The 113301-nt window shown below is 72.8% G+C and carries 102 protein-coding genes and 1 pseudogene (2 of these 103 only partly in view); 51 read left to right on the top strand and 52 right to left on the bottom strand.

Features of this window, described 5'->3' with window-relative positions:
- A protein-coding gene (locus AMK18_RS13800; protein ID WP_073863003.1) for a S53 family peptidase crosses the window boundary here: on the top strand, positions 1 to 414 show its end. The gene continues 1497 nt to the left of window position 1, outside the view; 414 of the gene's 1911 nt are visible here — the last part of the coding sequence; its start codon lies beyond the left edge, outside the window; it ends in the stop codon at positions 412 to 414.
- A 79-nt stretch (positions 415 to 493) separates the two neighbouring features.
- On the opposite strand, the gene ku is transcribed toward AMK18_RS13800, so the two are convergent.
- On the bottom strand, positions 494 to 1525 hold the full coding sequence (ku, locus tag AMK18_RS13795) for a non-homologous end joining protein Ku (RefSeq protein WP_073863002.1): 1032 nt from the start codon (positions 1523 to 1525) through the stop codon (positions 494 to 496).
- 62 nt (positions 1526 to 1587) lie between these two features.
- Between ku and ligD the strand changes: the two genes are divergently transcribed.
- From ligD to AMK18_RS13750, 9 genes are all read left to right on the top strand, one after another.
- Positions 1588 to 2478 carry a non-homologous end-joining DNA ligase gene (gene ligD / locus AMK18_RS13790; protein WP_018102660.1) on the top strand — a complete coding sequence of 297 codons (891 nt, stop codon included), beginning with the start codon at positions 1588 to 1590 and terminating at the stop codon, positions 2476 to 2478.
- A gap of 149 nt (positions 2479 to 2627) precedes the next feature.
- Entirely contained in the window at positions 2628 to 4742 is a 2115-nt protein-coding gene (locus AMK18_RS13785) for a PBS lyase (RefSeq protein ID WP_073863001.1), read from the top strand.
- A complete protein-coding gene (locus AMK18_RS13780) occupies positions 4739 to 5074 on the top strand; it encodes a zinc-ribbon domain-containing protein (protein WP_073863000.1) in 336 nt (111 codons plus the stop codon). Before AMK18_RS13785 ends, AMK18_RS13780 begins: the two co-directional genes overlap by 4 nt.
- Before the next feature lie 107 nt (positions 5075 to 5181).
- On the top strand, positions 5182 to 5910 hold the full coding sequence (locus tag AMK18_RS13775; RefSeq protein ID WP_018102663.1) for a hypothetical protein: 729 nt from the start codon (positions 5182 to 5184) through the stop codon (positions 5908 to 5910).
- On the top strand, positions 5907 to 7214 hold the full coding sequence (locus AMK18_RS13770; protein ID WP_073862999.1) for a sensor histidine kinase: 1308 nt from the start codon (positions 5907 to 5909) through the stop codon (positions 7212 to 7214). Before AMK18_RS13775 ends, AMK18_RS13770 begins: the two co-directional genes overlap by 4 nt.
- Positions 7215 to 7276: 62 nt before the next feature.
- Positions 7277 to 8683 carry an FtsW/RodA/SpoVE family cell cycle protein gene (locus AMK18_RS13765; RefSeq protein WP_018102665.1) on the top strand — a complete coding sequence of 469 codons (1407 nt, stop codon included), beginning with the start codon at positions 7277 to 7279 and terminating at the stop codon, positions 8681 to 8683.
- On the top strand, positions 8680 to 10137 hold the full coding sequence (locus tag AMK18_RS13760; RefSeq protein WP_073862998.1) for a penicillin-binding transpeptidase domain-containing protein: 1458 nt from the start codon (positions 8680 to 8682) through the stop codon (positions 10135 to 10137). Before AMK18_RS13765 ends, AMK18_RS13760 begins: the two co-directional genes overlap by 4 nt.
- Before the next feature lie 4 nt (positions 10138 to 10141).
- Complete coding sequence (locus tag AMK18_RS13755; protein ID WP_073862997.1) at positions 10142 to 11236, top strand: amidase family protein; 1095 nt, start codon at positions 10142 to 10144, stop codon at positions 11234 to 11236.
- A gap of 76 nt (positions 11237 to 11312) precedes the next feature.
- The gene (locus AMK18_RS13750; RefSeq protein ID WP_073862996.1) at positions 11313 to 11618 is read left to right on the top strand and encodes an SCO0607 family lipoprotein; all 306 of its coding nucleotides are present in this window, start codon (positions 11313 to 11315) and stop codon (positions 11616 to 11618) included.
- Between the two features lie 7 nt (positions 11619 to 11625).
- Here the strand turns inward: AMK18_RS13750 and AMK18_RS13745 are convergent, their stop codons facing one another.
- The gene (locus tag AMK18_RS13745; RefSeq protein WP_026171464.1) at positions 11626 to 12459 is read right to left on the bottom strand and encodes a hypothetical protein; all 834 of its coding nucleotides are present in this window, start codon (positions 12457 to 12459) and stop codon (positions 11626 to 11628) included.
- A gap of 87 nt (positions 12460 to 12546) precedes the next feature.
- On the opposite strand from AMK18_RS13745, the gene AMK18_RS13740 reads away from it, so the two are divergent.
- The gene (locus tag AMK18_RS13740) at positions 12547 to 13050 is read left to right on the top strand and encodes a GNAT family N-acetyltransferase (RefSeq protein ID WP_073862995.1); all 504 of its coding nucleotides are present in this window, start codon (positions 12547 to 12549) and stop codon (positions 13048 to 13050) included.
- 1 nt (position 13051) lies between these two features.
- Here the strand turns inward: AMK18_RS13740 and AMK18_RS13735 are convergent, their stop codons facing one another.
- Together AMK18_RS13735 and AMK18_RS13730 are read right to left on the bottom strand one after the other, a co-directional pair.
- Positions 13052 to 14095, bottom strand: coding sequence for a protein kinase (locus AMK18_RS13735; RefSeq protein ID WP_073862994.1), 1044 nt, complete (start codon positions 14093 to 14095; stop codon positions 13052 to 13054).
- Entirely contained in the window at positions 14079 to 15197 is a 1119-nt protein-coding gene (locus AMK18_RS13730; protein WP_073862993.1) for a ferritin-like domain-containing protein, read from the bottom strand. Before AMK18_RS13730 ends, AMK18_RS13735 begins: the two co-directional genes overlap by 17 nt.
- A 177-nt stretch (positions 15198 to 15374) precedes the next feature.
- On the opposite strand from AMK18_RS13730, the gene AMK18_RS13725 reads away from it, so the two are divergent.
- The 5 genes from AMK18_RS13725 to AMK18_RS13700 all read left to right on the top strand — a co-directional run bounded on the left by AMK18_RS13725 (position 15375) and on the right by AMK18_RS13700 (position 21815).
- Positions 15375 to 16310, top strand: a complete 936-nt coding sequence (locus AMK18_RS13725; RefSeq protein ID WP_073862992.1) for an AurF N-oxygenase family protein — start codon at positions 15375 to 15377, stop codon at positions 16308 to 16310.
- Between the two features lie 187 nt (positions 16311 to 16497).
- On the top strand, positions 16498 to 17250 hold the full coding sequence (locus AMK18_RS13720; protein ID WP_073862991.1) for a TetR/AcrR family transcriptional regulator: 753 nt from the start codon (positions 16498 to 16500) through the stop codon (positions 17248 to 17250).
- Positions 17251 to 17267: 17 nt separating this feature from the next.
- Complete coding sequence (locus tag AMK18_RS13715; RefSeq protein WP_073862990.1) at positions 17268 to 17552, top strand: hypothetical protein; 285 nt, start codon at positions 17268 to 17270, stop codon at positions 17550 to 17552.
- Positions 17553 to 17783: 231 nt separating this feature from the next.
- The gene (locus AMK18_RS13705) at positions 17784 to 20489 is read left to right on the top strand and encodes an outer membrane protein assembly factor BamB family protein (RefSeq protein WP_073862989.1); all 2706 of its coding nucleotides are present in this window, start codon (positions 17784 to 17786) and stop codon (positions 20487 to 20489) included.
- Between the two features lie 171 nt (positions 20490 to 20660).
- Positions 20661 to 21815 carry a C40 family peptidase gene (locus tag AMK18_RS13700; RefSeq protein ID WP_073862988.1) on the top strand — a complete coding sequence of 385 codons (1155 nt, stop codon included), beginning with the start codon at positions 20661 to 20663 and terminating at the stop codon, positions 21813 to 21815.
- Between the two features lie 22 nt (positions 21816 to 21837).
- On the opposite strand, the gene AMK18_RS13695 is transcribed toward AMK18_RS13700, so the two are convergent.
- From AMK18_RS13695 to AMK18_RS13675, 5 genes are read right to left on the bottom strand one after another with little or no spacing between them, the layout of a single operon-like run.
- Complete coding sequence (locus tag AMK18_RS13695) at positions 21838 to 23079, bottom strand: styrene monooxygenase/indole monooxygenase family protein (RefSeq protein WP_073862987.1); 1242 nt, start codon at positions 23077 to 23079, stop codon at positions 21838 to 21840.
- A gap of 33 nt (positions 23080 to 23112) precedes the next feature.
- On the bottom strand, positions 23113 to 23760 hold the full coding sequence (locus tag AMK18_RS13690; protein WP_073862986.1) for a GTP-binding protein: 648 nt from the start codon (positions 23758 to 23760) through the stop codon (positions 23113 to 23115).
- Complete coding sequence (locus AMK18_RS13685) at positions 23741 to 24157, bottom strand: DUF742 domain-containing protein (protein WP_018102680.1); 417 nt, start codon at positions 24155 to 24157, stop codon at positions 23741 to 23743. Before AMK18_RS13685 ends, AMK18_RS13690 begins: the two co-directional genes overlap by 20 nt.
- Positions 24154 to 24636, bottom strand: a complete 483-nt coding sequence (locus AMK18_RS13680; RefSeq protein WP_018102681.1) for a roadblock/LC7 domain-containing protein — start codon at positions 24634 to 24636, stop codon at positions 24154 to 24156. The genes AMK18_RS13685 and AMK18_RS13680 overlap by 4 nt, the downstream gene beginning before the upstream one ends.
- Positions 24633 to 27494, bottom strand: coding sequence for a sensor histidine kinase (locus tag AMK18_RS13675; protein WP_073862985.1), 2862 nt, complete (start codon positions 27492 to 27494; stop codon positions 24633 to 24635). Before AMK18_RS13675 ends, AMK18_RS13680 begins: the two co-directional genes overlap by 4 nt.
- Before the next feature lie 364 nt (positions 27495 to 27858).
- On the opposite strand from AMK18_RS13675, the gene AMK18_RS13670 reads away from it, so the two are divergent.
- Positions 27859 to 28641: a protein phosphatase 2C domain-containing protein gene (locus tag AMK18_RS13670; RefSeq protein WP_018102683.1), complete on the top strand. Its 783-nt coding sequence runs from the start codon at positions 27859 to 27861 to the stop codon at positions 28639 to 28641.
- Between the two features lie 26 nt (positions 28642 to 28667).
- Here AMK18_RS13670 and AMK18_RS13665 read toward each other — a convergent pair whose 3' ends face one another.
- Positions 28668 to 29150: a MarR family winged helix-turn-helix transcriptional regulator gene (locus AMK18_RS13665; protein ID WP_073862984.1), complete on the bottom strand. Its 483-nt coding sequence runs from the start codon at positions 29148 to 29150 to the stop codon at positions 28668 to 28670.
- 240 nt (positions 29151 to 29390) lie between these two features.
- Here AMK18_RS13665 and AMK18_RS13660 point away from each other — a divergent pair, with 240 nt between their 5' ends.
- Together AMK18_RS13660 and AMK18_RS13655 are read left to right on the top strand one after the other, a co-directional pair.
- On the top strand, positions 29391 to 30233 hold the full coding sequence (locus tag AMK18_RS13660) for a lysozyme (protein ID WP_018102685.1): 843 nt from the start codon (positions 29391 to 29393) through the stop codon (positions 30231 to 30233).
- 249 nt (positions 30234 to 30482) lie between these two features.
- Positions 30483 to 31163: a polysaccharide deacetylase family protein gene (locus AMK18_RS13655; protein WP_241836574.1), complete on the top strand. Its 681-nt coding sequence runs from the start codon at positions 30483 to 30485 to the stop codon at positions 31161 to 31163.
- A gap of 58 nt (positions 31164 to 31221) precedes the next feature.
- Here the strand turns inward: AMK18_RS13655 and lon are convergent, their stop codons facing one another.
- Positions 31222 to 33642 (bottom strand): endopeptidase La, encoded by a 2421-nt coding sequence (gene lon, locus AMK18_RS13650; RefSeq protein WP_073862982.1) that lies wholly within the window; start codon positions 33640 to 33642, stop codon positions 31222 to 31224.
- A 169-nt stretch (positions 33643 to 33811) separates the two neighbouring features.
- Here lon and AMK18_RS13645 point away from each other — a divergent pair, with 169 nt between their 5' ends.
- The 11 genes from AMK18_RS13645 to AMK18_RS13595 all read left to right on the top strand — a co-directional run bounded on the left by AMK18_RS13645 (position 33812) and on the right by AMK18_RS13595 (position 46008).
- The gene (locus AMK18_RS13645) at positions 33812 to 34213 is read left to right on the top strand and encodes a DUF4259 domain-containing protein (protein ID WP_073862981.1); all 402 of its coding nucleotides are present in this window, start codon (positions 33812 to 33814) and stop codon (positions 34211 to 34213) included.
- A gap of 52 nt (positions 34214 to 34265) precedes the next feature.
- Positions 34266 to 34844, top strand: a complete 579-nt coding sequence (locus AMK18_RS13640) for an isochorismatase family protein (RefSeq protein WP_073862980.1) — start codon at positions 34266 to 34268, stop codon at positions 34842 to 34844.
- Positions 34845 to 34877: 33 nt separating this feature from the next.
- Entirely contained in the window at positions 34878 to 35480 is a 603-nt protein-coding gene (locus tag AMK18_RS13635) for an RNA polymerase sigma factor (protein ID WP_020207369.1), read from the top strand.
- Positions 35477 to 36412, top strand: a complete 936-nt coding sequence (locus tag AMK18_RS13630; protein WP_073862979.1) for a hypothetical protein — start codon at positions 35477 to 35479, stop codon at positions 36410 to 36412. The genes AMK18_RS13635 and AMK18_RS13630 overlap by 4 nt, the downstream gene beginning before the upstream one ends.
- A complete protein-coding gene (locus tag AMK18_RS13625; protein WP_079199279.1) occupies positions 36409 to 37200 on the top strand; it encodes an ABC transporter ATP-binding protein in 792 nt (263 codons plus the stop codon). The genes AMK18_RS13630 and AMK18_RS13625 overlap by 4 nt, the downstream gene beginning before the upstream one ends.
- Positions 37197 to 38495: a hypothetical protein gene (locus tag AMK18_RS13620; RefSeq protein WP_073862978.1), complete on the top strand. Its 1299-nt coding sequence runs from the start codon at positions 37197 to 37199 to the stop codon at positions 38493 to 38495. The genes AMK18_RS13625 and AMK18_RS13620 overlap by 4 nt, the downstream gene beginning before the upstream one ends.
- Positions 38492 to 39094 (top strand): hypothetical protein, encoded by a 603-nt coding sequence (locus AMK18_RS13615; RefSeq protein ID WP_073862977.1) that lies wholly within the window; start codon positions 38492 to 38494, stop codon positions 39092 to 39094. The genes AMK18_RS13620 and AMK18_RS13615 overlap by 4 nt, the downstream gene beginning before the upstream one ends.
- A gap of 96 nt (positions 39095 to 39190) precedes the next feature.
- Positions 39191 to 39883, top strand: a complete 693-nt coding sequence (locus tag AMK18_RS13610; RefSeq protein ID WP_073862976.1) for a hypothetical protein — start codon at positions 39191 to 39193, stop codon at positions 39881 to 39883.
- A 235-nt stretch (positions 39884 to 40118) separates the two neighbouring features.
- Complete coding sequence (locus AMK18_RS13605; RefSeq protein ID WP_018102696.1) at positions 40119 to 40856, top strand: response regulator transcription factor; 738 nt, start codon at positions 40119 to 40121, stop codon at positions 40854 to 40856.
- Positions 40853 to 41929, top strand: coding sequence for a HAMP domain-containing sensor histidine kinase (locus AMK18_RS13600; protein WP_018102697.1), 1077 nt, complete (start codon positions 40853 to 40855; stop codon positions 41927 to 41929). The genes AMK18_RS13605 and AMK18_RS13600 overlap by 4 nt, the downstream gene beginning before the upstream one ends.
- A gap of 257 nt (positions 41930 to 42186) precedes the next feature.
- Positions 42187 to 46008, top strand: a complete 3822-nt coding sequence (locus AMK18_RS13595) for a multifunctional oxoglutarate decarboxylase/oxoglutarate dehydrogenase thiamine pyrophosphate-binding subunit/dihydrolipoyllysine-residue succinyltransferase subunit (RefSeq protein WP_073862975.1) — start codon at positions 42187 to 42189, stop codon at positions 46006 to 46008.
- A gap of 70 nt (positions 46009 to 46078) precedes the next feature.
- Here AMK18_RS13595 and fxsT (AMK18_RS13590) read toward each other — a convergent pair whose 3' ends face one another.
- From fxsT (AMK18_RS13590) to AMK18_RS13530, 13 genes are all read right to left on the bottom strand, one after another.
- Positions 46079 to 49354, bottom strand: a complete 3276-nt coding sequence (gene fxsT, locus AMK18_RS13590; RefSeq protein WP_073862974.1) for an FxSxx-COOH system tetratricopeptide repeat protein — start codon at positions 49352 to 49354, stop codon at positions 46079 to 46081.
- A complete protein-coding gene (locus AMK18_RS13585; RefSeq protein WP_073862973.1) occupies positions 49351 to 50622 on the bottom strand; it encodes a CHAT domain-containing protein in 1272 nt (423 codons plus the stop codon). Before AMK18_RS13585 ends, fxsT (AMK18_RS13590) begins: the two co-directional genes overlap by 4 nt.
- Positions 50615 to 52537 carry a hypothetical protein gene (locus AMK18_RS13580; protein WP_073862972.1) on the bottom strand — a complete coding sequence of 641 codons (1923 nt, stop codon included), beginning with the start codon at positions 52535 to 52537 and terminating at the stop codon, positions 50615 to 50617. Before AMK18_RS13580 ends, AMK18_RS13585 begins: the two co-directional genes overlap by 8 nt.
- Positions 52538 to 52550: 13 nt before the next feature.
- A complete protein-coding gene (locus AMK18_RS13575; protein WP_073862971.1) occupies positions 52551 to 53498 on the bottom strand; it encodes an AAA family ATPase in 948 nt (315 codons plus the stop codon).
- Positions 53495 to 53902 carry a CU044_2847 family protein gene (locus AMK18_RS13570; protein WP_241836559.1) on the bottom strand — a complete coding sequence of 136 codons (408 nt, stop codon included), beginning with the start codon at positions 53900 to 53902 and terminating at the stop codon, positions 53495 to 53497. The genes AMK18_RS13575 and AMK18_RS13570 overlap by 4 nt, the downstream gene beginning before the upstream one ends.
- A 72-nt stretch (positions 53903 to 53974) precedes the next feature.
- Positions 53975 to 56959 (bottom strand): FxSxx-COOH system tetratricopeptide repeat protein, encoded by a 2985-nt coding sequence (gene fxsT / locus AMK18_RS13565; protein ID WP_073862969.1) that lies wholly within the window; start codon positions 56957 to 56959, stop codon positions 53975 to 53977.
- An 80-nt stretch (positions 56960 to 57039) separates the two neighbouring features.
- Positions 57040 to 58431, bottom strand: a complete 1392-nt coding sequence (locus AMK18_RS13560) for an aKG-HExxH-type peptide beta-hydroxylase (RefSeq protein ID WP_073862968.1) — start codon at positions 58429 to 58431, stop codon at positions 57040 to 57042.
- Complete coding sequence (locus tag AMK18_RS13555; RefSeq protein WP_073862967.1) at positions 58428 to 59567, bottom strand: FxsB family cyclophane-forming radical SAM/SPASM peptide maturase; 1140 nt, start codon at positions 59565 to 59567, stop codon at positions 58428 to 58430. The genes AMK18_RS13560 and AMK18_RS13555 overlap by 4 nt, the downstream gene beginning before the upstream one ends.
- A gap of 235 nt (positions 59568 to 59802) precedes the next feature.
- A complete protein-coding gene (fxsA, locus tag AMK18_RS13550) occupies positions 59803 to 59991 on the bottom strand; it encodes an FxSxx-COOH cyclophane-containing RiPP peptide (protein ID WP_073863247.1) in 189 nt (62 codons plus the stop codon).
- Positions 59992 to 60143: 152 nt separating this feature from the next.
- Entirely contained in the window at positions 60144 to 63563 is a 3420-nt protein-coding gene (locus tag AMK18_RS13545; protein WP_073862966.1) for an SAV_2336 N-terminal domain-related protein, read from the bottom strand.
- Positions 63564 to 63570: 7 nt separating this feature from the next.
- Positions 63571 to 64596 (bottom strand): AAA family ATPase, encoded by a 1026-nt coding sequence (locus AMK18_RS13540; protein WP_018102709.1) that lies wholly within the window; start codon positions 64594 to 64596, stop codon positions 63571 to 63573.
- A 130-nt stretch (positions 64597 to 64726) separates the two neighbouring features.
- Positions 64727 to 66730 (bottom strand): VMAP-C domain-containing protein, encoded by a 2004-nt coding sequence (locus AMK18_RS13535; RefSeq protein ID WP_107422338.1) that lies wholly within the window; start codon positions 66728 to 66730, stop codon positions 64727 to 64729.
- Between the two features lie 56 nt (positions 66731 to 66786).
- On the bottom strand, positions 66787 to 67323 hold the full coding sequence (locus AMK18_RS13530; RefSeq protein WP_073862964.1) for a CU044_2847 family protein: 537 nt from the start codon (positions 67321 to 67323) through the stop codon (positions 66787 to 66789).
- A gap of 186 nt (positions 67324 to 67509) precedes the next feature.
- Here AMK18_RS13530 and AMK18_RS13525 point away from each other — a divergent pair, with 186 nt between their 5' ends.
- Entirely contained in the window at positions 67510 to 67695 is a 186-nt protein-coding gene (locus tag AMK18_RS13525; protein WP_018102711.1) for a DUF6104 family protein, read from the top strand.
- 3 nt (positions 67696 to 67698) lie between these two features.
- On the opposite strand, the gene AMK18_RS13520 is transcribed toward AMK18_RS13525, so the two are convergent.
- Positions 67699 to 68505 (bottom strand): hypothetical protein, encoded by an 807-nt coding sequence (locus AMK18_RS13520; protein ID WP_073863246.1) that lies wholly within the window; start codon positions 68503 to 68505, stop codon positions 67699 to 67701.
- A gap of 159 nt (positions 68506 to 68664) precedes the next feature.
- Between AMK18_RS13520 and AMK18_RS13515 the strand changes: the two genes are divergently transcribed.
- Positions 68665 to 69522: a DUF4097 family beta strand repeat-containing protein gene (locus AMK18_RS13515; RefSeq protein WP_073862963.1), complete on the top strand. Its 858-nt coding sequence runs from the start codon at positions 68665 to 68667 to the stop codon at positions 69520 to 69522.
- A gap of 1 nt (position 69523) precedes the next feature.
- Complete coding sequence (locus AMK18_RS13510; protein ID WP_073862962.1) at positions 69524 to 70483, top strand: PadR family transcriptional regulator; 960 nt, start codon at positions 69524 to 69526, stop codon at positions 70481 to 70483.
- A 52-nt stretch (positions 70484 to 70535) separates the two neighbouring features.
- On the opposite strand, the gene AMK18_RS13505 is transcribed toward AMK18_RS13510, so the two are convergent.
- From AMK18_RS13505 to AMK18_RS13490, 4 genes are all read right to left on the bottom strand, one after another.
- On the bottom strand, positions 70536 to 71111 hold the full coding sequence (locus AMK18_RS13505; RefSeq protein WP_073862961.1) for a Clp protease N-terminal domain-containing protein: 576 nt from the start codon (positions 71109 to 71111) through the stop codon (positions 70536 to 70538).
- Positions 71111 to 71320 carry a helix-turn-helix domain-containing protein gene (locus AMK18_RS13500; RefSeq protein WP_018102716.1) on the bottom strand — a complete coding sequence of 70 codons (210 nt, stop codon included), beginning with the start codon at positions 71318 to 71320 and terminating at the stop codon, positions 71111 to 71113. Before AMK18_RS13500 ends, AMK18_RS13505 begins: the two co-directional genes overlap by 1 nt.
- Before the next feature lie 31 nt (positions 71321 to 71351).
- On the bottom strand, positions 71352 to 72323 hold the full coding sequence (locus AMK18_RS13495) for a zinc-binding dehydrogenase (protein WP_018102717.1): 972 nt from the start codon (positions 72321 to 72323) through the stop codon (positions 71352 to 71354).
- A gap of 195 nt (positions 72324 to 72518) precedes the next feature.
- Entirely contained in the window at positions 72519 to 73730 is a 1212-nt protein-coding gene (locus AMK18_RS13490; protein WP_018102718.1) for an NAD(P)-dependent malic enzyme, read from the bottom strand.
- A gap of 525 nt (positions 73731 to 74255) precedes the next feature.
- Between AMK18_RS13490 and AMK18_RS13485 the strand changes: the two genes are divergently transcribed.
- Genes AMK18_RS13485 through AMK18_RS13475 form a run of 3 tightly spaced genes read left to right on the top strand, consistent with a single transcriptional unit; the run spans position 74256 to position 76967 of the window.
- The gene (locus AMK18_RS13485) at positions 74256 to 75224 is read left to right on the top strand and encodes an ABC transporter substrate-binding protein (RefSeq protein WP_018102719.1); all 969 of its coding nucleotides are present in this window, start codon (positions 74256 to 74258) and stop codon (positions 75222 to 75224) included.
- Between the two features lie 28 nt (positions 75225 to 75252).
- On the top strand, positions 75253 to 76209 hold the full coding sequence (locus AMK18_RS13480; protein ID WP_073862960.1) for an amino acid ABC transporter permease: 957 nt from the start codon (positions 75253 to 75255) through the stop codon (positions 76207 to 76209).
- Positions 76206 to 76967, top strand: coding sequence for an amino acid ABC transporter ATP-binding protein (locus AMK18_RS13475; RefSeq protein WP_073862959.1), 762 nt, complete (start codon positions 76206 to 76208; stop codon positions 76965 to 76967). Before AMK18_RS13480 ends, AMK18_RS13475 begins: the two co-directional genes overlap by 4 nt.
- An 81-nt stretch (positions 76968 to 77048) precedes the next feature.
- Here the strand turns inward: AMK18_RS13475 and AMK18_RS13470 are convergent, their stop codons facing one another.
- The gene (locus tag AMK18_RS13470; RefSeq protein WP_073862958.1) at positions 77049 to 77825 is read right to left on the bottom strand and encodes a hypothetical protein; all 777 of its coding nucleotides are present in this window, start codon (positions 77823 to 77825) and stop codon (positions 77049 to 77051) included.
- Positions 77822 to 78310, bottom strand: coding sequence for a SigE family RNA polymerase sigma factor (locus AMK18_RS13465; protein ID WP_073862957.1), 489 nt, complete (start codon positions 78308 to 78310; stop codon positions 77822 to 77824). Before AMK18_RS13465 ends, AMK18_RS13470 begins: the two co-directional genes overlap by 4 nt.
- A gap of 209 nt (positions 78311 to 78519) precedes the next feature.
- On the opposite strand from AMK18_RS13465, the gene AMK18_RS13460 reads away from it, so the two are divergent.
- Complete coding sequence (locus AMK18_RS13460; protein ID WP_018102728.1) at positions 78520 to 79149, top strand: CGNR zinc finger domain-containing protein; 630 nt, start codon at positions 78520 to 78522, stop codon at positions 79147 to 79149.
- On the opposite strand, the gene sodX is transcribed toward AMK18_RS13460, so the two are convergent.
- The gene (sodX, locus tag AMK18_RS13455) at positions 79053 to 79508 is read right to left on the bottom strand and encodes a nickel-type superoxide dismutase maturation protease (protein ID WP_020207366.1); all 456 of its coding nucleotides are present in this window, start codon (positions 79506 to 79508) and stop codon (positions 79053 to 79055) included. The two genes, AMK18_RS13460 and sodX, sit on opposite strands and share 97 nt — an antisense overlap.
- A gap of 150 nt (positions 79509 to 79658) precedes the next feature.
- Between sodX and sodN the strand changes: the two genes are divergently transcribed.
- The gene (gene sodN / locus AMK18_RS13450; protein ID WP_018102729.1) at positions 79659 to 80054 is read left to right on the top strand and encodes a superoxide dismutase, Ni; all 396 of its coding nucleotides are present in this window, start codon (positions 79659 to 79661) and stop codon (positions 80052 to 80054) included.
- Positions 80055 to 80064: 10 nt separating this feature from the next.
- Here the strand turns inward: sodN and AMK18_RS35600 are convergent.
- The 3 genes and pseudogenes from AMK18_RS35600 to AMK18_RS13435 form a co-directional block, all read right to left on the bottom strand.
- Positions 80065 to 80241 (bottom strand): annotated as a pseudogene (locus AMK18_RS35600) (tyrosine-type recombinase/integrase); the annotation flags it as partial.
- A 164-nt stretch (positions 80242 to 80405) separates the two neighbouring features.
- Positions 80406 to 81641, bottom strand: a complete 1236-nt coding sequence (locus tag AMK18_RS13440; RefSeq protein WP_073862956.1) for a glycoside hydrolase family 64 protein — start codon at positions 81639 to 81641, stop codon at positions 80406 to 80408.
- A 329-nt stretch (positions 81642 to 81970) separates the two neighbouring features.
- Entirely contained in the window at positions 81971 to 84835 is a 2865-nt protein-coding gene (locus tag AMK18_RS13435) for a M4 family metallopeptidase (protein ID WP_073862955.1), read from the bottom strand.
- 147 nt (positions 84836 to 84982) lie between these two features.
- Between AMK18_RS13435 and AMK18_RS13430 the strand changes: the two genes are divergently transcribed.
- A complete protein-coding gene (locus AMK18_RS13430) occupies positions 84983 to 85993 on the top strand; it encodes a helix-turn-helix transcriptional regulator (protein WP_073862954.1) in 1011 nt (336 codons plus the stop codon).
- Positions 85994 to 86003: 10 nt separating this feature from the next.
- On the opposite strand, the gene AMK18_RS13425 is transcribed toward AMK18_RS13430, so the two are convergent.
- Positions 86004 to 87455, bottom strand: a complete 1452-nt coding sequence (locus AMK18_RS13425; RefSeq protein WP_073862953.1) for an MFS transporter — start codon at positions 87453 to 87455, stop codon at positions 86004 to 86006.
- Positions 87456 to 87570: 115 nt separating this feature from the next.
- Between AMK18_RS13425 and AMK18_RS13420 the strand changes: the two genes are divergently transcribed.
- Positions 87571 to 88182: a TetR/AcrR family transcriptional regulator gene (locus AMK18_RS13420; protein ID WP_073862952.1), complete on the top strand. Its 612-nt coding sequence runs from the start codon at positions 87571 to 87573 to the stop codon at positions 88180 to 88182.
- Between the two features lie 76 nt (positions 88183 to 88258).
- Here AMK18_RS13420 and AMK18_RS13415 read toward each other — a convergent pair whose 3' ends face one another.
- The 5 genes from AMK18_RS13415 to AMK18_RS13395 all read right to left on the bottom strand — a co-directional run bounded on the left by AMK18_RS13415 (position 88259) and on the right by AMK18_RS13395 (position 92291).
- The gene (locus AMK18_RS13415) at positions 88259 to 88882 is read right to left on the bottom strand and encodes a nucleotidyltransferase domain-containing protein (RefSeq protein WP_073862951.1); all 624 of its coding nucleotides are present in this window, start codon (positions 88880 to 88882) and stop codon (positions 88259 to 88261) included.
- Positions 88883 to 88887: 5 nt separating this feature from the next.
- On the bottom strand, positions 88888 to 89811 hold the full coding sequence (locus AMK18_RS13410) for an SDR family oxidoreductase (protein ID WP_073862950.1): 924 nt from the start codon (positions 89809 to 89811) through the stop codon (positions 88888 to 88890).
- Positions 89808 to 90164, bottom strand: a complete 357-nt coding sequence (locus AMK18_RS13405; RefSeq protein ID WP_073862949.1) for a DUF952 domain-containing protein — start codon at positions 90162 to 90164, stop codon at positions 89808 to 89810. The genes AMK18_RS13410 and AMK18_RS13405 overlap by 4 nt, the downstream gene beginning before the upstream one ends.
- An 81-nt stretch (positions 90165 to 90245) precedes the next feature.
- The gene (locus AMK18_RS13400) at positions 90246 to 91235 is read right to left on the bottom strand and encodes an NAD-dependent epimerase/dehydratase family protein (protein WP_073862948.1); all 990 of its coding nucleotides are present in this window, start codon (positions 91233 to 91235) and stop codon (positions 90246 to 90248) included.
- A 111-nt stretch (positions 91236 to 91346) separates the two neighbouring features.
- The gene (locus AMK18_RS13395) at positions 91347 to 92291 is read right to left on the bottom strand and encodes a LysR family transcriptional regulator (RefSeq protein ID WP_037786430.1); all 945 of its coding nucleotides are present in this window, start codon (positions 92289 to 92291) and stop codon (positions 91347 to 91349) included.
- A gap of 257 nt (positions 92292 to 92548) precedes the next feature.
- Here AMK18_RS13395 and snpA point away from each other — a divergent pair, with 257 nt between their 5' ends.
- On the top strand, positions 92549 to 93208 hold the full coding sequence (snpA, locus tag AMK18_RS13390; protein ID WP_198956992.1) for a snapalysin: 660 nt from the start codon (positions 92549 to 92551) through the stop codon (positions 93206 to 93208).
- A 65-nt stretch (positions 93209 to 93273) separates the two neighbouring features.
- Here the strand turns inward: snpA and AMK18_RS13385 are convergent, their stop codons facing one another.
- The 5 genes from AMK18_RS13385 to AMK18_RS13365 form a co-directional block, all read right to left on the bottom strand.
- Positions 93274 to 93633 (bottom strand): GntR family transcriptional regulator, encoded by a 360-nt coding sequence (locus tag AMK18_RS13385; RefSeq protein ID WP_018105594.1) that lies wholly within the window; start codon positions 93631 to 93633, stop codon positions 93274 to 93276.
- Positions 93634 to 93635: 2 nt separating this feature from the next.
- Positions 93636 to 94619 carry a DUF1648 domain-containing protein gene (locus AMK18_RS13380; protein ID WP_073862947.1) on the bottom strand — a complete coding sequence of 328 codons (984 nt, stop codon included), beginning with the start codon at positions 94617 to 94619 and terminating at the stop codon, positions 93636 to 93638.
- A gap of 111 nt (positions 94620 to 94730) precedes the next feature.
- Positions 94731 to 95405, bottom strand: coding sequence for a DUF6304 family protein (locus AMK18_RS13375; protein ID WP_073862946.1), 675 nt, complete (start codon positions 95403 to 95405; stop codon positions 94731 to 94733).
- A gap of 95 nt (positions 95406 to 95500) precedes the next feature.
- Positions 95501 to 96544 carry a family 2 encapsulin nanocompartment cargo protein polyprenyl transferase gene (locus AMK18_RS13370; protein WP_018105591.1) on the bottom strand — a complete coding sequence of 348 codons (1044 nt, stop codon included), beginning with the start codon at positions 96542 to 96544 and terminating at the stop codon, positions 95501 to 95503.
- Between the two features lie 125 nt (positions 96545 to 96669).
- A complete protein-coding gene (locus tag AMK18_RS13365; RefSeq protein ID WP_018105590.1) occupies positions 96670 to 98076 on the bottom strand; it encodes a family 2B encapsulin nanocompartment shell protein in 1407 nt (468 codons plus the stop codon).
- A 179-nt stretch (positions 98077 to 98255) separates the two neighbouring features.
- Between AMK18_RS13365 and AMK18_RS13360 the strand changes: the two genes are divergently transcribed.
- The 4 genes from AMK18_RS13360 (at position 98256) to AMK18_RS13345 (ending at position 101653) form a co-directional block, all read left to right on the top strand.
- Complete coding sequence (locus AMK18_RS13360) at positions 98256 to 98705, top strand: RrF2 family transcriptional regulator (RefSeq protein ID WP_073862945.1); 450 nt, start codon at positions 98256 to 98258, stop codon at positions 98703 to 98705.
- Between the two features lie 88 nt (positions 98706 to 98793).
- Positions 98794 to 99987, top strand: coding sequence for a globin domain-containing protein (locus tag AMK18_RS13355; RefSeq protein WP_073862944.1), 1194 nt, complete (start codon positions 98794 to 98796; stop codon positions 99985 to 99987).
- A gap of 121 nt (positions 99988 to 100108) precedes the next feature.
- A complete protein-coding gene (locus AMK18_RS13350) occupies positions 100109 to 100702 on the top strand; it encodes an N-acetylmuramoyl-L-alanine amidase (RefSeq protein ID WP_073862943.1) in 594 nt (197 codons plus the stop codon).
- Between the two features lie 33 nt (positions 100703 to 100735).
- A complete protein-coding gene (locus AMK18_RS13345) occupies positions 100736 to 101653 on the top strand; it encodes a 1-aminocyclopropane-1-carboxylate deaminase/D-cysteine desulfhydrase (protein ID WP_073862942.1) in 918 nt (305 codons plus the stop codon).
- Here AMK18_RS13345 and AMK18_RS13340 read toward each other — a convergent pair.
- Positions 101635 to 103230 (bottom strand): Na+/H+ antiporter, encoded by a 1596-nt coding sequence (locus AMK18_RS13340; RefSeq protein ID WP_073862941.1) that lies wholly within the window; start codon positions 103228 to 103230, stop codon positions 101635 to 101637. The genes AMK18_RS13345 and AMK18_RS13340 overlap by 19 nt on opposite strands.
- A 35-nt stretch (positions 103231 to 103265) precedes the next feature.
- Here AMK18_RS13340 and AMK18_RS13335 point away from each other — a divergent pair, with 35 nt between their 5' ends.
- The 3 genes from AMK18_RS13335 (at position 103266) to AMK18_RS13325 (ending at position 105147) form a co-directional block, all read left to right on the top strand.
- Positions 103266 to 103526 carry a UBP-type zinc finger domain-containing protein gene (locus AMK18_RS13335; RefSeq protein ID WP_073862940.1) on the top strand — a complete coding sequence of 87 codons (261 nt, stop codon included), beginning with the start codon at positions 103266 to 103268 and terminating at the stop codon, positions 103524 to 103526.
- A 230-nt stretch (positions 103527 to 103756) separates the two neighbouring features.
- Complete coding sequence (locus AMK18_RS13330) at positions 103757 to 104170, top strand: anti-sigma regulatory factor (protein WP_018105584.1); 414 nt, start codon at positions 103757 to 103759, stop codon at positions 104168 to 104170.
- Positions 104167 to 105147, top strand: coding sequence for an RNA polymerase sigma factor SigF (locus tag AMK18_RS13325; RefSeq protein WP_376451606.1), 981 nt, complete (start codon positions 104167 to 104169; stop codon positions 105145 to 105147). The genes AMK18_RS13330 and AMK18_RS13325 overlap by 4 nt, the downstream gene beginning before the upstream one ends.
- Positions 105148 to 105214: 67 nt before the next feature.
- Here AMK18_RS13325 and AMK18_RS13320 read toward each other — a convergent pair whose 3' ends face one another.
- A complete protein-coding gene (locus AMK18_RS13320) occupies positions 105215 to 105607 on the bottom strand; it encodes a hypothetical protein (RefSeq protein ID WP_073862939.1) in 393 nt (130 codons plus the stop codon).
- 207 nt (positions 105608 to 105814) lie between these two features.
- On the opposite strand from AMK18_RS13320, the gene AMK18_RS13315 reads away from it, so the two are divergent.
- Together AMK18_RS13315 and AMK18_RS13310 are read left to right on the top strand one after the other, a co-directional pair.
- Positions 105815 to 106783, top strand: a complete 969-nt coding sequence (locus tag AMK18_RS13315; RefSeq protein WP_026171858.1) for a diacylglycerol/lipid kinase family protein — start codon at positions 105815 to 105817, stop codon at positions 106781 to 106783.
- Positions 106784 to 107102: 319 nt separating this feature from the next.
- Positions 107103 to 107360 (top strand): WhiB family transcriptional regulator, encoded by a 258-nt coding sequence (locus AMK18_RS13310; protein WP_003953983.1) that lies wholly within the window; start codon positions 107103 to 107105, stop codon positions 107358 to 107360.
- A gap of 179 nt (positions 107361 to 107539) precedes the next feature.
- On the opposite strand, the gene AMK18_RS13305 is transcribed toward AMK18_RS13310, so the two are convergent.
- Positions 107540 to 109006 (bottom strand): sensor histidine kinase, encoded by a 1467-nt coding sequence (locus AMK18_RS13305; RefSeq protein ID WP_073862938.1) that lies wholly within the window; start codon positions 109004 to 109006, stop codon positions 107540 to 107542.
- 357 nt (positions 109007 to 109363) lie between these two features.
- A complete protein-coding gene (locus AMK18_RS13300; protein WP_018105579.1) occupies positions 109364 to 110434 on the bottom strand; it encodes an SIS domain-containing protein in 1071 nt (356 codons plus the stop codon).
- 196 nt (positions 110435 to 110630) lie between these two features.
- Here AMK18_RS13300 and nagB point away from each other — a divergent pair, with 196 nt between their 5' ends.
- Positions 110631 to 111416 carry a glucosamine-6-phosphate deaminase gene (nagB, locus tag AMK18_RS13295; RefSeq protein WP_018105578.1) on the top strand — a complete coding sequence of 262 codons (786 nt, stop codon included), beginning with the start codon at positions 110631 to 110633 and terminating at the stop codon, positions 111414 to 111416.
- Positions 111417 to 111476: 60 nt separating this feature from the next.
- Here nagB and AMK18_RS13290 read toward each other — a convergent pair whose 3' ends face one another.
- Positions 111477 to 113012, bottom strand: a complete 1536-nt coding sequence (locus AMK18_RS13290) for a glycoside hydrolase family 3 protein (RefSeq protein WP_018105577.1) — start codon at positions 113010 to 113012, stop codon at positions 111477 to 111479.
- Positions 113013 to 113021: 9 nt separating this feature from the next.
- Positions 113022 to 113301, bottom strand: the 3' portion of a protein-coding gene (locus AMK18_RS13285) for a carbohydrate ABC transporter permease (protein WP_018105576.1). It continues 584 nt past the right edge of the window; 280 of the gene's 864 nt are visible here — the last part of the coding sequence; its start codon lies beyond the right edge, outside the window — the gene reads right to left on this strand; the stop codon is at positions 113022 to 113024.

Below are 113301 nucleotides of genomic sequence, written 5' to 3'. Positions count from 1 at the left end.
CCGAACACCGGCTTCCTGGTCGGGCAGACCCAGACCCTGCCCGACGGTTCGCTGGGCTACGACGAGTACCGCATCGGCGGCACCTCGCTGGCGGCCCCGGTCATCGCGGGCATCCAGGCGCTGGCGCAGCAGGCCCAGCACGGGCGGCCGATCGGGTTCGCCAACCCGGCGATCTACGCCCGGTACCACTCGAAGGCGTACCACGACGTGACCGACCACCCGCTCGGCGCACACCGTGACCTGGCGGTCGTCCGGGTGGACTACGTCAACGGCGTCGACGCGGCGGACGGTCTGCGGACCACCGTGCGCAGCCTGGGCAAGGACGCCTCGCTGGCGGCCGTGCGCGGCTACGACGACGTGACCGGCGTCGGCACCCCGGCCGCCGGTTATGTGAGCTCCTACCGCCGGCGCTGACCGACCGGCGCTGGGACGAGGCGTGGGGCCGGCCACCGATCGCGGTGGACCGGCCCCATGTCCATGCGTCCGGGCAGGCTCAGGCCGAGGCGCGTTTGCGGGACGCGGTGCTCTTCGAGCCCGTCTTCTTCGCCGTCGTCTTCTTGGCGGCCGTCTTCTTCGCGGTGCTCTTGGTGGCCGTCTTCTTGGCCGCCTGCTTGCCCGTACCGCTCGACGTGGACTTCTTGCCGCCGCTGGACTTCGGGGAGGAGGCGGACTTCTTGGCGGCGCCGCCCGACGGCTTGCGGTCGGCGAGGTGCGTCACGTCCGCCACCGAGTCCTCCCCCTCCTCGCCCCGGGCCTCCTTCGCGGCCTTGACGCTGCTCTCCAGGGCCGCGAGCAGGTCGATGACCTTGCCGCCCCCCTTCGCGCCCTTCTCGGGCTGCTCCGGCGCCTCGCCCGACGCCTTCGCGGCGATCAGCTCCTCGACCGCCTCGCGGTAGTCGTCGTGCAGCGAGTCCATGTCGACCTCGCCGAGGGTGTCCATCAGGGCGTCCGCGAGGTCCAGCTCCGCGTCCCGGACGGTCACGTCGGACTCCGGGGCGACGCCCTCGGGGGCCCGGATCTCGTCCGGCCAGAGCAGCCCGTGCATGGCGATCACGTCGTCCACGACCCGGAGCATGCCCAGGCGCTCGCGCCCGCGCAGCGCGTACTTGGCGAGGGCCACCTTCCGGCTCCGCTTCAGGGCCTCGCGCAGCAGGGTGTACGGCTTCGCCGCCGGGACCCCGTTGGCCGAGAGGTAGTAGGCCGCGTCCATCTGGAGCGGGTCGATCGCGTCGGCCGGGACGAAGGCCACGATCTCGATGGTCTTCGCGGTGGGCAGCGGCAGCCGGCTCAGATCCTCGTCGGTGATCGGGATCATGGTGCCGTCGGCGTCCTCGTACGCCTTGCCGATCTCGGCGGACGGCACCTCCTCCCCGTCCAGCTCGCACACCTTGCGGTAGCGGATGCGCCCGCCGTCCTCGACGTGGACCTGCCGGAACGAGATCGAGTGGTTCTCGGTGGCGTTGACCAGCTTGATCGGGATGCTGACCAGCCCGAAGGAGATGGCGCCGTTCCAGATGGATCTCACCGGTTCACCCCTTGTATCCGGAGATACGGAGAAAGCTGCGTTCTGCGTGTGATTCTTATCGTATGACGCCGATCACCGACGTGGAGGGGCGACGGCTGTCCCTGAGCAATCTGGACAAGGTGCTGTATCCGGCCACCGGCACCACGAAGGGCGAGGTGCTGCACTACTACGCGGCCACGGCGGCCGGGGTGCTGCTCGCGCATCTGCGGGACCGGCCGGTGTCCTTCCTGCGCTATCCGGACGGGCCGGAGGGCCAGCTGTTCTTCACCAAGAACCCGCCGCCCGGTACTCCGTCCTGGGTACGCCGGGCCCCCGTGCCGCACCGCGAGAGCGAGCCGTCCGAGCAGGTGGTCGTGGAGGATCTGGCCTCGCTGATGTGGGCGGCCAACCTGGTGGTGGAGTTCCACACCCCGCAGTGGCGGGCCGGGACCCCGGCGGTGGCCGACCGGCTGGTGTTCGACCTGGACCCGGGGCCGCCCGCTACGGTGGTCGAGTGCTGCCGGGTCGCGCTGTGGCTGCGGGAGCGGCTGGCCGAGGACGGCCTGACGGCGTACGGGAAGACCTCGGGCGCCAAGGGCCTGCACCTGCTGGTCCCGGTCGTCCCCACGGACTCGGCGGCGGTGTCGGCGTACGCGAAGGGCCTCGCCGTCCGCGCGGAGCAGGAGCTCGCGGACCTGGTGGTGCACCGGATGCGGAAGGCGCTGCGCCCGGGCAAGGTCTTCGTCGACTTCAGCCAGAACGCCGCCGCGAAGACCACCGCCACGCCCTACACCCTGCGCGCCCGCGCCGAGCCCGCCGTCTCGGCGCCGGTCACCTGGGCGGAGATCGAGGGCTGCCGCTCCCCCGGCGATCTGGTGTTCCTGGCGGACGACATGGCGGCACGGCTCGACCGGCACGGCGATCTGCTCGCCCCGCTCTGCGATCCGGACCAGGGACGACGGCTTCCGGACTGATCGGACGGACCCGCCCCGTCCATACCGTAAGTACGCGACTCTTGTCATGTCACAGGGCAAATGCGCGCCGGAGATGGTCGGATCGTCCGAGCGGTGGTGCACACTCTGCGCAGACACTGCGTGTGTGACGTCGGCGGGGAGGCGATGGCGTGTTCGCGGGGATCGAAGAGGTCGACTGGGCCTCGATGAGACATGCCTACGGACCGGCGGACGACGTGCCGGGGCTGTTACGGGGGCTGGCCTCCGCCGATCCGGCGGAGCGGGAACGGGCGCTGGACGGGATGTACGGGGCGGTGCACCACCAGGGCGAGGTCTATCCGTGCACGCTCGCCTGCATCCCGTTCCTCTTCGAGCTGGTCGCCGACCCCTGGGTGCCGGACCGGGGCGACGTGGTCGAGCTGCTGACCAGCATCGGCGGCATCGACCTCGGCTCGGACGACGAGGAGGAGATCGACGAGGACGAGGCGGAGGGCGCCGCGAACTACGCGATGGCCGCGGCGGCCGTCTCCGCCGGTGCCGAGGTCTTCTTCGGGCTGCTGGCCGACGAGGACCCGGGCGTACGGCTGAGCGCCCCGCTCGCGCTGGCCGCCCTGCACGACGACCCGGCCAGGGTGCTGGCCCTGCTGCGGGCGCGGCTGGCGGCGGAGCGGGACGAGGAGGTGCGGCTCGCCCTGGTCGAGGCGGCGGGGCGACTCGCCCTGCGCCACCGGCCGCTGGCGGGCCCGGTCGCCGACTGGTTCGCCCGGCTCGTGGGCGACCCCGGCCCGCCGGGGCTGCGGCTCGCGGCCCTGGCCCAGCTGGCGCGCTGCGCCCCGCACGCGCTGCCGGGCGATGTGGTGCCCGTGGTGACGGGCCTGCTGGGGCAGCTGCGCACCTCGGCCTCGGGCCCCGGCGGACCCCGGGCGCGCCCCGTCGAGCCGCCGGGCCAGGGCGCCGAGGCGGCCCCGCTGACCCTGCGGGGCCAGCTGCGGGCGCTGTCCGCCGAGGAGACGGCGGGACGGGCCGCGCCGTGGACCGCCGATCTGCTGCGCACGCTGCACGCCGGGCTCGACGACCGGGTCGCCGAGCGGGTGGCGCTCCTGGCCGACCAGCTGCGCAGCCCCGACCCCTGGCAGCGCGTCGACGCCGTCCGCATGAGCGACCGGCTCATAGGCGGCCGCCGGGGTTCGTACGCGGAGCTGGTGCGGCTGGTGGGCGAGCAGCTGGCCGCGCCCGAGCCGAGGCTCGCCGAGTCCGCCGCGCGGCTGCTGGCGGGGCTGTCCGGGCTGGCCGCCCCGGCGGCGGACGCGCTGGCGGAGCGGGTCGCGGCGGACCCCGCGGCCTGGGTGCGGACCCGGCCGGACGGGCGGACCCAGCTGGGGTGCGCGGCGACGGCCCTGGCCCGGCTGGGCGACCCGCGCGTCCTGCCCGCGCTGACGGCGGCCCTCGGCCATCCCCTGGTGCCGTCCGAGCTGGGGACCGCGGTCGCCCGCCTGGGCGAGGCGGCCCTGCCGCTGGCCGGTGCGCTGCGGCAGCGGCTGGGCGAGGCGGTGCTCGACGAGCGGGCGTACGACCGGGTGGGCCCGGTGCTGGTCGCGCTCACCGCGCTCCGGGCGGGGGCGGCGGCCCCGGAGGTGCTGCGGGTGCTGCGCGGGGCCCCGGATTCCGGGGGCGAGCGGCTGCGTACGGCGGCGCTGCGGGCCCTCGCCGCCTTCGGGCCCGCCGCGGGCTGCGCCGTACCCGAACTGCGCGCCCTGGTGCGGCGGACCGGCACGGTGGAGGCGGCGGAGGCGGCCGGGGCGCTGTGGGCGGTGGAGGGGGACGCCGACGCGGTGCTGCCCGCGCTGATCGCGGGGCTGGCGGCCTGGGACGTGGAGGCGCGGCGGGCGGCGGTGGGCACGGTGGGACGCCTCGGCTGGCGGGCGGCGGCGGGCGCGCCCCGGCTGCGGGAGCTGCTGTACGACGGGAACGTGTGGCTGCGGGTGGACGCGGCGATCGCGCTGTGGGAGGTTTCCGGTCGTGCCGAGGAGTCCGTCCCGGTGCTGCTGACCGCCTGGGAGCAGAACCACCGGGTCCGGGTCCGGGTCGCGGAATGCCTGGCGCGGACGGGACCCGTTGGTGCAGGGTCGGACGCGGCGCGTGTGCTGCTCGCCGAACTCACCTCCGTACGCCGTCACAACGCGCCGGAAGGCGACTGCGGCAGCCACGACACGTACACCGACGAAAAGCTGCTGGCGCTCTGCCGCCGGGCGCTCCCGGGGAACACGGGGAAGGAACCGACATGATCATTTTCGGCACGCGAGGCTATCTGTACCAGCTGGCGATCCTCACGCTGGTCTGCGGCTGGTGCGGGAACCCGGCGGCGCACACGCTGCGCAAGCGGGTCACGAAGTTCACGCTGTTCTTCGTGCCGCTGTTCCCGATCTCGACCTCGTACGCCACGCAGTGCACGTTCTGCGGCGGTGAGCAGCGGATACCCAAGGACCAGGCCGAGCAGCTGCTGGCCCAGCAGATGGCCTCGCAGGGCGGCAACCCGTACGGCCAGGCGCCGCAGCAGGGTTACGCGCCGGGCGCCTCGGGGCCTTTGGGGCAGGGGCAGAACCCGTACCAGCAGTAGGCGGCGCCACCCTGACCGGGTATCAGCACCAAATACACATATGAGACTTCCTTCCGAATAGGGTCGGCGGGGTCGGCCCGTCCGCCCGCCCGGGAACGGAGGAAGTCATGCGTCTGCGGCTGCCCGCCCTGGCGACCCTGGGCATCGTGCTGCTGACCGGCTGCGGCAGCGGCGGGGAGCTGCGGAGCGCCGGGCGGACGCCGCCCGCGAACGGCCCGGTGCGGCTGTGGCCGTCCCTCCCGCCCGCGTCCGCCGCCCCCTACGACTACGGCGAGGGCGAGACCGCGCGCATCCCCGGCATCCGGGTCACCGGCGGCGACGTGCGACGGCTCGACCCGGTGGCGGTGGTGCGGGCGGGCCTGAAGGTGCCGCCCGAGCGGGCCGGGGAGGGCGGCGAGCTGCCCGCCGGGACGGTGAAGCTGGTCGAGAACTGCCGGTCCGCGCCCCGGACCTGCCCGGTGCTGCCGCCGTACTTCCGGGACCTCACGGGCGACGGCCGGGACGAGATGGTCCTCGCGGTCCGGATGCCCGGCCGCCAGCTGTCCGTCCGGGTCTACATGCCGGAGTCCGGCGGGCTGACCCGGATCATGTCCACGTCGGACGCGGTCATCAGCGTCCAGCTGGCCGGGCGCGACCTCATCATGCGGGCGCCGTCGGCGATCACGGGGTACGAGTACCGCACCGCCTGGTCCTGGGACGGGCGGCAGCGCGCGATGCTGCCGACGCAGGACGAGATCCTGCGCACCCGGGACCGCGGGCGGCGGACGCCGGTGCCGCGCCCCTCCGCCCCGCGCACGCCCAGGCCCACGGCCTCCCTGTCGGCGGAGCGCCGGTGAGCCGCCGGGCGGAGGCGCCGAGGCGGCGCCCGCGGCCGCGGCTTCCGGCCTGGACGGCGACGCTGACCTGGAAGGCCGCGGTCTTCATCACCGTGATGTGCTGCGTGCTCGCCGCGCTCCTCGGCGTCCTGGTGCACACCGCGGTCACCCGTCAGACCGTGGGCCACGCCCGCGAGAAGTCCCTCGCCCGGCTGGCGGAGGTGTCGCGCGCCTACGAGGCGGGCGAGGCGCTGCCGCCGCGTTCCGGGGTCGATCCGCCGGGCCTGCCGGGGCCGTTGCGGGTGCTGGCGGCGGGCGGGCGGCGCGGGACCATGACCGGCCGGCTCGTCGGGCGGCCGGTGATGTGGGCGGCGGCCCCGGCGGACGGCGGGCACGCGCTGGCGGCCTGGACCGACTACAGCCAGAGCGCCCGCACCATCAACGGCCTGGACGGGGCGATCATCGGCTCCTCGGTGCTGGCGATCGGCGCCACGCTGCTGGTCGGCGCCTTCGCGGTCACCCGGGTCACCCGGCGGCTGCACCAGACCGCGCGGGTGGCCCGGCGGATCGGCGCGGGCGACCTGGACGCCCGGGTCGGCGACCCGCGCACGGCGGACCCGTCGCGTCGGCAGGACGAGGTCGCCGTCGTCGCCGGGGCGCTGGACACCATGGCCTCGGCGCTCCAGCGCAAGCTCCAGGCGGAACAGCGGTTCACCGCGGACGTGGCGCACGAGCTGCGGACCCCGCTGACGGGCCTGTCGGCCGCCGCCGAACTGCTGCCGCCGGGCCGCCCGTCGGAGCTGGTGCAGGACCGGGCCCGGGCCCTGCGCGCCCTGACCGAGGACCTGCTGGAGATCTCGCGCCTGGACGCCCGCACCGAGCACGTGGACCTGGCCGTCCACGAACTGCCCCCGCTCGCCGCCCGCGTGGCGCAGGGCACGGACACCCGGGTCGAGGTCGTCGGGGAGCCGGTGCGCGTCGAGACGGACCGGCGGCGCCTGGAACGCGTCCTGGGCAACCTGATCAGCAACGCCCACCGGCACGGCCGGCCGCCCGTGGTGCTCACCGTCGACGGGCCCGCGGTGACCGTGCGGGACCACGGAGACGGCTTCCCGGAGTACCTGACATCGGGCGGCCCGCAGCGCTTCCGCACCGAGGGCGGCGGCAAGGGGCACGGCCTCGGGCTGACCATCGCGGCCGGCCAGGCCGAGGTGATGGGCGCGGCGCTCACCTTCGGGAACGCGCCGGACGGCGGCGCGGTGGCCCGGCTGACGCTGCCCCGGTACGAGGGGCCGGACAGCGAGGAGCGGCGCGAGGAGCCATGAGCCGCCCCGCACGCGTCGCGACATAACCGACATAACACCCGCGTCTTGCTACGTTGCGGGGCATGACCGCATCGACGGCGGACGCACCCCCGCCCGAGCTGCGCCTGCCCCGGCGGCGCGGCGTGGAACTCTCGCTCCTCATCGGGGCCGTCCTCATCTCCGTCTGCGGCTACGCCGCGGTCGGGCTCGCCCACGACGACGCGGTCCCGCCCGATGTCGCGGGGTACGGCGGCGGGCTCGGGCTGCTGGCGCTGCTCGCGCATCTCGCGGTACGGCTCCGCGCCCCGTACGCCGATCCGCTGCTGCTGCCGATCGCCGTCCTGCTCAACGGGATCGGCCTGGTGCTGATCTACCGGCTGGACCTGGAGACCCCGGGCGACCGGGCGGCGACGACCCAGCTGATCTGGTCCACGATCGGCGTCGCGTTCTTCATCGCGGTCGTGGTGTTCCTGCGCGACCACCGGCTCCTCCAGCGGTACGCGTACGTGTCGGTGGCCGCCGCGCTGGTCCTGATGATCGTGCCGATCTTCTTCCCGGCGGTGAACGGGGCGAAGATCTGGATCCGGGTCGGCGGCTTCTCCTTCCAGCCCGGCGAGTTCGCCAAGATCCTGCTCGCGGTGTTCTTCGCCGCCTACCTCGCGGCGAACAGCAACGCCCTCGCGTACACCGGCCGCACGGTCTGGAAGTTCCAGCTGCCCACCGGACGGGTGCTCGGCCCGATCGTGGCGATCTGGCTGCTCAGCGTCGGCGTGCTGGTCCTGGAACGCGACCTGGGCACCTCGCTGCTGTTCTTCGGGCTCTTCGTGATCCTGCTGTACGTGGCGACCGGGCGCCGGGGCTGGATCGCGGTGGGGCTGCTCCTCGCGGCGGTCGGCGCGTTCGTCGTCGGCTCGTTCGAACCGCATGTGCACAGCAGGGTGCAGGACTGGCTCGATCCGTTCGCCTCGATCGACGCCGGACGCGGTCCCGGCCAGCTGGCCCAGTCGCTGTTCGCCTTCGCGGCCGGGGGGATGCTCGGTACGGGGCTGGGGCTCGGGCACTCCGTGCTCATCGGCTTCGCCGCCAAGTCGGACTTCATCCTGGCGACGGCGGGCGAGGAGCTGGGGTACGCCGGGCTGACCGCGCTCTTCCTGCTGTACGCGTTGCTGGTGGCCCGGGGGTTCCGGGCGGGGCTCTCGCTGCGCGACGCGTTCGGGCGGCTGCTCTCGATCGGGCTCGCCTCGATCCTGGCGCTCCAGGTCTTCGTGATCGCGGGCGGGGTGATGGGGCTGATCCCGCTGACCGGGATGGCGATGCCGTTCCTGGCGCAGGGCGGTTCGTCCGTGGTCACCAACTGGATCATCGTGGCGCTGCTGATCCGGGTCAGCGATCTCGCCCGCAGACCGGCGCCGGACGAGGTGGAGACGGGTGTGGTGGCGTCGGTCCCGGCGGGCCCGTCGCAGTCCCCGGCCGGGGAGGACGAGCGGTGATCCGCTACATCCGGCACGCCGCCGCGTTCTGTCTGCTGCTGCTCGTCGCGCTGCTGGCCAACGCCGCCCGGGTCCAGGTCTTCGAGGCCGACTCGCTGGACGACAACCCGGCCAACCGCCGCAACACCATCGCCCGTTACGACCAGCCGCGCGGCAACATCCTGGCCGACGGGCGGCCCGTGACCGGCTCGAAGGACACCGGCGAGCAGCTGGCGTACGAACGGACCTACCGCTACGGACCGCTGTACGCCCCGGTGACCGGCTACGCCTCGCAGACGTACGGCACCACCCTCATCGAGAACGCCGAGGACGGGATCCTCGCCGGCACCGACCCGCTGCTCGCCCCGCTCCCCCTGTGGGGCGAGGTGAGCCGGACCCAGCAGCCGGGCGGGGACGTCGTGACCACGGTCCGGGACGCGATGCAGCGTGCCGCGTACGAGGGGCTGGGCAACCGGCGGGGCGCGGTCGCCGCCGTCGAACCGTCGACCGGGCGCATCCTGGCCCTGGTCTCCACGCCCTCGTACGACCCCGGGCGGCTGTCCGGGACCGGCGCGTCCGTCACGGGCGCCTGGCGGGACCTGAACGACGCGGAGAGCCGCCCCATGCTCAACCGGGCGATCCGGCAGACCTATCCGCCGGGCTCCACCTTCAAGATCGTGACGGCGGCGGCCGCACTGGACGCGGAGGTCGTCACCGATCCGGACGAGGAGACCGACACGCCGTCCCCGTACGTCCTGCCGGGCACCTCGACCGTGCTGCCCAACGAGTCGCGCGGCTGCGAGAAGGCGTCCCTCGCGGACGCGATCCGGGTCTCCTGCAACACCGTCATGGCGCATCTCGGGGTGCAGGTCGGGCTCGACGGGATGGTGGACGCGGCCGAGCGGTTCGGCTTCAACGACACCGGGCTGAGGATCCCGTCCGGGGTCGCGAAGAGCAACTTCGACACGGAAATGAGCGACGACCAGCTGGCGCAGTCCTCGATCGGCCAGTTCGACACCACGGCGACCCCGCTCCAGATGGCGATGGTCGCGGCGGCCGTCGCCAACGGCGGGGAGCTGATGTACCCGCACCTGGTGGAGCGGACGACCAAGCACGACGGGGCCACGGTCCGCACCACGGGGTCGAAGTCGTACCACCGGGCGATGAACCCGATGACGGCGACGCAGCTGCGGCAGATGATGGTCGACGTCGTCCAGGACGGTACGGGCGGGAACGCGGCGATCGACGGGGCGACCGTCGGCGGCAAGACCGGCACCGCCCAGCACGGCGTCGACAACTCGGACCTGCCGTACGCCTGGTTCATCTCCTGGGCGCAGGCGGACGGCGCGGCCCGCCCGGCGGTCGCGGTCGCCGTCGTCGTGGAGGACGCCGAGGCCGACCGCGCCGACATCAGCGGCGGCGGCAGCGCGGCCCCGATCGCCCGTGCCGTGATGGAGGCGGCCCTGGAAGACTGAGCCCATGGCCGATTCCGGGGAACTGCGCGCGGTGCTGGCCTCGATCGACCGCGAGGACCCCGGGCTGTGCGCGTTCCTCGACGTCCGGCCCGAGGACGCGCTCGCCCGGCTGCCCGCCGCGTCCCGGCTCCCGCTGGCCGGGCTCCCCTTCGCGGTGAAGGGCCCCACCGGTCTCCGCTCCTACGCGGCGCGGCGGCTGATCGCGGCGGGCGGGGTCCCGGTCGGCTCGACCTCCGTGCCCGGTCCGGGGACGCACTGGCAGACGTGGGGCCTCGGCAGGCACGGCCGTACGGTCAACCCCTGGCGCCCGGACCGGACTCCGGGCGGTTCATCGGCGGGCTCGGCGGCGGCGGTCGCGGCGGGCCTGGTGCCGCTGGCGACGGGCAGCGACGGGGCGGGGTCGGTGCGCATTCCGGCGGCCTGGTGCGGGGTGTTCGGCCTGAAGACGACGAACGGGCTGCTGCCCTCGCCGGACCGGTCGGGGCTCGCGTCGGCCGGGGTGCTGGCGGCGTCGGCGGCCGAGGCGGAGACGTATCTGCGCTGCGTGCTGGACGGGTACGCGGATGTTCCGCCGGAGCTGCCGCTGTCCGCCGCCTACAGCCCGGACCTGGGCTTCGCGGAGACCGAGCCGGAGGTGGCGGCGGTGGTGCGGGGCGCGGTGCGGCGCCTTGAGGCGGCCGGGGTCGTGCGGCTCGGCGGAGGCCTCGATCTGCTGGACCCGGCGGCCGCCTGGCTGGCGGTGCGCGGCGGGGACGCGGGCCCGCCGGAGGCGGAGGTGCGCGCGGAGAACGATCGCCGCCTGGACGCCTTCTTCGCCCGGACGCCCCTGCTCCTGACCCCGGTCACGCCCAACCGCCCGCACGGCCACGAGGGTCCGGGCGACACCTTCTCGACCGCGCTGACCTGGGCGTTCAACCTGAGCGGCCATCCGGCGGCGAGCGTGCCCGCCGGATTCACCGGGGACGGCTGTCCGGTGGGGCTCCAACTCGTCGCCGCCCGGGGACGGGACGCAGAACTGCTGGGCGCGGCGGGGGCGGTGGAGCGGGCGCTGTGGGGTCCGGGCGCACCGTTCGCACACGTACGCGGACTTCGTGGATGAGTACGTGTACTCAGGGCGGCCGGCGGCCGGGACGGCAGCCTGGATCCCGACAGCCACCCCCTGAAGGAGTGCCACTATGCGTACAGCCGGCCGCCCCCGTTCCCTGCGGACCACCGCCGCCCTCACCGTCGGCAGCGCGGTGTTCGCGCTGCTCACGTCCGCCTGCTCGACGGCGGACGCGGTCTGCTCCGGCGGCGAGTACCCGGTGCTGTACGTCGGCAGCACGGGCGGCGCGTGCGTGAAGGACGGCGAGGAGCCGCCCAAGGGGTACGCCCGCTACCCCGAGGGCAAGGTCCCGAAGCATGTGGACGACAAGTGGTGGACGTACTGGAACGAGCACAGCCTCGACAAGGACGGGAACATCATCGAGGTCTCGCAGTAGCGTCCGGTCAGCCTGCCGCCCCTGAACCGATCGGCTCGCGCATCTCCTTGCGCACCTGGGCCGCCTGACGGGCCGCCTCGGCGAGGTCCACCTCGTCGGGGTCCTGGAGCGCGGTCTCCTCGGTGACGACGGCGACGAAGGAGGCGGTGTTGTCGTCGCCCCAGGCACACATGGGCAGGGTGCTGGTGACGCCCCCGTCGTCGGAGCGGACGACCTCGCAGGCGACGGTGATCCCGTAGCCCGCGGGCGTGAACTCCCGCGGGGGCACGGCCACGGTCATCCCCTCGGCCTCGGCGGCACCCTTGAGGATCGTGTCGCGGGAGAACTCGGGCTTCTTGATGCGGCCCCACATCCCGGACACGATCAGCGTCCCGCCGTCCTCCGACGCGTACTGCGTGACCACGGCCTTGGGGTCGCGGATGGTCGGGTCGTACGTCTCCTCGATGTCCTTGCCGTCCGTCGCCGAGGTGTCCGCCTGGAGGGTGTAGTCGCCCTCCAGCAGCGTCTTCGGCACGGTCAGCTTGTACTCGGCCGCCGGGAACCCACTGGACACCGGCAGCTTGTCGTCGGCCTTGTCGCCCAGCTGTACGACGCCGAAGACGACGCCGCCGGCGACCAGGAGCGCCCCGGCGACGGCCGCCACGATCACCCCGGGCCGGGTCCGCCGGGCGGGCGGCGGGAATCCGGGTCCGCCGGGCGGAGCTCCCCACGGCTGGGGCGCGGCGGCCTGCGGGGCTCCCCACGGCTGCTGCTGGGCGTACGGATTCGGCTGGGGCTGCGGCGGGCCGTAGGGGCCCTGGGGTGCGCCGTAAGGGTCCTGCGGGGGCGGGGGCATGCTCATGCCGCACAAGCTACGGCATGCGCGCGCGACGCCTTCCGGGGCCTGCCCGGCCGGGGGCCGGAGGCGTCGTCGTGCGATTCTCGGGCCATGAACGACCACCGCCCCGTCTCCGTGGAATGCCCGCCGCCCGGCTCGCTGAGCGCCGTGCCCGGCCTGGCCGCGCTGCTCACCGACTACCACCTGTGCACCGAGGCGGAGAAGGGCGCGCCCGTCCCCGACGCGTCCGGGCTGCCGGATCGCTACCGGCGGGAGACGGAGGACCCGGACCGCGCGTTCGCGGATGCCACCGTGCTCGTCGCCCGGGACGGCGGTGCGGCGGTGGGCTGTGTCGTGGTCACCGGCCCGGTCGACGGGGCTGCGGAGATCAAGCGGCTCTGGACGGCCCCCGCCGCGCGCGGCCGGGGCGTCGCCTCCGCGCTGCTCGGCGCGGCGCTGGAGCAGGCCGGGCACGCAGGCGCCCGCACCGTGCGGCTCTCGGTCTGGCACTGGCGCACCGGGGCCGTCGCACTCTACGAACGCCTCGGTTTCACCGTCGTACCGTCATGGGACGAGCGCGCGGACCTCGTCCGCATGGAGCGGCCGCCCGCGTAGGTCACCGTCCCGCCGCCGCGTCGATCGCTGCGGCGGGGTACGGGGTGCGCCTGCTCTCCTTCAGAAGGCCGTGGTGGAAGGCGTCCAGGGCGAGGGCGGCCGGGGCGTGGCGGTCCAGGAGGGCGGCGGCTTCGGGGGGTACGGCGGCGGGGCGGGTGCCGTCGAGCCAGGCCCGGAGGAAGGCGGCGTCGTACACCTCGTCGGACAGGTGGTGGCGCAGCAGGTCGCCCGCGACGTAGTGGCGGTCGTACGTGCGGTGGGCGGCCAGGAACGCGGACTCCTCGGCGGAGAGTTCGAAGGCGGTGCTCAGCGCGAGGCCGAAGTCGGCGAAGCGGATCGACCGGCCGTCGGTGAGGACGTTGCGGAAGTGGGCGTCGAAGTGGACGAACCCCCGCGCGCTCATGAAGTCCGCGCCGCGCGTCAGGTCCGCGTCGATCCGGGCGTACGGTGGCGCCTCGCCGCCCCGCGCGGCGGCGGCGCGGCGGTCGGCCAGCCAGGCCCCCAGGGTGTGCGGCACGTGTTCCAGGAAGAGGACCAGGCTCGCGGTGGACCGGCCGATGGCCTCCAGCCTGGCGCGTACGGCGGGGTGGCCCTCCCAGTGGGCCACGGCGCCCTCGATGCCGCCGAGCGCGTCCATGTAGCCCTGCGGCGGGGTGTCGGGCAGGACCCGCCAGTGGTACATCAGCGGGAAGTCCGGGTGGGCGCCGTCGAGCACCCAGCGCGTGGTGAGGATGTGCGCGGCCAGTTCCCGCCAGGCGCCGAATCCGGCCGAGCCGATCCCGTACTGGTAGAACAGCGGCAGCCCGAAGAGGTTGGCGGTGGACCGCACGTGTTCCGGGCGGAGTTCGAGGTCGGTGAGCGGCACCCGCTTCACGAAGACGCGGGTGCCGTCGACGTCCAGCTCCGCCGCCCGGCCGCCCAGACCGGAGCTCAGCGGGGTGGCCGCGGCGACCTCCCGGCCGAGGCGGCGGTCGCTCAGCAGGGCGAGCCGGGTGGCCACCGCCGCGTAACCGGCCGCGCGGCCGCCGTCATCCTTCCGCCCCATCCACCCCGCCCTGTGCGATCGCCTCGGCCACTTCCGCCACCCGCGCCCGTTCCTCCTCCTCGAAGCGCTCCTTGTCGAGCTGTTCGGCGATCTCCTCGTCCTGGGCCATGAGCAGGTCGAGGCTGGAGTCGCCGAGTTCGAGGACGCCCATGTCGACGTAGGCCTTCTGGAGCCGTTCGCCCCACAGGCCGATGTCCTTGACGCACGGGACGATGCGGCTGAACAGCAGCTTACGGAAGAGCTGGAGGAATTCGGAGTGCTCCGAGAGCTCCTTCGCCTCCTGCTTGCCGACGCCGAAGTTCTCCAGGACCTCGACCCCGCTGAGCCGGTCGCGCATCAGGTAGCAGCCCTCGATGACGAACTCCTCGCGCTCGCGCCGTTCCGCATCGCTGAGCTGCTTGTAGTAGTCCCGCAGCGCCATCCGCCCGAAGGCCACGTGACGGGCCTCGTCCTGCATCACGTACGCCAGGATCTGCTTGGGCAGCGGCCGGGTCGTGGTGTCGCGGATCATGCCGAACGCGGCCAGGGCCAGGCCCTCGATGAGGACCTGCATGCCGAGGTAGGGCATGTCCCAGCGGGAGTCGCGCAGGGTGTCGCCGAGCAGGCCCTGCAGGCTGTTGTTGACCGGGTAGAGCATCCCGATCTTCTCGTGCAGGAACCGGCCGTATATCTCCGCGTGCCGGGCCTCGTCCATCGCCTGGGTCGCGGAGTAGAACTTGGCGTCCAGGTCGGGGACGGCCTCCACGATGCGGGCGGCGCAGATCATCGCGCCCTGCTCGCCGTGCAGGAACTGGCTGAACTGCCAGGAGGTGTAGTGCTGCCGCAGCTCGCCCCGGTCCTTCTCGGTCATCCGCGCCCAGTGCGGGGTGCCGTACAGGGTCAGGGCCTCGTCGGGGGTGCCGAGCGGGTCGGCGGGGTCGACCTCAAGGCTCCAGTCGATGCGCTTGTTGCCGTCCCACTGCTTGTCCTTGCCCTTCTGGTACAGGGCGAGGAGGCGTTCGCGGCCGTCGTCGTAGTCCCAGCTGAAGCGGGCGGCGCCGGTGGCGGGCACGGTCCAGAGCGGTTCCTCGGGGGCGGTGGTGTAGAGGTCGTGGGTCGACACGGACGGCTCCTTCGCCTCGCGACTGCCGGGAAGTCGGCGGGCTCCCCGCTCAGTTGGCAGGTTCACACGTTGGTAGACGCGCGGTCAACAAGTCGCGCACAAGGGATTGACGGCCTTGCTGACAAGCAGTCTCATAGGGGGTGACCGTCGGTAACCCATGGGTGAGGTGCCTCCGCGATGACGACCGTGTCCGAAAGCGACCTGCAGACGCTCCGCGACGCACTCGGCCCGCTGCGCGGGCGCGAGCAGATAGCCGAACGGCTCCTGGAGGCGTCCGCCAAGCACTCCTTCGACCCCGACAAGGAACTCGACTGGGACGCTCCGCCGGAGGACGGCAAGTGGTTCTGGCCGCCCGAGCTGGTCTCGCTCTACGACACCCCGCTGTGGCAGCGGATGTCGCACGACCAGCGGCAGGAACTGGCCCGGCACGAGGCCGCGTCCCTCGCCTCGCTCGGCATCTGGTTCGAGATCATCCTCATGCAGCTGCTCGTCCGGCACGTCTACGACAAGCCCCCGACCAGCAACCACGTCCGCTACGCGCTCACCGAGATCGCCGACGAGTGCCGGCACTCGATGATGTTCGGCCGCATGATCACCTGGGGCGGCGGGCCCACGTACACCGTGCCGCGCCGCTACCACAACATGGCGCGCGTCCTCAAAAGCGTGTCCACGACGCCCGGTTCGTTCGCCGGGACGCTCCTCGGCGAGGAGATCCTCGACTGGATGCAGCGGCTGACCTTCCCCGACGAGCGCGTCCAGCCCCTGGTGCGCGGAGTGACCCGCATCCACGTCATCGAGGAGGCGCGGCACGTCCGTTACGCCCGCGAGGAGCTGCGCCGCCAGATGGTGACCGCGCCCCGCTGGGAACGCGAACTGGCCCGTGTCAGCTCGGGACAGGCGGCCCGGGTCTTCTCCGTCTGCTTCATCAACCCGCAGGTGTACGAGAACGTCGGGCTGAACCGCCACGAGGCGGTCGCCCAGGTCAAGGCCAGCGGACACCGGGCGGAGGTCATGCAGACGGGCGCCAGGCGGCTGACCGACTTCTTCGAGGACATCGGTGTCCTGAACGGGGTGGGACGCCGCCTCTGGAAGAGCTCGGGCCTGCTGGCGTGACCGTGGGTGCGCTTAGGGGGTCCGGCGATTGAGGGGCGGGAGAAGGAGCGGGGCTGGGTGCGTGCAGCTGCAAGGCGGAGGATTGAGCCATGGCGGAGCCATGGTGATTGACGACAACGCCGCAGATGCGCGTACCCAGCCCCGCGACGCCGCCCCTCAATCGCCGGACCCCCTTAGGCTGGGTGTCATGACCCCAGCCGCCGCCGCGCCGCCCGGCCGCGCGTACCGAAGACTCAGCGTCGAGGAACGCCGCACCCAGCTGCTCGGCGCGGCCCTCACGCTCTTCGCGCACCGGTCCCCCGACGAGGTCTCGCTGGACGAGGTCGCGGCGGTGGCCGGGGTGTCGCGCCCGCTGGTGTACCGCTACTTCCCGGGCGGGCGGCAGCAGTTGTACGAGGCGGCGCTCCGCTCGGCCGCCGAGCAGCTGAAGCTGTGCTTCGCCGAGCCGCCCGAGGGCCCGCCGACCGAGCGGGTGACCCGCGTCCTCGACCGCTATCTGGCCTTCGTGGACGAGCACGACGCCGGTTTCAGCGCCCTGCTCCGGGGCGGCAGCGTCGCCGAGACCTCCCGGACGACCACCATCGTGGACGAGGTGCGGCGCGCGGCGGCCGAGCAGATCCTGTGCCACCTGGGCCACGACGAGCACAGCGAACCCGCGCCCCGGATGAGCATGATGGTGCGTACCTGGATCGCCGCGGTCGAGGCCGCCTCGCTGATCTGGCTGGACGAGGGCAAGCGGCCGGACGCCGCCGAGCTGCGGGACTGGCTGGTCGACCAGTTCATCGGCCTGCTGGCCGTCACCTCGTCCTCGGACCCGCAGACCGCGGCCGCCGTGGCCGCGCTGCTCCCGCTGGAGACCGCGGAGGGCCCGGCCGGGCGGCTGGCGGACCGGCTGGCCCCGCTGACCGCCGTGGCCGCGCATCTGCTGCCGCCGGACTGATCGGTCAGACTGACCGGGTGAGAAGTGAGAACACCGCCTTCGTCGGCGGCCCGCTGGACGGCCGGGTCCTGCCCGTCCTGACCGGCGCGACCGGCCACCCGCCCAAGTGGTACGAGGTCCCGGTCCCGGACGCGGCCGGCGGACCGCCCACGGTGTACGCGTACCGCCGGACCCCGGCCGGCCACACGAAGCGGCTCGGCATCCAGCGGGGGTGGGTCTACGAGTACGCCCCCGAGGGGCGCGAGCGGCCCCGGTGGCCTTGGTCGAAGCCGGGCGGCAAGCGCCAGGAACCGCCCCATTAGGGCCTGCCGTCCCGCTGCCGTCGTCGCCCGGAGGGCGGCCGGGCGGCGTCTGGTGCGTGCGATCGCAAGGCGCCGGGAAGTCCTCGTAGCGGAGCTACTAGGGCTTTTCGGCAACGCCGCGAGCGTGCGTGCCAGGCGTCGCCCGGCAGGCGGCAGCGGGACGGCAGGCCCTAAGATCGAACGTCTGGTCCCTGGGGACGGGACGGGGACGGTCACAAGGGGGGATGCGCCATGGAGGCGCCGCGTCAGGACGAGCCACGCCGTTTCGGTCCGTACACCGTGCTGGCCCGCTTGCGTGAGACGGCCGCCGCGGTGCAGTACCTCGCGCACGGTACGGACCCCGCCGGGCTCGTCGTGGTCACCGCCGCCCGGCCCGGGCTCGCCGCCTCGCCCGCCTTTCGCCACCGCTTCGACGCGGAGGCGCGCCTCGCGGGCCGGGTCGCCGGGGGCTGGGTGGACGGGCCGCTGGAGGCCCGCGCGGACGGGGCCGACGCGCCCTGGACCGCCGCGCCGTACGTCCCCGCGCTGACTCTGGCCGAGGCCATAGAGGCCGCCGGTCCGCTGCCCGGGCGTGCCGTGCGGATACTGGGCGCGGGCCTCGCCGAGACCCTGTCCCGGGTCCACGCCACCGGCGCCGTGCTGCACGGCCTGGCGCCCGGGACCGTGCTGCTCGCCGAGGACGGCCCCCGGCTCACCGCCTTCGGCCCGCTGGGCGCGGCGGCCGAGGCGTCGGCGGGCCCGGGCGGGCGGCTCTCCGTACGGCTCGGCTATCTGACCCCGGAACAGCTCGCGGGCGAGGAGGCGGGCCCGGCCTCCGACCTCTTCGTGCTCGGCCTGCTGCTCGCCTACGCGGCGACCGGGACGACCCCGCTGGCGGACGGCCCTCCGGCCGAGGCCGCCGACCGCATCGCGCAGGCCGCCCCGGAGCTCGGCGGGGTCCCCGACGAGCTGCGCGACCTGATCGCCCGCTGCCTGGCGAAGGACCCGGCCGACCGCCCCTCGGCGGGCACGGTGGCCGCCGACCTCGCCCTGGAGGGCGCGTCCGCCCTGGCCGCGTCGGGCTGGCTCCCGGAGGAGCTGGCGGCGGTGGTGGCCGAACAGGGCGCCGAGGCCCGGCGGCTGGCGGCCGCGCCCGAGAATTCCGTGTCCATCAAGAACGCGTCTGTGGAGAACCCCGTGTCCGATCAGTATCCGGTGTCCGACGAGAACCCCTCGGGCGCCCGGGGCGCGAGCGCCCCGAAGTCGTACGGGGACGTCTGGGACGCCGTCGCGCCCGCGCCCCGGCCGGCGCCCGAGCCCGATATACAGGACGCCGTGCCGCCGCAGCACGAGCCGACTCCGGTGCCCGCGTGGCAGCAGCCGACGGTCGCCGGGGGCAGCACGGTTCCGGACGCGTCCGGCGTGCCGGACACCCGCACCACGCAGCTCGGGGCGATCGGGCAGCCCGCCCAGCAGGGGCAGCCCGCTCCGTGGCCGGACCAGTCCGCGTACGGGTACCCGCAGCAGCAGCCGCAGCCCCCGTACCAGCACCAGGCTCCCCAGCCCGTCCCCGTACCGCTGCCGCCCGCGCCCATCCCGAACGTCGCACCGCCCGCCGAGCCCCGGCGCTCCGGGCCCAGCCGGCGCGGGCTGCTGTTCGGCGCGGTGGGCGGCGTGGCCGGGCTGCTGGTCGGCGGCGGGACGCTGTACGCGTTGACCTCCGGCGACGATGACGACAAGCCGGGCCCGGACCCCAAGCCGGCGCCGACGTCGGGCGGGCCCAGCGTGGCGGGGTCCGCCCCGCAGCCCCAGTGGGTCTACAACCACCCGGACTCCGATCCGCTCCCCCGGACCGCCGCGGTCTGGAAGAACCGGCTGCTGGTCCTCACCGACGACAGCCAGGCCAGCGCCGTCGATCTGCGGACCGGCCGCAGGCTGTGGCAGAACGCGGACGGCGCGAAGGGCCAGGCGGCGCTGGCCGCGGGCGACGAGTTCTGCTTCGTCGCGACGCCGACGGAGTTCCTGTGGCTGTCGGCGAAGGACGGCAAGGCCGCCCACCGGGTCCCGTTCTCCGACGGCTTCCAGGGCGTACCCGGCATGACGATCCGCACGCTGATCGGGTCGGAGGGCGCGACCATCTGGTTCACCGGCTCGCACCGGACCACCGTGAAGGCGCCGAAGCCGAAGAAGGGCCAGAAGCCCGGCAAGGACCAGCAGGTCGTCAAGTCCTACCTGTTCGGCTACGACATCGTGCAGCGCAAGGAGCTGTGGCGGACCCCGGTGCCCAACGCGGTGGGCCCGATCGCGCCGGTGCTCCGCCTGATCGCGATCCGGCCGGACGCCGTCGTCGTACGGCAGGAACGTCTGACGCTCACCCCGGCCGACCTGAAGGCCGCGAAGAACAAGGGCGTCTTCCGCAGCTACGACCGCAAGACCGGCAAGGTCCAGTGGACCCGGCAGTTCGGCAACGTCAACCTCGGCGGGGCCGCGGTCGGCGACAAGGACGGCATGCTGTACGCGGCCGAGGGCAGCGGCCTGCGCGCCTTCGAGACCCCCGGCGGCAAGGCCCGGTGGACGCTGAAGGCCACCACGAACGGCTCCGTCTTCGGCCCGTCGCTCGCGGCGGGCGACGTGCTGTACACCACGAACCGCAACCACATGGTCGGGGCGGTCGACCGCAAGAGCGGGAAGCCGGCGTGGCAGCGTTCCACGGAGGCGGCGGGGACCGGCTCCGCCGTGCTCTCCGTCAGCTCCACCGGCGACACCCTGCTCGCGGCCGACACCGGCCAGGTCACCGTCTTCTCCACCTCGGACGGCAAGCGGCTCTGGAAGTTCCAGGACATCGGCGACCAGGGCCCGGAGGGCGAGACCGTCAACGCCGGCTACCAGGTGCTGACGTACGACAAGACGGCGCTCGTCCGGCGCGGCCGCAACGCGTACGCCTTCCCGGTCGCCTGACGGCACCGCCCGGCCCGCCGCCCGCCGCCTTCCGGGCGAATCCGGAAGGCGGCCGGGTGTCGCCACGGCCGTGGCTTCTTGCATCGCCCCGTCGCACGGGTGAGCGTATGGACGCATTGCGCTCACTCATGGGGTAGTCGGACGATTCACCCCGGTTCCGGAGGTGATGTCGTGTCGTCGGGCACCCTGGTGCGTTCCCTCGGTACGGCGGCGCTGGCCGCCGTCGTCGTGGTCTCGCCGGCCACCGCCGTAGCGGCCCCCTCGCCCCCGCCACCCGCACCCGGCGCTCCGGCCGCCGGGGTCGCCGGGCTGCTGACCGAGTTGCAGCGCCTCTACCAGCAGGCCGAACAGGCCACCGAGACCTACAACGGCACGACGGCCGAGCTGAAGAAGCGGGCCGCGCAGGCGAAGAAGCTCGACGCGGCCCTCGTCACCGCACGCCGCTCGCTGACCAAGGGCCGGGACGCCGCCGGGCAGCTGGCCCGCGAGCAGTACCAGGGCCGGTCCGAGCTCTCCGCGTATCTGCGGCTGCTCCTGATGCGCGACCCCGAGGCCGCCCTGACCCAGGGCCAGGTCATCCAGCGCCTCGCCGCCGGGCGGATGGCGGCCGTGCAGCGGCTCGGCGCGGCCGAGAAGCGGGCGGACGCACTGGCGAAGGAATCCCGCAAGGTGCTCGCCGAGCAGCGGACCCTGGCCGCGCGGAAGAAGAAGGACCGCGACACCGTACGCACCCGGCTGAAACAGGTGGAGGCGAAGCTCGCCTCGCTCACCGCGGACCAGCTCGCCGACGTCTCGGGGCTGGAGCGGAAGAACACGGACCAGGCCCAGAGCGCCCTGGTGGCCTCCGGCGCGCTCTCCTCGTCCCGGCCGCCGACCGCCCAGGGTGGCCAGGCCGTCGGGTACGCGGTCCGGCAGATCGGCAAGCCGTACGTGTGGGGCGCGGAGGGTCCGGGTTCGTTCGACTGCTCCGGGCTCACCTCGCAGGCGTGGGCGAGCGCCGGCCGCGTCATCCCGCGTACCTCGCAGGAGCAGTGGCGGCAGCTGACCAGGGTCCCGATGAACGCGCTGCGCCCCGGCGACCTGGTGGTCTACTTCCCGGAGGCGACCCATGTGGCGCTGTACATCGGCAACGGCCTGGTGGTGCAGGCGCCCCGCCCCGGCACCAGCGTGAAGGTCTCGCCCGTGGCGTCCAACCCGGTGCTCGGCGCGGTCCGGCCCGACCCGGACGGCACGCCGCTCACCTCGTACCAGGGCCCGGAGCTGCCCAAGGGGGCGACGGACGGTTCGGACGAGGGGTACGGGGCCTCTGCGGCCCCGGCCACCTGAGCGGCCGGGGCCGAACAGCACGTCAGGCGGCCGGGCCCGCCACCGAGGCGAGGTAGGCGTCGGCCTTCTCCGGTTCGAAGAAGAAGTTCTCGAAGTCGGCCGGGTCGTTGAAGCCGTTGGCGAAGCGGTCCGCGACCGGCTGGAGCTGTCCGGCGGCGCCGATCAGGTTCAGCACGTGCTCCGGCGGGACGCCGAGCATGGCGTTGGTCCACTTGGTGACGTGCTGGGCGGTGTTCCAGTACCGGTCGAACGTGGACTGCATCCACGCCTCGTCGAACGCCCGGTCGCCGTGCTCCACGATCGCGTCGAGGTAGGCGGCGGCGCACTTGGACGCCGAGTTGGAACCCTGGCCGGTGATCGGGTCGTTGGCGACGACGACGTCCGCGACGCCGAGCACCAGGCCGCCGCCGGGCAGCCGGCCGACCGGCTTGCGGACGGTCGGGGCGTAGCGGCCGGCGAGGGTGCCGTTGGCGTCGGTCAGCTCGACCTTGGTGGCGCGGGCGTACTCCCAGGGCGTGAAGGTCTCCATCAGCTCCAGGGTCTTCGCCAGGTGCTCGGAGGGGTCCTTGATGCCCTGGAACGCGTCGAGCGGACCGCCCGGGACGCCCTCCCAGAACAGGATGTCGGCGCGGCCGGACGTGGTCAGGGTCGGCATCACGAAGAGCTCGCCGACGCCCGGGACCAGGTTGCAGCGGACCGCGTCGAACTCCGGGTGCTCCGGGCGCGGGCCCATGCCGTGGACGTAGGCGACGGCCAGCGCGCGCTGCGGGGCGTCGAACGGCGAACGGGAGGCGTCCCGGCCGAACATCGAGACCAGCTCGCCCTTGCCCGCCGCGACCATCACCAGGTCGTAGGTGCGGGAGAAGTAGTCCAGGTCGGAGACGGCCGCGCCGTGGATGACGAGCTGTCCGCCGCGCTGGGCGAAGGTGTCCATCCAGCCGGCCATCTTGACGCGCTGGTCCACGGACTGGGCGTAGCCGTCGAGCTTGCCGACCCAGTCGACGGCCCGCGAGGAGTCGGGGGCGGCGACCGAGACGCCGAGGCCCTCGATGCGGGGAGCCTGGGACTCCCAGAAGTTGAGCTGGAGGTCCCGCTCGTGCTGGAGCGCGGTGTGGAACATGCACTGCGTGGACATGACCCGCCCGGAGCGGATCTCGTCGGCGGTGCGGTTGGACATCAGGGTGACTTCGTACCCCTTGGACTGAAGTCCCAGGGCGAGCTGGAGCCCGGACTGACCGGCTCCGACTATCAGTATCTTCCGCATCGCGGTTCTCCGTTGTGTGTGATCAGAAAGGCTCTAGGCCGGGGTGGCGTCGAGGGCGTGGCCGACGAGGGCCAGCAGGGACTCGACCACCGTGATCCTGTTGCGCGCGTCCATGATCACTATGGGCACGTGCGGCGGTACGGTCAGGGCCTCCCGGACGTCCTCGGCCTCGAAGCCCGGCGTCCCCTCGAAGTGGTTGACGGCCACGATGTACGGCAGTCCGCAGCTCTCGAAGTAGTCGAGGGCGGGGAAGCAGTCGGCGAGGCGGCGGGTGTCGGCCATGACGACGGCACCGATCGCGCCGCGCACCAGGTCGTCCCACATGAACCAGAACCGCTGCTGGCCCGGGGTGCCGAACACGTACAGCACGAGGTCGTCGTCCAGCGTGAGCCGGCCGAAGTCCATGGCGACGGTCGTGGTGGCCTTGTCCGGGGTGGCGCTGAGGTCGTCGGTGTCCTCGCTGGCCCGGGTCATCAGGGCCTCGGTCTGCAACGGGGTGATCTCGGAGACCGCGGTCACGAACGTGGTCTTGCCCACGCCGAAGCCGCCCGCGACCACGATCTTCGTGGCGATCGGGGCCCGGGTGCGGTCCAGCTGCCAGGGCTGGAGCTGCTCCTCGGGCTGCTCCTCCGGGCCGGGCTGCCGCGGTGCGAACAGCGACTCAGAGACGGCGGAGTCCATCGAGCACCCTTTCGAGCAGTGCGCGGTCGGGCTGGCCGGTGCCGTGCCCGGTCCCGTACACGCGGATCTTTCCCTGGTCGGCCAAGTCGCTGAGCAGCACCCGGACCACGCCGAGCGGCATCTTCAGCAGCGCCGAGATCTCGGCGACGGTACGCATCCGGCGGCAGAGCTCGACGATGGCCCGGAGCTCCGGCATCAGACGGGTCGCCAGATTGCCGTTGGTGAGTTCGCGGCGCTCCTCGGGGGCCTCCAGCGCGGCGACGAACGTCTCCACCAGCAGGACGTGCCCGAAGCGGGTGCGGCCGCCGGTCAGCGAGTACGGGCGGACCCGCGCGGGCCGTTTGCCGGCCCCCCGGACGGGCAGTTTGCGGGCGGGTCCGGCTGCGGCGTGGCTCACTGGGCGCTCTCCATCGATTTGCGCAGCTCACTGCGGAGTTCGGGGGTGAGTACGTGTCCGGCGCGGCCGACGAACAGCGCCATGTGGTACGCGATGACGCCCATGTCGCAGTCGGGGGCGGCGTGCACCCCGAGCAGCGACCCGTCGCTGATCGACATGACGAAGACGCTGCCCTCCTCCATGGCGACCATGGTCTGCTTCACGCCGCCGCCGTCCATCAGCTTCGCGGCGCCGACGGTGAGGCTGCCGATGCCGGAGACGATGGTCGCCAGGTCGGCGCTGGAACCGCGCGGTCCGCTCTGCGGGGCCGCGGGCTCGGCGGCGTTGTGGTGGCCGGGGTCGGAGGACAGCAGCATCAGCCCGTCGGACGAGACGACGGTGACCGAGTGGACCCCTGGCACCTCCTCCACGAGATTGCTCAGCAACCAGTGCAGGTTCCGGGCCTCGGTGCTCAGCCCGAATGTGCTGGGCGCAGTCAACTGCGTGCCTCCTCGACTGTGTCCCCCGTCTCTCCGGTCCGGCCGTCGCTACGGCCTGCCGGCTCGGCGTGCTCGGTACGTGTGGGGCTCGCGCCCTCGGCGAGTTCGGCCTCGACGTCGCGGCGGCCGTCCCTGGCGCCCTGCTGGAAGCCGCCGAGCCTGCGCCGCAGGGCCTCCTTGTCGACGCTGCCCCGCCGCTCGGCCACGGGCGCCCCGGCGGGCCGCACGACCTTGGGCGTCCGCTTGGGCAGCCCCTTGTCGGTAACGGTCTCCCCTTCGGGCTTACGGGGGGCGGGGACGGTCTCGGCGGGCTGCGCGGGTTCCGCGTGTTCCGCTGCCGCGGGTGTCACGGGGGCCGGGGCCTCGTCGGCGGCGCGCTCGTGGCGGTCGGGGCCGATGGCGTACGGGTCGGCGGCGGTCGTGTCCGCCGTCTGCGGCGGGCGGGGCAGGCGGACCTGGAGGGTGCGCTCGGGGTCGGCCTCGGGCTCCGGCTCGGGGGCGGGCTCCGGCTCGGGGACCTCAGGGGTCACGTCGGCTTCAGGGGCCTCCTGGGCCTCCGGCGCCTCGACGGCCTCAGGGGTCACCGGCGCCTCCGGCGCCACGGGCGGCTTCGCGGCCCCCGCGAGGGCCCGTTCCGCCGCCGCGATCATCGGGTCGTCCGAGGTGGAGGCGGTGCGCCCCGGCAGGGTGTTGGAGTTGGCCTCGGCCACTGAGCCCGGCAGGTTCAGCGTGGGCGCGTCGCCCGGGGCGGTGACGGGCGGGGGCGTCGCCGCCGGGAGGGCCTTGGGCAGCAGGGCCTCCGGGAGGACGACGACCGCGGTCACCCCGCTCCCCTTCTGCTCGCGCAGCTCCACGCGTACGCCGTGCCGGGCGGCGAGCAGCGAGGTGACCTGGAGACCGAGCCCGGCCCCGTCCGCGTTCTGCTCGCCGGCCTCGAAGAGTGCCGGGTCCGCCAGGCGGGTGTTGAGCTCGCCCATCCGTACGGAGGACATGCCGATGCCCTCGTCCTGCACGGAGAGCATCACCTCGCCGCTCTCCAGGAGCCAGCCGGAGAGCTGGACGTGGGAGTCGGGCGGGGAGAACGAGGTGGCGTTCTCCAGGAGCTCCGCGACCAGGTGGCTGAGGTCGTCGGCGGCGAACCCGGCGACCTGGGCGTTCGGCGGCAGGGACTGGATGGTGACCCGCTCGTACCGCTCGATCTCGCTGACGGCCGCGCGCAGGACGTCGACCAGCGGGATCGGCCCCGGGTGGCCGTGTCCGTGGTCCGCGCCCGCGAGGACCAGCATGTTCTCGCTGTGGCGGCGCATGACCGTGGCCATGTGGTCGAGCTTGAAGAGCGTGCCGAGCCGTTCCGGGTCCTGCTCGCGCTCCTCCAGGGACTCGATGACGCCGAGCTGCCGTTCGACCAGGCCGAGGGTGCGCAGCGAGAGGTTGACGAAGGTGTGGTGGACGGTGTTCTTCAGCTTCTCCAGCTGGGCCGTCAGGTCCGCCGCCTGCACCTGCAGTTCGGCGCGCTGCACGGTGAGCGCCTCGCGTCCGGCGAGCAGTTCGGCGCGCTCGGTCTCCAGGCTCTCGAAGCGCGCGTTGAACTGCTGGAGCAGCTCCCGCAGGCGGCCGTGCAGGGTGTTGATGGAGCGGACGGTCTGGGCGAACTCGTCGTTGCGGCCGGTGTAGCGGACCGGTTCGGCGGTGGCGGGTTCGGCGGCGAGGCGGGCGGCGCCGATCCGGAGCACGGCGAGCGGCTGGGTGAGGGTGCGGGCGACGGCGGTGGAGACGGCGACCGCGACGAGGAAGCAGGCCCCGAGGAGCGCGATGCGCAGTTCGAGGGCGGTGACGTCGTCGTCGCGGAGCTCTTCGAGGCCCCGGACCTGGGCGGTGCCGAGCGCGGACTCCACGGAGCGCATCCGGTCCACGCGGGCGGCGAGGGCCGCGGCGACCTTCTTGTCGCTGACCTTCAGGTCGGAGTCGGACAGCTCGGGGCGGTCGGTCAGCTCGGCGAGGTACTTCTCGGCGCTGTTGACCTCGGGCCCGGTGACGGTGGAGGACAGCTTGTCGCGGGCGGTGGCGCCGGCGGACTGGTCGAAGTCGGCGAGCGCGGAGAGTTCACCGACCCGGGCCTGCTGGGCGGCGGCGCTCAGCGCGTTCCGGGTGCGGTCCTCCTTGGTCTCGCCCTCGTCCTCGCTCTGCACGGGCAGTCCGGTGAACGGGTCGATGCGCGGCGGCGCCGGCTCCGGGCGGGGCACCGCGAGCGCGGCGAGCAGCAGCCCCCGGGCGGCGGACGCCTCCTCGGTGGCCCGGCCGAGCGCCTGCGGGGTGCGGGTGGCGTCGGCGGCGCGCGGCGGGGTGGAGCGGGCGAGCTCGTCGGCGAGGCCGTGGAGTTTGGCGATGACCTCGGAGTACGCCCGGTGGGCCTCCAGGGCCGTGCCCTTGCCGCTGATCGCGTCGCGGCGCAGGGACGGGATGGTGGACAGGTCGCGCAGGAGGTCGGCCGGGGCCGCCTCGCGGATCTCGTCCACCTGCTGGTCGACGCGGGCGCCCCGGTTGCCCGGCTCGCCCTCCCGGCCGCCCGCGATGTAGACGGTGACCTCGTCGCGCTCGTCGGCGAGGGAGTGGGCCAGGGAGATCGCCTGCTGGTTCAGCTCGGCGAGGGTGACCAGGTGCTGCGAGTCGGTGAGGTCGGACGAGGCGGCGAGCACGGCCGGTGTCCCCGCCGCTATGGCGGTGATCCCGACGACGGCGACGCCCGCGACCAGCCGGCTGCGGACGCGCACACGGCGACCGCCCTCGGCCTGGGTCGTCGGCGCCGCCTCGGAACCGCTGTTGCTGCCGCCCTTGCTCCGAGGCCGCTTCTTCTGCACCGGTGCTCGCAATCTCGACTCGTCCGCCCTTGAAGCAGAGGTGACGCACGGTCACATGAACGAGCGTCCCGCCCCCTGGTACGGCTCCCGACCATTCCAGTGCTTTTCAGGAGGGGGCGCGCATCAACCGCTCCGCCACACGAACGAGTGAACAACACTCCCGAGTTGGCGAACAAGTCTCCCCAGCGGGCCCCGGCGCCATGCGTGGACACCGGCTGGAACTTCCGCCCGGGCTTTGGCAGGATGCCCGCCCGCACCTCGGTGCGGAGGGATTCCTTCCGCCTCGGCCACCCTTCTGACCTGCTGGTACACACCAATCTCGGTGCGGTGCAGGCACGGTGAAGGCATCGTGCAGACTGGCCGTATGCGTATCGAACTCGCGACCGCCCCCGGCACTCCGGACCGCCCGAACGAGGACTGGACGGCCTCGGTCCTCCCCGCCTCCGGTCGGGGCGGCGGGCTGGTGCTGCTGGACGGCGTGACCCCGCCGATGGGCGACACCGGTTGTGTGCACCCGGTTCCGTGGTTCACGGCCCGGTTGGGCGGGGCCCTGGTCGAACTGTCCGGTTCGCGGCGGGATCTGACCTTGCGGGAGATCCTCGCGGAGTCCATCCGGCGCACCGCGGACGCCCACCGCTCGACCTGTGACCTTTCTCACGTGCGTACGCCACAGGCAACCGTCGTCGTGGTGCGTTGGGACGAGGCCGAGGTGGAGCACCTGGTGCTGTCCGATTCGGTGCTGCTCCTCGCCTCGCCCGACGGCGGCGTCCGCGCGGTCCTGGACGACCGGCTCGACCGGCTGCCCCGGGAGTTCCTGGTCTCGGACGCGGTGGCGGACGCCCGGGCGCGCAACAAGGAGGGTGGCTTCTTCACGGCCGCCGCCGACCCGGCCGTGGCGGAGCGCGCGGTCACCGGGCGGACGCCGCGCGCCGGGGTGCGGGCCCTGGCCGCGATGACGGACGGGGCGAGTCGCTGGACGGAGATGTTCGGCGCGGGCGACTGGGCGGAGTGCCTCGGGATCCTGGAGAAGGAGGGCCCGCAGGCGCTGATCGACCGGGTCCGCGCCCTGGAGGACGCGGACACGGAGCGTAAGCACCTCCGGGGCAAGACCCACGACGACGCGACGGCTGCGTACGTACGGCTGTAGGCGGCTGCGGGCCCCTCCCCGAGCCCTCAGTCCTCGGCGCTCGCGTTCAGCTGGTGCAGCAGGCGGGCCAGTTCCGCGACCTCGGCGCGGTCCCAGTCGGCCAGCTTGCGAACGTAGCGGTCGCGGCGGGCGTCGCGGACGCTCCGGAAGCGGGCGAGCCCTTCCTCGGTGAGGTGCACGAGAAACGCGCGCCCGTCGGCGGGATCGGGCTCACGCGCGACGAGGCCGAGCGCTTCCAGGGCGCGGAGCTGGCGGCTCATGGTGGCCTTGCCGACGCCGAAGTAGGCGGCGAGATCGGTGGCCCGCTGCTGGCCCGCGGATTCCAGGCGTACGAAGAGGCCGTAGGCGGCCGCCTCCAGTTCGGGGTGCACCTCGCGCGCCATCTCGCCGGAATTGGCCCGCGCCCGGCGCAGAAAGACGGCCAACTCCAGCTCCAGGGCCAGGAATTCGTGGTCCACACCACTTCCCCCGGCAGCGCCGGGTTCACGTCCGCTTTCGCTCCCGTGCACGTCAACTCCCCTCAAGAGCTTTCCCGAAGATGAAAGTTTCTTCCGCCGACGGCCATCACCGCAGCTCCGCCAGTATTTCGCAGGAGTAGACCAACGGCGCCGCCCAGGCCCTCTTCCGCCGCACGGGTCTACGTGCGTAGCGTCATGCATGGCATGTCCACACCATGGCATGCCGCCGGGGTCGCCGTGCGGCGCCTCCCGGGTCGGCAGATCCCCCCACCGAGGTCTCGGAGGCACGCAATGCCCGTGCACAGATCCGGCTCCACGAAGTCCCGCCGCTCGCGCTTCGCCGCGGCCGGCACGCTGCTCGCAGCCCTCTCCCTCCTCATCGCACTCCCCGGCGCCTCGAACGCCGCAGGCGGTGACCCCACCGCGCCCGCGCGCGGCACCGCCACCATGGGCATGGGCGTCGTCGCCCACGACGGCAAGGGCGGCCTGCCCGTCGAGGGCCGCGCCGCCCAGACCGAGGGCGTGGACGTGGCCAGCTACCAGGGCAACGTCGCCTGGTCGACGCTCTGGAACAGCGGCGTGAAGTGGGCCTACACCAAGGCCAGCGAGGGGACGTACTACACGAACCCCTACTTCGCGCAGCAGTACAACGGCTCGTACAACGTCGGGATGATCCGCGGCGCCTACCACTTCGCCACCCCGGACACCACGAGCGGCGCCGTCCAGGCCAACTACTTCGTGGACCACGGGGGCGGCTGGTCCAAGGACGGCAAGACCCTGCCGGGCGTGCTCGACATCGAGTGGAACCCGTACGGCGCGCAGTGCTACGGCAAGACCGCGGCCCAGATGGTGTCGTGGATCCGTGACTTCGTGAACACGTACAAGGCGCGCACCGGGCGCGACGCGGTCATCTACACCGCGACCAGCTGGTGGAAGGACTGCACCGGCAACAACGGCGGCTTCGCGACCACCAACCCGCTGTGGGTGGCCCGCTACAACACCACGGTCGGCGAGCTCCCGGCCGGCTGGGGCTTCTACACGATCTGGCAGTACACGTCCTCCGGTCCGACGGTGGGCGACCACAACCACTTCAACGGCGCCCTCGACCGCGTACAGGCACTCGCCAACGGATAGCGGCGACAGCCTCCCCGTACGGCGCGAAGCCCGGTGACGTACCCCGTCGCCGGGCTTCGTCGCGTCCCGGCCACCCCACTATGAACCCGGTGTATACATCGCAGGTATAGTCGCCGTCCCAGGTCGCACACCAGTGCGTTCGTTCACCAGAGGGAGTGGCACGCCGTGCCCAGTAAGAGGAAGTCCATCGGTACGGGGTTGGCCGTCGCTCTTGTGACAGCGCTCACGCTCACCCTGAGCGGCTGCACGATGGAGACCACCGCGCCCGGCTCGGCCCGCGACGACGCCGCTTCGGACGCCAAGGCGCCGATGGGCCCGGTGGACTGCCGCAAGGCCAAGTGCATCGCCCTGACCTTCGACGCGGGACCGGCCGAGGACACGCCCCATCTGCTGGACATCCTCAAGGAGAAGAAGGTCCACGCGACGTTCTTCCTGCTCGGCAAGAACCACGTCAAGAAGCACCCGGAGACCGTGCGGCGGCTCGCGGCCGAGGGCCACGAGATCGCCAACCACACCTGGTCGCACAAGATCCTGACCGACCGGAAGCCGGCCGAGATACGCGCCGAGCTGGAGAAGACGCAGAACGCCATCGCGGACATCACCGGCAAGAAGCCCCGGCTGATGCGCCCGCCGCAGGGCCGCACCGACGACACGATCTCCGGCATCTGCAAGGACCTCGGGCTCTCCCAGATCCTGTGGAGCGCCACCGCCAAGGACTACTCGACCAACGATTCCGCGCTGATCAGGAAGCGCATAGTCGACCAGGCGAGCAAGGACGGCATCATCCTGCTGCACGACATCTACAAGGGCACCGTGCCCGCGGTCCCCGGGATCATCGACACCCTGAAGAAGCAGGGCTACACCTTCGTGACGGTCCCCCAGCTGATGGCCCCCGCCGAGCCGGTCCCGGGCACGATCTACCGCCCGTAGGCACGGCCGTACGCGGAACGGCCCGCGCGCCCGGGCCGTTCCGCGTCCATGGCTCCCGTTACGCCGCCTTGGCCGCCGGAATCCTGTGCTCCGCCGTGGCCGGGGCCAGGGCGATCTCCAGGACCTGGCGGACGTCGGTGACCGGGTGGACCTCCAGGGTCTCAAGCACCTCGGCCGGGACGTCGTCCAGGTCGGCCTCGTTCCGCTTGGGGATCACCACGGTGGTGACGCCCGCCCGGTGCGCGGCCAGGAGCTTCTGCTTCAGGCCGCCGATCGGCAGCACCCGCCCGGTCAGCGAGACCTCACCGGTCATCGCCACATCCGTGCGGACCAGCCGGCCGGAGAGCAGCGAGGCCAGCGCGGTCGTCATCGTGATGCCCGCGCTCGGGCCGTCCTTGGGGACCGCGCCCGCCGGGAAGTGGATGTGCACGCCCCGGTCCTTGAGGTCCGCGACCGGCAGCTCCAGCTCCGCGCCGTGCGACCGGAGGAAGCTCAGCGCGATCTGCGCGGACTCCTTCATGACGTCGCCCAGCTGGCCGGTGAGGGTCAGCCCGGACGCCCCGGTCTCCGGGTCGGCGAGCGACGCCTCCACGAAGAGGACGTCCCCGCCCGCCCCGGTCACCGCGAGCCCGGTGGCCACACCCGGCACCGACGTACGGCGCTCGGCCGGGTCCTGGGCGGACTCGGGCACATGGTGCGGGCGGCCGATGAGACCGCGCAGGTCGTCCGCGCCCACCGTGAACGGCAGCTCGCGGTCGCCCAGTTCGCTCTGGGCCGCGACCTTGCGCAGCAGCCGGGCGACGGCCCGCTCCAGATTCCGTACGCCGGCCTCGCGGGTGTACTCGCCGGCCAGCTTGCGCAGCGCCGGTTCGTCCAGGGCGACCTCGTCCTTCTCCAGACCGGCCCGTTCCAGCTGGCGCGGGAGCAGGTGGTCGCGGGCGATGACGACCTTCTCGTCCTCGGTGTAGCCGTCGAGCCTGACCAGCTCCATGCGGTCGAGCAGCGCCTCCGGGATGGCCTCCAGGACGTTGGCGGTGGCCAGGAAGACGACGTCGCTGAGGTCGAGCTCGACCTCCAGGTAGTGGTCGCGGAAGGTGTGGTTCTGCGCGGGGTCGAGCACTTCGAGGAGGGCGGCGGCCGGGTCGCCCCGGAAGTCGGAGCCGACCTTGTCGATCTCGTCCAGGAGGACGACCGGGTTCATCGAGCCCGCCTCCTTGATGGCGCGCACGATGCGTCCGGGCAGCGCCCCGACGTACGTACGCCGGTGGCCGCGGATCTCCGCCTCGTCCCGGACACCACCGAGCGCGACGCGGACGAACGTGCGGCCCATGGCGTGCGCGACGGACTCCCCGAGCGAGGTCTTGCCGACGCCGGGCGGCCCGACGAGGGCCAGCACCGCGCCGCCGCGCCGCCCGCCGACGACGCCGAGGCCGCGGTCCGCCCGCCGCTTGCGCACCGCGAGGTACTCGGTGATGCGCTCCTTCACGTCCTGGAGCCCGGCGTGCTCGGCGTCCAGGATCTCCTGGGCGCCCTTGATGTCGTACGCGTCCTCGGTGCGCTCGGTCCAGGGCAGTTCGAGGACGGTGTCGAGCCAGGTCCTGATCCAGGAGCCCTCGGGGCTCTGGTCGGAGGCGCGCTCCAGCTTGTCGACCTCCTTGAGCGCCGCCTCGCGGACGTGCGCGGGCAGGTCGGCGGCCTCGACGCGGGCCCGGTAGTCGTCGGACTCGTCCTCCGGATCACCGTTGAGCTCGGAGAGCTCCTTGCGTACGGCGTCGAGCTGGCGCCGCAGCAGGAACTCGCGCTGCTGCTTGTCGACGCCCTCCTGGACGTCCTTGGCGATGGACTCGGCGACATCCTGCTCGGCGAGGTGTTCGCCCAGCCACTGGATCGCCAGCTTCAGCCGGGCGACCGGGTCGGTGGTCTCCAGGAGGCGGACCTTCTGGGCGGTGGTGAGGAAGGGCGAGTACCCCGAGTTGTCGGCGAGCGCGGAGACGCCGTCGATCTGCTGGACCCGGTCCACGACCTGCCAGGCCCCGCGCTTCTTCAGCCAGCTGGTGGCGAGCGCCTTGTACTCCTTGACCAGTTCGGCGACGGACCCGGGGACGGGGTCGGGGACGGATTCGTCCACCCGGACCCCTTCGACCCAGAGGGCGGCGCCGGGGCCGCTGGTGCCCGCTCCGATGCGGACCCGGTCGCGGCCCCGGATGAGGGCGCCCGGGTCACCGTCGGAGAGCCGCCCCACCTGTTCGACGGTGCCGCGGACACCGATCCCGGTGTACGTCCCGTCGATGCGCGGGACGAGCAGTACCTCGGGCTTGCCCCCGTCCTCCCGGGCGGCGGCCTGCGCCGCCTCGACGGCGGCGCGCACCTCGGTGTCCGACAGGTCCAGCGGCACCACCATTCCCGGCAGCACGACCTCGTCGTCGAGCGGCAGCACGGGCAGGGTGAGCGGTGTGACGGCAGTGGACTCAGTAGCCATGATCTCCCCTTCGGCAGTCAAGTTGAGCTATACCGGCTCAATGCTTGTGAGCCCCGCAATGTTCCCCCAGGGTTGTTCGCTCTGAGCGATCAGTCGTCGACCGGCGCGGCGGGCGTTGTCAGTGGTGCCTGTCACGATGCGTGGAGATCGATCCACCAGGGAGACACATATGGGTACGTGGGACGTGGGCCCGTTCGACAACGACACCGCCGCCGACTGGTGCGGAGGGCTGGACGACGCCGCGCCGGAGGCGCGCGAGGGGATGGTCCGGGCCGCGCTGGCCGAGACGGCCGGCACCACCGACTACCTGGACTCGGACGTGGCCAACGAGGCGATAGCGGCCGCCGCCCTGGTCGCGGCGCAGTGCCCCGGGGGTGCCCCCGCCGACTCCGCGTACGGCCCGGACGAGCCCCTTCCGGACCTGACCGGCCTGCGCGAACTCGCGCTCAGGGCGCTGGACCGGGTCCTGACGGAACCGTCCGAGGCGCTGGAGCTCTGGGAGGAAGCGGAGGACGGGCCTTGGCACACGGGGATCAACCAGCTGCGCGGGACGCTTATGCCCCGGCCCTGAGCGGCCTCGATATTCCGTGGAACGGCGGCACCGCGCCGGACAGGATGGCCGCATGACCGAGACCCCGCTCCCCGTGCAGGCCTTGATCGTCGTGGATGTGCAGAAGGACGGAGTGACCGGCGCGGGGGCCGTCCCCGGGGCCGATGTGCTGCTGGACCGTACGGCGGTGCTGCTGGCGCGGGCCCGGCGGGCGGGCGCGGTCGTCGTCCACCTCCAGAACGACGGCGACCCCGGGTCGGGCGACGAGCCGTTCACGCCGGGCTGGGCGCTGCATCTGCCGGTCGTGGACGGCCCCGCGGAGTCCGTGATCCGCAAGACCTGGGACGACGGCTTCAAGGACACGGACCTGGGCGCCGTCCTGACGGACGCGGGCGTGGAGTCGCTGGCCGTCTGCGGCGTCATGTCGGAGATGTGCGTCCAGGCGACGGCCCGCACCGCCCTTGAGCTGGGCTACCGGGTCGTCCTCCCGTACGACGCCCACGCCACCCACGACGTCCCGGCCGCGCCCGGGATCAGCGCAACGGTGCCCGCCGCCGTCGTCTCCCGGGTCGCCGCCTGGGCGATCAGCGCGGACGCGGACGTCACCACGGCCGCCTCGGCCGTACGGTTCACGGCGCCGCCCGGGGCGTGAACCGGGCGGCGGGCGACCGCCGATAGAGGGGGTGTGAGCGACTTGCGCCCCTCGGGGGACGACCGGACCGACGAGGCACTCCTGCGTGCCGTCGCGCAGGGGGACACGGCCGCCCTGGCCGCGTTCTACGACCGGCACGCCGGCTGGCTCCTCGCCCGGCTGAGCCGCCGCTGCCCGGACGCGGAGACCGTGCGGGAGGTCGTCCAGGACACCTTCGTGACGGTCTGGCGCTCCGCCGCCGCGCACCGGGGCGCGGAGGCGGGCGGCTGGCTCTGGGTGATCGCCGCCCGCCGCCTGGTCGACGCGCAGCGCACCCGGGCCCGGACGGAACGCGCGACGGCGGCCGGGCAGGCGGGCGACACCCGCTGGACCGCCCCCGCGCCCTCCGCCGAGGACCGCGTCCTGGCCGGCCTGGAGTACGGGGACGTGGGCGCCGCGCTCGACCGGATCTCGCCGGAGCTCCGGGAGGTCCTGCGCGCCACGGTGGTCGACGGTCTCACCACCAGGGAGGCCGCCCGGCTGCTCGGCATACCCGAGGGCACGGTCAAGACCCGGGCCATGCGGGCCCGCCGCGAACTGCGCGCCGCCCTCGACCGGCTGGTCGCCGAGAGCGGCCCCCTGGGAGGCACGACATGACGACCTGGCACGTGACGGACGAGCTGGTCCTGCGGTACGCGGAGGGCACGGCCCGCGAACCGGACGCCTGGTCCGTCGAGAAGCACGTCGAGTCCTGCACGGGGTGCGCGGAACGCGTGTCGGCCGCCGTACGCGACCGGGGCTCCGGAGCGGCGACGCTGGACGCGATCCGGGCGGCGGTGCTGGCGGAGGCGGTTCCGGTGCCCGGCGGCGCGGGGGCGGGACGTCCGGTGACCCGCCTCGGCGCCTGGCGCGGCCGCGCGCCCGGGACCGGGCCCGCGTGGCACCGCCTGCCCGGACGCCACCGCTTCGGCCGGGTGCTGTGGGCGGCGGGGCCCGCCTTGCGGGGACCGTGGACCGGGGCCCTGGCGCTCGTGGTGTGCGCGGCCGTCGCGCTTGCGTACGGCGGCGGACTCGGTGGTTCCGTGCGGGCCTTGCTGCTGCTCGTCGCGCCCGTGCTGCCGCTCGCCGGGGTCGGGGTCTCGTACGGGCGTTCCGCCGACCCCCTGCACGAGATCATCGCCACCTCCCCCGGCGGCGGGCTGCGGCTGCTGCTGACCAGGACGGCCGCGGTGCTCGGGGTGACCGTCCCGGTGCTCGCCCTGGCCTGGGCGGTGCTGCCCGCCTCGGCCGGCGGCCCGGGGCCCCTGGCCTGGCTGCTGCCCGGGCTCGCCCTGACCCTCGCGGCCCTGGGGATCGGCTCGTACGTCGGCTGCCGCACCGCGGCCCTCGTCGTCGCGGCGGGCTGGGCTGCCGCCGTCACCGTACCGGCGCTCGACACCTCCCCGTCCGCACTGCTCGACGGAACGCCGACGGCGCTCCGCTACTTCGCGGGGCTCCCCGCACAGGGCGCCTGGGCGGTGGCGGCCGTGCTCGGCGCGGCGCTGCTCGTCCTGCGCCGCCGATCCTTCGACCACCTGGAGACGTCATGAGCGCGAACAGCACCGTGGAGGTGACCGGGCTGACGGTCCGGCACCGCCGCAGGACCGCCCTGGACGCCGTCGATCTCGCCTTCGGGCCCGGAGTGCACGGACTCCTGGGCCCCAACGGGGCGGGCAAGACCTCGCTGATCCGGGTCCTGTCCACGGCCGCAGCGCCGGACGCCGGGCGGATCGAGCTGCTGGGCGCCGACGTGGGCGCGGCGTCCGACCACCGTGCCCGGGCGGAGGTCCGGCGCAGGCTGGGCTATCTGCCGCAGGAGTTCGGCCACTACGCCGGGTTCACCGTTCGCGAGTTCGTCGCCTACGTGGCGTGGCTCAAGGAGATGGACGGGGCGCAGGCGGCCGCCGCCGTGGAGCGCGCGGTGGACCGCGTGGGCCTCGCCGACCGGATCGACTCCCGGATGAAGACGCTGTCCGGCGGCATGGTCCGGCGCGTCGGCATCGCCCAGGCGATCGTCAACGAGCCGGAGCTGCTGCTCCTGGACGAGCCGACCGCCGGGCTCGACCCGGAACAGCGGGTCGAGTTCCGGGCCCTGATGCGGGACCTGGGGAAGGACGCGACGGTCATCCTCTCCACGCACCTGGTGGAGGACGTGGTGGCGGCCTGCGAGGACGTGACGCTGATCGAGGCGGGCCGCGTCGCGTACCGGGGGACGACGGACGAGCTGGCGGCCCTCGGCAATAACGGCGACGCCCCGGACGTGCTGCACGGCAGCCCGATCGAGCGCGGTTACACGGCGGCCCTGCGCTCCCACCGGGCGACGGCGGGCGCCCGATGACCCTCACCGGAACTCCCGCGCGGCGCAAGGCCCCGGGCCCCGCACTGCGGGCCGAGGCGCGGCGCGGCATCGGCCCGTGGACCGGGCTGTCCACGGCGCTCACGCTCGGCGTGACCATGGCCGGGAAGGCCTACCAGTGGCAGGGCGACTGGATCGAGACCCAGAGGCTCCTGCACACCGGCGCCACCCTGCTCACCGGCCCGCTGGTGGCCGCGGCTGCCTGCTGGCAGGGTGCCCGCGACCACCGGCGCGCCACCGATGAGCTGTGGCGCTCGACGCCGCGTGCGCGGTGGCAGCGGATGGCGGTCGCCGTACTACCGCTCGCGCTGTGGGCGGTCGCCGGGTACGTGGTCGCGCTGGCCGGTTCGTCGGCGGCCACCTGGCCGTACGCGGGCGGCGGGGGCCCGCTCCTCTCGCTCGTCGTCGTGGACGCCGCCTTCCTGGCGGCCGTGGCGCTGCTCGGGTTCACCGTCGGCGTGCTGTGCCGGTGGCGGCTGGCCGCGCCCGTGCTCGCCGCGTTGATGTACCTGGTGCTCGGGGTGCCCAACTACTTGGAATCCTCGACGCAGTACCTGGACCCGGCCGTGCAGTACGCGCTGTGGGACCAGCTGCCCGTGTGGTGGTTCGCCCCCGCCATGGTGGCCTGGACCTGCGGACTGGCGGCCGCCGCGCTCACCGCGGTCGCGGCCCGGCGCCGGCTCGCCGCCCTCGTGCCGCTCGCCGTGGCGGCCGCCGTCGCCCCGCTGATCGTGTCCACGGGCGACGGCATGTTCCGGGACGACCCGGCGGCCCACCACCTCGCCTGCACGGAGGGCAGCCCGCAGATCTGCCTGAGTGGGCGTCAGGAGCACCTGCTGCCCCAGGTCACCGAGGCGCTGTCGGGGCTGACCGGGCGGCTGGAGGGGGTGCCCGGCGCACCGAAGCGTTACGTCGACCGAGAGCCCGTGCAGCACCCCGACGAGTCGTGGGTGCCCACCCCGAATGTCGGCTGGTACCTCCTGCGCGGGCGACTCCAGCACAGGGAGCACTTCGCCTGGCAGGTGGCCATGCGACTACTCGACCGGGACTGCTCCGGTCGCGCGGCGGGATCCAAGAGCTTGGACCGCGTGATAGAGACCGACTCCGCGGTCGCCGGGTGGCTGATCGGTCCCCACGCGGCGCAGGAGACCTATGTTTCGGACTCCCCGGAGCTCCGCCGCCTCGAAGCCATGCCCGACGCCGAGCGCCGCGCCTGGCTGGGCCGCTACATGGCCGCCCGCAACAGCTGCGACCCCTCGGAGGTGCCGGTCCTGTGAGCCTCCCCGTCCTCTATCTCCGCTCCCGCGCCCTCCCCCGTACCGCCGCGGCCCTCGCCTGCACGGCCCTGCTCGCGGCCTGGGCGGCGCACTGGATCCAGGCGCAGCCGACCTTCGACCACAGCGCCCGCGTCCCCGTCCTGGTCCTGGCCCCGCTGCTCGTCGCGTCGGCCATCGGGACGAGCCTGTACGCCCCGGCGGACGAGCTCGACCGGACGGCGGTCCGGCGCTGGTGGCCCCGACGGCTGGCGCACCTGCTCGCGCTCACCGTCCCGGCCGCCGCCGCCCTCGCGCTGGCCGTCCCCGGGCACCCGGAGGCGTTCGGCGCGCCCGGCATGGTGCGCAACGTGCTCGGCGCGACCGGGATCACGGCCGCCGCGGCCGCCCTGATCGGCGCCCGGCTCAGCTGGCTGCCGCTCACCGTGTACACCGGCGCGGTCTATCTGGCCGCGCCGCGCACCCCGGGCGGAGCCGCCTCCGTGTGGGCCTGGCCGATGCAGCCGGGGCCCCAGGTGGGGGCGTGGGCCGTGGCCGCGGCGGCGTTCGCGGCGGGGGCGGCGCTCCACGCCGTACGCGGGGCGCGCCGCGAAGGCGGCTGACCGGGGCAGTCCCCCCGTACGAACTCGCTGGCATCCGCCCGCCCCCGCGCGACAGGATGGCCGGGACAGCCGCCCCGGCCACCGGAGATCAGTGCCATGCCCCACACGTTCGGCCCCGACGCCGACGCCCCCGTCACCCTGGACCGCCGCGAGGGACCGTACGGGGAGGTCGTCCTGCGCCGGCGCGGGGAGGACTTCGAGATCATCGCCAACGGGTGCTTCCTGATGGACACCTCCGACGGGCGCTCCGAGCGGCTGCTGGTCGACGCCGCGCTCGCCGCGCTCCCCGTCGGCCGCACCGGGCCCGCCGTGCTCATCGGAGGGCTCGGCGTCGGGTTCTCGCTGGCGCGGGCCGCCGCCGAGCCGCGGTGGGGCCGGATCGCGGTCGCCGAGCGGGAGGAGGCGATCGTGGACTGGCACCGGCGGGGGCCGCTGGACCGGATCTCGGGGCCCGCGCTCGCCGACCCCCGTACGGAGATCCTGACGACCGACCTCGTCGCGTATCTGCGGACGACTACGGACCGTTACGACGCCCTGTGTCTGGACATCGACAACGGGCCGGACTGGACGGTCACCGAGGACAACAACGACCTCTACTCCCCCGCCGGTCTCGCCGACTGCCGGGCGCGCCTCAACCCGGGCGGGGTGCTCGCGGTCTGGTCCGCACAACCGTCCGAGGCATTCGACCAAGCCCTACGGAATGCCGGGTTCCAGGGGGTTCGGGCGGAAGAAGTGGGCGTTGCCCGAGGTGTGCCGGACGTGGTCCATCTCGCAATCCGGGACGCGTGAGATCCCCCCTACGGGTATCGAAAGCCCCCGAACACCCGGGGGCCAAGGCCCACAAGCACGACACTCCGCCCCGCGCGGGGACCTCGCGGGGCGGTTCGGCCTTGCACCCTGCGTAGCCGGAAACCCTCCGCTGCCTCTACGCTGCTGACCGGTAGCGGGATCACCCACGAAAATCACGAGCGAAAACCGTACGTCCGGGGGAATGGCCTCCGTGAGAACGGGCAGGGGCGGGGCGATGGAACAGACACACACCACCCACAGCGGCGTCGCGGCCACCCCGGGCGCGCAGCGCCGGGTGCTGGTGGTCGAGGACGACGCCACGATCGTCGATGCCATTTCCGCCCGGCTGCGGGCGGAGGGCTTTCTCGTGCAGACCGCGCAGGACGGCCCGGCCGCCGTGGACGCGGCCGAGGCGTGGCAGCCGGACCTGATGGTGCTCGACATCATGCTGCCCGGCTTCGACGGCCTGGAGGTCTGCCGCCGGGTCCAGGCCCAGCGGCCGGTGCCGGTGCTGATGCTGACCGCGCGCGACGACGAGACGGACATGCTCGTCGGGCTCGGGGTCGGCGCCGACGACTACATGACCAAGCCGTTCTCGATGCGTGAGCTGGCCGCCCGGGTGCACGTGCTGCTGCGCCGGGTGGAGCGGGCCGCACTGGCCGCGGTGACGCCGCGCAGCGGCATACTCCGCCTCGGCGAGCTGGAGATCGACCACGCACAGCGCCGGGTGCGGGTCCGCGCCGACGACGTGCACCTCACCCCGACCGAGTTCGACCTGCTGGTCTGCCTGGCCAACACCCCGCGCGCGGTGCTCTCCCGGGAGCAGCTGCTCGCCGAGGTGTGGGACTGGGCGGACGCCTCCGGCACCCGGACGGTCGACAGCCACATCAAGGCGCTGCGCCGGAAGATCGGCGCGGAGCGCATCCGTACCGTGCACGGCGTCGGTTACGCGCTGGAGACCCCCGCGCCATGACCTCGCCCGGACCGGGGCTGCGGCCGTTCTCGATCAAGGCCAAGCTGGGCACCCTGGTGGTGGTCTCGGTGTTCATCACCACCGGGCTGATCATGGTGGCCTTCCGTACGCGGACCGAGCTCCGGTTCATCACCGTGTTCTCGGTCATCGCGACCCTGCTGATCACCCAGTTCGTGGCGCACGGCCTGACCGCGCCACTGGACGAGATGCGCGCGGTGGCCCGGTCGATCTCGCACGGCGACTACACGCGGCGGGTCAACGGCGCGGGCCGGCGCGACGAGCTCGGCGACCTGGCGCAGACCATCAATCTGATGGCCGACGACCTGGCGGCCGTGGACCGGCACCGCAAGGAGCTGGTGGCGAATGTCTCGCACGAGCTGCGCACGCCCATCGCGGCGCTGAGAGCCGTCCTGGAGAACGTCGTGGACGGGGTGTCATCGGCCGATCCGGAGACGATGCGGACCGCGCTGAAACAGACGGAGCGCCTGGGCCGCCTGGTGGAGACGCTGCTCGACCTGTCCCGGCTGGACAACGGCGTCGTCACGCTGAAGGCCAACCGCTTCGAGGTGTGGCCCTATCTGTCCGGGGTGCTGAAGGAGGCGAACCTCGCCGCCGCGCACCGCCGGCTCTCCTCCGGGTCCGGCAACCACTCCCGTACGGACGTCCATCTGCACCTGGACGTGTCGCCGCCGGAGCTCACCGCGCACGCGGACGCGGAGCGGCTGCACCAGGTGGTGGCCAATCTCATCGACAACGCCGTCAAGCACAGCCCGCCGCACGGCCGGGTCACGGTGCTGGCCCGGCGCGGCCCGCAGCCGGAGTCCCTGCACCTGGAGGTGGTGGACGAGGGCCCCGGCATCCCGGAGTCCGAGCGCCACCGGGTCTTCGAGCGGTTCAACCGGGGCGACGTGGCCTCGCCGCACGGCCCGGGCAGCGACGGCGGTACGGGGCTCGGCCTGGCCATCGCCCGCTGGGCGGTGGATCTCCACGGCGGCCGGATCGGAGTGGCCGAATCTGCTCGCGGCTGCCGGATACGCGTCACTCTTCCGGGGATTCCCCAACCGCGAGGTTGACATAGGGTTCGAACCGGAAGGCCGCGTTCTACGTGTTCCGGGAACGGGATACGGTCGAGGCGGCCGCTGCGGCGGCCTCGCGTACCCGGAGCGAAGCGGAACCATGCTTGTTTCCCGCCATTTCCAGCGCCGAAACCCGGCTTTCGATGTGACTTGCACGACGAAGACCTCCCCGGCCTGCAAGGAACGGCCGCGGAGGCGTAGCCTTGATTCCCGCTGTCCATCACCTTGCGAAGCGGAAGAGGGCGGTCACCGCCGTGTCGTCTCAGTCCCCCAGTAACTCGAGCATCTCGACCGACCAGGCCGGCCCGGGCACCAACCCGGCCGCGGCATTCGGCGCCAATGAGTGGCTCGTCGACGAGATCTACCAGCAGTACCTCCAGGACCCGAATTCGGTCGATCGTGCCTGGTGGGACTTCTTCGCCGACTACAAGCCGGGCAAGACCGGCACGGCGGACAAGCCCGGTGCCGCAGCCGCGGGGGCTGCAGCGCCCGCGGCCCCGGCCGCCCCCACCACCGCACCGGCGGCCCCGGCCGCTCCGGCGCAGCCCGCCGCCCAGGCCCCGGCGGCGCCCGCCGCACCGGCCCAGGCAGCCCCGGCCGCGCCCGCAGCGCCCGCCGCGCCCAAGGCTCCGGCGAAGGCCGCCCCGGCTCCGGCCGCCAAGGCCCCCGCCGCGAAGGCCAAGGCCGCCGCGGACACCGAGGCGCCGGGCGGACCGGAGTACGTGACGCTGCGCGGCCCGTCCGCCGCGGTCGCGAAGAACATGAACGCCTCGCTGGAGCTGCCCACGGCCACGTCCGTGCGCGCCGTCCCGGTGAAGCTGCTCTTCGACAACCGCATCGTCATCAACAACCACCTCAAGCGCGCCCGCGGCGGGAAGATCTCCTTCACGCACCTCATCGGGTACGCGATGGTGCAGGCGCTCAAGGCCATGCCGGCCATGAACTACTCCTTCGCGGAGAAGGACGGCAAGCCGACCCTGGTCAAGCCGGAGCACGTCAACCTCGGCCTCGCCATCGACCTGGTGAAGCCGAACGGCGACCGCCAGCTGGTCGTCGCGGCCATCAAGAAGGCCGAGACGCTCAACTTCTTCGAGTTCTGGCAGGCGTACGAGGACATCGTCCGGCGCGCCCGCAACGGCAAGCTCGGCATGGACGACTTCACCGGCGTCACCGCCTCGCTGACCAACCCCGGCGGCATCGGCACCGTCCACTCGGTGCCCCGCCTGATGCCCGGACAGGGCCTCATCATGGGCGTCGGCGCGATGGACTACCCGGCGGAGTTCCAGGGCACCTCGCAGGACACCCTGAACAAGCTGGGCATCTCCAAGGTCATGACCCTGACCTCGACCTACGACCACCGGGTCATCCAGGGTGCCGCGTCGGGCGAGTTCCTGCGCATCCTCTCCCAGCTGCTGCTCGGCGAGAACGAGTTCTACGACGAGATCTTCAAGGCGCTGCGCATCCCCTACGAGCCGGTCCGCTGGCTCAAGGACATCGACGCCTCGCACGACGACGACGTCACCAAGGCCGCGCGGGTCTTCGAGCTGATCCACTCCTACCGGGTCCGGGGCCACGTCATGGCCGACACCGACCCGCTGGAGTACCACCAGCGCAAGCACCCCGACCTGGACATCACCGAGCACGGCCTCACCCTGTGGGACCTGGAGCGGGACTTCGCGGTCGGCGGGTTCGCCGGCAAGTCCATGATGAAGCTCCGCGACATCCTCGGCGTCCTGCGCGAGTCGTACTGCCGCACCACCGGCATCGAGTTCATGCACATCCAGGACCCGAAGCAGCGCAAGTGGCTCCAGGACCGGGTGGAGCGTCCGCGCCCCAAGCCGGAGCGCGAGGAGCAGCTGCGCATCCTGCGCCGCCTCAACGCCGCCGAGGCGTTCGAGACGTTCCTGCAGACCAAGTACGTCGGCCAGAAGCGGTTCTCGCTGGAGGGCGGCGAGTCCGTCATCCCGCTGCTCGACGCGGTCATCGACTCCGCCGCCGAGGCCCGCCTCGACGAGGTCGTCATCGGCATGGCCCACCGCGGCCGCCTGAACGTCCTGGCGAACATCGTGGGCAAGTCGTACGCCCAGATCTTCCGCGAGTTCGAGGGCAACCTCGACCCGCGCTCGATGCACGGCTCCGGCGACGTGAAGTACCACCTGGGCGCCGAGGGCACCTTCACCGGCCTGGACGGCGAGCAGATCAAGGTCTCGCTGGCCGCCAACCCCTCGCACCTGGAGGCGGTCGACCCGGTCCTGGAGGGCATCGCCCGCGCCAAGCAGGACATCATCAACAAGGGCGGCACGGACTTCACCGTCCTGCCCGTCGCCCTGCACGGCGACGCGGCCTTCGCGGGCCAGGGCGTCGTCGCCGAGACGCTCAACATGTCGCAGCTGCGCGGCTACCGCACCGGCGGCACCGTGCACGTGGTGATCAACAACCAGGTCGGCTTCACCGCCGCCCCGGAGTCCTCGCGCTCCTCGATGTACGCCACGGACGTGGCGCGCATGATCGAGGCGCCGATCATCCACGTCAACGGCGACGACCCCGAGGCCGTCGTCCGGGTCGCCCGGCTGGCCTTCGAGTTCCGCCAGGCGTTCAACAAGGACGTCGTGATCGACCTCATCTGCTACCGCCGCCGCGGTCACAACGAGGGCGACAACCCGGAGTTCACCAACCCGCAGATGTACACCCTGATCGACAAGAAGCGCTCGGTGCGCAAGCTCTACACCGAGTCCCTGATCGGTCGCGGCGACATCACCCTGGAAGAGGCGGAGCAGGCGCTCCAGGACTTCCAGGGCCAGCTGGAGAAGGTGTTCGCCGAGGTCCGCGAGGCCACTTCGCAGCCCGCGCAGCCGCACGTCTCCGACCCGCAGGCCCACTTCCCGGTCGCCGTGAACACCGCGGTCTCCGCCGAGGTCGTCAAGCGGATCGCCGAGTCGCAGGTCAACATCCCCGAGTCGATCACCGTGCACCCGCGCCTGATGCCGCAGATGCAGCGCCGTGCCGCCTCGGTGGAGAACGGCACGATCGACTGGGGCATGGGCGAGACCCTGGCCATCGGTTCGCTGCTGATGGAGGGCACCCCGGTCCGGCTCGCCGGCCAGGACAGCCGCCGCGGCACCTTCGGCCAGCGCCACGCGGTCCTGGTCGACCAGGTCACGGGCGAGGACTACACCCCGCTCCTCTACCTGACGGACGACCAGGCCCGTTACAACGTCTACGACTCGCTCCTCAGCGAGTACGCGGCGATGGGCTTCGAGTACGGCTACTCGCTGGCCCGCCCGGAGTCGCTGGTCATCTGGGAGGCCCAGTTCGGTGACTTCGTCAACGGCGCGCAGACCGTCGTGGACGAGTTCATCTCCTCGGCCGAGCAGAAGTGGGGCCAGACCTCCGGCGTCACGCTGCTCCTGCCGCACGGTTACGAGGGCCAGGGCCCGGACCACTCGTCCGCCCGCCCGGAGCGCTTCCTCCAGATGTGCGCGCAGGACAACATGACGGTCGCGATGCCGACGCTGCCGTCGAACTACTTCCACCTCCTGCGGTGGCAGGTGCACAACCCGCACCACAAGCCGCTGATCGTCTTCACCCCGAAGTCGATGCTCCGCCTCAAGGCGGCGGCGTCGAAGGTGGAGGAGTTCACCACCGGCGGCTTCCGCCCGGTCATCGGCGACGACTCGGTCGAGCCGAGCGCCGTCCGCAAGGTCGTCTTCTGCGCCGGCAAGGTCTACTACGACCTGGAGGCCGAGCGCGAGAAGCGGGGCGACACGGAGACCGCGATCATCCGGCTGGAGCGCCTGTACCCGCTGCCGGGTGCGGAGATCCAGGCCGAGATCGCCAAGTACCCGAACGCCGCGAAGTACCTGTGGGCCCAGGAGGAGCCGGCCAACCAGGGTGCCTGGCCGTTCATCGCCCTGAACCTGATCGACCACCTGGACCTGGCCGTCGGCGCGGACGTCCCGCACGGCGAGCGCCTGCGCCGCATCTCGCGCCCGCACGGCTCGTCCCCGGCGGTCGGCTCGGCCAAGCGCCACCAGGCGGAGCAGACCCAGCTGGTCAACGAGGTCTTCGAGGCCTGACCGGCAGCCCGTACGCCCGAGGGGCCCGTCCCGCGCACCCGCGCGAGGCGGGCCCCTCGGGCGTGGGGGCTCAGGTGACGAGCGGTTCGAAGGGCCAGAACCGGGGCGGCGGGTCCGCCGGACCGGCGGTGGCCACCTGACGGCAGGCCATGGCCAGCGGGTGGCGGGGGCCCAGCACCTCATCGGCCCGGGCGCTGTTCGTACGCCCCGGCAGCCGCCGGTCCGCGGGCCGCACCAGCGCCGCGTTCAGCGCCCAGCCGATCGCCCAGGGGTGGTCGTCGCCGACGGCCCGCGCCATCCGGACGACGGCCCGCTCGATGCCCTCGGCCCCCCGGTCCCGGTCGCCGGCCGTCCAGCGCATGAGCCCCAGGTTCCCGCGCGTCCCGATGGTGTACGGGTGCGCGTCGCCCAGCATGCTGCGGTAGCCGGCCACCACCTGCTCGTGGAGTTCCAGGGCCTCGTCGGGGTCGCCCGCCTCCCGTCGCACGGAGGCGGTGCCGGCGCTGATCATGAGGGTGAGCGGGGCGTACTCGCCCAGGGTGCGCAGGGCGTCCCGCCTGATGCGGTCCAGGTCCTCCAGCACGGCCGGGGCGCCCCTGGTCTCGTACCGGCACAGCGCCAGGTGGTAGCGGCCGCGCAGGGTCTGCGGGGCGTTGCCCCCGAGCACCCGCAGATGGTGGTCGACCGTTTCCCGCAGCGCCTGTTCCGCCTCCCGGTACCGGCCGAGGAGCCGCAGGTCCATGGCGAGGTTGATCTCCGAGTACAGCGACGGCGGCGCGTCCGGTGACAGCACCGCCCGCCGGAGTTCGAGGCAGCGCTCGTCCAAGGCGAGCGCGTCCCCGTACCGGCCGAGGAGCCGCAGGGAAACGGCGAGGTTGTTCTCCGCGTTCAGGGTGCGCGGGTCCTCGGGGCCGAGGAGCCGGCGGTCGCGTTCCAGGATCGACGCGGACAGCTCCGCCGCCTCCTGGTAGCGGCCGAGCCCGCGCAGGTCGGCGGCGAGTCCACCGGCGGCCCGCAGGTGGTCCAGGTCCAGTTCGCCGCGCTCGGCCGCCAGGAAGTCCGCGGTGGCGCGCTCGACCCGCTCGCTGTTCCGGTAGTCGCCGAGGGCCCGCAGCAGATTGGCGTAATGGTGGCGCAGGGCCCAGGTCCGGGGGTCGGCGGCGCCGAGCGCGGCCTCCCAGGACCCCATCGCCGCCTCGGCGAACCGGATGCCGCTGCCGTACTCGCCGGAGAGGTACATGTAGCGCAGGCAGTTGAGGACCAGCTGGTGGACCCGCGGGTCCGTGCTGTCCATGACCTCCGCCCATTCGAGGTGGGTGGTGAGCGCGGCGTACGCGGGCCAGTGGCGCGGGTCCGAGGGGTCGCCCGGGTCGGCGGCGGCCAGCGCCCGGGCGGCCCCTTCGGCGAGCGCCCAGCGCTCCTGCTCGGGCAGGTCCTTGCGGATGATCTGCTGGACCATGCGGTGCAGATGGACCGACTCGTCGGCCCCCCGGGACTCCACGCGGATCACGGACAACTGGCGCAGGTGGCGGATCGCGTTGTTCCACAGCGCCGGATCGCGCATCAGACGGGCGATCCCCTCGGGCAGCACCTCCGGCGGGACGGACCCGAGCAGCCGTACGGGGACGGCTCCGGGCGCGAAGAAGCAGCAGAGGTGCAGCAGTCCGACGGCTTCCGGGGCGTTCTCGCGCAGCCGGTTCAGCAGGATCGACCAGGCGGTCTGGAAGGCGAGCGGGAAGTCGGCCGACACCCTGACGACGTCCTGCTCGGCGCCTTCCTCCAGCAGGCCGATGTACTCCTCGACCGACATGGCGGATTCCCCCAGCCAGCCAGCCGTCTGGTCGAGCAGGAGCGGGAGCCCGTCCAGGGCCTCGGCCAGCCGGGCGGCTTCCTCCCGGGTGAGGCGGGGGGCCCGGCGGCGGACGAAGGCGACCGACTCCTGAATCGTGTACGGGGGGACGTCGAGGGCGGTGCAGCCGTGCCCGGTCCACTCGGGGTTGCGGGAGGTGATCAGGACATGGCCCGGTCCGGTGGGCACGAGGTCCTGGATCTGCTCGGGCTCGTCCGCGCCGTCCAGGACGAGCAGCCACCGCGCGTACGGCTCGCCGCGGCGCAGCGCGTCCCGGACGGCGCGCAGGCGCTCGCCGTACTCGGCACCGGTGGAGAGCCCCAGCTCCGGTGCCAGGTTGGCGAGTTGCCGGCGGAAGGTGGCGCGCCGCTCGGCGGGCACCCACCAGACCACGTCGTAGTCGGCCCCGAAGCGGTACACGTACTCCGCCGCGAGCTGTGTCTTGCCGATGCCGGACATGCCGTGCAGGACGACGCGGCCGTGTCCGGTCCCGGCGCGGAGGAGGTCGTACACGGCCATCAGCGGTTCGTCGCGGCCGGTGAAGCGGGTGTTGCGGCGGGGGACGCCGCCCCATACCGCGGGTGGGTCCAGCGGGAAGCGGGGGCCCGTGCGTGCCGTGGACCCGCGGGGGCCCGTGGGCAGCCCCAGCCGCCGGAGCAGTCGTGACTCCGCCGTGTCCGCGCCGACGCGGGTGAGGTCCGCCGCGCCCAGGACCGCAGCGGCCCCGGGCGGCGCGGAGTCCGTGAGGGACACCGCGGCGAAGCGGTCCGGAGCATGTGCGACGACGTCGCGGAGAGCCCGGTTCCAGTCGTCGTGGCTGCGCGAGCCCCGCTGGAAGAAGGAGTCGCTGAGCAGCAGGAGGACGCGGCCCGAGGCGCGGGCGGCGAGATCCCCGAGGGCGTCCTCCAGCGGCTCGTCCGGTGCCGGGTCCCATTCCCGGTGGCTCACCGGCACCCCGCGCCGCTCCAGCCGGTCCGCGATCCACGCCGCCCACGCCCGGTCGTACCCGGCGGAGCCGATGGTGATGCTCGCGTCGGGCTGCGGGGGCCCGGGCGGCGCGGCCGACGCGGTCCGGCGCGTCCCGACCGCGCCCCGCACCACCGCACCCGGCCCGGCCGACTCCGTGATGGCGCAGGGCAGTTCCGCCTTGCGGACCGACGCGCCCCACTGGTTGAAGATGGTCAGCCGCAGCACCCCGGGGCCGGCCGACGGCCCCGCCGTGACGAGGAACGTCGCGGGACCGTACGTACCGCCGAAGCGGTGCAGGACGAGGCCGGGGTCCTCGATCGCCTCGCAGACGAAGTGCGGCGCGCCCTCCAGGGCGACGCTGAACGTCAGCTCCTCCTCCTCGTACGGCCAGGCGTCGCCGTCCGTGTCCCCGTGGGCGTCGAGCGGACCGCGCAGGTCGACGCTGACGCACTGGACGAGGCCCGGCTCCACCTCGGGGAGCCAGCCCACGACGGGTTCGATCAGCAGCGGGCGTTCGTCGGGGGTCATGGCCGCCCGCCCGTCTCGGCCGCCACGGGGGCGCCGTGCGTGCGCGCGGTGAGGCGCAGGGTGCTGAGCGGATGCCCGTAGTACTGGAACATCAGGCTGTACAGCAGGCGCAGCACGTTCCGCTGCCGCTCCGCGTCGAAGGTGCCGTCGTCCTTGACCATCATCGGGACCCCGCCGCCCGCGAGGAAGGTGTCGTAGACCTCCGCGCGGAAGGCCCGGAGCGCACCGGCGACGGGCCGGCCGGAGTCCTCGGTCACGGTGTCGACGATGCGGCGGATCATCACCCGGGCCTCGGGGTCGCCGACCGCGCCCGCCGAGACGATGCAGCCGCCCGCGCCGTTGCGCAGGAAGATCTGGGTGAACCCGCGCAGATACTGCCTGCCGTCGCCGCCGTAGTCCAGGAAGCGCCCGGAATGGCAGGCGTTGAGGCAGACGAGGGCCTCGTCGCGGCCGAGGAGGCGCATGTCGAGGTCGTGGTAGTCGGCCCAGGTGCCGCCGCCCAGGGTGAGCTTGCTGAGTTCCTCGTCGAAGGTGCCGTGGCAGCCCATGTACACCAGGCCGGTGCGCTGCCCGGCGAGATCGTCCAGGGTGTTCAGGAAGCTCTCGATGCCAAAGTGCGGCCGGTGTTCGTACGGGTCGAAGAACTCCTGGTCGCGGGTCATGTCGGCGTGGAAGAAGCTCAGGACCCGGCCGTCGGGGGCGACCGCCCGGTCCGGGAAGTCGTCCAGCCAGCGCGCCACGTCCACGAGCGCGCCGAGCGGCCCGCCGCGCAGCCCGGCGCCCGGCTCCGGGGGCAGGTCCAGGGCCTCCCAGGGCAGTTCGAAGCCGGTCTGGTCCAGGACGACGATCTGGAGGGCGTCGCCGTGGACCCGTCGGCACCGGTTGATCCAGTCCGTCAGCCGGCGCTGGTACGTCGACCAGCGCCGGATGGACCGGAAGAGCTCGGAGGGCGGGGTGCCGCCCCGGCGCGCGTGGCCGAATCCGATGTCCCCGGGCCGGAGCTGGCCGGGTCCCGTGGTGTACGGGAGGGGGTCGACGCCCGCGCACCAGGCCTCGATCCCGAACGCGTCGGGGGCGCCGGGCCCGGTGTGGTGGCGCGCGACCCGGATGCGGGCGTACGCCGTGGCCGGCGGGCGGGCGGCGTCCACGGGCGCGGCGCCCAGGCCGCGCGGCTCGGGAGCCTCGAGGGCCGGGGGACGTGGTCCGGGCAGCGCCTGTGCGGCGGAGGCGACCATGCTCCGGATCAGCCGGAGCCGGCCGTCACCCATGGCGCGCCTCCCGGTCCGGCGCGTCGGAGGCGTCCCCAGCCCCTCCGACGACCCCGCCGCCCAGCGCCTCGGCCAGGGCGGCCGGGAGGCGGGTGTAGGGAGGCCGGCCGGGGTCCACGACGACGCTGCGGAGGCGGCTGCGGCCCAGGGCGCGGATGTGCTCCGCCACGGCCACGGCGTCGTCCACGCCCGTACGGCGCACCGGGCCGCGCACCGGGCGGCCGCTGCGGCTCACGGCGAGCGGGACGTTGCCCCGGCCGTCGGTGGCGACGACCAGGAGCGCTTCGACAAGACCGGCGCTGTGGTGCCGGAACGCCCGCCGCAGCGCCTGCCCGGCCAGGTCGAGACCGTGGGCGAGCGGGGTGGCCCGTCCGGGGCGCCTGGCCAGCGCGGCAGCGATGCGGGGATCCCGGGTGGAGCGGGCGGTGAAGGCGCGGGCCCGGAGCTCGTCCGGCTCGCCCCCGCCGCCGACCTCGACCACATGGACGGAGGCCCGGGTGACGTACGCCCAGCGCAGGAACGGTTCGAGGGCCGGGTACCAGTCCCAGCCGCCCCGGCACGTGTGGTCGAGGACGACGGTCAGCATCCGTACGGGCTCCGGGGCCCGGACATAGCCGCGCAGGTCCGCCGGAACGATCACCAGCGGGCCTTCCGTACCGCTGCGGACGGCCCGGTACTTCGCGGCCTCCATCGCGGTGCGGACCGGGGCGGGATCCCACAGGTCGCGGGCGCGCCGCACCCCGATGACCGGCCCCCGGGACGCCCGTGCCCCCGCGTCGCGCCGGGCCGGCACCCGCAGCGTGGCCTCGCGGTGCCCCGGACCCGCCGTGTCCTCCGGATACGGGAGGTTCGCGGCCGGTGACGGTTCCCCGGGGGCCGCCGCCGGGCCGAGCGGCTGCGCGGATTCCGGCCCGTGCACGGGGACACCCTCTCCGGCGTCCTGCTCCGCGCCGCGCGAGGGCTCCGGGCGCGGCAACGGGCGGCCTGTCCCCGGCGGCTCGGGCAGCTCCCGGTCCGGGGCATGCTCCGGCCGCGCTTCCGGGCGGTGCGGGGTGCGGAGCCGGATGAGCCGCGCGGCGCGGTCGACGTGGGCGGGGGTGACGGGGAGGCCGTCCTCCGGGGCGCCGTGCGGGGTCCGCGCCGCGTCCGCCGGGCCGTCCAGTCGGCACAGGGCGCGGGCGATGCGGGCCAGGGCGAGGGCGCGCCGGTTGCCGCCGCCCTCCTGCTCGTCCAGGAGGTCCAGCACGGCGGAGGCGGCCTCGTCGGTGAGTGCGACGCGGGGCCGGGGGGTGTCCGGGGCGAGGGCCGTCGCCCAGGCGGCGGGCAGCGGGCCGAGGGGGTCAGGTCCGGGGTGCGGGCGCAGATCCGGGGCGGCGAGGCGCAGGGCGAAGCGGTCCAGGAGGTGCGGGGAGAGGAGTGCGGCGTCCTCGGACCGGCAGCACGCCAGCCACCGCGCGCGGGGCTGCCAGTGGTGCCGGATGCCGGAGTGCTCCAGGGCGGCGGTGTCCGCGCCGAGCAGCTGTACGGCGGCGCGCTGGCCGGGGAGGCTGAGCCGGGCGAGGTCGGGGACGACGACCAGCCGGGGCCCGCCGTCCGGCTCGGCGAGGGGCCCGGGGCCGAAGGTGAACCCGATGCCTTCCGGGCCCCGGCGCACGCGGGGGCGTATCCACAGGTCCTCGTCCACCGTGGCGGAGTCCAGCACGGTCCGGGGCGCGGGGTGGCCGGTCGGGTCGCCGGTCGAGCGGCCGAGGAGTTGGGCGAACGTCCGGGAGACGGCGGGCAGGTGCTCGGGCGGGAGGTCGAAGAGCAGGACTCCGGCGAGCGAGGGTTCCAGCGCGGCGGAGACGAGCACGGTGAGCAGGCGCCGGAGGTCCCCGTCCGGCTCGTCCGGGTCCTGGTCGCCTGTCGCTCGCACCGGTGTCCCCCTGTCAGCCGAAGAGCTCGTCCAGCTTGGATTCCTCGTCCGGCCCCCAGACCGGCTCGGGTCCGTGCACCGAGTCGGGCCGGCGGTGGCGCAGGGCGAGCGGCACCACCCGGCGGACATGGGCACGCTCCACGGACCGGGCGCCCTCGCGCGCGGCGAGCGCGCGGGCGGCCTTGGCGACGAGGAGGTCGCCCCGCTGGCCGACGGCTCCGGTGCGGGCGGCGGCCTCGGCGCAGAGCCTGCTGATCCCCGGATCCAGCCGGACCGCTGGCAGCCGTTCCCGGGCGGTGACCAGGGCGTCCCGCAGCCGCTTGTTGTCGTCCTCGGCGGCCCGTAACCAGGCGGAGTCCGCGACGAGGCGTTCCTCCTCGAAGGCGAGCACGGTGGTGATCATCCGGTGCCGCTCTTCGATGTCCAGCTCGGCAGCGGTCACCATCAGCCCGAACCGGTCCAGCAGTTGGGCCCGCAGGCTGCCCTCCTCGGGGTTCATCGTGCCGACGAGCCCGAACGAGACATGGGCCTCGGTGTCGATGCCCTCCCGCTGCACGGACAGGACCCCGGTGGAGACGACGTCGAGGATGATGTTGACGATGTGGTCGTCCAGGAGGTTGACCTCGTCCACGTAGAGCAGGCCCTTCTCGTGCGCCTCCTCCAGGAGGCCGGGCTGCCGCCGCGCCTGGCCGTGCATCAGGGCGTCCAGCTCCCAGCCGCCGAGCACCCGGTCGTCGGTCGCGTTGATCGGGAGCGTGACGGGCAGGCACCCGCCGGTCATCAGCGCGAAGGCCCGCACCACGGTGGACTTGGCCGTGCCCCGCTGCCCGGCGATGAGGACGCCGCCGATGGCCGGTGCGATGAAGTTGAGCTCCAGGGCCAGTTTCAGCTCGTCCTGCCCGACGATGCGGCTGTACGGGAGGATCGGCGCCGGTAACGCCTCGGCCGCCGCGTCGCTCACGAGGGCGCCACCGCCGTGGACACCCGCTCCTCACGTCCCGGCTGCCAGCGGAAGGTGACCTGGATCTGCGCCTCCGCCCCGGCCTTGACCACGGCGGCCATCCCCGCCTCGAAGGTGATGCCGACCTGGAGCTCGACCTCGTCGGGCCGCAGGCCGTCCCCGAGATCGCCCAGCCTGCGCATCGCCTGCGACGCGCAGCGCCGGGCGAGGTCGAGGCCGTCCCCGTACAGATCCTGCGCCGCGCCGAGCGCCCGGCGCCCGGCGTTGTCCCGGGTCTCCTCGCTGCCGTAGAGGGAGTCCGCGTCGGTGACCGGCGGCACGGTGGCCGCGAACGCGTCGGCGTCCACGACCACCGGGATGGGGGCGTCCTCGCCCGGTGCGGGTGAGCCCACTACTACGGCCATCGATGCCCCCAACGTTTGATCAACTGACTTACAGCACAACGCAACTGACTGGCCATTAATATCGCCATGGCATCAGACGATCAGCGGCTCGAAGTCCCAGTACGGACGGTTGCGGGAGCGGGCCGAGACGGTGTGCACATGCTGGGCGCCGAGGGTCGACACGAGGTCGTCCAAGGCCTCGCTCTCGATCTTCTCGGCCTTCTGCCGGTCGCGGATACCACGCAGGTCGGCGGCGTGGGCAATGCGAGCCGACAACGTCAGCGGGTGGGTACGGCCGAGCACTTCTACGGCCCTGGTGATGACGGAGTCCGTCAGCGCGGCAGCACCCTCGGGGTCGCCCACGATATTCCGCAGGGCCGAGGCGTTGATGCCGCAGCCCAGCGTCCACGGGTGGTTCTCGCCGACGGCCTGGGTCATGGCGACGAGCGCGTCTTCGAGGAGCATGTGGGCATGCTCCCGCTCTCCCACGTTGCGCAGGATCAGGGCGTGGTTGGATCGGGTGCCCGCTGCGTAAGGATGGTCTTCGCCGAGCATACCCGTGTAGCCACCAACCACCTTCTCGCTTATGGCTCGTGCCTGGTCGATGTTTCCATGTTCACGGGCGAAACAACTCTGACCGGCCGAGAACATCATCGTCAGCGGGTCGCTCTCGCCGAGGACCCGTTCACATCGCTCCAGAACACGGGTGAACAGACCGGAGGCCTTGGCGCGTTCGCCGTTGCGGTAGTGGCACAGCGCGAGGTTGTACTCGGCGCGCAGGGTCTGAGGATTGTCCTGCCCCAGGACGCGTCGGTGCACCTGGACGCTCTGGTTCTGGAGGGAAAAAGCCTCGTGATAGCGACCGAGAAGGCGCAGGTCCGTGGCGTAGGCGGTCTCGGAGTACAGCGTCCAGGCGTGCCGTTGCCGCAGGAGCTGACGGCGGGAGTCCAGCGTGCGCAGGTCGAGTTCCAAGGACTCCGCGTACCGGCCCAGCAGCCGCAAGGTGACGGCCAGGTTGCTCTGTGCGTTGAGCGTCCGCGAGTCCTGGTCACCCAGCAGTCCCTGGTACGAGGTGAGGACCCAGTTGGAGACTTCCAGCGCCTCGTCGTACCGGCCGAGGCCCCGCAGGTCGGCGGCCAGGCCGGAAGCTGCCCGCAGATGCTCCAGATCCTCGGGGCCGCGCTCTGCGCGCAGCCGCTCCACCACGGCGCGCTCGATGGCCTCCGTCCCGGCGTAGTCACCGACGGCCCTGAGCAGGTTGCCGTAGTGGTAGCTGACGTCCCAGATCCTCGGATGGTTCTCGCCGAACAGCTCACGCCAGGCGGCCATCGCGCGTTCGCCCAGCTTGATGCCCGCCCGGTACTCCCCCGACAGGTACATGTAGCGCAGGCAGTTGAGGACCAGCGTCTGCACAGCGGGATCGGTGCTCTTCAGGACGTCGGCCCACTTGAGGTGCGGAGTGAGCTCGGCGTACGCGGGCCACAGGCGAGTGTCGGTGGGACGTCCGGGATCGGCCGCCGCGAGGGCGCGCCGGACGACGTCGATGAACTCCTGCCGGTTCTCCTCCGTCATGTCGTGCCCGATGATCTGGTGAACCATCCGGTGCATGTAGACGGTCTCCCCGGAGGACGTCGCGTCACCGCCCGATTCATGGGATTCCAGGCGGACCACGGAGTACTGACGGAGCTGGTTGATCGCCTTGTTCCACAGCAGGGGGTCGCTCATCAGGCCGGAGACCTGTTCCGGCAGGTCACCTGGCGGCATCTCCTTCAGCAGCCGTACGGGGATGGAGCCGGGCGCGAAGAAGCTGCACAGGCGCAGCAGGTCGACGGACTCGGGGACGGTGTCCCGGAGCTTGTTCAGCAGTATCGACCAGGCGGTCTGGAAGGCGAGCGGGAAGTCCGCGGAGACCTTCACGACGTCTTGGTCAATGCCGCCTTCGAGGAGTTCGATGTACTCCTCCACGGACAGGTCCGAGTCGTTGAGCCAGCCCGCGGTCTGGTCCAGCAGCAGCGGCAGGTCTTCGAGGGCATCGGCCAGCTGGTCGGCCTCGGCCGGGGTGAGGCGCGGGGCGCGGCGCCGGATGAAGGCCACGGACTCGTCGCGCCGGTAGACGGGCACCTCGACCAGGTTGCTGTTGTGCTCGCTCCACTCCGGGTTGCGGGAGGTGATGAGCACGTGTCCGGGTCCGGTGGGCACCAGGTCCCAGATCTGGTCGGGTTCGTCGGCGCCGTCCAGGATGAGCAGCCAGTGGGAGTGGGGGTCGCCCCGGCGCAGCGAGTCGCGGACGGCGCGAAGCCGTTCACCGTACTCGGGGCCGGTGGACAGGCCCAGTTCCGGGGCGAGTTCGGCGAGCTTCTGCCGGTAGATCGCACGGCGGTCGGCGGGCACCCACCAGACAACGTCGTACTCGGAGCCGAAGCGGTAGACATACTCTGCGGCGAGCTGAGTCTTGCCGACGCCGGACATGCCGTGAAGGGTTACGACCCCGGCGCCCGGTCCGGATTCCTGGAGCGCCCGGTAGGCGTCGGTGAGCAGTTGCTCGCGGCCGGTGAAGCGGATGTTGCGGCGCGGTACCCCACCCCATACCTGCGGGCTGTCGGACGGGAAGCGCGGACCCGAGGGGGCCTCGGGCAGGGGGTCCGTGGGCAGCCCCAGCCGGACCAGAAGCCGCCGCTCCGCCTCCTCGGCGCCGACGTTGGTGAGGTCGGCCGCGCCAAAGGCAGAAGTGGCTCCGGGCAACGCCGACGTGGTGACGCACACGGCCGCGAACCGGTCCGGGTCGGGGGCGACTTCGGAGCGCAGGGCCCGGTTCCACTCCTCGTGGCTCCGGGGGCCGAGCTGGAAGTACCAGTCGCTGAGGATCACCAGGACACGGCCGCGTGCCAGCGTCAGGTCCCGCAGCGACTCCTCCAGCGGGATCGAGACCGGCGGGTCCCACCGTTGCTGGACAACGGTCACGCCACGCCGCTCCAGACGGTCCGCGATCCACGCCGCCCAGGCACGGTTGAAACCGGCGAAACTGATCGTGACGGCGTCCGCCCCGTTTACTCCAACTGGCTTACGCGTTGCGGGCATTCAACCGTCTCCCTGCCTCGATACGAGCCTTCTCAACATACCCCGGAGCATGGTCGCTCCGACCGGAATCGGGGCGATGCTCACTGCCTTCGCGAGCCGTTCCTCTGCTGCCATATCACCTTGGCGGTACTCACGTACGCCTGAGCGCGCGCGAGGTGCCCGGGGGGAGGCGGAGAATCGTCCAGACGGTCGTAGACCGAGATCATTTCGTTGACGAGAGTCCGGCCTTCGGGGGTCAGCGCCGCAGAGCCGGCCAGCACAGGCAGCACTGCACCGACCTGCTCACGACAGCGGGCGTGCTCGGCCCAAGCCAGGTCACGGTGGGCGGACCGGGGCGCGTGCAGTGCAAACCGCTGCCAGAAGTCCGCGAGCGCCACGTGTGAGTAGGCACCCTGGAGCAGTCCGTCGAAGGGCCGGGGATCGGTTCGCCACGGGGCGAAGTACCGTTCGGCAGCGCCCTCCTGATGGAGCTGCACCATCGCGGAAAGCGCGGACAGTTTGGTGTGCTGCAGTTCGTGTACCAGCGTCGAGGCGAAGTAGGCCGCGGTCGCCGGTTTGCTGCTGAGGACCGCGCCGAACGCCTCACGCCGGGTACCACTGCAGTGCGCCGCGCTGCGCCCCGTGGGCCCGGAACCGGGCGGCGGCCCGAGCGGGACCATGCAGCGCAGCAGGACGGCTGCCTCGGTGAGCCGGTGCTCCCCGCCCACACGCAGCAGCCGTTCCACCCCGGACCAGGACTCGATCCAGGTCTTGCGCTCCCAGTCCTCGATCTGGTTGGCACCGCTCAACCCGTACTGCTCCACCCCGCTGCCGAGCGTCCGGTACGGGTCCAAGTCGTCCAGGGCTACCGGGCTCCCCCCAGGCAGTGCTGCAGGCAGCATGAGGAGGGGCAGCCAGCGTGGGTCCGCCGAGCTCGTGGTCCCGTCCGGATGTATCCGGACGCTCAGCAACGGGCCGCCGGCAGGCGCGACCGTCAGCTCCCCTGCGTTGCAAGTCAGTTCGACAGGGCCGGGATCCACGCGTACGGCTCCCAGGGTGGGCAGCGAGAGGAGTCCGCCCCAGGGCCCCAGACACACGCTGAATCTCACCCCCGCCCGCGCAGCCCCCGCGGCCGCCAACGCCGTCAGATGCGCCAGACCGGCGCGAACCTCCGGCCCGGCCGGCGCCTCCGACGTCAGCCCGCCCAGCAGCCGCTGCGCCCAGGGCCCGGCCATGGGGTGGAACAGAACCGTCCGCACCGCCCCCCGGTCCGCGTGTTCGGCGGCTTCGAGGAGGGCCCAGTCCGCGCGGAGCCGGTCCAGCAGCGGGGGTGGGCACACGGTGGCCGGGGCGGCCTCCGCCGCGTCGAGCACCGCGCGCAGGAGGACGAGGCGGCGGGTGTCCTGGTCGCGGACGAGCAGGCCCAGCGAGGCGGCGTCGCCCTCGGTGCGGCCGAGCTCGCGCAGGACGTGGTCGGGGACGGCAGAACTCATGGGGGGTCTCCAGCGGTTGCATCGGCCAGCCGGTCCGCGATGTGGCGGATCAGCCGTTCGAGGTCGGCGCAGTAGACGGAGGGGTTCCGGAAGCCGTTGTCTGCGCGGTAGCGGTGTGCGTAGTGGCCGCCCCCGCACACGGTCAGCAGCGGGCAGGCGCGGCAGGCGGCGGCGAGCGCGCCGGCCCCCGCCTGGCGGGCGGCCACGCCCGGGTGGCGCAGCGCCTCGTCGAAGGTGTGGTGGAAAACGTCGAGGCCGGTGGCGGCCGCGCCGTCGTACGCGGACTTGAGCGAGTCGACCTGCTCGATGGAGCCGTCCGTCTCGACCACGACCGCGTTGACCGGGTCCAGGCCGAGGGATTCGGTCGCGGCGGGCAGCCCGAGGAGCAGCGCGAAGCACTCCTCGAACAGCCGGATCCGGGTCTCCCGCCGGGGCGCCCCCCACCAGCGGTCGAAGACCGTGCACAGCCAGTCGCCGTACGGGGTGGGGCGCCCCGGACCCGGAGCGGCGGAGAGGCCCGGCGGCGGGCTGGACCAGTTGCCGTGCGGCAGCAGGAGGTCCAGGGCCGGAGGGCGCAGGGCGAGCAGTGACTCGTACATCTCCACCGGGTCGGTGTCCGGGTCCACGACGGTGAGGATGCCCGCGTACGCCTCGGGGTGGTGGTCGGCCAGGAGCCGGGCGCCCCGGGAGGCGGCGGGCCAGGAGGGGCGGCCCGCGTGGTCGGTGCGCAGGGTGTTGTGGGCGGCGAGCCCGCCGTCGAGGCTGATGCCGACGCGGATGCCGTGCCGGGCGAGCGTGGTGACGGCGGGGCCGGTGAGCAGGGTGGCGTTGGTCTGCACGGTGGTGTGGACGGCGCAGTCCGCCGGCACCCGTTCGCGCACCGCGTCGGCGAGGGCGGCCAGCCGGCCCGGCCCGGCGAGCAGGGGTTCGCCGCCGTGCAGGACGAGGGCGACGCTCCCGAGCCCGTGGGCGGCCGCGTGCTCGGCGATCCGGGCGGTGGTGCGGTCGAGGACGGCGGGCGACGCGGCGGACGGCCGGTCGCGCCAGGTGCGGTCGGGTCCCTCGTACAGGTAGCAGTATCGGCAGGCCAGGTTGCAGCGGCCGTGCACCTTCACGATGAACTGCCCGAAGGGCACCGTGTGCCCGCGGCCGCGCGCCCGGGCATCACCCCGCGGCGCCGGTTCCGCGGGCCGCTCCCCCCGCGGCGTCGTCCGTCCAGCCATTCGAGCACCCCCGTGCTGTACGCCGGCCGGGATGGCCCCGCTGTCGGCCCGGGGTGAGTGTCCCCGTCGTACGGCGGACGCAGGCCCGGCCCGGGCCATGATGTCCTGAACGGGCACACCCCCCGGCCGAAACCGTGCGGTAGGACACTCAGAACGCGTTGGTGAACCCCCAGAGCATTTCCTTCGGCTGCTCCGCCCGCCCGCGCAGATCGGCCACCACCTCGGACAGCACCGGGTGGTCCATCGTCCGCAGGGTCGCCAGGTCCAGGCCCAGCAGGTCCGGCAGTTCATCCGTGCCGGCCGCGCCCGTTCCCTCGTACCGTGTCGACTCGCTCATCACGCCTCCCCGTACCGCAGCACCGGGCCGGCCGGTGACCCGCTCGCCGTTGAGCGCGTTCCGCCGGTCCCGCATCCCTGACCTGCCTTGTCGTGCCCTGCCCTACGTGTACGCCGGGGCCCGGGCCACGCTCGCCGTCGAGCGCGCCGCTCTCACCGCTCCAGCTCCGCCAGCCGCTCGGCGGTCGCCTCACCCGCCGCGCCGCCGGTGTCCGGCAGTTTGCGCCACTCCTGGCGGGCCGCCCGGTACGCGTCGCGCGCGGCCCGGGGGCGTCCCGCCCTCTCGTACGTCATACCCCGCCAGTGGTTGGCTGTAGCAGCCAACTCGACGGCTTCCTGGAGATGTTGTGGACTCTCCTGCTCCGTTTGCGCCTCGGCGGCCGCGTCGGCGGCCGACCGGAACGCCTCCGCGGCCTCGTCCCGGCGGGCCGGGCGGTCGAGGACCCCGGCCGCCTGGAGGAGGGCCCGGCCCAGCTCCAGCCAGCAGCGGGCGGCGGTGAGCGGGGCGGTGGCCTCCTCGGCCGCCAGCTTGAAGAGGTACTCGGCCTCCCGCAGGTCGACCCGGTCCGCCGTGGCGCGGTGGCGCAGCATCAGGGCGCGGCCCAGCATCAGCAGGCGCTCGGACTGCTGGGCCCCGCCGGCCGGCATCTCGGAGCGGCAGTCGCGCAGGACCCGGACCGCCGCGCCGATGTGCGCGCGGCCGTCCGGGAGTTCGGCGCGGCGCAGCAGCGTGGCGCCCCACTCGGCGAGCAGGTCGGTGTAGGCGCGCGAGTCGCGGGGGATGCCCCGGGCCGCGCGGGCGAACCACTCGGCGGCGGCGACGAGTTCGGCGGGGTCGCCGGTGTGTTCGTAGCGGGCGGCCCGGACCCGGCCGGCCCGGGTCTGGAGCTGGGCGCGCTGCCGCTGGTCGCGTACGGTCTCCAGCGACTGGGCGGTGAGGGTGGCGGCCTCCTCCGGCTCGGCGCCCGAGGCGAGCAGCGCGTCGACCAGGTCCAGGACGATGCGGACCTCGGTGCCCATGGTCTGCCCGGTGCTCTGGGCGAACGCGGTGCGCAGGGACCGGGCCGACTGGCGGGCGTACTCGCGGGACTGTTCGCCGTCCTGGGTGGCGCGGGCCAGCTTCAGGAGGGTGCGGCCGTGCTGGAGGGGCAGGACGGCGGGGCGGTTCTCCTGGTCGGGCCAGGCGTCGGCGAACGCTTCGAGCATGCCGCAGGCGCTCTGGAGGAGGGCGGTGTCGCCGTCGAGCCGCCACTGCGCCTCCAGGGCCCGGACCCGTTCCAGGGTGAGGCGGAGGGCTTCGCCGGGCTCCAGGCCGGGGCTGGCGCAGGCCGCGGTGTACTCGCGGTCGGCGCGCCGCAGCAGCTCCAGCGCGCCGCGCCGGTCGCCGCGCCTGCGCCGGTCGTCGGCGGCCGCGTGCAGCACCTTGGCGAGCACCGCGCGTTCCCGTACGGCGCCGGGGCGGGCGGCGGCCCGTTCCGCGGCGCGTTCGGCCTCTTCGAGCAGGTCGGCGCCGCCCTGGACCTCCCACAGGCGCAGCACGCAGCGCGCGTACTCCGCCTGGAGTTCGGTGTCGTCGGAGGGGGCCTGGCCGTGCTCGGCGGCGCCCCTGAGCAGCTGTACGGCGTCGATCAGGCGCTGCACCATCTTGTCGGTCTCGAAGTGGCGCACGAGTTCCCGCGCGCGGCGCACGGCGAGGCCGGCGGCCTGGGGGTTTCCGGGGGTCTTGGGCTCCCGGGTGACGAATGGTGGCGGTACGGGCATGAATCGCTCCAGTACGCGGGCTGCGACTTCGGCAAAGGCGTGGGGGACGCGTGGGCCCCCGGGTGTCTCGTTCCCCCCGTTCCCGTCGTTCTCCTCACTCTCGTCGGCTTCGTCCGTGTCCCCGGCGGCGTCCCGGGCGGGGACGGGCCAGGGGGTTCCGTGCCCGGCGTCGCGGGTGGTGCCGTCGCCGAGCTGGGCGTAGGCCAGGGCCGGGAAGTTGGGCCCGCCCTTGCCGAACCGCTGCTCTATGTACTGCGAGCAGTGCTTGAGTACGAGGAGGGCCTCGTCGCGGCCGAGGGGCCCGAGCAGTGCTTCCTGGACGTCGGGCTCGAAGACGTACCACTGTCCGCGTCCGGTGCCGCCCTCCTGCCGCTTGAGGAGTCCGCTGAGCAGGACCTCGGCGAGTTCGGAGGGGCCGGAGTGGGGCAGCATCGTGCGCTGGACGAGTTGCATGACGGGCAGGTAGAGGGGGGCCGCCGCGAGGTAGACGGCGAGCTGTCCGGCCGCCGGGGAGGCCGTCGAGCGGAACCGGCTGACCAGGTGCAGCGAGGACGGGGTGTCGCCCGGGCGGCGGGCGGGGGCCGCGGGCTGGTCGGCGCGGACCCAGCCGACCGCGCCCGGCACCGAGGCCGCGCCGGTGCCGGAGAGCAGCCGGGCCCAGGCGGCGAGCGCGTCCGCGACCGGCGGCAGCACGGGGACGGCGAGGGCGCCGGGGTGGGCGGGCCCCGTTCCGGCGTCGCCGCTGACCTTGAGGAGGGTGGCCCCGGCCGGGCCCTCGCCCCGGGTGAGCGAGCCGAAGGTGACCGGCAGCCGGGTCCGGTTCCACATGCGCTGCGGCAGCGGCTGGAGCACGGCGACCGGGGCGAGCCGGGCGAGCTGGTGCAGCAGCCGGTGGGCGTGTCCGGTGCGCCAGAGGGGGCCCGCGCAGTCGCTGACCACGACGGTCACCCGGCGGCCGGTGGGGTCGCTGAGCCGGTCCGCCGAGTGGAGCGGGGCGGCGGTGGGGTCGGGGCTGCGGCTGACCGTGCAGCCGCCGTCGGGACCGGGGTGGAGGTAGCGGATCTGGACGTCCCGGAACGCGCCGATCCGGGCGAAGATCTGCTGGAGCTCCTCGAACAGCCGGTCCCAGACCAGCATCGAGGATGAGGCGTCCATCACGCACTGGACGACGGCGTCGCCGCGCCGGACTCCCCGGAAGACCGGCATGACCACACCCCCGGCGCGGGCGCTGCGTTCGGCGGTCGCCGACTCGTCCAGGACCTGGCGCAGCGGTGCGGAGACCGGGCGGTAGCGCTGCAACGGGCGTAGTGCGCGGGTCAGTTCGAGGGGGGCGGGCAGCACGGGCGCGGCCGGTACGCCGAGGGGCAGCACGGCGGCGCGGGCGTCCGCGCCGGACCGCACGCCCGTCGGGTCCGGTGCCGTGTCCGGGTCGCCGGGCCGGGTACGGCCGGGGACGGGGTGCAGGGAGATCCGCTCGCCGTCCCCCGGTGCGGGCGTCTCCTCGCTCCGGGCGTCCGGGTCCGTGTCCGGGGTGCGGGCGTCCGGGGTGGTGGTGCGGCGGGGGTCGGGGCGCTCTTCGGCGGGGCGGTGGCCGGGGCGGCGCGCGGGGTCCCGGCCGGTGCCCTCCTCGTCGGGCGCGGACGCGCCGCGGGTCCACCGGGCCAGCCAGAGGGCGTCGCAGAGCTGCTCGACGTCCGGGTCGAGCCCGGCGCCGCGCAGCCGCGCGACCAGCTCGGGCAGTAACCCGTCGTCGTGGAGCTCCGGGGCGCCAGGCCCGCCGCCGCCACCGTTCTCGTCCGCCGCACCGGACATCAGAACCTCACCTCGGCCGGTCGAGTCGCTGGATGAGCAGGTCGGCGAGCCGGTCGCGGCCCGCCGGTGACGCGGCGTGCGTGAGGTATATGGCGTTCAGCAGCTGGTCCGTGGCGAGGAGTTCGGTGCGGGAGCGTTCCAGGAAGTGGGCGATCAGGTCGTCGCTGGCGCGGGCGGCCTCCTCGCCGAGGTGGGCCTTGACGAAGGAGGCGAGGCGCTTGTGGTCGGGGCGGCCGAGCTCCAGGTGGATGCAACGGCGCATCAGTGGGGCCGGGAAGTCCCGCTCGCCGTTGCTCGTGAGCACCACGAAGGGGAAGGCCCGGCACTGCACCCGGCCGCCCTTGATCCGGACCTTGTTGCCGTCGTGGTCGAGGACGTCCGCCTCGCCGTCGGGCAGCCGGTCGGCGATCCGCTCCAGCTCCGGGATGGCGAACTCGCCCTCCTCCAGGACGTTCAGCAGGTCGTTGGGGAGGTCGATGTCGCTCTTGTCCAGCTCGTCGATGAGCAGGACGCGCGGCCGGTCCGAGGGCAGCAGCGCGGTGCCGAGCGGGCCGAGCCGGATGTAACTGCCCACGCTCTGGGCCGCGTCGGCCCCTTCCGCGCCGCCGGCCGCCGCGTGCGAGGCGATCTGGACGTCCTGGAGCCTGGCGATGGCGTCGTAGTGGTACAGGCCGTCCTGGAGGGTGGTGCGGCTGACCACGGGCCAGCGCAGCACCTTGCCGAGTTCGAGCTCCCGCGCCACGGAGTGGGCCAGGGTGCTCTTGCCCGCGCCCGGGTCCCCGGTGACGAGCAGGGGGCGCCGCAGGTACAGCGCCGCGTTGATCATCTCCAGTTCCTCGGCGCCGGGCCGGTGCTCCTCGGCGACGCGCCCGGGGATGCCGAGCCGCCGGTCGGCGGACTCGCCGCCGTCCGCCCCGCCGGGCCCGCGGCCTCCGGTGAAGTCGCGCCAGGGCGGCGGGGGCGGCAGCTGGGGAACCTCGTCGTGCGGTTCGCCGATGCCCCGGTAGATGAGCCACTCGCTCGGTTCACTCATAGCGTGTCCCTCGTTGTCACTCGTCCGCCAGGGGCGGCCTGCGTCGGACGTGCCCTACCGTAGCGATCCGGCTCAACACCCGTAAGGGGACAGCCAGTTCGCTTACACGACTGATGCTTTGCGCGGTGGCTCACGGCGCCTCCAGGAAGTCGGAGCCCGGCAGCGGACGGTGTGGGTCGTCGTAGTAGAGGGCAGCGCCTGCGGACCAGTACATCTCCGTCCGCCCCGCGCTCACCCCGCGTCTCAGTTCGTGGATCTTCCACGGCAGCCGGTCGTGGGTGCGGGTGTCCGACACCGCCTCGGCCACGCGGCGGTGGAACTCCTTGCAGACCGTGTCGCCCTCCGCGGTGCGCCGCTGGAGCAGCGCCACCCCGAAGCCGCTGTCGAGCAGCCGCACCACCCCGGCCGTGACGTCGGGGTCCGGGTTGCCGTAGCGGCACAGGACGGGCACGGTCTCGTGGGCCAGGGTGCGCAGCCGCGCCGACTCCGGTACACGTACCCGCAATTCGTCCTCGCAGTCGACGACCTCGGCCCGGATCGCGGCCGCCAGACCCGCGTCCCACCGGGCGGGCCGCTCGTCGGTAGCCCCCGGGTACGGGCTGCGCAGCACCACAGGGCGTACGGCTCCGAGCCGCATCCCGGACGGCGGCAGCTCCCAGTCGTCCACCGGCAGGCCGAAGAGCGCGGGCGCGACGACGACCTGGAGCATGGCGGGGCTGTCCGGTTCGTCGCACCGGCGGAACGCCTCGGTCAGCGCGGCGGCGAGCCGGTCCGGGACGGTGCCGAGCGGCACGCCGCGGCTGTCCTCGTCCACGGGCTCCGCCTCCCCGGCCCGGCGGTCCACGGCGACCCGCCAGTCGTACTGGTCGCGGGCCCAGCCCTGGAGGTCGACATGGAGCACGACGCAGTCTCGTTCGCCGTAGAGGACGGGGTCGCCGGCCGGGGCGCGGGCGGCCTGCTGGCGGTTCTGTTCCAGGCGGAGCCGGATCGCGGCCCACTCCACGTCGAGGCGGCGGCGCAGGTCGCGGGGCAGTTCGGTGTCGGCGACGCGCTTGACCCAGCCCCAGAGCGCCTTGGCGTTGCGCACGGAGAGCTGGCCGCAGGGGCGGTCGGCCGCGAGGACGCCCATGCAGTAGCGGACGATCAGCTCGAACCGCGCCTCGCGGTCGCGGGCACGGGCGTCGTACAGCGCGCCGAGCCCGTCGCGCCAGCCGCGCGGGGCCGGGCGGTGGTCGCGGGCGTACACCCCGGGCAGCCGGTCGAGCAGGGTCAGCAGCGACCGGGTGCTGGCCGGGGGCGGCAGTTCGGCGAGCCGGCCCAGGAGTTCGGCGCGGAGCTTGGGTCCGAGGATGCCGCCGGGCGGGTCGGGCAGGTCGCTCTGCGCGTCGGTCCAGGTCCGCTCGGTCCCGGCGGAGCTGGTGTGCCGGTCGGCGTGGTAGCGGTCGTGGGCGTGGAAGACGGACTGGTATATGTCGTCGGTCTCGGTCTCGACGGGCCCGGCCGGCACCTCCAGGGTGCGCAGCCGTTCGACGCCGACGGCGGTGCCGCCCTGGTGGCCGTTGATCTGCGACTTGATGACGCCGACGACCTCGCCCCGGGCGAGGTCCACCAACGGCCCGCCGGACATGCCGAGTTCCACCCAGTCGCCGTCGATCCTGACGACCTGTTCGGCGTCGCCCGATCCCCCGTACGAGCCCTTGACGACGCAGACACCGCTGCGGTTCTGGAGCCCGCCGCCCTGGACGGGCGCCCAGCCCACGCAGCGGACCTCGCGGCTGCGGAGCATCGCCTCGGACCGCTCGGTGACGTACACGCAGGGGTGTTCGACGGGGCGCTGGAGCTGGATGAGCGCCAGGTCGGGGGCGGGCCAGCCGCCCGGGCCCGGGGGCCGGGTGCCCGGCAGTGCGGCGACGACGCGGCCCGGCACCTCGGTCAGTTCCGCGCTGTAGCGGTCCTCCTTGAACCACACGCCCACCATGCCCGCCTCCCCCCGCATCGCCACGTGCGCGCACGTGAGGACCCAGCTGGGTGCGACGAAGAAGCCGCTGCCCAGGAAGTCCCCTTCCGGCCCGTCCTGGGCATACCCGGACGGCGGGCGATGGATGCGTACGGTGGCGTCCTGGACGAGGTCCATGAGAGCGGCCTGAGCGGGGCCGAGGGCCCCCTCTGCGCCCCCCTGTTCCCCGAAGGTCATGCCCCGCCGCCGTCGCTGCCGCCCGCACCGCCAGGGTGTGCCGGTGCGCCGGGGGGTGCCCCGGCGGGCGGGAAGCCCGGGGGTGCGCCGGCGCCCGGCGGTGGTGCGGCGGGCGCGGGGGGCGGGGCCGTCTGCGCCGGTACGGGGGCGGGCGGGGGCGGGTCGATGGGCGGCCCGCCGCCGTTCCAGGTGAGGGTGACCGTGATGGCACTCTTCGCCTCGCCGTCCGCGAGCAGCCCGACGATCTTCCCGGCCTTGGCGGTCAGCTCGATGCCGAACTCGACGCTCACCTCGTCCGGCCGCACCGCCCGCAACGGCACGGCGAGCGAGCGCGCGACCCCGGTCACCACGGAGTGCAGGCTCTCGACCCGGGCCTGCACCTGGTCCGCGAAGTCCCCGAACCCGGTGTCCGTATAGGTCGGCCCACCGCCGGTCCCCGGCCCGGTCAGCTCCTCGGCCCCGGAGATCCTGGCCCAGACCGGTGTGCCGTCCGGCAGCTCAATACGCGTAATACGGGACCCACTGTCACCCATGACACCCCCCGTTCACCAACTACCCGCAGATTAACGGCCGTAACGGTCCGGGGCGAGGCACTTCGACCAGGACGCGAGCGGCTCCGCGAGAAGGGCCCCGCCGAGCGCGGACGCCAGACGGGCCGGGAAGCCGCGCACGCCCGGAGCGGCCACAGGGCCGCCCTGCCCCACCACTAGACTTGCGGCATGTACTTCACCGACCGCGGTATCGAGGAGCTGGAGAAGCGGCGAGGCGAGGAAGAGGTCACTTTCGAGTGGCTCGCCGAGCAGCTTCGTACGTTCGTCGATCTCAATCCCGACTTCGAGGTGCCGGTCGAGCGCCTCGCGACCTGGCTGGCCCGTCTGGACGACGACGAGGACGAGGACGAGTAGGGGTCACTCCCCGTCGGGGCGGCCCTCGCGTACGCGGTCGTACGCGAGTCCCAGCGCCCCGTGCGCCATCAGCAGCACCCCGGCGAACGCCCAGCCGCCGCTGCGCCGGGCCGCTCCCCACAGGGCGAGCGGCAGTCCCGCCGCGAGCTGGGCCCCCGCGAGCGCCCGCGCCCGCGGGCCCCGCACCCACGGGCCGAAGCGGCTGCTCTCCACCGCGCCCAGGTCGACCTTGACCGCGTCGCGCCAGCCGGGCCATTCGATGCGCTCGGCGTTCGCGTCCAGCCCGGCCGGGAGCGTGAGGCCGGTGCGGGTGAGCACGGCGAGCAGCCCGCGCAACCGGGCCCGGGCGTCGGCGTCCGGGTCGGGCCGGGTGAGCGCTTCGAGCGACTGCACGTCCAGTACGGGGTCGAGCCCCAGCCGCTCGGCGAACGTACGCATGGCCTCGTCCTCACCGGCCGGCGTGCCGTCCGCCAGCCAGACGTAGCCCACGGGGCGGCGGAAGCCGGAGGCGAGCGTGTAGCCGGCCCGGTCGCCGTCCCACCACAGCGCGAGCACCGGCCAGGTGGAGCCGACGGCGAGCGCGGTGGCCCAGCCGCCCAGCACCCGGTCGACGGGCTCCGCCCGCTCCCCCTCGCCCGCCCTGGCCCGGCGGCCGCCCTGCCAGGGCTCTCCCTCCGGTACGAGAACGCTCCAGCCCGGTCCGGCCGGCGCGAGCAGCAGCGGTTCGCGGAGCAGCTGCGCGACCGGGCGCACGGCGTCCGGCACGGTCCGGCACAGCAGCAGGGCACCCACGGGTGAGGTCGCGTCCATGCCCACACCGTAGGACACCTTGCCCCGGCTTGTGGGGTTTTGCGCACCCTTCCCATCCGCGCCCGCACCCCTTTTCTTGACTTCCCGAGACCGCGATATATCGTGTTCTCCAAGAGACGCGATATGTTGCGTCGCCAGTGCTATCGGGAGGTCAGATCCATGCCTGTCTCGACGTGGACCGTCGCCGAGCCTCGGAAACTGGCCTTCGAGGAACCCGTGACCGCGCTGAAGGTGCGCGTCGTCAACGGCACGGTCAACGTGGTCGGCACCGACGAGCCGACCGCGCGCCTGGAGGTCTCCGCCATCGAGGGCCCGCCGCTGATCGTGACGCAGGAGGACGGCGTCCTGACCGTGGCGTACGAGGACCTGGCCTGGCAGAACCTGCTGAAGTGGTTCGACCGCAAGGAGTGGCGCCGCACCGCGGTCGTCTCGCTCGCGGTCCCGGCCGGCTCCTCGGTGGAGGTCGGCGTGGTCGGCGCCGGGGCCTTCGTCTCCGGTGTCCGCGGTCGTACGGAGGTGCGCGGCGTCACCGGTGACACCACGCTCGTCAAGCTCTCGGGGCCGGTCGGCGCGGAGACGGTGTCGGGCAGCATCGAGGCCCAGTCCGTCACCGGGGACCTGCGCTTCAAGTCGGTCTCCGGCGAGCTGACCGTGGTCGAGGGCGCGGGCGCCTCCGTGAAGGCGGAGTCCGTCAGCGGCGGCATGGTGCTCGACCTGGACCCGACCGGGAAGCCCACGGACATCCGGCTGACCACGGTCTCCGGCGAGATCGCCATCCGGCTGCCGCACCCCGCCGACGCGCGGGTGGAGGCGAACACGGCGAGCGGTTCCGTCTCCAACGGCTTCGACGACCTGCGGGTCAGCGGCCAGTGGGGCGCGAAGAAGATCACCGGCACGCTGGGCCCCGGCACCGGCACCCTGCGGGCGACGACCGTATCGGGGTCGATCGCGCTCCTGCGCCGCCCGCCGGCCGAGGAGGAACCGTACGACGCCGAGCCCACCGGAAAGGTGCTCTGACATGCCCCCCGTATTCGCCCACGGCCGTCTGCGGCTGTACCTCCTCAAGCTGCTGGACGAGGCACCCCGGCACGGCTACGAGGTGATCCGCCTGCTGGAGGAGCGCTTCCAGGGCCTGTACGCCCCCTCGGCCGGCACGGTCTACCCCCGGCTGGCCAAGCTGGAGGCGGAGGGCCTGGTCACGCACGCCACGGAGGGGGGCCGCAAGGTCTACTCCATCACCGACGCCGGCCGCGCCGAACTCGCCGACCGCACCGGGGAGCTGGCCGATCTGGAGCTGGAGATCCGGGAGTCGGTCTCCGAGCTGGCCGCCGAAATGCGCGACGACGTGCGCGGGGCCGCGGGCAAGCTGCGCAGCGAGATGCGGGCGGCGGCCGACGAGTCGCGCCACACGCCGGGGGCCACTCCGGGCACCAAGGCGCCGTTCGGCGACATCGGCGACCACGAGACGTGGCGTACCGCCAAGGACGAGTTGCGCAAGGCCAAGCAGGAGTGGAAGGAGCAGGCCCGCCGAGCCAAGGACGAGTCCCGGCGCGCCCGCCAGGACGCCCAGCAGGCCCGCCGCCAGGCCAAGGAGGCCCAGGACCGGGCGCGCGAGCAGATGCAGAACGCCGCCCGCCAGGTCCAGGAGCACTTCGCCCGGGGCGACTGGCCGGCCGGGGTCCGCGAGGGCCTGGCCGAGATCACCGGCCAGCTGGGCGGCTTCGCGCGTACGGGGAGCTGGGGGCCGCACGTCAAGCCGGACGCCGCCGGCACCGACCCCGAGTGGGGCCGGGACGCGGGCGGCACGGGTGACCCGGCCCGCGATCTGGACCGGCTGCTCGACCGCTTCCGCGACGAGATCCGCGACGCGGCCAGGGACCACGGGGTGACGGAGGCCCAGCTCGCCGAGGTCCGCAGCCACTTGGCGACGGCGGCGGCGCAGGTGGGTGCAGTGCTGCGGGGGGACGGGGAGAAGTAGGTACGGGGGCCGGGCGACCGGCCCCCGTACGCCTGCCCCCGCCCCCGCCGGGTCAGCTCGCCCTGCGGTCCTGGCCGTCCGCGCCACCGTTCCCGTACAGCGCGCGCTCGACCGAGGCGTACGTCGCCCCGTGCTCCGCGAGCACGTCGGCGACGGGGCCGGGGGTCGCGGTGAGGGCCAGCAGGAGGTGTTCGCCGCCGATGGACCGGTCGCCGCGCCCGAGCGCGACGCGCAGCGACTTCTCCAGGGCCTTCTTCGCCTCCCGGGAGAAGGACGGGCGGCCCGCCCGGCGCCGCCGCCCGCCGTCGCCCCGCAGGACGCCCTCGCCGTGCGCCTCCTCGATGCGCGAGACGACGGCGGTGAGGTCGATGCCGATGTCCGCGAGCGCGTCGGCGTCGGCCCTGCTCATGCCGCCGCGCCGGCCGGCCTCGGCGAGCGCCGCCTCGACGGACTCCCTGCGGTCCACGAGACCCAGCGCGGTGAGCGCGAACGCGGCCCTTCCGCCCTCCTGGTCCAGCAGAGCGAGCAGCAGATGCTCCCCGGTGACCGTGGTAGCCCCGGCCCGCCCGGCGTGTTCCACGGCGCCGGTCACTGTGGCGCGTGCGTCCTTGGTGAATCGCTCGAACATCAATGCCTCCCGTACTTCTTGTGCACGGCCTGCCTGCTGACGCCCAGTTCGGCGGCGATCTCCTGCCACGACCAGCCCTTGGCGCGGGCGCTTCTGACTTGTACGGCTTCCAGCTGCTCCAGCAGCCGCCGCAGCGCGGCGACCGACCGCAGCCCCACGCGGGGGTCACGGTCGCCCGCCCGCTCGGCGAGATCCGTTGCTTCGGTCATGATGTCAACTTACGTTGACATGCGGACCTTGTCAACCGTTGTTGACAGTGAGCACGATCTTCCCGAACTGGTCGCCCGCAGCGAGGCGTTCGAAGCCCTCCCGGGCGCGGTCCAGGGGCAGCACCTCGTCGATCACGGGGCGCACGCCGGTCGTGGCGCAGAAGGCGAGCAGGTCCTCCAGCTCGTCCTTGGAGCCCATGGTCGAGCCGACGACCTTCAGCTCCAGGAAGAAGATCCGGGTCAGCTCGGCGTGCGAGGGGCGGTCGCCGCTGGTGGCGCCGGAGATGACCAGGGTGCCGCCGGGGCGCAGCGACTTGACGGAGTGGGACCAGGTGGCGGCGCCGACCGTCTCGATGACGGCGTCCACCCGGTGCGGCAGCCGGGCGCCCGCCTCGAACGCCTCGACGGCGCCCAGCTCGACGGCCCGCCTGCGCTTGGCCTCGTCGCGGCTGGTGGCGTAGACCCGCAGCCCGGCGGCCCGGCCGAGCACGATCGCGGCGGTCGCGACCCCGCCACCGGCGCCCTGCACGAGCACGGAGTCGCCGGGGCGCACCCCGGCGTTGGTGAACAGCATCCGGTACGCGGTGAGCCAGGCGGTCGGCAGGCAGGCGGCCTGCTCGAAGCTCAGCTCCCTGGGCTTGGGCAGCACGTTGTACGTGGGCACGGTGACCCGCTCCGCGAACGTGCCCTGGTAGCGCTCGGTGAGGATGGACCGGGGCTCGTCGGGCCCGACCCCGTGCCCGGTCTGGCCGATGACGGAGTGCAGGACGACCTCGTTGCCGTCCTGGTCGATCCCGGCGGCGTCGCAGCCGAGGATCATCGGCAGCTTGTCCTCCGCGAGGCCGACGCCGCGCAGGGACCAGAGGTCGTGGTGGTTGAGGGAGGCGGCCCGGACGTCGACGGTGGTCCATCCCGGCCGGTCCTGCGGGGCTGGGCGGTCGCCCAGCTCCAGGCCGTTGAGGGGGTGGGCGGGGTCCAGGGCGGCTGCGTAGGCGGCGAACATGCCGCCGACGATAGGCGTCACCGTACCGACACGTAACCGCCTGCGACTGTGACCCGCGCCGCTGATTCCGGGGCTCCGCCCCGGCCCACGCGCCCAAAGGCCCCCGTTGCCGCAGATCTGGGGCAACGGGGGCCAAAACCAAGCCCCTCCGGCGATTGAGGAGCGGGGGTACGGGGGCAGCGCCCCCGCACAGGCTCAGCGGCGGGCCACGCCCTCCGCACGGGCCGCCGCCGCCACCGCGGCCGTGACCGCCGGGGCAACCCGCTCGTCGAACGGCGACGGGATCACGTAATCCGCCGCCAGCTCATCGCCGACCACGTCGGCCAACGCGTTGGCGGCCGCGATCTTCATGCCCTCCGTGATCCGGGACGCCCGCACCTGCAGCGCCCCCGCGAAGATCCCGGGGAAGGCCAGCACGTTGTTGATCTGGTTCGGGTAGTCCGACCGCCCCGTCGCGACGACGGCCGCGTACTTGTGGGCGATGTCCGGGTGGACCTCCGGGTTCGGGTTGGCCATCGCGAAGACGAAGGCCCCCGGCGCCATCGAGGCCACCGCCGCCTCCGGCACCGTACCGCCGGAAACGCCGATGAAGACGTCGGCGCCGGCCAGCGCCACCTCCAGGGGGCCGGAGATGCCCGCCCGGTTCGTGAGCTCCGCCAGCTCGCGCTTGACGTCGGTCAGGTCCTCGCGGTCCCGGCTCACGATGCCCTTGCGGTCCGCGACGGCCACGTCGCCGAGCCCCGCCTCCAGCAGGAACTTGGCGATGGCGACCCCGGCGGCACCGGCGCCGGAGATCACCGCGCGCAGGTCGCCCAGGCTCCGCCCGGACAGCTTCGCGGCGTTGCGCAGGGCGGCCAGCGTGACGACGGCCGTGCCGTGCTGGTCGTCGTGGAAGACCGGGATGTCCAGCCGCTCCTGGAGCTTGCGCTCGATCTCGAAGCAGCGCGGCGCCGAGATGTCCTCCAGGTTCACCCCGCCGAAGGAGGGGGCGAGCCGGACGACGGTCTCCACGATCTCGTCCGCGTCGGTGGTCGCGAGCGCGATCGGCACCGCGTCCACCCCGCCGAACTGCTTGAAGAGGATGGCCTTGCCCTCCATCACGGGGAGGGACGCCTCGGGACCGATGTCGCCGAGGCCGAGCACCGCCGTGCCGTCCGTGACGACGGCGACGACCTGCGACTTCCAGGTGTAGTCGTGGACGAGCTCCGGCTGCTCCGCGATCGCGCTGCACACCTTCGCCACGCCCGGCGTGTACGCGAGGGACAGGTCGTCCCGGTCCCGGATCGGGACGGTGGCCTGCACGGCCATCTTGCCGCCCCGGTGGAGCGCGAAGGCCGGATCGAACGGCTCGTCGGTGGTGCTGTCGGTACTGCTGTCGCTGCGAGGATTGACGATCTCCGCTGCCATGGTGTTGACCCCTTAAGTCTTCATCGTTTGAGGGTGGCCACTCCTGGTTGAGGAGGGGTGGGCGGACCCGCGTACGTGCCCTGCGCCTGGCGGTTGGCCCGCCCCGGCAGGGGGAGGTACGTACGCGCGGGCGCGCCGCACACGCGCCCTGAGCCCCGGATGAGGGGTGTAAAGGTCTTTCTTACCGGACGGACCTGGTCACGGACGAGTCCATATGCGCTCCGTGACATGACTCATAGTGGGCTGCCATTTCAACAGGTCAGCCTCGTGCCGGACCTGAGTCCGGCACGCGAGACGCGCCGCAGATCCTCCGGCCGCGAGAAGGAAACCCCATAAAAGGTCCGGCCTTGGTGTACCGGCCTCAAGAGGTTCGGGGATCGCCCGTTACCCGATTTTGACATGCCGGGCCCCCTGTTCGGGCTAATCCGCATGGCAACATGCCGTAATCACACAAGGCGGCGACACCCGACGCCGTGTGCCATTACCGCCTGGCGAACCGTCCCCACCTGCCGGAGGAACCCGAACATGACCGCACGCTCCACCCGTCGTACGGCCGCGACCACCCGCATCGCCGCGGTCGGCGCCATCGCGGTCGCCGGCACCATGCTGCTGACCGCCTGTGGCGACCAGACGAAGAACAACGACTCCGGATCGACCAAGGCGAGCACCGGCGCCTCCGCCGGTACGGCCTCCCCCGCCGACCTGCTGCCCGCGGACATCAAGTCCAAGGGCGTCATCCGGGTCGGCTCCGACATCGCCTACCCGCCGGTCGAGTTCAAGGACAAGTCCGGCGAGACCGTCGGCATCGACCCCGACCTCGGCGACGCGCTCGGCAAGGTGCTGGGCGTTGAGTTCAAGTTCGAGAACGGCACGTTCGACACCCTGGTCACCGGCCTCCGCGCCAAGCGCTACGACGTCGCGATGTCGGCGATGACGGACAGCAAGGAGCGCCAGGAGGGCATCGACCCGGAGACGAAGAAGAAGGTCGGCGAGGGCGTCGACTTCGTGGACTACTTCACCGCCGGTGTCTCGATCTACACCAAGAAGGGCGACGACCAGGGCATCAAGACCTGGGCCGACCTCTGCGGCAAGAAGATCGCCGTCCAGCGCAACACCGTCTCGCACGACCTGGCCAAGGACGAGTCCAAGAAGTGCGCCGGCGGCAAGAAGATCGCCATCGAGACGTACGACACGGACCTGGAGGCCCAGACCCGTATCCGCTCGGGCGGCGCCGACGCCGGCTCCTCCGACTTCCCGGTCGCCGCCTACGCGGTGAAGACCTCGGGCGGCGGCAAGGACTTCCAGATCGTCGGCGACCAGGTCGAGGCGGCCCCGTACGGCATCGCCGTGGCCAAGGGCAACGACAAGCTCACCCAGGCCATCAAGGCGGCCATGGACGAGATCATCAAGAGCGGCGAGTACGACAAGATCATCGCCAAGTGGGGCGTCGAGGCCGGTGCGGTCACCGAGGCCAAGGTGAACGGCGGGTCCTGACCGGATCCGGCGCTGAAAGGCATCAGCCGTGACTGACATCAAGAAGACGGGACCGGCCGACGAGCCGCCCGCATCCTCCGCCACGGCGGCGGCACCCGCACCGGAGGCCATCCGGGCCATCCCGGTCCGGCACTACGGGCGGTACGTCGCGGCGCTGGTCGCAATCGCCCTGCTCGCGTCCCTCGTCTACGCCTTCAGCCAGGGCAAGATCAACTGGGGCGCGATCCCGGACTACTTCTTCGACGACCGCATCATCGACGGGGTCGGCCAGACGCTGCTGCTGACCGCCCTGTCGATGCTGATCGGCGTGGTCGGCGGCATCCTGCTCGCCGTCATGCGCCTGTCGAAGAACCCGGTGACCTCGTCCATCGCGTGGTTCTACATCTGGTTCTTCCGGGGCACACCCGTCCTGGTGCAGCTGTTCGTGTGGTTCAACCTGGGTCTGGTCTTCGAGTACATCAACCTCGGGCCGATCTACAAGGACTACTGGTCCAGCTTCATGACGCCGCTGCTCACGGCGCTGCTCGGGCTCGGCCTCAACGAGGCCGCGTACATGGCGGAGATCTGCCGGGCCGGTCTGCTCTCGGTGGACGAGGGCCAGACCGAGGCGTCGCACGCGCTGGGCATGAGCCACGCCAAGACCCTCCGGCGCGTCGTGATCCCGCAGGCCATGCGGGTGATCGTGCCGCCCACGGGCAACGAGGTCATCAACATGCTGAAGACGACCTCGCTGGTGGCGGCCGTGCAGTTCTACGAACTCTTCAAGAACGCCCAGGACATCGGTCAGGCGTCCGGGGCCCCGGTGGAGATGTACTTCCTCGCCGCCGCCTGGTATCTGATCATGACCTCGGTGCTGAGCGTCGGGCAGTACTACCTGGAGCGGTACTACGCGCGTGGATCGAGCCGCAGCCTGCCGCCGACCCCGTTCCAGAAGCTGAGGGCCACCGTGCTCTCGGTGGGCCGCCCGAAGGGAGGCATCGCATGACCGCGATGGTGAAGGCCGAGGGCGTCCACAAGTCCTTCGGCGCCGCGCACATCCTCAAGGGCATCGACCTGGAGGTCGCCCCGCAGGAGGTCTTCTGCCTGATCGGCCCGTCCGGTTCCGGCAAGTCGACGTTCCTGCGGTGCATCAACCACCTGGAGCAGATCAGCGCCGGACGGCTGTACGTCGACGGGGATCTGGTGGGCTACCGCCAGAAGGGCGACAAGCTCTACGAGCTCAAGGACAGCGAAGTCGCCCTGAAGCGCCGGGACATCGGCATGGTCTTCCAGCGCTTCAACCTGTTCCCGCACATGACGGCGCTGGAGAACGTCATGGAGGCACCCGTCCAGGTGCGCCGCGAGTCCAAGGCGGTCGCCCGGGCCCGTGCCGAGCGGCTGCTCGACCGGGTCGGCCTCCGCGACAAGGCCGGGAACTACCCCTCGCAGCTCTCCGGCGGGCAGCAGCAGCGGGTGGCCATCGCCCGGGCGCTGGCCATGGAGCCGAAGCTGATGCTCTTCGACGAGCCCACCTCGGCGCTCGACCCGGAGCTGGTCGGTGACGTGCTCGACGTGATGCGGGGCCTCGCCGAGGACGGCATGACGATGATCGTCGTCACGCACGAGATGGGCTTCGCCCGCGAGGTCGGCGACGCGCTGGTCTTCATGGACGACGGCGTGGTGGTCGAGTCGGGCCACCCGCGCGACGTCCTGTCCAACCCGCACCACGACCGGACGAAGTCGTTCCTGTCGAAGGTGCTCTAGGCCCTGTCGTCAGGCCGAAGAGCGGTACGCGGAAGGGCGGTACGGACCAGGGGTCCGTACCGCCCTTCTTCCGTGCGGGGGTCACTGCTTCGGCAGCAGCTCCGTACGCAGCATCAGTGCGCGCAGCTGCACGCGGGTGAGCGGCGGGGTCTTCAGCAACGGGCCCTGGACAATGTCGGCCTCGAAGCCGGTGCTGTCGCGTACGCCCAGCAGGGTGCCGTCCGCCAGGGTGAGCCGGGCGGCCAGCTCCGGCCCCCATTGCGGGGTGCCGTCGCCGTAGTTCATGTCGTCGCTCCAGATGGTGAGCACCCGGCCGCCGGAAAGTTCTTCGCGGACGCAGTTGTCGGGGGCCGGCTCGCCGTTCGTCGGGTGGCACAGGTCCACCGCCCGCGCCCCGCCACCGAGCTTCTTCTTCACCGCCTTCGCGTCCATGACGTCGACGGTCAGATAGCCGACGCCGCCGTCCCGCCGGACCGCGTACTGGCCGTCCAGCGGCCCGGTCCTGGGCGGCTCGGGCGGCAGGGGCGAGGCGTGCTTGATGATGTCGGCGAACGACACCTCCTCGATCGCGCCGACCCCCTTCGGCAGCAGCGCGGTCAGCCGTCCGGCGCGCCCGGTGGCGGCGGGCGACTCGGCCGACGAGGCCACGGAGGAGGTCTGCGGGGCGGCCGGCGCGGAGCCGGACAGCTGGGGCACGAGGAACACCCCCGCCGCGACCGCGCAGACCGCCGTCGCCGACACCGCGGTCCGCCGCCGCCACCGGACCCGGGCGGCCTTCGTGTAGACCGCCTCCGTGCTGATGACGGGCCGTCCGGCGTCGTCGGCGGCCCTCCCCAGCAGCTCACGCACGTCGTTCATACCAATACCTCCGCCATCTCGGCGCGCAGCGCCGCCAACCCCCGAGCCGTGTGGCTCTTGACCGTGTTCTCCCGCATCCCGAGCGTCTGGGCCGTGGCCTCCACGCTCAGGTCCTCCCAGTAGCGCAGCACCAGGACCGCCCGCTGCCTGGGCGAGAGCCGGGCGAGAGCCGCCCGTACCGCCAGGCCGGTGTCGGTGTCGGGTGCCTCGACGGCCCGCTCGGGCAGTTCCCCGTACGCCTGCTCGCGGCGCCAGAACCGGCGGCGGCCCGCGATGAAGGTGTTGACCAGGGTCTTGCGCGCGTACGCCTCGATGTTGTCGAGCCGCCCGTGGCGCCGGCCGCCGAGCACGACCTTGACCAGGGTCGCCTGGACCAGGTCCTCGGCCTCGTGCCGGTCGCCGCAGAGCAGGAACGCGCTGCGGAACAGCGCGGTACGCCTGCCCTCCACGAAGGCGTGCAGCGCGGCGTGGTCATCGCTCCGCATCCGGTTGTCCCTCCCCCGGCCCGCGGGCGCGGACCGTCTCACCCTTCCAGTGCGGTGGTCGGCCCGGCGGGTTGCGGCCTGCGCGGAGATATTTTCGGGGCGCCGCGACCTCCCGGACACCCCGACCCCCTCCCGTAATACCCTGTACGCTGAGCGACCCATTACGCCCGCTTCGCACCGCCCCTGGACCGACGCCGTAAGGACACCTCGTGGAACTCGCCTATTACGCGGACTACGCCGTGCGCCTGGTCAACACCGAGCAGCCGGCCCGGAACACGGACGTCCTCACCTCGGTCGACGCGGTCCGTGAGCTGTTCGGCCCGAGCGGCTCGGCGGCCCGCCGGGCGACCGACGCGGACGTGACCCGGTTCCGTTCGGTACGGGCCCGGCTGCGCGCGGTGTTCGAGGCGGCCGACACCGGGGACGAGCGGCTGGCGGTGGACCGGCTGAACTCGCTGCTGATGGAGTTCCCGGTCAGCCCGCAGATCTCCGGGCACGAGGAGCGCGACGCGGACGGCCGGCCGGACTGGCACATGCATCTGGCGGACCACCCGTCCAACGCGACCGCGGGGTACGCCGCGATCGCCTCCATGGGCCTGGCCTTCCACCTCACCTCGTACGGCGTGGACCGGCTGGGCCTGTGCGAGGCAGCGCCGTGCCGCAACGCCTATCTGGACACCTCGACCAACCGCTCCCGCCGCTACTGCTCGGACCGCTGCGCGACCCGGGCGAACGTGGCGGCCTACCGGGCCCGCAAGCGCCTGGAGACGGAGCGCGCCGCCGACACGGGGCGCAGCGCGGAGACCGCCCAGGTCACCACCCCGCGCACCGAGCGCTGATCCTTCGTCAGCGGCCGGTACCGCGCCCGGGCCCGGGCCAGCACCAGCTCCTCGGGCACCGCCCCGTAGTCCGTGCTGTCCCCGCCCGCGTAACTGTTGTCCCCCAGCACCCACCAGCCTTCGGCCCGCCGCTCCACGGCCCGCTTCACCACCAGCAGGTCCTGCTGGAACGGGTGGCGCAGGATCACCACGTCCCCGGGGCGCACCGGCGCCCCGTACTGCACGAGCAGCCAGTCCCCGTGGTGGAGCGTGGGCACCATCGAGGGCCCCGTCACCTCCACCACCTGGAACGGCACCCGCCCCAGCCCGCGCACGGGCTGCTCGTCGGCCGGTTCCGGCACCTCCGGCACCTCCCTCATCTCCGTTCCTCACAGGGTTTCGTACATTCGGCCACGGGACCCACACGCATCCCGGACTTTTGGCCTAAGCCCCCGGGGGCACTCGCAAAAACAGGCTTCTCACGGAGTAATGTCCCACCTGAGAAGACGATCACGAGGAAGGACAGCTCAATGCTTTCCCGCCTGTTTGCCCCCAAGGTGAAGGTCAGCGCCCACTGCGACCTGCCCTGCGGCGTGTACGACCCGGCCCAGGCCCGCATCGAGGCGGAGTCCGTCAAGGCCGTCCAGGAGAAGTTCCAGGCCAACGAGGACCCGCACTTCCGGGCCCGCGCCGTGGTCATCAAGGAGCAGCGCGCCGAGCTCGCGAAGCACCACGTCTCGGTGCTGTGGAGCGACTACTTCAAGCCCCCGCACTTCGAGAAGTACCCGGAGCTGCACCAGCTGGTCAACGACACCCTGAAGGCCCTCTCGGCCGCCAAGGGCTCGACCGACCCGGCCACCGGCCAGAAGGCGCTGGACCTGATCGCGGAGATCGACAAGATCTTCTGGGAGACCAAGAAGGCTTGATCTCTGGTTGGGCCGTCTGACCTGCGGTCAGACCCCCTACCGATCCGCACCCGGTCCGCAGGCCGCCGAGAACGGCGCCCATGACGGACCGGGTGCGGTCTTCTTTCCCCAGCCACAGGCGCGCGTAGATCCGCAGCGTGATGACGGCGGACGCGTGCCCGAGGACCATCTGGACCTGCTTGACGCTCGGCCGGGCCGTCCGGGACGGCCGCAGAGATACGGCCCGGATGCGCAAGAAGCACCTGGGCTCGGTTCGGTGCGGATGTCGCCATCCGCACCGAACAGGAAGGCCCTCACTCGTTCAGAATCACGCCACGTGGGGCCTGTCACCAGGCTCTGCGGAGAGCAGATCTAGTTGAACGGGTCCAGCGTGATGTACGCCTGCTGCGGGTCGCCGTCGTGCACGAGTGATTCGTGCGCGCCGACGTCGTCGAAGGCGAAGCCGTACGCCTTGCCGTCGGCCATCTGGGCGTGGATCTTGGCGGAGTACTGATTGGTGACCGCGTCCTTGTAGAAGTTCGCGTCATTCGCGTCCGGCTGGTTGGGGTTGCTCAGCAGCGTCGACCGGTTGTAACCGGCGCACAGGGTACGGGAGATGGGTCCCCGGACCAGGTCGTTGGGCGCGTCGAGAAGCTTGTAGCAACCGAAGATGCTATCCGAGTCGGGCTTCTGGAAGCTGGTGACGACCGCTCCCGAACTGTTGGTGAAGTTCATGGTGTTGCCTTGGACCCGTCCGAAGTACTTCGTGTTCGGCTGGTCCGCGAACGGCTGGACGGTCAGCGTCTGCGAGGAGTACTTGCTCCATACGCGGTTGACGTAGTCGTTCATGACGGAGGCCGGCAGCGCCCCTGCCTCGATGCCATGGCCGGGTGCGAGCGCCCGCAGGATCGTCCCGTCGGAACGGGTCCTGATGAGCCCGCCCCAGCCACCGGACTGGCTGCGCAGGGAGTCGAAGAACGCCTTGTAGCCACCGGGCTTGAGGTGGCCCGTACTCAGGGTGGTGCCGTTCGGGCGCTTCACCCCGACCGCGTAAGGGGCGGAGAACATGTCGACCTGGGTGCTGTTGATCCACAGGCCGGCGTCGTTGAGCGTGTACTCGGTCCAGTTGAAGAGGATGTTCGCGTTCGGGTCGCTCGGGTTCTGCACCGCGGGCTGCACCAGACCGCCGGTGGTGAGCTTGAAGACCAGCTTCTGCCCGTAGGAGAAGTAGACCCGGCCGGAGAACTTCGGCATCCGGATCGTCTTCGCCTGCCCGTTGGCCGGCCCGGCGATGGACGCGTCGGGAGCGGGCGTCGGGGGGTTGCCCCCGGCGGGCCACGGATGGAAGGTGCCGTTCGCGTCGGCCCAGCCCTGGCGCCCCGACGAGAGTTCGGTGCCGATGACGTAGACGTAGACCTGCTCGCCCCGCCCTGAGTTGTTGGTGAGCGTGAGCGGGATGGTCGCGGGGACGGCCGCGGCCTCGGTGGCGGCGGTGACCTGGGTGGCGACGAGGCATCCGCCCGCCAGCGCGAGCGCGGCGACCAGGGCGGCGGCCCTGGGGCGGCGGGCTCGGCGCGTACGGGGTGCGGAAGGAAGGTTGGCAGACAAGCTCTACTCCTCATCCGGAAGGCCGTGCTGCGGAGGTAGCCGGCGCGAGACGCCCGAAGCGGCTTTGAGAGCGCTCTCACCAGAGTTCCTGGAGCGTATCGATGGGTCAGGGACACGTCAATTGGCTGGTCTGGACCAGAATTCCGATGTGGGGTGGCCAGCACTGGCAGAAGCCGCTGACCACCCCGCACCGGAAGATGTCCCGTCACGATGCCGCCGGACGCGGCGAGAGCGCGGGCAACCGGGACACCCAACACCGTTCGGAATGTCCGCAGTGAGCAAGAATGGGTCCAAGACCCACTCCTGCTCACTGAATAGGAACGGTCAGGTCAGCACTTGCCCGCCGGGCGGTCGCGCTTGACCAGGTTGGTGTAGCCGGTGGTGCCGTCCAGCCACAGGACGCGGGTGCCCTCGTCGGCGGTGCCGAACGCCTGCTCGCCGCGGTTGCAGGAGACGCGCTGCGGGCCGCCCTTGCCGTCGGGCGCGACCTGGTACAGCTTCATCATCGTGTCGTTGGCCCACCAGGTGGCCGGCATGACGGTCGAAATGCTGACCGCGTCGTCCGAGGCCGTCAGGGAGTAGGCGTAGAGGGAGCCTTCGCCCGCCTCCGGGGTGACGGTGACCGGGTTCGTGCCGTCGAGGTTCGCGCGGCGGACCGCGGCCTGGCCGTCGTCGGTGATGTCGTCGTCCTCGATCCAGAAGACGCCGTCGTCGGTGATCGCGGTCTGGCCGACGCCCATGACCTTGTCGGAGACGGGCATCTTCGTCGTGGTGCCGGTGGCGCCGTCGAAGACCCGGACGTCGAGCGTGGCGTTGCCGTTCGCGTCGGGAGTCAGCGCGACGTACGAGATCTTGCCGTCCCGGATCGAGGGCAGGCCCGAGACGCGGTACGGAAGGCCGCCGTCGACCAGGCCGACCTTGCCGGTCTTCATGTTGACGTAGCGGACGTTCGTGACGCCGTACTGCGGGTTGGTCGCGGTGTACGCGACCCAGTCGCCGTCCACCACGAGGCCGGAGACGTTGCTGCCGATGCCGTCGATCTGCTTGGCGAGACCGCCCTTGACGGGGCGCGCCATGATCCGCACGGCGTCACTGCCGTAGTCGGCCCAGACGACCGTCTTGCCGTCCGTGTTGGCGTACACGTTGTAGTCGCCGTTGTTGGGGCTCACCAGCTGCGGCTGTCCCTTGCCGGTGGTGTTGCCCAGCCACACCGAGTACGGCTCGCTGCCGTCCTCGTTGGAGCGGGAGACGGCGTACTTGCCGCCGCCGGCCCCGACGCCGGTGCTGTAGATGTTGACCTTGGAGAGGATCGTGTCGGTGTCGATGCCGAGGGCCTTCTCCCAGCCGGGAGCGATGCCGTGGGCGTCGAAGGACCGCTTGACGATCTTCAGCTGGGCCTTGGTGACACCCAGCTCCTGCGCGGCGGCGATGACCGCGGCGCGGCCCTCGGTGAAGCCGTCCAGGGGGGTCATGTACGCGGAGAGCGCGCGGTAGACGATCTGGTCGGCGAGCTCGGCGCCGAGGTCCTCGCGCATGTCCCAGAGCGCGCCGGAGAAGATCGTGGAGTTGAGGTGGACGCCGCCGCTGTCACCGCCGTACGTGACGCCGATGAAGTTCTTCGACGTGGTGGCGCCGTCGTTCAGGTCGCGCAGGGCGCACTCGCGCGGGCTGAGCGTCGTGCACAGGTCCTCGCCGAGGAGCCCGGCGTCCGGGTCGTCCATCGACTGGCCGTTGGCCTCCAGGTCGATGGCGTTGCCGAAGTAGTCGGCGATGGCCTCGTTCATCGCGCCGGACTGGCCCGCGTAGACCAGGTTCGCGGTGTGCGTGACGACGCCGTGGGTCATCTCGTGGCCGACGACGTCGGTGTCCGCGGAGAAGGTACGGTAGTCGCCGCCGCCCTGGCCGTACACCATCTTCTGGCCGTCCCAGAAGGCGTTGTTGTACGGCTGGCCGTTGCTGACGACCCCGACCAGGGAGTAGATGAAGCCGTCCTTGCCGTCCAGGCTGTTCCGGTCGAAGTGGTTCTTGTAGTAGTCGTAGACCTTGCCGGCCGCCCAGTGCGCGTCCACGGCACCGGAGTTGGTGTAGTCCTCGCCGAGCTCGGGGGTGGCGGGGCGGAAGGTCTTGATGCCGCTGGGCCAGACGCCGGACGCGCTCGACGCCTCACGGCCGCGCGCGTCGTACGTGGCGATCATGGGGCCCTCGTACGGGGAGTCCGCGGCCCGCTTGCTGTAGTCGATCATCTGCAGGGCACCGGTGGTGTCCTTGTACAGATTGATGTCGACCTTCTGGCCGTTGTAGCGGACACCGCTGCCCTTGACGATCAGCTGGTCGGCGGCGTCGGTGGAGGCGTCGGCGGGGGCAGCCGCACCCTGCGTCGCACCGGCGGCGGTGTCCGTCGCGCCGAAGGTCTGGATGCCGCTGTACTGCATGACGGGGAATCCGGAGTGCCCGTCGATGTACACCTCCTGCTGGACCGCCGATCCGTCGGCCGGGTTGGTGCCCGTGACGGTGATGTGCCGGGTCAGCACGCCGGTGCCCTGCGGAAGGATGGTGACGGCGCCGGCCGTGCCCTTGAAGTCGGCCTTGGCCGCCTTCTGTCCCTTGGCCGGGGCGCGCAGGAGGCCGTCGCTGTACTTCGCGGCGACCGCGCCGACCGCACGCTCGATGGCGGTCTTCTCGGAGACCTTCGGGGCGACCGTGTCCAGCTTCAGCTTGGTGAAGTAGTTGCCGGAGGTGCCGGTGACGGCGCGCTTGCCGTCCTTCTTGGTCATCCGGACGACGTACTGGCCGCCGAGGACCTCGACGCCCTTGTACTTCTGCTGGAGGCGGACCGTTTCCTTGCCGCCCTTCTCGGTGGTGGTCCCGACGGAGGTCAGGTCCTTCGCCGAGGTGTCGGCGATGTGGTAGCGGCCCTTCTTGGCCTTGAGGTGACCCCGGGCGGCGTCGGCCGCGCTGCCGGTGGCGGCGACCTCCTCGTGCAGACCGGTCACGAGCGAGGGGGTGTCGGTCTCGCTGCCGGGCGTGGTGTCGGACGCGGCGGGGGCGGCCGCCGCGGTGTCGGCGTGCGCTGCCGGCATGGCGGTGGCCATCAGGCCCGCCGTGGCCAGCAGCGCGGCTATGCCCTGGCCGACGACGACGCCGGTGCGGCGTCCCTGTGAACCAACTGCTCGTCTGCGTGCTGAAGATCGCACGGTGCTCCTCCGGATGCCACGAAAGCGTGAACGGTTATCGGATGCCGACATGGAAGACCCGGAGCGGGATGTGAACAATGCGTTCCACCTGCAGACTTCTGTACGTGCACACTTGTGTGGCCTACAGGCAGCGGCGAAAATCGGCTGGTGAAATGGGCTGATCTGGACGAACAGTGGCAGGCCCTCGGGCTCGGTGCGGACGAACTCCGGGTGTACGAGGCGCTGTTGAACACCCCCGGCGACACCACCCGGACCGCCCTCTCCCAGGGCGTCGGCCTCTCGCCCCGGCAGCTCCGCCACGCGCTGGACCGTCTCGCCGAGCGCGGCTTCACCCGCCCCGCTCGGGGCTCCGGGCTGCCGGTCCCGGACGCCCCGGCCACCGCCCTGCGCAACCTCATCCATCTGCACCAGGCGGAACTACTGCGGCGCGAGGCGGAGTTGGAGGAGCTCACCGGCTCCGTGGACCGGATCGCCGCGCAGCTCATGTCCGCCTCGCACACCCCGCGCACCCTGGGGATCGAGACGCTGCGGGGGCGTAAGGCGATCGCCGAGCGGGTCACCTCGCTGGTGGTGTCCGCGACCGAGGAGGTGGCCCTCCTGGACCGCCCCCCGTACGCCGCGAGCGAGCCGGACGGCATGCCCGAGCCGATCAACATGGCCGAGCCGGTCCGGCGTGGGGTGCGCGTGCGGGCCGTGGTCGACCGGGAGGGGCTGAGCTTCCACGGGCGGGCGCGCGGGCTGAACGTGCTGGCCGCGGAGGGGGTGCAGATCCGGCTCGGCATGGCCCTGCCGACGAAGCTGATCACCGTCGACCGCCGGATGACGCTGCTGCCGCCGACCGACGCGGCCGACCCCACCGCCACCGCCCTCGTGGTCAGCGACGCACTGCTGAGCAACGCGCTGGTGCCGCTGTTCGAGGCGGTGTGGGAGCGGGCCGTACCGATCGGCTCGGTCGACAACGGCCAGGTCACGGACGAGGACCGGGAGCTGCTGACGATGCTGTCCTCCGGCCTGAAGGACGAGGCGATAGCCCGCCGCCTGGAGGTGCACGTCCACACGGTCCGCCGACGCATCAGCCGCCTGATGCAGGAGCTGAAGGCGGAGACCCGCTTTCAGGCCGGCGTGCAGGCGGCTTCACGTGGCTGGCTGACGCTCTAGGGCCCTGCGCTCAGCCCTCTCGGCGCGTCCGCAGGAACGTACCGGCGAGCACCGCTCCGCCCAGCACCAGCGCCGAGTTGACCAGGACGGCGACCGAGACGCCGGACAGGACGCCGTCCGGGCCGGTGTCGCCCAGCGCGGTCATCCGGGCGGTCGCGACGGCGCTCATGACCGGGATGCCGAGGGTGATGCCGACCTGCTGGGTCATCGTGGCGAGGCCGGTCGCGAGGCCCTGCTCCTCGTCGGGGAGGCCCGAGGTCGCGGTGACCATGAAGCCGACGATCATCAGCATGTTGCCGATGCCCCCGATGAACGTGGCGGCCAGCAGCAACCAGATCCAGGCGCCCGAGGTCCCGAGCGCCACCAGCGAGAGCGTGGCGAGGGCCTGGACGACTCCCCCGGCGACGATGGTCCTCCGGTTGCCGAAGCGGCCGACCGCCCGGCCGCCGAGGGTGCCGCCGATCACGGTGCCGATGCCCAGGACGCCGAAGGCGAGACCGGTCGCGAGCGGGGTGTAGCCCAGGACCTCCTGGAGGTAGAGCGTCAGCAGGAACACCAGGGACGTCTCGGTGACGAAGGCGATGAGCCCGGTGGCGTTGCCCCAGATGACGCTGCGGCGCTTGAGGATGCGTACGGGGACGAGCGGCGCCGTCGCCCGCTTCTCCACGAACCAGAAGGCGACGAGCAGGGCGAGCCCGGCGAGAAGCGCCACGAGGGTGGTGGGGGTGGTCCAGCCGGTCGCCCCGGCCTGGGTCAGCCCGTAGACGAGGAGCAGCAGGCCGCCGGTTACGGCCGCGGCGCCGGGGACGTCGAGCCGGGGGCGCTCGGCGGGGCGGGAGTCGGCGATGACGGCCGGGGCCAGGGCGACGACGAGGGCGGCTACGGGGACGTTGACCAGGAAGGCCCACCGCCAGGAGAGCAGGTCGGTGAGGAGCCCGCCGAGGATCGCGCCCGCGGTGAACCCGGCGGACATCAGGGCGCCGTTGAGGCCCAGGGCGCGTTCGCGCAGCGGGCCCTCCTTGAACGCGGTGGTCAGCAGGGCGAGCCCGGCGGGCGTGACGGCGGCGGTGGCGAGGCCCTGGAGCACGCGGGCCGTGAGCAGGACCTCCGGCGAGGTGGCCAGGCCGCCCAGCAGCGAGGAAAGGCCCAGGACCGCCATGCCCGCGATGAACAGGCGCTTACGGCCGACGAGGTCGGCGACGCGCCCGAACAGCAGCGTGAATCCGGCGGCGGCGAGGGCGAAGGCGGTGGCGATCCACTGGAGGTCCCGGAGTGCGAAGCCGAGCCCTTCCCCAACGACGGGCAGCGCGACGTTCAGGATCGAGAAGTCCACGGCGATCATGAACTGGGCGCCGAGGAGCAGGGCCAGGACGAGCTTCTGGCGCCCGGTCATCCGGGCGGAAAGTGGCGGTACGGAGGCGGTGGGTGCGGGGCGTGACGGGGTGCGGCTGGGCGCGGACATGGTCGTCCCTCCTCGGACGGAAGCCGTACGGACGGAACCTAAATGGTCCCGTGGTTCCGTTAAGATGGGGTGACCGTAGCAGAGGAATGCTCTTTAATGGAACTGGAGACCCGTTATGGCATCCGAGAGCGTGGAACCGGGCACCGTACGGCCCGGCGGGCGGACCGCCCGGGTGCGCGAGGCCGTCCTGCGCGCGGCGGGCGACGCGCTGGCCGAGCACGGCTTCGACCGCCTCGACCTCGCCGATGTGGCGCGCCGCGCGGGGGTCGGCAAGACGACCGTCTACCGGCGCTGGTCCTCGCCCACCGGGCTCATCGCGGACCTGCTGGACGACATGGCCGAGCAGTCGTCGCCACGCGCGCGGACCGGCTCGCTGGAGGGTGACCTCAGGGCGAACGCGCGGCTGGTGCTGAAGACGCTCACCGATCCGCGCCAGGGCGCGCTGTTCCGCTCGGTGATCGCGGCGGCGACCTGCGATCCGCGTACCGCCCAGGCGCTGCACCGCTTCTACGCGATCCGGGTCGAGGAGTGGGCCGGCTGTGTCACCGAGGCCGTCGAGCGGGGCGAACTGCCGTCCGGCACGGACGCGGACGAGGTCGTGCGCGCGGTCTCCGCGCCGCTCTACTACCGCCTGCTGGCCAGCGGCGACCCGCTGGACGAGGCGGCCGCCGACCGCGCCGCCGACGCGGCGGTCCTGGCGGCGAAGGCGGGGGCGTACGTGGGGTGAGGGCGGGGTGCTTACGGAGGTGAGGGCGGGGCGCTTACGGAGACGGGCCCGGGGCCGACGGGCCGCCGCCCCCGTCTCACTCCGCGAGTGCCGCCCGCAGCCGGACCGCCCACGGGTGGTCCGCGCCCTCGGCCAGGGTGATCGTCTCGGCCAGCCAGGCGCGTCCGTGGTCGTCCAGGACCGGCAGCGCCTCCTCGAAGTCCCGCTCGTCCTTGGGCCTCCGGGACTTGGACTTGTAGAGGAGCTGGATCTCGGGCGCGAGGTAGGGCACGCCGTCCGGGGAGACCCGGCCCAGCCGCTCCAGCGGGAGGCGGACCCGGGGGTCGCGGCGGAACACCCAGTCCTCGCCGTCCGTGTCGTCCAGCATGAACTGCAACCGCCACGGCTCGTCCGGCCCCGGCCTGCACCAGATGTCGTGGACACCGGCGGGCAGGGTCTCGCCGGGGCGCCAGGGCCGCAGGGTCCCGGGCGGATCGGCGGCCCACCACTCCCAGCCGGCCAGGACCCGCTGCGCCTCCGCCTGGTCGCGGCGCAGCAGGAGCACGTCGATGTCCCCGTGCTCCCGGTAGGCGCGGCCCACCGCCAGCTCGACCGCGTACCCTCCGGCGATCCACCACGGCGCGCGCAGCGGGGCGAGCAGGCGGACGGCGTCGGCGAGCGGCGGCGGGTCCCAGACACCCCAGGGGGTTTCCGTGCGCATGGCGGTCAGCTCTGCTTCAGGAGGTGGCGGTAACTGTCGGGGTGTTCGCGCAGATAGGTGGCCAGGTCCGTGGCGGGGCGGCCGGTCAGCGTCGGGACGGCGTCCGAGACGGTGTCCATCTCCCCGGCCGCGATGGCCTCGTACGAGGTGACCCAGCCGGCCACCTCCCAGTCCTGGGCCCCGTAGCCCGCCCGTGAGGCGTACGCCTCCTCGCGGGTCTCCGGCACATAGCTGACGGTCCGTCCGGTGACCCGGCTCAGCTCCTCCGCCGCCTCGGCGAGCGTGAACGCCTCGGGGCCGGTCAGGTCGTAGGTGCGGCCGTCGTGCGAGGGGCCGGTCGCGTCGGTGTCCGCGAGGAGCACGGCGGTCGCGGCGTCGGCGATGTCCTCGTGGGCGACGGCGGCGACCCGGCCGTCCCCGGCGGGGCCGCGCAGCACGCCGTCGGCGCCGGTCATGGCGGGGAGCCCGGCGAGATACCAGCTGTCGCGCAGGAAGGTGTACCGGACGTCGGCGGTCCGGATGTGCGCCTCGGTGTGCCAGTGGTCCCGGGCGAAGGTGAAGGTGGCGTCGGGGGCGGCGCCAAGGAAGGAGACGTACACGATGCGTTCGACCCCGGCCGCGACCGCCGCGTCCACCGCCGTCGTGTGCTCCCGGACCCGGTCGGGGCTCTCGTGCGCCGAGACGAGGAACAGGGTGTGCGCCCCGGCGAGGGCGCGCCGCATGGCCTCGCCGTCGCCGTAGGGCGCGGGCGGTGCGAGGTCGGCGCCGGGGAGGACGGGCAGCCGGGACGGGTCGCGGCCGAGCAGCCGGACGGGGACGCCCGCCCGGACCAGCCGGGTCGCGACGCGGCCGCCGAGCGCACCGCTCGCTCCGGTGACGGCGGTGGGGGGACCGCTGGTGACGGGCCCGGAGGCGGAATCGGGGCTCATGCGGGGGTGCCCTCCTCGGACGGCCAGGGACGCACCTCGACGACCGCGTTGACGGGAAGCGGTCCGTAGATGTGCGGGAACTCCTCGCCGCCCGGCACCGCCGCCTCGTACCGCAGGGGCGCGGTGAGCCGTTCGGGGTCGATGACGAGGACCACGAGCTCCTGGTCGGCGGCTCCGGCCCGGCTCTCCGCTCCGTACAGCAACTCGGCCACACCGGGGAGCTGGTGGGGCAGCGAGCAGTGGATGAAGCCCTCTTCGTGCAGGGTGCGGCCGCGGGTGGACATCTCGTACGTCCCGATCCCGCGGGCCGCCTCCCAGAGCGGTCCTTCGGTGAGGTGCAGCAGTTCGGCCATGGCCCGAGGCTAACTCCGGGACAGGCCTCGGGGCGGACCCTGTGGATAACCCCTCGCCGCGTCGGCGCGGCGGCCCGGTCCTCAGCCCGCCAGGAGCTTCGCCTCCGTCTCCGGGGCGAGGCCCACGACGGGGCGGTCGGGGCGCTGCGGGGCCGTACCGCCCAGCTCGCGCAGCCAGGCCCAGGTGTCGGCGACGGTCTCCTCGACCGGGCGGCAGCGCAGCCCGGCCGCGTGGGCGAGCCCGACATCGCCCTGGTGGAGGGCGTCGTACGTCTCCCCCGGCGGCAGCCACACCGGCAGGTCGGTCCACGGCTCGACGCCTGCCGCGAGGATCTTCTCCGCCGGGGTCCAGCGCAGTTCGGCGTCCGAACCGGTGGCGCGCACACAGGCGTCGAGCAGTCCGCCCATGGTGGTGTGCCCGGGCCGGCTGACCAGGTTGTACGGGCCGTGCAGCCCGCGTTCCGCCGCGTCGAGCACCCACTCGGCGAGGTCGCGGGCGTCGATGTACTGGATGTCCGCGTCCGGGGTGCCGGGGGCCAGGACCGGGCCGCCGCGGGCGATCCGGTTCAGCCACCAGGGCAGTCGGCCGATGTTCTCCCAGGGGCCGAGGATCAGGCCCGCCCGGGCCAGGAGGGCGCGGTCGCCGAAGGCGGCCTGGGCGGCCAGTTCGCCGCCGCGCTTGGCCAGGGCGTACGACTGGTCGTCACCGGCGTCCGGCGAGGCGCCCGCCACCACGGGGCCGTCCTCGGTGAGGCCCGCCGGGGTCGGGTAGTCGTAGACGGAACGGCTCGATATGTACGTGTAGCGGGCGGCCCGGGTGGAGAGCAGCCGGGCGGCGTCGCGCACCGCCGAGGGCGCGCCGCTCCAGGTGTCGACCACCAGGTCCCAGGTGGGGCCCTCGGTCGTCGCGGCGAGCGCGGCCAGGCCGTCTTCGGCGGTGCGGTCGCCGATGATCTCGGTGGTCCCGGGCGGGGGGGCGTGGTGGCCCCGGTGGAAGACCGTGACCTGCCAGCCGCGCGCGAGGGCCGCCTCGGTCACGGCCCGTCCGACGAACTCCGTACCGCCCAGCATCAGAAGCCTCATGTCCCCGACTCTGCCCTGTCGCGGCCCGGTCCGGAACGGCCCACGCTCTCGGCTGAATCGCCCGGAGGCGGGAACTCCCCCGGCCCGGGCGCCTCCGCCTCAGGACAGGGCCAGCGGGCTGCGGTGGCGCAGCAGCCACTGGTGGTATCCGGCCACCCGTCGCGCCGCGTCCCGGTAGGCGGCCTCCAGTTCCGCGTAGACCGCGGTCATGTCCGCGCCGGGCCGGGAGACCAGCAGCAGCCGGACCGCGAGCGGGTCGTCGCGCAGCGGGCGGATCGCCATGTCGTCGCGGGGGCCCGAGGTCGGCTGGCAGGGGGCGACCGCCTCGCCGAGGACGACGAGGGAGGCGGCGGTGAGGTAGTCGCCGTGGAGCACGACGGGCGCCAGCCCGGCTTCGCTGAACATCCGGCGCAGCCCGTCCCATTCGCCGTCCACCGTGGGGTCGACCATCCACCGGTCGGCGGCCAGGTCCGCCAGATCCACCACCGGCAGCGCGGCGGCCGGGTGGTCGCGGGCCATGGAGACGAACTGCGGTTCGCGGTCCACCAGGACCCGTTGTTCCAGCCCGTCCGGGACGGCGAGCGGGCAGCCCTCCACCTCGTGCACGAAGGCCACGTCGAGCCGTCCGGCGTCGACCGCACGGAGGAGGGCGTGGGCGGAGACGTCGACCCGCAGCGAGATGTCGGTCCCGGGCAGCCTCACCCTCAGTCGGCGCAGCCAGCCGCCGATGACCCGGCTGGCGGTGCAGCCGATGCGCAGCCGGGGTCCTTCGACGGCTGCGGCCTCCGCCTTCGCGTCGCTGACCAGGGCGCTCATGCCGTGGACCAGGGGGCGGGCGCGGCTGAGGACGGCACGACCGAGGAGGGTGGGGCGGCAGCCGGTGCGTTCGCGGCTGAAGAGTTCGGCGCCGAGCGCGTTCTCGATCCGGCGCAGCTGGGTGGTGAGCGCGGGCTGGCTCACGCCCAGGGTGCGGGCCGCCCGGTGCAGGCTGCCGCTGTCGGCGATGGCGCACAGCGCCCTGAGGTGTCTCACCTCAAGCTCCATGGTGCCGAGATTAGGGCGGGCCGTCCGGGCGCACCATGGGCCGTAATCCCGTCAAAAGCGAGCAATTCAGCGTCGGTTGGGCATGGGGACCGCAGACGTGCACGAGATGTGCACACGAGGGCGATAGGGCCGCGTTATCACCGGCTGACATCATCCGCGCGGGCTCCACTTCCCCGACACTCTCTCCGTACCGCCCCCGTCCGAGTCCGATCATCGGACGGGTTCCTCTGACAGGTAACTGGTAGGAGACCCCCCACATGAGACACCCCAGGACCGTCATGTCGGCCGTGCTCGGACTCGGCCTCTCGCTCGCCGCCGCGTTCGGCACCGCCCCCGCCGTCGCCGCTCCGGACACCGCCGCCACGGCCCCCCACGTGGCGTTCACCGGACCCTCCAACTCGCACGAGAGCGCCGCCGCCAACAAGGCGTTCTTCGAGGCGGTCGCGAAGTCGGTGGCCGAGAAGCGGGCCGCCAACCCGGGCGCCCAGTCCGTCACCATCGTCTACAGCACCGCGAACGCCCCGAGCTTCCGCACCCAGATAGCCAACAGCGCGTCGATCTGGAACGGTTCGGTCTCCAACGTCCGGCTCCAGGAGGGCTCGAACGCCGACTTCTCGTACTACGAGGGCAACGACCCCAGCGGCTCGTACGCGAGCACCGACGGGCACGGCAACGGCTACATCTTCCTGGACTACGCGCAGAACCAGCAGTACGACTCGACCCGGGTCACCACCCACGAGACCGGGCATGTGCTCGGCCTGCCGGACCACTACTCGGGCCCGTGCAGCGAGCTGATGTCCGGCGGCGGCCCCGGCCCGTCGTGCACCAACCCGTATCCGGACGCCAATGAGCGCAACCAGGTGAACTACCTCTGGCAGAACGGCTTCGCGGCCGCGCTGGCGGGCGCCCGTTCCTGACCCGTTCCGCTCGCACGCGCGCCGATGGGCCGCCCCGCAGGACGGGGCGGCCTGTCGGTGTGCCGTCAGCCGGTGCCGTATTCGGTACGGATCAGGGTCAGCAGTTCGTCCACCGTGAGCCCCAGGCCCCGGGCCTCGCCGACGGTCTCGCGGACCCGTTCGAGGAGGCGGGCGCGGTGCGGGGAGGCGCCGTCCGCGATGGCCGCGCCCCGGCCCCGGCGCAGCTCGATCAGGCCCTCCTCGCGCAGCCGCTGGTAGCCCCGCAGCACCGTGTGCACGTTGACGCCGAGCGATTCGGCCAGGACGCGGGCGGCGGGCAGCCGTTCGCCGGGACCCGCCGCGCCGTCGGCCACGGCGCGCCGCACACAGGCGGCGATCTGGTCGCCGAGCGGCACGGTGGAGGTGGGGTCGACTCGGAAGAGCATGGTCAGTCGTCCGTTCGGCGCTGGTCGATCAGGGTGTTGAGGAGGGCGGCCCCGGTCGCCGAGTCGTCCACGGTCACCGCGAAGTCGCGGCCGTTCGTCAGCCGGGCCACGATGCCCTCCCCCGACCGGATCATGACACCGCTGCGCCCGGGCCGGATGCGGTACCCCCAGCCGCCGTACTCGCTGAACGGGCGGATGTCGCGGCTGGCCGCCGCCTCTATCCGGTCCAGCGGGACCCGGATGCGCGGCCAGGGGAGCAGCCCGGAGACGGTGATCCCGCGCCGGTCCACGATGACGTACGGGCGGGCGAAGGTCGCGATGAGCAGCCCGAGGACGAGGGGCAGCAGGGCGAAGGGCCAACTGGCCGTGAACAGCGTGGCGATACCGGCGCCGATGACCAGGACCGCGGTGAGCGGAAGCCACCAGGACCCGGCGCCCCGGCCCCATCCGGCGACCTCCCCGGCGCCCAGCGTGATGCGCTCGCCGTCCCCCTCGGCTCCGTCGTCGGGGAACGGTTCGGGGACCGGCGTCAGCATCGCCGCGAGGTAGCCGATCCCGAAGGCGACGACGGCCGCCCCGGCGGCGGCGGCCAGGTGCCACAGGGGGAAGTGGACGTCCTGCCCCCGGCCCTGCGCGTCCTCGACGGCGTCCACGTTGATGAGGAGCACGGCCCCCATGAGGTAGCCGAGGAAGGCGGCGAACGCGTACCCGAGGGCGACCGTCGCCCGGTAGGCCGCGCCGGCGAACTTCCCGAACCCCGTCATCAGCGCCCACAGGAGACCGATGCCGAGCAGGACGAGTGTGGTGACGACCAGGTACGAGGTCTGGCCGGCGTAGTCGTCCACCCGGCCGTTGCCCACGAAGTGGCTGGCCAGCCGGTCGGGCAGCCGGTCGCGGCGGGTGGCGAAGAGCAGCAGGTCGACGGCGAGCGCGAGCACGAACGGCAGGGCGGTGAGCACCACGCGGCCGACGGATTTCAGGTTCATCAAAACCTCCCTTGTTCGCATGCTAGTAGAACAATGAAGGTGACGGCAATGAGGTATGCGGTACGGCGGTGGGATCAACGGGACGAGGTGGGCGGCTGGGCGCCCGGGCGGTCAGGCCGTTTCGAGCGGGAACGCTCCCCGGTGGCCCGTTCCGGCGCCCTCCGTCGGCCGGGGTTCGAACTCCCGGCAGCTCCAGACCTCCTGGACGAAGCCGGTCCGCCGCTCCCACAGCCCGAGCACGTCCTGCTCACCGGCCGTGCCCCGGTACGCCTCCTTGGCGCCCCGGAAGCAGGCGAGCCCGCCGGAGAGACCGCGCTCGGGCTCCGGGGCCGGGAAGTAGTCGGAGAACGCGCAGGCTATGCAGGTCCGCAGGCGGACGCCGGTCGGCAGCTCCCGCTGGATCGTCGCCAGCGCGGACCCGAAGTCGCTCTCGGCCCGCTGCGAGCCGAAGGCCGCCCCGCAGAACCGGAGTTCCAGGTAGAGATACGGGTCGGGCTTGCGGAGGGACAGCAGGCAGCTCAGGGTCGCCTGCCGCTCCACGCCCTCCGCCATGACGGGGAACGGCAGGTCCCACTCCAGGACGCAGTCGCCCAGGACGCCGTCCGTCAGCGCGAACAGCCCCTGCTCGGCGGGTCCGGCCGCCACCGGGCGCAGGCCGTCGAAGCTGCCGCCCTCGAAGTCCACGCCCCGGACGCGGAGGCGGAGTTGCTGCCCGTCGGTGGTGAGGATGACGGCGTCCGATCCCTGCCGGTCCCGGTACCACCCTGCCCACGACTCATCTGTCATGAGCAGGGACTGTAGCCCCTGCCTCCGACACCGCCCCTGCCGCCCTCCGCTTGGCCCGTGACGCCCCTCAACACCTCCTTCCGGCGGGCGGTTTGTCAGTGCTTCCGGCGGGTGACGAACTCGGCCAGGGCCAGCAGATCGCCCGCCGCCGAGAGGTCCGGGACCGCCCTGGACAGGTGGTGCACGGCCCGCGCCATGCGGTCCGCGGCGCAGCTCTGCGCCCAGTCCCGGCCGCCCGCCCGGTCCACGGCCTCCGCGGCCCGGCTCACCTCGGCGCGGGTGTTCATCGCGCCCCGGTACAGCTCGGCGAGCTCGGCCGCGGCCGGGCCGCCCGCGGTGAGCGCGGCCACCACAGGCAGCGACTTCTTGTGGGCGCTGAGATCCGCGCCGACCGGCTTCCCGGTCTGGGCCGGGTCGCCCCAGATGCCGATCAGGTCGTCGATCAGCTGAAAGGCGAGACCCGCCTCCCGGCCGAAGCCGTCCATGGCCCGGACCGCCCGGTCGTCGGCGCCCGCGTAGAGCGCGCCCAGGGCGCAGGCGCAGCCGAGCAGCGCGCCGGTCTTCGCCGTCGCCATGGTCAGGCACTCGTCCAGCGACACCTGGTCCGGGTCGCGGTCCTCGAAGGCGCAGTCGGCCTGCTGGCCCGCGCACAGCTCGATCACGCAGGTCGAGAGCCGGGCCGAGGCGCCGGGCGACATCGCCCTGCCGTCCTCGGCGAGCAGCCGCTGGGCGAGGGCCAGCATCGCGTCGCCCGCGATGACGGCGTCCGGGACGCCGAACACCGTCCAGGCGGTGGCCCGGTGACGGCGGGTCTGGTCCTCGTCGATGACGTCGTCGTGGAGCAGGGTGAAGTTGTGGACGAGCTCGACGGCGACGGCGGCGCGGACGGCCTGTTCGGGGTCGCCGCCCAGGGCACGGGTGGCCGCCAGGACGAGCGCCGGTCTGATCGCCTTGCCCGCGCCGCCCGCAGCCGGGCTGCCGTCGGCGTGCTGCCAGCCGAAGTGGTACATCGCGACCCGCCGGATCGAGCCGGGCAGGGAGGCGACCGCCGCCCGCAGGTGCGGGTCCACGAGGGTCCGGGTGTACTCAAGGAGCGCCGCGGCCTCGTTGCCCTCGGTCGCGGCGTCTGTTCGGGTCATGGTCAATCGGTCACCCCTGTCGTTGCCGCCCCGCCCGGCCGCTGGCGCGGCGGGGCCGGGGACGTGGGTGGTTGCTGGGAGCGGGCGGCCGGGGGCCCGGACCGCGAGGGTCCGGGCCCCGTGGCTCACCGCCAGCGGCTGACCTCGACGTTCTCCAGGACACCGAGGGCGTCCGGGACGAGGATCGCCGCGGAGTAGTAGGCCGTCACGAGGTAGGAGATGATCGCCTGCTCGTCGATGCCCATGAAGCGCACCGAGAGGCTGGGCTCGATCTCGTCCGGGATGCCGGTCTGCTGGAGGCCGATGACGCCCTGCTCGGACTCCCCCGTCCTCATGCAGATGATCGACGTGGTGCGGGCCTCGCTGACCGGGATCTTGTTGCAGGGGAAGATCGGAACCCCGCGCCAGGCCGGCACGTGGTGCCCGCCGACGTCCACGCTCTCCGGCACGAGACCGCGCTTGTTGCACTCGCGGCCGAAGGCGGCGATGGCGCGCGGGTGGGCGAGGAAGAGCTTGGAGCCGCGCCGTCGCGAGAGCAGTTCGTCCATGTCGTCGGGGCTCGGCGCCCCGTCGTGCGGCTGGAGCCGCTGGCCGTAGTCGCAGTTGTTGAGCAGGCCGAACTCGCGGTTGTTGATGAGCTCGTGCTCCTGGCGCTCGCGCAGCGCCTCGACCGTGAGCCGCAACTGCTGCTCGGTCTGGTTCATCGGCTGGTTGTAGAGGTCCGCGACCCGGCTGTGGACCTTCAGGACGGTCTGGGCGACGCTCAGTTCGTACTCGCGCGGCGCCGCGTCGTAGTCCACGTACGTGTGCGGGACGACGGCCTCGCCGACGTGGCCCGCGGAGAGGTCGATCGCCGCCTCGCCGTACTTGTTGGTGCGCTGCTGCGGGACGGACAGCAGCCCGGCGAGATGACTGCGCAGCGGATCGGAGCGTTCGGCGAGGTTGAGCACATCGGCCCGCCGCAGCGTCAGCACCGTGCACGCGGTGACGGCACGGGCCGTGTACTCCCAGACGGCGTCGCCCTCGATGAGGGAGTGGTCCCCGAAATAGGCCCCGTCCGCATGGACCCCGAGCACCGTCTCGTCCCCGTAGGGCCCGGTGCCGACCTTCTCGACCTTGCCGTGCGCCAGCAGGTAGACGCGGTCCGCCGCCTCGCCCGCCGTGGCCAGGAGCTGCCCGGCGGGGATCTCGCGCTGCTCGCACCTCCTGGCCAGCTCGGCGAGCGCCTCCTCGTCCTCGAAGTCCCTCAGCGCCGGGAGCTCACCCAGCTCGGCGGGGATGACCGTGACCCGGTCCCCGGTCTGCACGAACGTGACCCGGCCGTCCCCGACCGAGTAGCTCAGCCGGCGGTTCACCCGGTACGTGCCGCCCTGCACCTGGACCCACGGCAGCATCTTCAGCAGCCACCGTGAGGTGATCTCCTGCATCTGCGGAGCGGACTTGGTGGTCGTCGCGAGGTTCCGCGCGGCCGCCGTGCCGAGACTCTGCTGCGGCGGCACCTGCACGTTCTGAACCTCTTCACCAACGGACATCTGTCGTCCTCTCGATCTATCGGCTGACCTGCGGGAAGAACACTTCCAGCACGAGGACGGGGCACGCCATTACACAAAAGAGTGTGACTAATCGGGCTTTGGGCGGGGCACAACGCTGCGCGATACCCCGCACCGGCTTTAATTTGCATCCGGAATGACACTTACCTAATCTGGCCGCCATGCGGCTGACCAAGTTCACCGACGTCGCGCTGCGCGTCCTGATGCGCCTCGCCGTCGTGAAGCACGAGGACCCGCCGACCACCCGCGAGGTGGCGGCGGTCATGCAGGTGCCGTACTCGCACGCCGCGAAGGTCGTCGCCCGCCTCCAGCACCTCGGCCTGGTCGAGGCGCGACGGGGCCGGGGCGGCGGGCTCACCCTCACCGAGGCGGGCAGGAACGCGTCGGTCGGCGCCCTCGTCCGCGAACTGGAGGAGCCCGGCGACGTGGTCGACTGCGAGGGCGCCACCCCGTGCCCGCTCCGGGCCGCCTGCCGGCTGCGCGGCGCGCTGCGCGAGGCACAGGAAGCCTTCTACGCCTCCCTGGACCCGCTCACCATCGCGGAGTTGACCGCCGCACCCACCGGCCCCCTGCTGATCGGCCTCAGCGCCGGGCCGCCCGCCGGGGACTGACCCCCACCACACCGGGCCACCGGCCCGGTGCCTACACTGCCGTTAAATGCGCATCCAAGATGCCAATTCAATATCCGAGGAGTCACCGATGCTCTCCGAGTCGTCCACCGCCACCGTCCGCGCCACCCTGCCCGCCGTCGGCGCCGCCATCGGGGACATCGCCGATCTCTTCTACCGCAAGCTCTTCGCCGCCCACCCGGAGCTCCTGCGCGACCTGTTCAACCGGGGCAACCAGGCGTCCGGCGCCCAGCGCCAGGCGCTCGCCGGCTCCATCGCCGCCTTCGCGACCCAGCTGGTCGAGCAGCCCGACACCCGCCCCGACGTGATGCTGAGCCGGATCGCGCACAAGCACGCCTCGCTCGGGGTCACCCCGGCCCAGTACGAGGTCGTCCACACCCACCTCTTCGCCGCGATAGCCGAGGTCCTGGGCGACGCGGTGACCCCCGAGGTCGCCGCCGCCTGGGACGAGGTCTACTGGCTGATGGCCAACGCCCTGATCGCGATCGAGGAGCGGCTGTACGCGGAGCAGGGCGTCGTCGCCGGCGACGTCTGGCGCTCGTGGGAGGTCGTCTCGCGCACCGAGGAGACGGACGATGTCGCCCGGTTCCGCATCCGCCCCGCCGACGGCTCCCCCGCCCCCGCCTTCCGCCCCGGCCAGTACGTCTCCGTCCAGGTCGAACTCCCGGACGGCGCCCGCCAGATCCGCCAGTACAGCCTGTCCAGCGCTCCGGGCTCGGCGCTCCGCTCGATCACGGTCAAGCGGGTGCACGGCAACGACGCCCCGGACGGCGAGGTCTCCCGCCACCTGCACGCCGAGGTCCGCGCCGGTGACCGGCTCCGCGTCTCGGCCCCGTACGGCGACCTCGTACTGAAGTCCGACGAGGCCCCGCTGCTGCTCGCCTCCGCGGGCATCGGCTGCACCCCGATCCTGTCGATGCTGGAACACCTCGCGGAGTCGGAGCACCGCGCCCCGGTCACCGTCGTGCACGGCGACCGCTCCCCCGCCGACCACGCGCTGCGCACCGACCACACCGCGCTCACGGCCAAGCTGCACGACGCCGCCGCCCACTTCTGGTACGAGAACCCGGAGGACGGCCACCCCGCCGACCGCACCGGGCTGGTGGACCTGAGCGGTCTCGTCGTCGTCCCGGGCACCCACGCCTACCTCTGCGGCCCGCTGCCCTTCATGCGCGCGGTGCGCACCCAACTGCTCGCCAAGGGCGTCCCGGCCTCCGACATCCACTACGAGGTCTTCGGCCCCGACCTGTGGCTCGCCTCCTGAGCCACCGCGTGTCCGGATCGGCTCGCACAGGATCCGAACAGGGCCCCGCCGTCGCCCCGCGACCGGTCGGGGCCCTTCCGCCCGGGTAGAACCGCTCCAACCCGCACAAAAGGAGCCGGTGATGTCCTCACCCATGTCCGCGAGCGCATTTCTCGCCGCCCTCAAGAAGGAAGGGCTCACCGTCGTCGAGGTCGGCGACTGGCGCAGCCGCAACCGGAACCACAAGGGCCCCTGGGGCCCGGTGAACGGGGTGATGATCCACCACTCCGTCACCAAGGGGACCGACGCCACGGTGAAGATGTGCCGCGACGGCCACCCCGACCTGCCGGGCCCGCTCTGCCACGGCGTCATCGCCAAGGACGGCCGGGTCCATCTCGTCGGCTACGGCAGGACCAACCACGCGGGGATGGGCGACGACGACGTCCTGCGCGCGGTCGTCGCGGAGAAGAAGCGCCTTCCCCACGACAACGAGGCCAACACCGACGGAAACCGGCACTTCTACGGCTTCGAGTGCGAGAACCTCGGCGACGGCAAGGACCCCTGGCCCGACGCCCAGCTCGAAGCGATCGAGAAGGTCTCGGCGGCCATCTGCCGGCACCACGGCTGGACCGCCCGGTCGGTCATCGGCCACCGCGAGTGGCAGCCCGGCAAGGTGGACCCGAAGGGCTTCTCGATGGGCGACCTGCGCGACCGTATCCACGACCGCCTCAAGTGACCCCGGCGGCCGCCCGCCGCCACAATGGAGCACATGTCCGCCCCGTCTCCCGCATCCCGGCTGCGCCCGCTGCTGCCCTCGCCCGTGCAGCAGGCCGAGGACGAGCGCTTCGCCCGGCACGGGGTGACGCTGCTGCTCAAGCGCGACGATCTGATCCACCCGGATCTGCCGGGCAACAAATGGCGGAAACTCGCGCCCAATCTGGCGGCCGCCGCCGGGCGCCCCGTGCTCACTTTCGGCGGCGCGTACTCCAACCATCTGCGGGCGACCGCCGCCGCCGGGCGGCTCCTCGGATTCCGCACCATTGGGGTCGTACGCGGTGACGAGCTGGCCCACCGCCCGCTCAACCCGTCGCTCGCCCGGTGCGCCGCCGACGGCATGCGGCTGCACTTCGTGGACCGGGCGACGTACCGCGCCAAGGCCGACCCGGCGGTCCTGGCCGGGCTGCTGGAGGCGTACGGGGACTGCGAGGTCGTCCCGGAAGGCGGCAGCAACGCCCTCGCGGCCCGGGGCTGCGCCGCGCTCGGGCGCGAACTGCGGGGCGTGGCCGACGTGGCGGCGGTGGCCTGCGGGACCGGCGGCACCCTGGCCGGGCTCGCCACCGGACTCGCGCCGGGGCAGCGCGCGCTCGGCGTCCCGGTCCTGCGCGGCGGCTTCCTGGGCGAGGCGGTGCGGGAGCTCCAGCGGGAGGCGTTCGGCGGTCCGGCGGGCGACTGGTGGCTGGACGAGCGGTTCCATTTCGGCGGCTACGCCCGTACGACACCGGCCCTGCACGCGTTCGCAAAGGATTTCGAGGACCGGCACGGGCTGCCCGTGGAGCGACTGTATGTGGCCAAAATGCTGCACGCGCTCACCGTGCTGACGGAGGAGGGCGCCTTCCCCGCCGGGACCACGCTCGCGGCGGTGATCACCGGCCGCCCCGACGAGGAGGCTCAGCCCTCCTCGCGGTAGGCCGCCGCCTCCTCCAGGTCCAGGCGGCGCAGCAGGGTCCGCATCATCTCGTCGTCGATCCTGCGCGCGTCCCGCAGCCGTACGAAGACCTCCCGCTCGGTCTCGATCATCTCGCCGGCCAGCCGCCGGTAGGTCTCGTCCGCCGACTCCCCGGTGACCGGGTTGGCCGCGCCGAGGCGCTCCCAGACCGCGTTGCGGCGGCGCTCCAGGACGGTCCGGAGGCGGTCCGCCAGGGGCTCGGGCAGCCGGTTGCGCTCGTCGGTGAGCAGCTCGTCCAGGCGGGCCTCGGCGGCCGTGGACGCCTCGTTCTGGGCCTGCGCCTCGGCCAGGGTGTCGGCCTGCCGGTCCCGGCCCGGGAGCTTCAGCACGCGCACCAGGAGCGGCAGGGTGAGCCCCTGGACCACCAGCGTGCCGATGACGGTGGTGAACGTCAGGAACAGCACCAGGTTGCGGGCCGGGAAGGCGTCGCCGTCGGCGGTGACGAGCGGGACGGAGAAGGCGATGGCGAGCGAGACGACCCCGCGCATCCCGGCCCAGCCGACGATGAGCGGCGAGGTCCAGTCCGTACCGCTCTCCCGCTCCCTGATCCGCCGCGACAGCCACCGGGGCAGATAGGTCGCCGGGTAGACCCAGACGAACCGGACCACCACCACGGCCAGGAAGACCAGCACCGCGTACCCGAAGGCGTCCGCCACCGAGTACGTGCCGAGCCCCTTGAGCACGAACGGCAGCTGGAGGCCGATCAGCGCGAACACGGCCGACTCCAGGACGAAGGCGACCATCTTCCAGACGGCGGCCTCCTGGAGCCGGGTGGCGAAGTCGACCTGCCAGGACCGGTGGCCCAGGTACAGCGCGACGACGACCACGGCGAGCACCCCCGAGGCGTGCACGCGCTCGGCCGCCGCGTACGCCACGAACGGGATGAGGAGCGACAGGGTGTTCTGGAGCAGCGGCTCCTTCAGGTGGGTGCGCAGCCAGTGCAGCGGGACCATCAGCAGCAGGCCGACCCCGACGCCCCCGACCGAGGCCAGCAGGAACTCCCGCGCCCCGCCGCCCCAGCTGATCCCCTCCCCCACGGCGGCGGCCAGCGCCACCTTGTACGCGGTGATCGCGGTGGCGTCGTTCACCAGGGACTCGCCCTGGAGGATCGTCGTGACACGCGCGGGCAGCCCCACCCGTCGGGCGATCGCCGCGGCCGTGACGGCGTCCGGCGGGGCGATCACGGCGCCCAGCACCAGCGCGGCGGTCAGCGGCAGGTCGGGCACCAGCAGATAGGCCAGCCACCCCACCGCGACCGTCGCGAACAGGACGTAGCCCACCGACAGCAGGGCCACCGGCCGCAGGTTGGCCCGCAGGTCCAGGTAGGAGCTGTCCACGGCGGCCGTGTAGAGCAGCGGCGGCAGCAGCAGGGGGAGCACGATGTGCGCGTCCAGGGTGTACGACGGCACCCCCGGCACATACGAGGCGATCAGGCCGGCGGCGACCAGGAGAAGCGGGGCCGGCACCGGGGTGCGGCGTGCGAGGCCCGCTGTCGCGGCACTGCCCGCGACCAGCGCCACCAGGGGCAATGCGTCCATCTCATGATCCTCGCATCCGTCGTAACCTGGCCATCATGAGTGGTTGCCCGCATGTACCGGACCTGCCGCGCCCCGAGCCCGCGCCCCTCGGTGAAACCTGTCCCGAGTGCCTGGCGGCCGGCACCCACCCCGTGCAGCTGCGGCTGTGCCTGAGCTGCGGCCATGTCGGCTGCTGCGACTCCTCGCCGGGGCGGCACGCGACGGGGCACTTCGAGCAGACCGGACATCCGGTCATGCGGAGCTTCGAACCGGGCGAGAACTGGCGTTGGTGCTTTGTCGACGGTTCGATCGTCTGACGTCCGGGTACGTCAAACCGGCGCGCGTTGTTCGTAATTGAGCGACGCAGACCCCTAGGCACTGTGCGTACCCATGGACCTACCATGAGTGACAGTCGCAGGAAGGGGTTCCGGCGACACGGCATCATGGATCGCGATAGCGTCGCCGGACCGAGAACCGAAGACGTACCGCATGGCTCCGGGCGTTCTCCCGGAACCTCGAATGAGTTTGTGCCACCTTGGAGGTGAGGGTGTCCCAGATCGCAGGCGAGCCCGGGAATCAGGACTTCGTAGAGGTCCGGCTGCCCGCTGCGGGTGCCTACCTGTCGGTGCTGCGCACGGCCACGGCCGGTCTCGCAGCACGCTTGGACTTCACTCTCGACGAGATCGAGGACCTTCGCATCGCGGTGGACGAGGCGTGCGCGATCCTGCTCCAGCAGGCCGTGCCCGGTTCCGTCCTCAGCTGCGTGTTCCGTCTCATCGACGATTCTCTTGAGGTGACGGTCGCGGCCCCCACCACGGACGGCCGCGCCCCGGAGCGCGACACCTTCGCCTGGACGGTGCTCTCCGCACTGGCCGGAAAGGTCGACTCCTCGGTCGCCGACGACCGTACGGTCAGCATCAGCCTGTACAAACAGCGCGGCGCGGGACCCGGGCCGGCGTGAGCAACGGGAACGGGGACGGTCCTGTGCGGGACGAGACGATCCGACCAGGGGTGGTGCGTGCGGCAGGCATCCCGGAGCAGCAGGCCCTGCCTCATCCGGTGGACGGGGCGGAGCTGCCCCGTGCGGTGGACGGGACGGACGGGCCCGCCGGCATTACGGTCGCGGTGGAGCAGTCGCAGGCGGAGCGGGCAGGCCAGATGAGCGAGCACGGGCACCACGATCCAAACGACCGCAGCGAGGCGCGGGCGTTGTTCATCGAGCTGGGCAAGCTCGCCGACGGTTCGCCGGAGCGGGCGGAGCTGCGCAACCGGCTGGTGCGGATGCATCTGCCGCTGGTGGAGCACCTGGCCCGTCGCTTCCGCAACCGTGGGGAGCCGCTGGACGACCTGACCCAGGTCGCCACGATCGGGCTGATCAAGTCCGTCGACCGGTTCGACCCGGAGCGGGGCGTCGAGTTCTCGACGTACGCGACGCCGACGGTCGTCGGGGAGATCAAGCGCCACTTCCGCGACAAGGGCTGGGCGGTGCGGGTGCCGCGCCGCCTCCAGGAGCTGCGGCTGTCGCTGACCTCGGCGACGGCGGAGCTCTCCCAGCTGCACGGCCGCTCGCCGACGGTGCACGAGCTGGCGGAGCGGCTGGGGATCTCCGAGGAGGAGGTCCTGGAGGGCCTGGAGTCGGCCAACGCGTACAGCACGCTCTCGCTGGACGTGCCGGACACCGACGACGAGTCGCCGGCCGTGGCGGACACGCTGGGCTCCGAGGACGAGGCGCTGGAGGGCGTCGAGTACCGGGAGTCGCTGAAGCCGCTCCTGGAGGACCTGCCGCCCCGCGAGAAGCGGATCCTGCTGCTGCGGTTCTTCGGCAACATGACCCAGTCGCAGATCGCGCAGGAGGTCGGCATCTCGCAGATGCACGTCTCGCGGCTGCTGGCCCGCACGCTCGCGCAGCTCCGTGAGCGGCTGCTCGTGGAGGAGTAGCGGGCCCGCTTTACGCGGAGGAGGCCGCCGGGTCGTCCCGGCGGCCTCCTCGTGTGTCCGGGAGCCCTCAGGCGTCCTCGGTGTCCGCTTCGGGCGTGCTGCCCGGCCTGCGGATGCCCAGGGCGTCGATGGTGGCGGGCCTGACCAGCTGGTAGAGCGCGGTCAGCGCGACCGCGGCGAGGACGATCCCGGCCGGGATCAGCACGCCGTGGGAGCGCAGCAGGGTCCAGGCCACCGGCAGCGCGATGATCTGCGTGATGAGCGCCGGGCCCCGGCTCCAGCTGCGGCGCTGCAGCAGGCCGCGGGCGGCGAAGAGCGGGATCAGGCCGAGCGCGATGACGGTGAGACCGCCCATCTCGGCCTGCTCAGGGCTGTCGGGCTTGCCCAGCAGGCCCATCACCAGCATGTAGATCCCGCCGATGACGAGGGCCGCGCCCTCCAGGCCGCTGAGTGCGGCCACCAGCGTGATCCTGGCCGGTTTCGCCGGCTCCGCCAGGGGCGAGGGCGCGTTCTGCTGAGTACTCACCCTTGCAGGTTGGCATCCCGGACCCGGCGAAGGAAAGCCGGGGTGGTGCGCGCCACCGCCGCACGTCTACGCCGTCACGGAGCGTGAGGTCCTGCGGCCAGGACTTCGGGGGTGTACCTCGCGGTAGGTAGGCTGGCAGTCATGCGCGCACTTCTTGTGGTCAATCCAGCCGCCACCACCACCAGTGCGCGGACCCGTGACGTGCTGATCCACGCGCTGGCGAGCGAGATGAAGCTGGAGGCCGTCTCCACGGAGTACCGCGGGCACGCCCGCGACCTGGGACGGCGGGCCGCCGACAGCGACGACATCGACCTCGTGGTGGCGCTCGGCGGTGACGGCACGGTCAACGAGGTCGTCAACGGCCTGCTGCACCGGGGCCCCGATCTGGACAACCTGCCGAAGCTGGCCGTGGTGCCCGGCGGCTCCACCAACGTCTTCGCGCGGGCCCTCGGGCTCCCCAACGACGCGGTGGAGGCGACCGGCGCCATTCTGGACGCGCTGGCGAACCGGACCGAACGCACGGTCGGCCTCGGGCTCGCGGCGGGGACTCCGGGCACGGAGGACGAATCGGTGCCGGAGCGCTGGTTCACCTTCTGCGCCGGCCTCGGATTCGACGCCGGGGTGGTCGGGCGGGTCGAACAGCAGCGGGAGCGCGGCAAACGTTCGACCCATGCCCTGTACGTGCGCCAGGTGCTCCGGCAATTCCTGGAGGAGCCGCACCGCAGGCAGGGCGTGATAACGCTCGATGTGCCCGGCGAGGAGCCGGTCACCGATCTCGCGCTTTCCATAATCTGCAACACGAACCCGTGGACGTACCTGGGGAACCGGCCGGTGTACGCGGCCCCGCAGGCGTCCTTCGACACCGCGCTCGACGTGCTGGGCCTGCGGAAACTCTCCACGGCGGCGGTCGGCCGCTATGCGACCCAGCTGCTCATGTCGAGCCCGGAGAAGGGTCCGCGGGGGAAGCACGCGGTTTCACGGCACGACCTCACGGACTTCACCTTGCATTCAAAGGTTCCACTGCCCTTCCAGATGGACGGTGACCACCTCGGAGTGCGTACCAGTGTGACGTTCACAGGCGTACGCCGTGCACTGCGTGTGATTGTGTGAGTGGAAGGGACCAAAGTCCTTTAACTCGAACGTTTGGACTGGCCTCCACCCTCTAGAAGTACGGCTGTGACCTAGCCGACACCGAGGAATCAAAAAAAACTTTCCTGAAGGGGTTGTATCCGCCGCCGAGGTTTGCGAATCTCTACATGGCGATCGGGACGGCCCGCAACAACGGCCTCCACTGAGAGCCAGAACCCCTCCTCACTGCACAGGACCACAACCAGTTCATCTGGGCGTCGGGCCTACACCTGCGGGGGGATTCGTGAAAGCGTTCACATTCACAAGCCACAGTACGTAACACCAAGGAGAGGTAGCAGCCATGGACTGGCGTCACAACGCCGTTTGTCGTGAGGAAGACCCGGAGCTGTTCTTCCCCATCGGCAACACCGGTCCTGCGCTGCTGCAGATCGAGGAAGCCAAGGCCGTCTGCCGTCGCTGCCCCGTCATGGAGCAGTGCCTGCAGTGGGCGCTCGAGTCCGGCCAGGACTCCGGCGTCTGGGGTGGCCTCAGCGAGGACGAGCGCCGCGCAATGAAGCGCCGCGCCGCTCGCAACCGGGCGCGCAACGCCAGCGCCTGACCGACGCCACCGCTACGAACCTCAGCGCAGGCGGCGCGTACAGCGCGTACGCACCACCCCGCCCCCCGAGTCGCAGCGCGCAGTACCCCCGAAGCGCATGCTTGACCAGAGAGCCCGGACCGTTCACCAACGGTCCGGGCTCTTCGGTGTGTTCGGGGCCCGCTTGTGTTCGGGGCCCGTTACTTCTCGCTGCGGACCGGGATGTCGAGGACGACCTGCGTCCCGCGCTCCGGCGCCGGCACCATGCCGAACGTGCCGCCGAGCTCGCCCTCGACCAGCGTGCGGACGATCTGGAGGCCGAGGTTGCCGGCCTTCTGCGGGTCGAACCCCTCGGGCAGACCGCAGCCGTCGTCCTGGACGGTGATGAGCAGCCGCCCCTCGGCGGGCGAGCCGCCCCGGACCGCCGAGACCTCGACGGTGCCGGACTCCGCGACGGAGAAGGCGTGTTCCAGGGCGTTCTGCAGCACCTCGGTGAGGACCATCGAGAGCGGCGTCGCGACCTCGGCGTCGAGTATCCCGAAGCGCCCCGTGCGGCGGCAGGTCACCTTGCCCGGCGAAATCTCCGCGACCATGGCGATCACCCGGTCGGCGATGTCGTCGAACTCCACCCGCTCGTCCAGGTTCTGGGACAGCGTCTCGTGGACGATGGCGATCGAACCGACGCGCCGCACCGCCTCGTTGAGCGCTTCGCGGCCCTGCGGGGAGTCCATCCGGCGGGCCTGGAGGCGCAACAGGGCGGCGACCGTCTGGAGGTTGTTCTTCACCCGGTGGTGGATCTCCCGGATGGTGGCGTCCTTGGTGATCAACTCGCGCTCGCGGCGGCGCAGTTCCGTCACATCGCGCAGGAGGACCAGGGAGCCGATCCGGACGCCCTTGGGCTTGAGCGGGATCGCGCGCAGCTGGATCACCCCGCCCGCGCACTCCACCTCGAACTCACGGGGCGCGTAACCGCTGGCCAGTTTGACCAGGGCCTCGTCCACCGGGCCCCGGGACGGGGCGAGTTCGGCGGTGATCTGGCCGAGGTGCTGGCCGACCAGGTCGGAGGCGAGGCCGAGGCGGTGGTAGGCGGAGAGGCCGTTGGGGCTGGCGTACTGCACGACGCCGTCGGCGTCCAGCCGGACCAGGCCGTCGCCGACGCGCGGGGACGCGTCCATGTCCACCTGCTGGCCCGGGAAGGGGAAGGACCCGGCGGCGATCATCTGCGCGAGGTCGGAGGCGGACTGGAGGTAGGTCAGCTCAAGCCGCGAGGGGGTGCGCACGGTGAGGAGGTTGGTGTTGCGCGCGATCACGCCGAGCACCCGGCCCTCCCGGCGTACGGGGATCGACTCGACCCGTACGGGCACCTCCTCGCGCCACTCCGGGTCGCCCTCGCGCACGATCCGGCCCTCGTCCAGGGCGGCGTCCAGCAGCGGGCGGCGGCCGCGCGGGACCAGGTGGCCGACCATGTCGTCCTGGTAGGAGGTCGGGCCGGTGTTGGGCCGCATCTGGGCGACGGAGACGTACCGCGTGCCGTCGCGGGTGGGGACCCACAGGACGAGGTCGGCGAAGGAGAGGTCGGAGAGCAACTGCCACTCCGAGACCAGCAGGTGGAGCCACTCGAGGTCGGTGTCGCTCAGAGCGGTGTGCTGGCGTACGAGGTCGTTCATGGAGGGCACGTGTGCGAGCGTACCCGTGGATGCGTGCCCGTCCGAACCGGAAGCGCCGCCCGTACGTGCAGTGAACCGGGGCCGACATTCGCGCCGCGCATGGATGGACACGGCCCAGTGGTCTAGTCCACAATGCTGGTGTAGAACCTCCGCTCTCCCCGCACAGGAGAGCGGAACGAGGTACCGCGCTCTCTGCCCTGACTGCGCCGGTGCCTCTCCCCCGGCCGGGGGCACCGCACACCGCCGGCCGAGCCGGCCGCCCGCGAGGGCGGCCCTACTCCGGGCTGCGGTGCTGGTCGGGCTGAGGGTCCCGGCCCGGCGCCGCGGCCCGCGGGTTCTTCCGGGGCCTCCCGGGATTCAGCGGGTCTCGGTGACCTTCGCGAGCGCGCGCGGCGCGTCCGGGTCCTGGCCCCGCGCGATCGTCACCTCGTACGCCAGCATCTGGAGCGGCAGGATCTCCAGAATCGGCTGGACCTCCTCCGCCACCCCGGCCGTCGGCAGCACGAACCCCGCGGACGCCGCCGCCACCTGGGCCGCGGGCCCGACGACGAAGAGGTCGGCGCCCCGGCCGCGCAGCCGGTCCAGGACGGGCTGAAGGGCCTCGCCGCCCCGGCCGTCGGTCACCACGGCGATGACCGGCGAGATGTTGTCGACCATCGCGAGGGGGCCGTGCAGCAGGTCGGCGCCGGAGTACGAGAGAGCGGGGATGTAGCTCGTCTCCATGAGCTTCAGGGCGGCTTCCTTGGCCGTCGGGTAGCCGTACCCGCGCGAGGTGATGACCATGCGCTCGGCGAACCGGTAGCGCGACGCCAGGGACCTCACCTCGTCCTTGCGGGCCAGCACCTCCTCCGCGAGGTCCGGCAGGACGGCGGCCGCCGCCCCGTCGCCGCCGCGCAGCCCCTCCACGAACAGGTACAGCGAGAGCAGGGACGCGGTGTACGTCTTGGTGGCCGGCAGCGCCTTCTCGGGCCCGGCCAGGATGTCGATGTGGTACTCGGAGACGGCCGCGAGCGGCGAGTCCGGGTTGTTGGTCACCGCCAGGGTCACCGCGCCGGCCTCCCGGGCCGCCTTGGTGGAGGCCACCAGGTCGGGCGAGCCGCCGGACTGGCTGACGGTGATGACCAGGACGTCGCGGAGGTCCGGCTTCGCGCCGTACGCCGTGGTGGTCGACATCGAGGCCAGCCCGCAGGGCAGCCCCAGCGTGATCTCCAGCAAGTACTTCGCGTAGAGCGCGGCGTTGTCGGAGGTGCCGCGGGCGGTGAGCAGGACGAAGCGCGGGTTCCTGGCCGCGATCAGCCCGGCGGTCTCGCGGATGGCGGGCGCGCCGCGCTCCAGGATGCGGCGGAGCATCGCGGGCTGCTCGGCCATCTCGCCGGACATGATGCGGCCGGGCCACTCGCCCTCACCGGCCGGGTACGTGGCGGACATGTCTGGTACCTCCCGGGGGGTCGCGCTGGCTCGCCCAAGTCGAACACGGGGTACGCGGGGGCCGCCAGCGGGCGGCGGCCGGCAGGGCGTCCGCGTACCGGTACGGGCCCCTGGGGGCGGGCCGAGTCTGCTAGATTGGGACCTTGATTGGTCTATACCACATATCGTCACTCTCGATCGGATCGGCAGGCCCCGCGTGGAAGTTGTCATCGTCCCGGACGCCAAGGCAGGCGGCGAACTGATCGCGGGGGCCATCGGCACCCTGCTCGGCCGCAAGCCCGACGCCCTTCTCGGCGTTGCCACCGGCTCTACCCCGCTGCCCATCTACCAGGCCCTCGCGGACCTGGTCCGCTCCGGTGCCGTGGACGCCTCGCGCGCCCGCGTCTGCCAGCTGGACGAGTACGTCGGGCTGCCGGCGGGCCACCCGGAGTCGTACCGCTCCGTGGTGCTGCGCGAGGTGGTCGAGCCGCTCGGGCTCTCCGAGGCCGCGTTCATGGGCCCCGACGGCTCCGCCGAGGACGTCCAGGCGGCCTGTGAGGCGTACGACAGGGCGCTGGCCGAGGCCGGCGGCGTCGACCTCCAGCTGCTGGGCATCGGCACCGACGGGCACATCGGCTTCAACGAGCCGTGCTCCTCGCTCGCCTCCCGCACCCGGATCAAGACGCTCACCGAGCAGACCCGGGTCGACAACGCGCGCTTCTTCGACAACGACATCGACCAGGTGCCGCACCACGTCATCACCCAGGGCATCGGCACCATCCTGGAGGCCCGCCACCCGATCCTGCTCGCGACGGGCGAGGGCAAGGCGGACGCGGTGGCCGCGACGGTCGAGGGACCGGTCGCCTCGATCGTGCCCGCGTCGGCGCTCCAGCTGCACCCGCACGCGACGGTGGTCGTGGACGAGGCGGCGGCGTCGAAGCTGAAGCTGGCGGACTACTTCCGGGCGACGTACGCGGCGAAGCCGGCCTGGCAGGGGCTGTAGTTCTTTACGTGAAAGGGCCGGGACACCGCGTGGTGTCCCGGCCCTTCCGTATGCGCGGGGTCAGCTCCCGGCGATGATCTCCGCCGCCGCCTGGCCGCAGACGCGGGCGGCGCCGTGCGTCGCGATGTGCAGCGCTCCCCGGGGCTCGGCCTGGGGGACGCCCATCTCGACCACGACGGTGTCCGGGCGCGCCGCCAGCAGCGCGTCCAGGGCCTTGGTCATCCACGCGTGGCGGTGCGCGTCGCGGACCACGGCGACGATGCGCCGCTCCCCCGCCGCCCGCAGCGCGGCCTCGGCCGGGGCCTCTGACTCGCCGTCGTAGGTGTCGGTCCCGGTGCCCGGGACGAGCCGGGCCAGCTCGGCCGCGAGGCCCCAGGGGGTCTCGTCGCCGACCGCGATGTTCGCGACCGGGGTGAAGGCGGCCACGTATGCCGGACCGGTGAGCGGTGCGGCCTCGCCGGTCACCGTCACCGCGCGGCGGGCGGCCACCAGACCGATGTCCGAGGCGATGCCGGTGGTCTGTGCGGTGCCGGGCGCGGTCCCCTCCTGTGCTGCCGCGCCCGGCTCCCGTACAGCCCCCCGTGCCTCCCGCGTCCAGGACGCGAGGGCGCGGACCCGGGCAGCGGCATCGGCGAGCCGCTCCTCGGGAAGTTCACCGGAGCGCACCGCCGCGACCAGCGCGTCGCGCAGCCGCAGGACGGTGCTGTCGTCGTCGAGCCCGCCGCCGACGCAGAGCGCGTCGGCACCGGCCGCGACGGCGAGGACGGAGCCGCGTTCGATCCCGTACGTCGAGGCGATGGCCTGCATCTCCACGGCGTCGGTCACGATGAGCCCCTGGTACCCCAGCTCCTCGCGCAGCAGACCGGTGAGGATCTGGGGGCTGAGGGTGGCCGGGCGGTGCGGGTCGAGCGCGGGCAGCAGGATGTGCGCGCTCATCACCGACTTGGAACCGGCCGCGATGGCCGCCCGGAACGGGACGAGCTCCCGGGCGTGCAGGGTTTCCAGGTCGACGTCGATGCGGGGCAGCGCGTGGTGCGAGTCGACCGCGGTGTCGCCGTGCCCGGGGAAGTGCTTGGTGCAGGCGGCGACCCCGGCGGCCTGGAGGCCCTCGACGTACGCGGCGGTGTGCCGGGCGACCAGGTGCGGGTCGGCGCCGAAGGAGCGAACGCCGATGACGGGGTTGCCCGGGTTGGAGTTGACGTCCGCGGACGGGGCCCAGTTGAGGTTGACCCCGCACGCGGCGAGCCGGCGGCCCAGTTCGTGGGCGACGGCCCGGGTCAGCTCGGTGTCGTCCACCGCGCCGAGCGCCAGGTTGCCGGGGAACGACGAGCCGTGGCGTACCTCGAGGCGGGTGACGTCGCCGCCCTCCTCGTCGATCGCGACGAGCACGTCGTCCCGCTCGGCCCTGAGCTGGGCGGTGAGCGCGGCGAGCTGTTCGGGCGTCTCGATGTTGCGGCCGAACAGGCCGACGGAGGAGAGCCCTTCGCCGACCCGGCGCAGCAGCCACTCGGGCGCCGTGGTGCCGGTGAAACCGGGCTGCAGCACGGCGAGCGCGTCACGGGTGACGGTGTCCGTGGTGGAGGTGAGGGTGGTCATGGGGCGGCGTTATCCCTTCACGGCGCCGGAGGTGAGCCCCGCGGCCATCTTCTTCTGCACGAACATGAAGAAGATGACGACCGGAAGAGCGATCATGGTGGACGCCGCCATCAGGGCGCCGTAGTCCGTACCGCGCTCGCTGGTGAACGTCATCAGCCAGACGTTGAGCGTGTACTTGGAGTTGTCGTTGATCAGGATGTAGGCGAAGAGGTACTCGTTCCACGCGTTCACCAGCGCGAAGATCGACGCGGCGGCGAGGCCGGGCGCGAGCAGCGGCAGGATCACGCGG

The organism is Streptomyces sp. CB01249, assembly GCF_001905735.1.
In the GTDB taxonomy this organism is placed as follows: Bacteria; Actinomycetota; Actinomycetes; order Streptomycetales; family Streptomycetaceae; genus Streptomyces.
Note: the sequence above shows the minus strand (reverse complement) of the source record. Positions and strands in the feature narration are given on the sequence as shown.

Bases quoted from the DNA above. Each gene is read 5' to 3' on its own strand.
- ligD (WP_018102660.1), top strand. From the start codon at position 1,588: ATGACGCCGATCACCGACGTGGAGGGGCGACGGCTGTCCCTGAGCAAT.
- AMK18_RS13780 (WP_073863000.1), top strand. From the start codon at position 4,739: ATGATCATTTTCGGCACGCGAGGCTATCTGTACCAGCTGGCGATCCTC.
- AMK18_RS13775 (WP_018102663.1), top strand. From the start codon at position 5,182: ATGCGTCTGCGGCTGCCCGCCCTGGCGACCCTGGGCATCGTGCTGCTG.
- AMK18_RS13765 (WP_018102665.1), top strand. From the start codon at position 7,277: ATGACCGCATCGACGGCGGACGCACCCCCGCCCGAGCTGCGCCTGCCC.
- AMK18_RS13755 (WP_073862997.1), top strand. From the start codon at position 10,142: ATGGCCGATTCCGGGGAACTGCGCGCGGTGCTGGCCTCGATCGACCGC.
- AMK18_RS13750 (WP_073862996.1), top strand. From the start codon at position 11,313: ATGCGTACAGCCGGCCGCCCCCGTTCCCTGCGGACCACCGCCGCCCTC.
- AMK18_RS13745 (WP_026171464.1), bottom strand. From the start codon at position 12,459: ATGAGCATGCCCCCGCCCCCGCAGGACCCTTACGGCGCACCCCAGGGC.
- AMK18_RS13740 (WP_073862995.1), top strand. From the start codon at position 12,547: ATGAACGACCACCGCCCCGTCTCCGTGGAATGCCCGCCGCCCGGCTCG.
- AMK18_RS13735 (WP_073862994.1), bottom strand. From the start codon at position 14,095: ATGGGGCGGAAGGATGACGGCGGCCGCGCGGCCGGTTACGCGGCGGTG.
- AMK18_RS13725 (WP_073862992.1), top strand. From the start codon at position 15,375: ATGACGACCGTGTCCGAAAGCGACCTGCAGACGCTCCGCGACGCACTC.
- AMK18_RS13720 (WP_073862991.1), top strand. From the start codon at position 16,498: ATGACCCCAGCCGCCGCCGCGCCGCCCGGCCGCGCGTACCGAAGACTC.
- AMK18_RS13705 (WP_073862989.1), top strand. From the start codon at position 17,784: ATGGAGGCGCCGCGTCAGGACGAGCCACGCCGTTTCGGTCCGTACACC.
- AMK18_RS13695 (WP_073862987.1), bottom strand. From the start codon at position 23,079: ATGCGGAAGATACTGATAGTCGGAGCCGGTCAGTCCGGGCTCCAGCTC.
- AMK18_RS13690 (WP_073862986.1), bottom strand. From the start codon at position 23,760: ATGGACTCCGCCGTCTCTGAGTCGCTGTTCGCACCGCGGCAGCCCGGC.
- AMK18_RS13670 (WP_018102683.1), top strand. From the start codon at position 27,859: ATGCGTATCGAACTCGCGACCGCCCCCGGCACTCCGGACCGCCCGAAC.
- AMK18_RS13660 (WP_018102685.1), top strand. From the start codon at position 29,391: ATGCCCGTGCACAGATCCGGCTCCACGAAGTCCCGCCGCTCGCGCTTC.
- AMK18_RS13655 (WP_241836574.1), top strand. From the start codon at position 30,483: ATGGAGACCACCGCGCCCGGCTCGGCCCGCGACGACGCCGCTTCGGAC.
- lon (WP_073862982.1), bottom strand. From the start codon at position 33,642: ATGGCTACTGAGTCCACTGCCGTCACACCGCTCACCCTGCCCGTGCTG.
- AMK18_RS13645 (WP_073862981.1), top strand. From the start codon at position 33,812: ATGGGTACGTGGGACGTGGGCCCGTTCGACAACGACACCGCCGCCGAC.
- AMK18_RS13640 (WP_073862980.1), top strand. From the start codon at position 34,266: ATGACCGAGACCCCGCTCCCCGTGCAGGCCTTGATCGTCGTGGATGTG.
- AMK18_RS13630 (WP_073862979.1), top strand. From the start codon at position 35,477: ATGACGACCTGGCACGTGACGGACGAGCTGGTCCTGCGGTACGCGGAG.
- AMK18_RS13625 (WP_079199279.1), top strand. From the start codon at position 36,409: ATGAGCGCGAACAGCACCGTGGAGGTGACCGGGCTGACGGTCCGGCAC.
- AMK18_RS13620 (WP_073862978.1), top strand. From the start codon at position 37,197: ATGACCCTCACCGGAACTCCCGCGCGGCGCAAGGCCCCGGGCCCCGCA.
- AMK18_RS13610 (WP_073862976.1), top strand. From the start codon at position 39,191: ATGCCCCACACGTTCGGCCCCGACGCCGACGCCCCCGTCACCCTGGAC.
- AMK18_RS13605 (WP_018102696.1), top strand. From the start codon at position 40,119: ATGGAACAGACACACACCACCCACAGCGGCGTCGCGGCCACCCCGGGC.
- AMK18_RS13600 (WP_018102697.1), top strand. From the start codon at position 40,853: ATGACCTCGCCCGGACCGGGGCTGCGGCCGTTCTCGATCAAGGCCAAG.
- fxsT (WP_073862974.1), bottom strand. From the start codon at position 49,354: ATGACCCCCGACGAACGCCCGCTGCTGATCGAACCCGTCGTGGGCTGG.
- AMK18_RS13585 (WP_073862973.1), bottom strand. From the start codon at position 50,622: ATGGGTGACGGCCGGCTCCGGCTGATCCGGAGCATGGTCGCCTCCGCC.
- AMK18_RS13570 (WP_241836559.1), bottom strand. From the start codon at position 53,902: ATGGCCGTAGTAGTGGGCTCACCCGCACCGGGCGAGGACGCCCCCATC.
- fxsT (WP_073862969.1), bottom strand. From the start codon at position 56,959: ATGCCCGCAACGCGTAAGCCAGTTGGAGTAAACGGGGCGGACGCCGTC.
- AMK18_RS13560 (WP_073862968.1), bottom strand. From the start codon at position 58,431: ATGAGTTCTGCCGTCCCCGACCACGTCCTGCGCGAGCTCGGCCGCACC.
- fxsA (WP_073863247.1), bottom strand. From the start codon at position 59,991: ATGAGCGAGTCGACACGGTACGAGGGAACGGGCGCGGCCGGCACGGAT.
- AMK18_RS13545 (WP_073862966.1), bottom strand. From the start codon at position 63,563: ATGTCCGGTGCGGCGGACGAGAACGGTGGCGGCGGCGGGCCTGGCGCC.
- AMK18_RS13540 (WP_018102709.1), bottom strand. From the start codon at position 64,596: ATGAGTGAACCGAGCGAGTGGCTCATCTACCGGGGCATCGGCGAACCG.
- AMK18_RS13535 (WP_107422338.1), bottom strand. From the start codon at position 66,730: ATGGACCTCGTCCAGGACGCCACCGTACGCATCCATCGCCCGCCGTCC.
- AMK18_RS13530 (WP_073862964.1), bottom strand. From the start codon at position 67,323: ATGGGTGACAGTGGGTCCCGTATTACGCGTATTGAGCTGCCGGACGGC.
- AMK18_RS13525 (WP_018102711.1), top strand. From the start codon at position 67,510: ATGTACTTCACCGACCGCGGTATCGAGGAGCTGGAGAAGCGGCGAGGC.
- AMK18_RS13520 (WP_073863246.1), bottom strand. From the start codon at position 68,505: ATGGACGCGACCTCACCCGTGGGTGCCCTGCTGCTGTGCCGGACCGTG.
- AMK18_RS13515 (WP_073862963.1), top strand. From the start codon at position 68,665: ATGCCTGTCTCGACGTGGACCGTCGCCGAGCCTCGGAAACTGGCCTTC.
- AMK18_RS13510 (WP_073862962.1), top strand. From the start codon at position 69,524: ATGCCCCCCGTATTCGCCCACGGCCGTCTGCGGCTGTACCTCCTCAAG.
- AMK18_RS13505 (WP_073862961.1), bottom strand. From the start codon at position 71,111: ATGTTCGAGCGATTCACCAAGGACGCACGCGCCACAGTGACCGGCGCC.
- AMK18_RS13500 (WP_018102716.1), bottom strand. From the start codon at position 71,320: ATGACCGAAGCAACGGATCTCGCCGAGCGGGCGGGCGACCGTGACCCC.
- AMK18_RS13495 (WP_018102717.1), bottom strand. From the start codon at position 72,323: ATGTTCGCCGCCTACGCAGCCGCCCTGGACCCCGCCCACCCCCTCAAC.
- AMK18_RS13490 (WP_018102718.1), bottom strand. From the start codon at position 73,730: ATGGCAGCGGAGATCGTCAATCCTCGCAGCGACAGCAGTACCGACAGC.
- AMK18_RS13485 (WP_018102719.1), top strand. From the start codon at position 74,256: ATGACCGCACGCTCCACCCGTCGTACGGCCGCGACCACCCGCATCGCC.
- AMK18_RS13475 (WP_073862959.1), top strand. From the start codon at position 76,206: ATGACCGCGATGGTGAAGGCCGAGGGCGTCCACAAGTCCTTCGGCGCC.
- AMK18_RS13470 (WP_073862958.1), bottom strand. From the start codon at position 77,825: ATGAACGACGTGCGTGAGCTGCTGGGGAGGGCCGCCGACGACGCCGGA.
- AMK18_RS13465 (WP_073862957.1), bottom strand. From the start codon at position 78,310: ATGCGGAGCGATGACCACGCCGCGCTGCACGCCTTCGTGGAGGGCAGG.
- sodX (WP_020207366.1), bottom strand. From the start codon at position 79,508: ATGAGGGAGGTGCCGGAGGTGCCGGAACCGGCCGACGAGCAGCCCGTG.
- sodN (WP_018102729.1), top strand. From the start codon at position 79,659: ATGCTTTCCCGCCTGTTTGCCCCCAAGGTGAAGGTCAGCGCCCACTGC.
- AMK18_RS13425 (WP_073862953.1), bottom strand. From the start codon at position 87,455: ATGTCCGCGCCCAGCCGCACCCCGTCACGCCCCGCACCCACCGCCTCC.
- AMK18_RS13420 (WP_073862952.1), top strand. From the start codon at position 87,571: ATGGCATCCGAGAGCGTGGAACCGGGCACCGTACGGCCCGGCGGGCGG.
- AMK18_RS13415 (WP_073862951.1), bottom strand. From the start codon at position 88,882: ATGCGCACGGAAACCCCCTGGGGTGTCTGGGACCCGCCGCCGCTCGCC.
- AMK18_RS13410 (WP_073862950.1), bottom strand. From the start codon at position 89,811: ATGAGCCCCGATTCCGCCTCCGGGCCCGTCACCAGCGGTCCCCCCACC.
- AMK18_RS13405 (WP_073862949.1), bottom strand. From the start codon at position 90,164: ATGGCCGAACTGCTGCACCTCACCGAAGGACCGCTCTGGGAGGCGGCC.
- AMK18_RS13400 (WP_073862948.1), bottom strand. From the start codon at position 91,235: ATGCTGGGCGGTACGGAGTTCGTCGGACGGGCCGTGACCGAGGCGGCC.
- AMK18_RS13395 (WP_037786430.1), bottom strand. From the start codon at position 92,291: ATGGAGCTTGAGGTGAGACACCTCAGGGCGCTGTGCGCCATCGCCGAC.
- snpA (WP_198956992.1), top strand. From the start codon at position 92,549: ATGAGACACCCCAGGACCGTCATGTCGGCCGTGCTCGGACTCGGCCTC.
- AMK18_RS13385 (WP_018105594.1), bottom strand. From the start codon at position 93,633: ATGCTCTTCCGAGTCGACCCCACCTCCACCGTGCCGCTCGGCGACCAG.
- AMK18_RS13380 (WP_073862947.1), bottom strand. From the start codon at position 94,619: ATGAACCTGAAATCCGTCGGCCGCGTGGTGCTCACCGCCCTGCCGTTC.
- AMK18_RS13375 (WP_073862946.1), bottom strand. From the start codon at position 95,405: ATGACAGATGAGTCGTGGGCAGGGTGGTACCGGGACCGGCAGGGATCG.
- AMK18_RS13370 (WP_018105591.1), bottom strand. From the start codon at position 96,544: ATGACCCGAACAGACGCCGCGACCGAGGGCAACGAGGCCGCGGCGCTC.
- AMK18_RS13365 (WP_018105590.1), bottom strand. From the start codon at position 98,076: ATGTCCGTTGGTGAAGAGGTTCAGAACGTGCAGGTGCCGCCGCAGCAG.
- AMK18_RS13360 (WP_073862945.1), top strand. From the start codon at position 98,256: ATGCGGCTGACCAAGTTCACCGACGTCGCGCTGCGCGTCCTGATGCGC.
- AMK18_RS13355 (WP_073862944.1), top strand. From the start codon at position 98,794: ATGCTCTCCGAGTCGTCCACCGCCACCGTCCGCGCCACCCTGCCCGCC.
- AMK18_RS13350 (WP_073862943.1), top strand. From the start codon at position 100,109: ATGTCCTCACCCATGTCCGCGAGCGCATTTCTCGCCGCCCTCAAGAAG.
- AMK18_RS13345 (WP_073862942.1), top strand. From the start codon at position 100,736: ATGTCCGCCCCGTCTCCCGCATCCCGGCTGCGCCCGCTGCTGCCCTCG.
- AMK18_RS13340 (WP_073862941.1), bottom strand. From the start codon at position 103,230: ATGGACGCATTGCCCCTGGTGGCGCTGGTCGCGGGCAGTGCCGCGACA.
- AMK18_RS13335 (WP_073862940.1), top strand. From the start codon at position 103,266: ATGAGTGGTTGCCCGCATGTACCGGACCTGCCGCGCCCCGAGCCCGCG.
- AMK18_RS13315 (WP_026171858.1), top strand. From the start codon at position 105,815: ATGCGCGCACTTCTTGTGGTCAATCCAGCCGCCACCACCACCAGTGCG.
- AMK18_RS13310 (WP_003953983.1), top strand. From the start codon at position 107,103: ATGGACTGGCGTCACAACGCCGTTTGTCGTGAGGAAGACCCGGAGCTG.
- AMK18_RS13305 (WP_073862938.1), bottom strand. From the start codon at position 109,006: ATGAACGACCTCGTACGCCAGCACACCGCTCTGAGCGACACCGACCTC.
- AMK18_RS13300 (WP_018105579.1), bottom strand. From the start codon at position 110,434: ATGTCCGCCACGTACCCGGCCGGTGAGGGCGAGTGGCCCGGCCGCATC.
- AMK18_RS13290 (WP_018105577.1), bottom strand. From the start codon at position 113,012: ATGACCACCCTCACCTCCACCACGGACACCGTCACCCGTGACGCGCTC.